The following is an 82,485-nucleotide window of genomic DNA, read 5'->3' on the forward strand; positions in this document are numbered from 1 at the left end:
GGGATCTGCGTTTGACGCTGCGGCCGATTTAGCTTACAAGGGTTACCGAATTGAGCACCGAGGTTTTTTGTTAGCGTCAAGACGCCGTTAAAAACATATGGTTTCCCTCCCGCGGCGTGGATTGCGATTTATTCGGTTGCCAAACTACCAAGAGTGTTGAGATAATTTTTCGTCTGATCTCGCACTATCGCTCATGAGGTTTCAGTTTAGGTCCCGCCGCTGATTTGATTGGCGGGGCGGGTTAACATTAACGAATTGTCTTAGTAATACCGAAAAACATGGCAGAGAAACGCAATATCTTTCTGGTTGGGCCTATGGGTGCCGGCAAAAGCACTATTGGCCGTCAGTTAGCTCAGCAACTCAATATGGAGTTCTTCGACTCCGATCAAGAAATTGAGCGACGTACCGGAGCTGACGTGGGCTGGGTATTCGACGTGGAAGGGGAAGAAGGTTTCCGCGATCGTGAAGAAAAAGTCATTAATGAACTGACGGAAAAACAAGGGATTGTGTTGGCGACCGGCGGCGGTTCGGTGAAGTCGCGCGAAACGCGCAACCGTCTGTCCGCGCGCGGCGTGGTGGTCTATCTGGAAACCACGATCGAGAAGCAGCTGGCTCGTACCCAGCGTGATAAAAAACGCCCGCTGCTGCAGGTTGATTCTCCGCCGCGTGAAGTGCTGGAAGCCTTGGCGAAAGAGCGCAATCCGTTGTATGAAGAGATTGCCGATGTCACCATCCGCACCGACGATCAGAGCGCTAAAGTGGTTGCCAACCAGATCATCAACATGCTGGAAAGCAACTGATTGCCGATTTTCGCGTTCGCCGTCGGCCAATGCGGAAAACTGATTTGTGTTCCCCGCTGTTGCGGGGATCAACCACCGCCGCACCATACAGAGAACTGAGCGCGACATGGAGAGAATTACTGTAACGCTTGGGGAGCGCAGCTACCCGATTACCATCGCCGCCGGATTGTTTAACGATCCGGCTTCTTTTATGCCGTTGAAGGCGGGTGAGCAAGCGATGTTGGTCACCAACCAGACCCTGGCGCCGCTTTATCTGGAGCGTGTCCGGCAGGTGCTGGAGCAGGGGGGCGTCGTGGTGGATCAGGTGATCCTTCCCGATGGTGAACAGTACAAATCTCTGGCGGTGTTGGAGCAGGTGTTTTCGGCGCTGCTTGAAAAACCGCACGGGCGCGATACCACGCTGATCGCCCTCGGCGGGGGCGTGGTCGGCGATCTGACCGGCTTCGCCGCCGCGTGCTACCAACGCGGCGTGCGCTTTATTCAGGTTCCCACCACGCTGTTGTCGCAGGTGGACTCCTCCGTAGGCGGCAAAACCGCCGTCAACCACCCGCTCGGCAAAAATATGATCGGCGCTTTCTATCAACCCGCTTCGGTGGTGGTTGATCTGGATTGCCTGAAAACGTTGCCGACGCGTGAACTCTCTTCCGGCCTGGCTGAAGTCATCAAATACGGGATCATCCTCGATCGCGAGTTCTTCGTCTGGTTGGAAAACAACATCGATGCGCTGATGGCGCTGGATATGCAGGCGTTGGCGTACTGTATCCGCCGCTGCTGCGAGCTGAAGGCCGAGGTCGTGGCCGCCGACGAACGCGAAAGCGGCCTGCGCGCCTTGCTGAATCTGGGCCATACTTACGGCCACGCCATCGAAGCCGAAATGGGCTACGGCGTATGGCTGCACGGCGAAGCGGTGGCTGCGGGCATGGTGATGGCGGCGGAAACCGCGCACCGTCTCGGCCAGTTCTCGGTTGAAGATATCGAACGCATCAAAGCGCTGCTGCTGCGGGCCGGCTTGCCGGTCTGCGGGCCGCAGGAAATGACGCCGGAATCCTATCTGCCGCACATGCTGCGCGACAAGAAAGTGTTGGCGGGTGAATTGCGTCTGGTGCTGCCGACCGCGATAGGTGCGGCGGAAGTGCGCGGCGGCGTAGGGCATGAGCTGGTGTTGGCGTCGATCGCCGCCTGCCTGCCTGAGCAGCAGCGTAATTAAATCGGACTAAGTAACAGTGGCTTAGCCGCCATTTGCATCTATATTAATACAGTGAGCAGAGCACGACGGGTGTCGCTTTGCCATCATCGGGTTAATCTGCCCGTGCCACGGTAGGTCTACGGTGGTGGGCTTTTGCCTCTAGTTGGAGGGTTTCAGATGGACGAGTTTAAACCGGAAGACGATCTCAGACCTGATAGCAGCGATCGTCGTCCTACGCGTTCGCGCAAGCCGGCCGCCGCGCCGCGCTTCGCCGTTTCGCGCCAGCATTTGATGATCGGCATCGGCATTTTGGTGCTGTTGCTGCTGATTATCGGCATCGGTTCCGCCTTGAAGGCGCCGACCAAGCATGAAGCGGCTCAGGATAGCGGCGCGCAAAACGGCGCGGCCCGCGATATCAACCTGTCCGGTTCTTCGTCGCTGACCACCGCCAATAACGGCGTGCCGGGCGGCACCACGGATACCCATGACAACAACGGCGTGAGCGCGACTCAGCCGCAGCAACCGCAGAACGTCAGCGTTCCGCCGATCTCCGGCACGCCGACCGAAGCGCAAACTCAGCCTCAGCAGGGCGGTGCGCAGCAGCGCGTCGATCTGCCTGGCAACATGGCGGATGCGCTGTCGCAGCAGCAAGGGCAGGTGGATGCCGCGACCCAGGGCATGACCGGCGCAGCCTCGACGCTGCCGACCGCACCGGCGACGGTGATGAGCGGCGCCGCGGCGCGCGAAACGACTCGCCCTGTGCAGGGCACCGCGCAGCAACAGCATAAAACGCCGGCGAAAACCGCCGCCAAGCCGAGCGCGACGCAGCATAAATCACCGACCACGGTGTATACGCCGCCTGCCAAGCCGTCTTCTACCGCGAAAGCGGGAGCGGTCGCCAGCAGCGGCAGTTCGCTGCAGTCTGCGCCAGGCAGCCATTATACCTTGCAGCTGAGCAGCGCTTCGCGTTCCGATACGCTGAACGCCTACGCCAAACAGCAGAAGCTGCAGAACTACCTGGTGTACGCCACCAAGCGTGACGGCAAACCGTGGTACGTGCTGGTAAGCGGCAACTATGCGTCTTCCGCAGAAGCGAAGCGCGCCATTGCTTCGTTGCCGGCGGATGTGCAGGCGAAAAAACCGTGGGTCCGACCTGTACACCAAGTGCAGCAAGATCTTAAAAAATAAATCATTTAAATTTGTGCGCTGATGTGCTGTCTGAAACAGAGTACAATCCGCCGCTCTGAATTGTATAAGTAGCTAATTGACGGCATGAAGAAAAACCGCGCTTTTTTAAAATGGGCTGGTGGAAAATACCCGCTGGTAGATGAGATTCGTCGCCATCTGCCGGCGGGAGACTGCTTAATCGAGCCCTTCGTGGGTGCGGGATCCGTCTTTCTGAATACGGATTACGACGCCTACATTCTCGCCGACATCAATAGCGATCTTATCAACCTGTATAACATCGTTAAGCTGCGCACGGATGACTTCGTGCGCGATGCCCGCACGCTTTTCGCCGATGAATTCAATAACTCGGATCAGTTTTACCTGCTGCGAGAAGAGTTCAATACTAGCACCGAGCCTTACCGCCGGGCGCTGCTGTTCCTGTACCTGAACCGCCACTGCTATAACGGCCTGTGCCGCTATAACCTGCGCGGCGAGTTCAACGTGCCGTTTGGCCGGTACAAGAAACCGTACTTCCCGGAAGAAGAGCTCTACTGGTTTGCCGAAAAATCGCGCAATGCCACTTTTGTCTGCGAGCATTACCGCGATACCATGGCGAAGGCCGTGGCCGGCGCCGTGGTGTATTGCGATCCGCCTTATGCGCCGCTGTCGGCGACGGCGAATTTCACCGCCTACCACACCAACAGCTTCAGCATCGCCGATCAGCAGAGCCTGGCGCATCTGGCGCACCAGCTCTCGGTAGAGAGCCAGGTACCGGTATTGATCTCCAATCACGATACCGAGCTGACGCGCGACTGGTACCAGCATGCCGCGCTGTATGTGGTGAAAGCGCGCCGCACGATCAGCCGCAACATTCTCGGCCGCAGCAAAGTGAACGAGCTTTTGGCGCTGTATCGCTAAGCCGGGGGCACCCCGGCGCATAACAACTCGACCCTACGTTTGGAGAAGCGGATGAAAAAGTTTTTGATTGCCCCGTCCATTCTGTCGGCAGATTTTGCCCGGTTAGGTGAAGATACCGCCAACGTGCTGGCCGCAGGCGGCGACGTGGTGCACTTCGACGTGATGGACAACCACTACGTGCCCAATCTGACCATCGGCCCGATGGTGTGCGAAGCGCTGCGCAACTACGGCATTACCGCACCGATTGACGTGCACCTGATGGTCAAGCCGGTGGATCGCATCGTGCCTGATTTCGCCAAGGCCGGCGCGTCTTATATCTCTTTCCACCCCGAAGCTTCCGAGCATGTCGATCGCACCATTCAGCTGATCAAAGAGCACGGCTGTAAAGCCGGCCTGGTGTTCAACCCGGCCACGCCGCTGAGCTACCTCGATTACGTGATGGATAAAATCGACGTGATCCTGCTGATGTCGGTTAACCCGGGCTTCGGTGGCCAGTCGTTCATTCACGGCACTCTGGACAAGCTGCGCCAGGTGCGCAAGCTGATTGACGACAGCGGCCGCGATATCCGCCTGGAAGTCGACGGCGGGGTGAAGGTGGACAACATCGCCGAAATCGCCGCCGCGGGCGCCGATATGTTCGTCGCCGGTTCCGCCATCTTTGGCCAGCCGGACTACCGCAAGGTGATCGACGAGATGCGCAGCGAGCTGGCGAAGGTTACCCATGGCTGATTTCGGCGCGATCCGCGCATTGGCCTTCGATCTGGACGGCACGCTGGTCGACAGCGCGCCGGGTCTGGCAGCCGCCATCGATATGGCGCTGGAAGAGACGGGCCTGCCGCAAGCGGGTGAAGAACGGGTCGGCACCTGGATCGGCAACGGCGCCGACGTGCTGGTGCAACGCGCGCTGCGCTGGGCGGAAGCGGAAGGCACGCCGGAGCAGTGCAGCCGGCTGCGTGAACGCTTCGACCATTTCTACGCGCAGACCGTCGACAGCGGCAGCCGCCTGTTCCCGCAGGTGCAAGAGACGCTGGCCCGGCTGGCCGCGCACGGTTACCCGATGGCATTGGTGACCAACAAGCCGACGCCGTTCGTGGCACCGCTGCTGGCGGCGCTGGGCATTGGCGACTATTTCTCGCTGGTGATCGGCGGCGACGACGTGACGGAAAAGAAACCGCATCCGGCGCCGCTGTACCTGGTGCTCGGCAAGCTTGGGCTGCGGGCGCATGAACTGCTGTTCGTCGGCGACTCCCGCAACGATATTCAAGCCGCGCAGGGTGCCGGTTGCCCGAGCGTCGGCTTTACCTACGGTTATAACTACGGCGAATCGATCGCCCTGAGCCACCCCGATCGGGTGTTGGAGTGCTTCGCCGATTTGTTGCCCGCTCTTGGGCTGTCATCTTTAGAGAATCAGGAAATTTAAACATGAGTAAGCCCATCGTATTTAGCGGCGCGCAGCCGTCCGGCGAACTGACCATCGGCAACTACATGGGTGCGCTGCGGCAGTGGGTGCAGATGCAGGACGACTACGACTGCATCTACTGCATCGTCGATCTGCATGCCATCACCGTGCGCCAGGACGCCGAGAAGCTGCGCAAGGCCACGCTGGATACGCTGGCGCTGTACCTGGCCTGCGGTATCGATCCGGAAAAAAGCACCATCTTCGTGCAGTCGCACGTGCCTGAGCACACGCAGCTGAGCTGGGTGCTGAACTGTTACACCTATTTCGGCGAACTGAGCCGCATGACGCAGTTCAAGGACAAATCCGCGCGCTACGCGGAGAACATCAACGCCGGGCTGTTCAGCTATCCGGTGCTGATGGCGGCCGATATCCTGCTGTATCAAACCAATCAGGTGCCGGTGGGCGAAGACCAGAAACAGCACCTGGAACTGAGCCGCGACGTAGGCCAGCGTTTTAACGCGCTGTACGGCGACGTGTTCAAAGTGCCGGAGCCGTTCATTCCTAAATCCGGCGCGCGCGTCATGTCGCTGCAGGAGCCGACCAAGAAGATGTCCAAGTCGGACGACAACCGCAACAACGTGATCGGCCTGCTGGAAGATCCGAAAGCGGTGACCAAGAAGATCAAACGCGCAATGACCGACTCGGAAGAGCCGCCTGTCGTGCGTTACGACGTGGTCAACAAGGCGGGCGTCTCCAACCTGCTGGATATCCTCGCCGGCGTGACCGGCAAGAGCATCGCGCAGCTGGAAGCCGAGTTCGAAGGCCAGATGTACGGCCACCTGAAAGGCGCGGTGGCGGAAGCCGTCTCCGGCATGCTGGGTGAGCTGCAGGAGCGCTACCACCGCTTCCGCAACGACGAAGCCTATCTGCAGCAGGTGATGCGCGACGGCGCCGCCAAGGCCCGCGCGCGCGCGCAGGAAACCCTGGCGAAGGTCTATCAGGCCGTCGGTTTCGTACCGCCGCAGGCGTAACGCCGGCGCGAATAGAAAAAGCGGCCAAAGGCCGCTTTTTTTACGTCGGTATCACGCCATTTGCGCCAGGCCGGCGGGCGGTTCCTCGCTGGCGAACCAATTGAGCTTGCTGCGCAGGCTGACCACGCTGCCGACGATGATCAGGCTGGGGCTGGCGGCCTGCAGGGACAAGGCGCCCAGTTGGCCGAGCTCGCCTTCGATCACCCGCTGGCGGCAGGACGTGCCGTTTTCCACCAGCGCTACCGGTGTGGCGGCCGGCAAGCCGTGTGCGATCAGCTGGCGCTGGATCTCCGCTGCCTGCGTTAGCCCCATATAGAACACCAGCGTCTGCTGCCCGGCGGCCAGCGTCGCCCAGTCCAATCCGCCGTCGGCCTTGGCGTGGCCGGTCACCAGGCGCACGCTCTGCGCATGGTCGCGATGGGTGAGCGGGATGCCGCTGTAGGCGGAACAGCCGGAGGCGGCGGTAATGCCCGGCACCACCGAGAACGGCACGTTGGCGTCCGCCAGCGTCTCCAGCTCTTCGCCGCCGCGGCCGAAGATAAAGGGATCGCCGCCCTTCAGGCGCACCACGCGTTTGCCTTGCAGCGCCTGCTGCAGCAGGATTTGGTTGATTTGCTCTTGCGGCACGCAGTGGTGGCCGGCGCGTTTGCCGACGAAGATGCGTTCGGCGTCGCGGCGCACCAGCGTCATGATCTCTTCGGAGACCAGCCGGTCATAAACCACCACGTCGGCCTGCTGGATCTGCTGCAGCCCTTTCAGCGTCAGCAAGCCGGCATCGCCCGGCCCGGCGCCCACCAGCACCACTTCACCGCGATCTTCCGGCCGTTCGCTGAACAGCTGCTCGAGCTGGCGTTCGGCCAGCGCGGCGTCGTCGTTGGCCAGCGACTGCGCCAGCCGATCGTGGGCGAATAACCGTTCCCAGAAGCGACGACGCGCGCCGAGGCTGCTGAAGCGTTGTTTTACCCGCTGCCGCAGCGAGCCGCCCAGCTGGGCCAGCTTGCCGAGGTGCTGCGGCAGCATCGCTTCCAGCTTCTCGCGCAGCAGCCGCGCCAGCACCGGCGCTTTGCCGCCGGAGGACACCGCCACCATGATCGGCGAACGGTCGATGATCGACGGCATGATAAAGCTGGCGCGTTTTGGATCGTCCACCACGTTGCAGAACACCCGCTGCTGGTTGGCGCACTGATACACCAGTGCGTTGACTTCCAGCCGGTCGGTAGCGGCGATCACCAGCCATTTTTCCGCCAGCAGGGCCGGGCTGAATTCGCCCTCGGCCAGCGTCAGCAGGCCTTCCTCAGCCCAGTGGTGGAACTGGGGGCTGAATGCCAGGGCGTTGACGGTCAGCGCCGCGCCGGCGTCCAGCAGCAGGCGCGCCTTGCGTTCGGCGATCTCGCCGCCGCCCACCAGCAGGCAGGCTTTATGTTGCAGTTGGCAGAAAATCGGCAGGTAGTCCATCGGCACTCCTCGGGGTAATCAGTGTGGGGGCGAAATGCGCCCCCGAAAACTCAGGCGGTCTGACGTGCGGCGGCTTTCGCCGCCTGCGGGCGTTCGGCGCGCGGCGTAGCGTACCAATACCCCAGGCCCATCAGCACCGAGCCGGACAGGATGTTGCCCAGCGTCACCCACAGCAGGTTGTGGCCAATGCCGGCGAGGGTGTAGGCCTCGCTGTGGTTGCCGAACCAGGAGAGGGCGAACAGCGTCATGTTGGCGACGGAGTGTTCGTAACCCGAGGCGATAAAGGCCAGCAGGCACCACCAGATGGCGATGAATTTGGCGGCGCCTTCGACGCGGATCGCCATCCAAATCGCCAGGCAGACCAGCCAGTTGCACAATACGCCCTTGAAGAACAGCACCTCGGCCGGCGCGGTGGTTTTCGCCAGCGCGGCGCTGTGCACCAGGCTGGTATCCACCGGCAGCAGGCTGCCGCCGCCGTAGTAATACATCAGCGCCACCAGCACCGAGCCGAGCAGGTTGCCGAGCCAGGTTTGCGGCAGCACCGCCCACATCTGGCTCTGGCGGATGGTGCCGGCCTTGACGCCGAGCGTCAGGAACATCGTATGGCCGGTGAACAGCTCGGAACCGGCGATGATCACCAGCGTCAGAGCGATGCCGAAGGTGGCGCCCATCACCAGCGGCCGCACGCTTGGGTCGACCAGGTTGCCGAGGGTGAAGATCAGGATGATGCCGAGGCCGACGTAGGCGCCCGCCATCGCCGAGCTGATCCAAAAGCCGAGCGGGCTCTCCTTCGCCAGGCGGACGATGCGCGCCGCGTTGGCGGCGCATTTGTTGATCGTGTCGGTAAACATGTTGCCTCCCGAAAGGTTATGCCGCGACTTGCACGATGCCGTCGACCACCCGGCTGGCGAAGCTGGCGACGGAACGGCTGTCGTCTTCCAGACAGTGGCCGTCGTACAGGCGGAAATGCTGTTTCTTCAGCGGGCTGGCGACCCACAGTTCGCCCTGATGCTCGGCGATCAGGCCGCGCGACAGCACGCTGGCCTGGGCGAACGGGTCGATATTGCTGATGGCAAACACCTGCTCGTCGGCATAGGGGCGGAACACCGCCACCTGCCGATCGCCGATCAGGGCGCACACGCCGGTGCCGGGCAGAATGTCGGCGACGGGACAAACGGTAATCCACTGGCTCATGCGTGGCTCTCCTCGGTATCGATCAGGGTGACGGGAATGCGCTCGTCAGGGCGCGCCGGGCGGTGCTGGTCGCGTTCGGCCACCACCTGCACGTTCGGATCGCGCAGCGGGCTGTTGACGAAGTGGGCGAAGCGCAGCTGCGTTTCCGGGTGCTCGACGGTCTCTTTCCACTCGCAGATCACCGCATCGCGCAGGCGGGCGATCTCCGCTTCCAGCTGGTCGTTGATGCCGAGCTTGTCGTCGATGATCACCTTGCGCAGGTAATCGATGCCGCCTTCCAGGCTCTCCAGCCACACCGAGGTGCGCTGCAGCTTATCGGCGGTGCGGATATAGAACATCATGAAGCGGTCGAGGTAGCGCACCAGGGTCTCGCGATCGAGGTCGGCGGCCAGCAGATCGGCGTGGCGCGGTTTCATGCCGCCGTTGCCGCAGACATATAGGTTCCAGCCGTTCTCGGTGGCGATGATGCCAACGTCCTTGCCCTGCGCTTCGGCGCATTCACGGGTACAGCCCGAGACGCCGAACTTCATTTTGTGCGGGGTGCGGATACCTTTGTAGCGATGCTCCAGCGTGACGCCGAAGCCGACGCTGTCGCCGACACCGTAGCGGCACCAGGTGCTGCCGACGCAGGTTTTCGCCATGCGCAGCGCCTTGGCATACGCGTGGCCGGTTTCAAAGCCGGCGGCGAGCAGCTTGCGCCAGATGGCCGGCAGATCGTCTTTCTGCGCGCCGAACATGCCGATGCGCTGCGAACCGGTCATTTTGGTGTAGAGGTTATACTCCTTGGCGATCTGGCCGATGGCCAGCAGGCCGTCCGGGGTGATTTCGCCGCCGGCGGAGCGCGGGATCACCGAGTAGGTGCCGTCTTTCTGGATATTGCCGAGGAAGTTGTCGTTGGTATCCTGCAGCGGCGTATGCTGCGGCTTGAGGATGTATTCGTTCCAGCAAGAAGCCAGCAGCGAGCCGACGGTCGGCTTACACACTTCGCAGCCGTAGCCTTTGCCGTATTTGGCCAGCAGCGCCTCGAACGACTTGATGCCTTCGACGCGGATCAGGTGGAACAGCTCCTGGCGCGAGTAGGCGAAGTGTTCGCACAGGTGATGGTTGACCTCGATGCCTTGCTTGCTCAGCTCGGCGTTCAACACCTGGGTGAGCAGCGGGATGCAGCCGCCGCAGCCGGTGCCGGCCTTGGTTTCGGCCTTCAGCGCCGCCACGGTGTGGCAGCCTTTGTTGACCGCCTGGATGATGTCGCCTTTGCTGACGTCGAAGCAGGAGCAGATCTGCGCGCTTTCCGGCAGCGAATCCACGCCGATGGCCGGTTTGCTGCCCGCATGGGCCGGCAGGATCAGGCCGTCCGGGTTTTCCGGCAGCTCGATGCCGTTCAACGCCAGCTGCAGCAGGTTGCCGTAGTCGCTGGTGTCGCCCACCAGCACCGCGCCGAGCAGGGTTTTGTTGTCGGCGCTGACCACGATGCGTTTGTAGACTTCTTTGCTTTCATCCAGATAAACGTAGCTGCGGGCGCCCTCGGTGCGGCCGTGGGCATCGCCGATGCCGCCGACGTCCACGCCCAGCAGCTTCAGCTTGGCGCTCATGTCGGCGCCCTGGAAGCCGTTTTCGCGGCCCAGCAGGTGATCGACGGCCACCTGCGCCATTTTGTAACCCGGCGCCACCAGGCCGAAGGTGCGATCGCGCCAGGCGGCGCACTCACCGATGGCGTAGACGTCCGGATCCGACGTCTGGCAGCTGTCGTTGATGGCGATGCCGCCGCGGCGGCCAATCTCCAGCCCGCACTGGCGCGCCAGCTTGTCCTGGGCGCGGATGCCGGTGGAGAACACGATGAAATCCACTTCCAGCAGGCTGCCGTCGGCGAAATGCATGGTTTTGCGCGCGGTGCCGCCGCCGTTGACGATCTCCTGGGTATTTTTGCCGGTGTGTACCTTGACGCCCATGCGCTCGATCTTGCGGCGCAGCTGGTCACCGCCCATCGGGTCGAGCTGTTCGGCCATCAGCATCGGGGCGAACTCGATCACGTGCGTTTCCACCCCCAGGCTTTTCAGCGCGCCGGCGGCTTCCAGCCCCAACAGCCCGCCGCCGACCACCGCACCGCGTTTGCTGCGGCGCGCGCAGGCTTCGATGGCGTTCAGGTCTTCGATGGTGCGGTAAACGAAGCAGTCTTGGCTATCCGAACCTTTAATCGGCGGGATCCACGGATAGGAACCGGTGGCCATGATCAGCTTGTCGTAATAGACGGTGCGGCCGGTGTTGGAGTGGATGACCTTCTCGTCGCGATTGATGGTGATGGCGCGCTCGCCGACCAGCACCTTCACGCCGTGTTTTTCGTAAAAGCCTTCGCGCACCAGCGACAGCTCTTCGGCGGTGTGGTGCGAGAAGTAGGAAGAGAGGTGCACGCGATCGTAAGCGATGCGTGGCTCTTCGCAAAATACGGTGATTTCGAACTGGTCTTTGTCTGCTTTATCCAACAGATCTTCGATGAACCGGTGGCCGACCATGCCATTGCCGACGACGGCAAGTTTGACTCTGCTCATTATTGCCTCAAAATTCTGGTTTCCTAGGCTTACCTTATCTCTCCCAATGGGCAATTTATTGATGCAAATCAATCACACCCTCATATACCTCTAACGTGGTATATGGATGATTTTTCACGTTTTTTGATAAGTTGCGGATTTTATTCACCTTTAGCTGAAGCGAGTCAGTTTGCATGCAAACTACCCCGCAGGGAGTAAACACAGGGGGTAGGCAGGCAACGGTGACTTTGTCAGCGCGATCCGCTGCCAGTATGATGAAGAAAACCAGCGCAACGGCAGAGGTGAAGGGTGGCGAAACGTCCATTGAAGTTTATCGATAACCTGCGTTTGAGCGGGCATGAAGGATTGTGGCAACTGGCGATTGAGCAGGGGCGCATCGCGCATCTGGTGCCGCAGCCGGAAGGGCAGGAGTGGCGCAGCGACGTGTTGGATGCGCAGGGCGGGCTGGCGCTGCCGGCGTTCGTCGAACCGCATATTCACCTGGATACCACGCAAACCGCCGGTCAGCCGGCCTGGAACCAGTCCGGCACGCTGTTCGAGGGCATTGAGCGCTGGGCCGAACGCAAAGCGTTGCTGACCCATGAAGACGTCAAACAGCGCGCCTGGCAAACGCTCAAGTGGCAGATCGCCAACGGCGTGCAGTATGTGCGCACCCACGTCGACGTTTCCGATCCCACGCTGACCGCGCTGCGCGCCATGCTGGAGGTGAAACAGGAGGTGGCGCCCTGGGTGACGCTGCAGATTGTCGCCTTCCCGCAGGAGGGGATCCTTTCCTACCCCAACGGCGAAGCGCTGCTTGAAGAGGCGCTGCGGCTGGGGGCCGACGTGGTGGGCGCCATTCCGCATTTCGAATTCACCCGCGAGTACGGCGTGGAGTCGCTGCATAAGGCGTTTGCGCTGGCGCAAAAATACGATCGGCTGGTGGACGTGCACTGCGATGAGATCGACGACGAGCAATCGCGCTTCGTCGAGACCGTGGCGGCGCTGGCGCTGAAGCTGGAGATGGGGGAGAAAGTCACCGCCAGCCACACCACGGCGATGCACTCTTACAACGGCGCTTACGCCTCGCGGCTGTTCCGCCTGCTGAAAATGTCCGGCATCAACTTCGTCGCCAATCCGCTGGTGAACATTCACCTGCAGGGCCGTTTCGACAGCTACCCGAAACGGCGCGGCGTAACGCGGGTGAAGGAGATGCTGGAGGCGCAGATCAACGTCTGCTTCGGCCACGACGACGTGTTCGATCCTTGGTATCCGCTCGGCACCGCCAACATGCTGCAGGTGCTGCATATGGGGCTGCACGTGTGCCAGCTGATGGGCTATGGCCAGATCGACGACGGGCTGAAGCTGATCACCAGCCACAGCGCGCGCACCCTTAACCTGAGCGACTACGGCCTGGCGGCCGGCAACAGCGCCAACCTGGTGATCCTGCCGGCGGAAAGCGGCTTTGACGCGGTGCGCCGCCAGACGCCGGTGCGCTACTCGATTCGCCAGGGGGCGGTGATCGCCGAAACGCGGCCGGCGGAAACCACGCTGCATCTGCAGCAGGATGAAACGGTGGATTTTCGGCGTTAGCCAGTTCTTTTGCCCGCGACAATAATGGTGAACATTGTATGTTGTGGGCCGTTCTCTCACGATAATTCCGGCAACGCGGTGTACATTATTGATCGGTCGATTAAGAACTCTCTTTATAATTTGAATATCTAACAATCATTCATTGAAATAATTCTATATGCATTGTTCTTTATCACGAAATGCCACGCTTCGGCTATTTATAGCCTATATCTTCACATTGTTGGATAATAAAGTGTTGATATTGATCTTAATCAATTATTTTTATTGTTTCACTTTAATTTGTGGATATTTATAAGGTTTTAATCTAGTTGTTTGTGATTGATTGTTAACTTTATTGGTGTCTGATATGCAAGGTTTAATGTTATCTTTCCGCCGAATAGCATTGTTTGGTTTTCTGGTTTATAGCGGGGCATGCTATGCGGCGTTGACCGGTGAAGGTAGCGTTACGGATCCGACCAATGAATTTGATGATATAAATATTCAGGATCCCAATTGCGATGAACGTGCCACGGAGAAGTATTCGGCTAACAGAGATAGGTATGCCATGTTCACGATGTGCGAAAAGTATGTCGATGGGAAGATGGTTTTAATTTTATGGGTGAACAAGTATCAGGATTATAGTTCGGGCTTTTGGTATGACTGGGAAGATCCTTATAAACTGAGCATGCTGGTCGGGATAAAACATGATGAAACAGGGAGAGAAAGTCAGCAGCTCTTTCAGTTATATGGATTTGGCAGAGATAAGCGCTTCGTCAAGGTGATACCAACACCAAGGTCTGGGAGATATACGTTTACGCTCAACGCGACCGTACATGCTGATAAAATAGGCAGCGCTAATGATATCTATGTTCGTTTAAGTAAGGAAGTAAACATCGACCCTGATGGTGCTGAAACCTTAATGAAGCTAAATGATGAAATAGAGAAGCATAAAGATGAACCGTTTGCTTATATTTTTGATAAAGACCATCAAATACCCATGCGCTCAAACGTTGATAGATATTATGCCAATAATCAAAATGGCGTGTTGTTGGTGATTCCTGATGTGAGAAAACGAGTGCCGTCATTGCTTCTGGATATGAAAAAAAGGACGTCGTTGCGCTGTGAGATGAATAACAATGCGGTAACGGATGACGGGAGGCGGCAATCATCTGAAATTTATTATCCGGTTGGCGCATGGGGGCGGTTAGCTTTCCCTGACATTGTGCTAAACGTTAATTATTTTGATATCAGGGCGCAAAGAAACGGTACTACCTGGCTGAGTAATGGCTGTGCAACGCCGCTTGGTATGTATTATGACAATATTAGCGGTGGTTCAACACAGCCTGAGCAAGAAACCAGTGATTATTTCCCTGGGCTGCGCCATTTTGTTGATGAGCATAATAAAGCCGCGCCGGTTGACACATTTTTTTGGGAAATGAATCAACCTGGAGTTCCGTTGCATATTGTAATAAATACCGATCGTTTCAGCAGAGAGGCTACGAATTACGCTAATAAGCTAACTAATATGAGAGGCCAATTTGTGGGCTTTTCCGGTACCTCGTTGATTCCACGGCGTGATGATGGTCCGGAAGGGCAGCCGGATAATGGGCCAGCCCAAACGACCCGGATTGCCCTGGGTTACCATAACCAGCAGGATCGTCTTTATATTTTTCACGGCGGTGCTTACCGTGACGGCATTGACCGTGGGGATCTGACCGCGTTGTTCCGGGCATTGGAGGCCAAGGTAGCGATAGAACTGGACGGCGGCGGCTCCGCCGCCTTAGTGATTAAGGACGGCGCGGCGAAATGGGGGGGCGGCGAGTTACCCAAGAGCAGTTGTTCTAACTCTGGCGCCTGGTGTTCGCCGATAAAACAACCTGACGGCAATGCCCGCCCTGTACCTTCCTGGTTGGGAATTGAGCTGAGCCAGCCCTGAGCAGTGAATCGAATCCCGGATGGCGCCGCCCATCCGGGAGCACGCTATCAGTTTAGCGAGAATTCAGGTGCGGCAGAAATCATATACAATCCATAGGCGCGCAGCGCATCACGATAGATACCCAGTTTGCGTTTCCCTTCGAATTTCATTTCTTCTTCGGAGGCGTCAGGGGCTGCGACGGTAGTGATGTCATAATGTTCCCCTTTGGCCAGAGCGAGGGATTGTAAAATGACATGGCATCTGCGCACATGGGTTGCGGAACTGACGATGACAATGTTATTTCGTTTTTCTTGTTTGATGATGTAACGCGAATAAATAAAATTTTCTACGGTATCTGTCGCGTAGTTTTCGGCAATTATCCGGTTTTCATCTATGCCTTGGTGAATCAGCCATTGCTTCATTTCGATGCCTTCGCTTTTATCATGTTTCGGCACGCCGCCTGTTACGACAATTTTAGCCTCAGGCAGCATTTTAGCCATGGCTAAGGTTTTTTCCAGCCGGTCGATCAAGATGCTATCCATGGTACCATCTTCTTTTAATGCATAACCCAAGGTGATAATTAGTGCTGGGTTGTTTTTGTTATAGCCGGCGGGAAGTTTTTCCGCTATTGGCATGGCTAATTGCTCGTTGATATTACCGATTATTGTCGCCACATCTTTTGCTCGTTGCTCACTGATTTTCTTTAGGGCTGACATTTCATTGGTAAATGGTTGCCCCAGATAGTGTTTGTACATCACCAGATAGGTCAGCGCATCAATATCACCACCGGTTTGGGTATTTATTCTGGCATAGACGTCTAGTGCCTTATGAATATCTCCTTGCAGTATGTAGGTATTTCCCAGGCTAAATAGGACATCCAAGCGTTGTGGCGCACTCTGGTGAGCCGAGGATAATGCATTTTCCAGTTTTTCCAGGTTATAAATCTCATAGGCGTTTTTCGCACTTAAGAGGAATTGATGTGTTGTGTTACGCGCATTAATGGCCGACGCCGTTGTGAATGACGTATTTTTACCATAGACGGGGGCGTTGCTTATCAACATTAAGAATAAGACATAAACTATCTTTTTCATTTATGATATTCCTTTATATATATTTGATGGTGATGCTTGAGCGCTGAGTGAGTGAAAATGATAAGTGAACAGCCGCCGGTAGGGCTGCGCTGTTTCTCATTAATCGGAGTTTTCAAATATAAGGAGTGTTGGCATTTTATACAATGCCCATTTAATTATGTTCCGTCACAGCGCGGATTGGAAATGAAACTCGGTTATGCCACCGGCCCAGGGCGCGTTGGCCCAGCTTATGGAAAAGAGGAGAGAATAAAAAATGCCGGCCAGGTAGAAGCGGCCGGCATTTATCTAAGGAGAGGGGCATTATCAGTCAACGACGATGAATTCAGCCCTGTGTGCGGATCAGTGCGTCACGTGGCCGTGGCTGCGGTGCTTGGTCACGAAGCCCAGCAGCAGGCACATCACGAACACCGCCAAATACAGGCCGTTGGCGGTGGTCAGCGCCGCGTGCGCGCCGCCTTTCGCCACGATCGGGCCGGTAACCACGAAGGTCAACATGGTGCCGATGGTGCCGCAGGTCAGGATAAAGTTGACCAGCTTCGGCGAGGAGACCTTGGTCTGCAGCGAGCCGAGGGTGATCAGCGTGGTGTAGATGGCGCTGGAAACGAAGCCCAGGGCCATGATGTAGTAGCCCAGGTGCTCCGGGTTGTCGGTGCTGACGAACAGGTACATCGCGCCGGTAGCCAGTGCGGCCAGCACGGTCACGATGCGCTGCAGATCGAAGAAGCGCAGGATGAAGCTGAACACCCACATGCCGACCATGTAAGAGGTCCAGAAGTCGCTCACCAGCTTACCGGCCTGGCCGATGTCCATGTTGAACGACTTGGTGGCGTACTCAGGCACCCACTGAATGAAGCCCAGCTGGCCGAGAATGTAGCACAGCGCGGCGATCGACAGGAACAGCACGCCGATGCCCCATTTTTCTTTCTCGACCGGCTGGCCGGCGTCGGCGCCTTTCTTGCCCAGCACCGGGAATTCGGAGCACAGGGTCAGCACGAAGATCCCCACGTACAGCAGGCCGATGCAGGCATAAACCCAGTACCAGCCGATATGGCGGGCCAGCAGCATCGCGGCGACGATCGGGAAGATCATCCCGGCCATGCTGAAGAAGGAGTCGGTGAACAACAGGCGCGAACCACGCTGGCGGCCGGCATACATGTGGGTGATCAGGAAGGTGCCGATCGACATGGTGATACCGCTAACCACGCCGAGGATAAACATGCACAGCGAGAACATGGTCAGGCTCTTGCCGAGCATCAGCCCGGCGACCGCCAGCACCATCAGGACAAAGCCGAAGATCAGTTGACGCTTCAGCGGGATGATTTCCATCAGCCAGGCATTGAGGAAGATCGAAATCAAAATACCGGCGTTGAGGAAAGTAAAGGTGTTGCTCATGCTGGAAACCGGCAGGTTAAAGTACTCTGCAATGTTTCCCATCACCATCCCTGTGACGATCACTAAAGCACCGGTCAGCGCGTACGAAAAGAAGCTGATCCAGGTAAGCCGTATGCGGTTACTGTCATTCATTGTATAGGCCTGAATATGTCTGTTAGAGGTTTTAACGCTGGCATAAGGCCGCTGGCTTTTCCTGGCAAACGCAGAAAAAAGTCCCGATCAGGCCACCAGGGGGCGGATCCTAGCACAGACAACGGGATTTTTTGTGATGGCTGTCGATTTTTTGATGTAACCCATGAAGGGCCGGTGTGCATTATTGTGACCTATTTGCGTACCGTCACAACGGAATCACGGTTGACGATCGTCGGCTCAAACCGGTGCGCCGGGGTGGCGGGGTCGATCAACCTGCGCGCCGCGTATTGGGCCATCTCGCTGATGGGAAAATGTACGCTGCTCAACGCCGGGCGCACGAAAGGCGCGCGTTCGCCGCTGTCGTAGCAGATCAAGGAGATATCCTGCGGCACCCGCAGGCGGTGTTCGTTGATCGCCAGCAGCGCGCCGATCGCCATCTCTTCGTTGCAGCAGTAGATGGCGCTGGGCCGCGCGGCTTGCCGCAGCAGCCGATCGGCGCAGCGGTAACCGCTTTCCAGATCGTAGACGCCCTCCAGGCAGGCCACCGGCTCGATATTCGCCGCCTGCATCGCCTCTTCAAACCCCTGCAGCCGCAGGCGGCTCGACGGGCGTTCACGCGGGCCGCTGATACAGGCGATGCGCCGGTGCCCGGCATCGAGCAGCTGCTGCGTCGCCATGCGGCTGGCGAGCGGGTGATCGAAGGTGACGCAGCGGTCTTCCAGCCCCGGTACCAGACGATCGAGCAACACGAAATCACGTTGCTCCGCCGCCAATTGGCGCAGCCGATCGTCGCTGAGAAAACGCACGTGCAGGATCACGCCGTCGCAGCGCAGGCTAAATAGCCGCTGCACCGCCTGCCATTCGTTTTCGGCGCTGTTGCGGCCCTGGGTCACCAGCAGCTGTTTGCCGTGGGATTCGGCCTCGGTCTGCACGAAGTCCATCAGCGCGCCGAAAAAGCCGCCGCGGTACGAGGTGGTGACCAGCCCAAGGGTATTGCTGTGGCTGGAGGCGAGCGCGCGGGCCGCCGGGTTGGGGGTGTAACCGAGCTGGGCAACGGCGCGTTCAACCTTCTCGCGGGTCGGCGCCTTGACGTTGCTGTCGCCGTTCACCACGCGCGATACGGTGGCGCGCGAAACGCCCGCCAGCGCCGCGACATCTTCCAGTGTCACCATCGTCCCACTCCTGAATTACGGCTAAAAAAATGGGTTCGGCGCGCCGAACCCCTGTCTGGCTGCGTATAGCCGCTTACCTGAACTGCGGTAAATACGGCGCGTTTATCGTCAACACTTCTTCCAGCAGCGGCTGCGCCAGGTTGGCGTTGCCCACCAACGGGTTGGCGATCAGCGCCAGCAACCCGCTGCGGCGATCGCCGTGCACCGCCGCCTCGATGGTCAGGCGTTCGTAGGCTTTCACCTGCTGCGTCAGGGCCTGCATCGGCTCTGGCAGCGGGCCGAAGGTCAGCGGGTGCGCGCCCTGAGCATCAACGATACAGTTGATTTCTATCACAGCATCGTCCGGCAGGCCATGGATAGCGCCGCGGTTTGCGGTGTTGACCACTAATTGCGTGCCGAGATTATTATGGATAGCACGAATCAGCTCCAGCGCAACTTCGGAATAGAAAGAACCGCCGCGGAAGCTGAGCTGCTCCGGTTTCGTGTTCAGCTGCGGATCGGCATACAGCTCGAACAGCTCTTTCTCCACCTGCATCACCTGCTCGGCGCGGGTGCCGCGCTCGCCGGCGGCGGCCATCTCTTCCGCCAGCATCTCGCGGGTCTGGTAAAAATAGCGGTGGTAGGGGCAGGGGATGGCGCCGAGCGCGCGCAGGAAGTCCGGCTGCCAGGGCTCTTCCTTGATGTTGTTCATGGTCAGCGCCGCGCCGTCGCACAGCATGTCGATCACCTTGGCGGTGACGTCGCGCCCCTGCTGCGTGACCTGATGCACCCAGACCATGTGGTTCAGGCCGGCGAAGCGCAGCTGCACGTCGGCGTAAGGCGCCTGCAGCATGTTGGCGATCATGTGATGCATGCTGATCGGCACGTTGCACAGGCCGATGATCTTCGCTTTGGTAAAGCGGGACACCGCCTCGGTGACGATGCCGGCCGGGTTGGTGAAGTTGATGATCCAGGCGTCCGGCGCCAGTTTTTCCACCCGGCGAGCGATGTCCAGCATCACCGGGATGGTGCGCAGCGCCTTGGCGAAGCCGCCGACGCCGGTGGTCTCCTGGCCGAGCAGCTGGTATTTCAGGCCCAGCCGTTCGTCGGCGGCGCGCGCCGGCAGTTGCCCGACGCGGAACTGGGTCAGCACGAAGGCGGCGCCGCGAATGGCGTCGTCCAGTGCGAAGTGCACGCTGACCTTCACCTGCTCCAGCCCGTGGCGCGCCAGCATGCGGCGGGTCAGGGCGGCGATGGTTTCCACTTTTTGCCGGCCCGGTTCGACGTCCACCAGCGCCAGCTCGGTGACCGGCAGCTCCTCAATGCGCTGGATCAGCCCATCGACCAGCTCGGGAGTGTAGCTGCTGCCGCCGCCGATCACGGCGATTTTGAGTGCGCTCATGGGCGGCCCTCCGTCTGCGACTGACGGCGATAGAGCTCGATCATGTCGTCGGCCAGATCCTGGATCACCATGGCGTTCATCAGATGATCCTGCGCATGCACGGTGATCAGGTTGATCGCCAGTTTGCCGCAGCCTTCGTCCAGGCCGATCAGCTCGGTCTGGATCAGGTGTGCTTTCTTCACCCACTCTTTGGACTCAGCCATGTGCTTGGCCGCGGCGGCGAAGTCGCCGGCGCGCGCTTGCCGCAGCGCCGTCAACGCATTGCTGCGCGCGCTGCCGGAGAACACCAGCAGTTCCATGATGGTGCTTTCAAACTCGGGGCTGACTTCAGTCATCAGTTCACTCACGTCATTTCTCCAGGGGTTGCGCGGCGCCGCCGCCGTGGGATGCTTCAGTATCCGCTCTTTTTATAATGAGAGCGCTCTCATTTATATAGAGTAACGGCAATGCGTGTGCAAACTGGGAGGCAGATCGCAAAAATCAACCCAGGGCGGCGCGGGGCAAAAAATGCGTGATGCGGTTGGCAAAAAAGCCTTCTGCGCCCATACTTTCCGCAGCAAAATTCAGGGCCGCCTAGGATATGTCCCGTAATTGGGTAAATATAGGTAAATGGCTGGTACTTGCCGATACAGCTCTTTAGAATCAAAGCGCTTTTCCGTTGTTTGTCTCTCAGAGAAAGGACCCGTTAATGTTCAAACGTACTTTAGTGACCTTCGTCGCGCTGTGTTCCCTCACAGCGATGGCGCCAGCCGCACTCGCCGCCGGTGAGACCCACGTCATGCTGACGACCTCGGCGGGGAATATCGAGTTGGCGCTCGACAGCCAGAAGGCACCGGTTTCCACCCAGAACTTCGTCGATTACGTGAACAGCGGGTACTACAACAACACCATTTTCCATCGCGTGATCCCGGGCTTTATGATCCAGGGCGGCGGTTTCACCGCTGACATGCAGCAAAAATCCACCAAGGCGCCGATCAAGAACGAAGCCGACAACGGCTTGCGCAACCTGCGCGGCACCATCTCGATGGCGCGCACCGCCGACAAGGACAGCGCCACCAGCCAGTTCTTCCTGAACGTGGCGGATAACGCCTTCCTGGATCACGGCCAGCGTGACTTCGGCTACGCGGTGTTCGGCAAAGTGGTGAAAGGCATGGACGTGGTGGACAAAATTGCCCAGGTGCCAACCGGCAACGTCGGCCCTTACCAGAATGTGCCGACCAAACCGGTGGTGATTCTGTCGGCCAAGGTGCTGCCGTAAGTTTTTTGGCCGATCCCGTTGGGGTCGGCCGCTCCTTCCTCTCGAAGCCTTGCCTTCATCACTGTTTTCTCCCGCGCCTCATGCTCTAATCTGCAGACAATAATCAGACCGGAAATCCGGCGTTCGCCCTTTGTTGTCTCTGGATGAGTTGCTGCCATGTATGAATTTAACCAGGTGCTGTTGCTGTTGCAGCAGATGTGCGTCTATCTCGTTATCGCCTATCTGCTGAGCAAAACCCCGCTGTTCATCCCGCTGATGCAGGTGACCATCCGCCTGCCGCACAAGCTGCTGTGCTACGTGATCTTCTCGGTGTTCTGCATCATGGGCACCTATTTCGGGCTGCACATTCAGGATTCGATCGCCAACACCCGCGCGATAGGCGCGGTCCTGGGCGGTCTGCTGGGCGGGCCGTCGGTGGGCTTTCTGGTCGGGCTGACCGGCGGCCTGCACCGGTATACGCTCGGCGGCATGACCGACGTGGCCTGCGCGATCTCCACGGTGTCGGAAGGCCTGGTCGGCGGCATCGTACACAGCATCGCCATGCGCCGCGGGCGCATCGAGCTGCTGTTCAATCCGCTGTTTGTCGGCGGCGTGGCGCTGGTGGCGGAAGTGCTGCAGATGGCGATCATCCTGGCGGTGGCGCGCCCCTACGACGAAGCGTTGCAGCTGGTGGAGCACATCGCGCTGCCGATGATGATCGCCAATACCGTCGGTGCGGCGATGTTCATGCAAATCCTGCTGGATCGGCGCGCGATGTTCGAAAAATACACCAGCGCCTTCTCTTCCAAGGCGCTGAAGATCGCCGAGCGCACCGAGGGCATCCTGCGGCAGGGCTTCGATCAGGAGAACAGCATGAAGGTCGCCCGGGTGATCTATCAGGAGCTGGGCATCGGCGCGGTGGCGATCACCGATCGCGACAAGCTGCTGGCGTTTATCGGCATCGGCGACGACCACCACCTGCCGGGCACGCCGATCGCCTCGGTGCATTCGCATCGCGCCATCGACAACAACGAGGTGGTGTACGCCGACGGCAATCAGCTCTCTTACTGCTGCTCGATCAATCCGGCCTGCAAGCTGGGATCGACGCTGGTGATCCCGCTGCGCGGCGAAAATCAGCGGGTGATCGGCACCATCAAGCTGTATGAGCCGAAAAGCCAGCTGTTCAGCACCATCAACCGTACGCTGGGCGAAGGCATCGCCAGCCTACTGTCGGCGCAGATCATGGCCGGACAGTACGAGCGCCACAAGCAGCTGCTGGCGCAGTCGGAGATCAAGCTGCTGCATGCGCAGGTCAATCCGCATTTCCTGTTCAATGCCTTGAATACCCTGGTGGCGGTGATCCGCCGCGATGGCGAACGCGCCTGCGATCTGGTGCAGTCTCTCTCGACCTTCTTTCGTAAAAACCTCAAACGCTCGGATGACGAAGTCAGCCTGGCGGACGAGATTGAACACGTGAACGCCTACCTGCAGATCGAGAAAGCGCGCTTCGCCGATCGGCTGGAGATCGCGGTATCGCTGCCGGAGGCGCTGTTGGCGGTGCGGCTGCCGGCGTTCTCGCTGCAGCCGATCGTCGAGAACGCCATCAAGCATGGCACCTCGCATCTGCTGGGCGTGGGCCGCATCGAAATCGGCGCCTGCTGCGAAGGGGAGCATCTGCTGCTGCAGGTGACGGACAACGCCGGGCTGTTCCAGCCGAAACCGAACTGCAGCGGGCTGGGGATGAACCTGGTGGATAAACGCATTCGCGTGCGCTACGGCGAAGGCTATGGCGTGCAGGTGGATTGCCGACCGGACGCCTACACCCGCATTACGCTCAATGTTCCCATGGAGAGGGCCGCCTGATGTTAAACGCACTGATTGTTGACGATGAACCTTCCGCGCGCGACAACCTGCGCCACCTGCTGGAAGCTGAAGCGGGGATCGCGATTATCGGCGAGTGCGCCAACGCCATCGAAGCCATCAGCCAGATCCACCGGCTGCAGCCGGACGTGGTGTTTCTCGATATCCAGATGCCGCGCATCAGCGGGCTGGAAATGGTCGGCATGCTGGATCCCAACCGCATGCCGCACATCGTGTTTCTGACCGCCTACGACGAATACGCGGTGCAGGCGTTCGAGGAGCACGCCTTCGACTACCTGTTGAAGCCGGCGGAGCCGAAGCGGCTGAGCAAGACGCTGCAACGCCTGCGGCAGCGCAGTGCGCCGCAGGACGTGACGGCGCTGGAAGAGAGCGCCGGTTACCTGAAATACATTCCCTGCACCGGCCACAGCCGCATCTATCTGCTGCGCTTCGACGAAGTGCTGGCGATCCGCTCCAAACTGAGCGGGGTCTTCGTGGTGCGCAGCGACGGCATGGAGTGTTTCACCGAGCTGACGCTGCGCACGCTGGAAAGCCGCACGCCGCTGGTGCGCTGCCATCGGCAGTATCTGGTCAATCTGGAGCAGGTGCGCGAGATCCGCTTCGAAGAGGGAGGCGCGGCGGAGATGATCATGTCGGCCGGCGATCCGGTGCCGGTCAGCCGGCGCTATTTGAAGACGCTGAAGGAGCAACTGGGGCTGCGGGGGTGACTATGCCGGCGGCCACCGACGGCGAGTATGCACGATGACCAATACGATGACGCGTTGAGCCGCCCATTCATAGGCCAGCAAATAGGACGGGGAGATGACCAGCTCGCGCGTACCGGCTATCCGCCCCGTTTTCCCGCTGGCGGGATGATGCACGAGGCGTGCCGCCGCGTCAGCGATTTTTGCATCATTTTCTGCGGCGGCGGCCGGATTTTTAAGTTCCAACCATTCATAAATCGCCAGACGATCGGCGATGGCGGGTTCCGTCCATGTCAGTTTCACAAAAGTCCTTTTGTGTTTTATCGCGTTGATTTGGCTCTGCGTTCGGCGAAATAAGCGGCCACCTCTTCATCGTCGGCGAATTTGCCTTCACGCAACGCCTTGCGGCTTACCTCGACCTTTTCCTTTAACCACTGGTTGTACTCTTCCTGTTGCGCCTGGCGGCTGACAAACTCGCGCATGAAATCACGCAGCAGTTGCGAAGCCGTGCGATCGGCGGCCTTTGCCGCGCTGGCGAAAGCGGTTTTTAACTCTTCATCCACGCGGATTACCACGGTAGATTCAGACATGGTATTTACCTCGTATATACAGCGTAATGCTCACTATAGCACTGGTGCTTTATTGTTCAAGCAAAGGCGCTTTGACGCTAAGCGCAATCTGAATTCATCAGGCCCCGACGGCACCCATTTTGTTTGTCCTTGACGGGGTTACGCGGCGCTTATAGCTTTATTGCATCCACAGGCGCGTTTCGCGCCGCGTCAGCGTCAAAGGAACAGAAAATGAGTGAACCACGGATTATCGCCAAAGCGATGAAAGACGGAAAACCGGAGCAGGATCTGGTGATTTTGCCGGCGTTGGCCAACCGCCACGGGCTGATCACCGGGGCAACCGGCACCGGCAAGACGGTGACGCTGCAGAAAATGGCCGAACAGTTCTCGCGCATCGGCGTGCCGGTGTTCCTGGCGGACGTGAAGGGCGATCTGTCCGGCATCGGCGCCGAGGGCGTGCCTTCCGAGAAACTGCAGGCGCGCCTGGCGGCGATCGGCGTCAGCGACTGGCAGCCGCAGGCCTGCACCATTATCCCGTGGGATATTTACGGTGAAAAGGGGCACCCGATCCGCGCCACGATTTCCGATCTCGGGCCGCTGCTGCTGGGGCGCTTGTTGGATCTGAACGAGGTGCAAAGCGGCGTGCTGCAGCTGGTGTTCAAGATCGCCGATGACAACGCGCTGCTGTTGCTGGACATGAAGGATCTGCGCACCATGCTGCAGTTCGTCGGCGACAACGCCAAACAATTCCAGACCCAGTACGGCAATATCTCTGCCGCGTCGATCGGTGCCATTCAGCGCGGGTTGCTGACGCTGGAAGAGCAGGGCGCCGACCAGTTCTTCGGCGAGCCGATGCTCGACATCAACGATCTGATGAAAACCGACGCCAACGGCCACGGCGTGATCAACCTGCTGGCGGCGGACAAGCTGATCAATCAGCCGAAGCTGTATTCGGTGTTCCTGCTGTGGCTGCTGGCTGAGCTGTTCGAGCACCTGCCGGAAGTGGGCGACCCTGAACAGCCGAAGCTGGTGTTCTTCTTCGATGAGGCGCACCTGCTGTTCAACGACGCGCCGGCGGCGCTGCTGACCAAGATCGAACAGGTGGTGCGCCTGATCCGCTCCAAAGGCGTCGGCATTTACTTTGTCACCCAGAACCCGCTGGACATCCCGGACAGCGTGCTGGGCCAGTTGGGCAACCGCGTGCAGCATGCGCTGCGCGCCTTCACGCCGCGCGATCAGAAGGCGGTGAAGACGGCGGCGCAAACCCTGCGCGCCAATCCAGCCTTCGATGCCGAAACGGCGATCACCGAGCTGGGCGTGGGTGAAGCGCTGGTGTCATTCCTCGACGAGAAGGGCCGGCCGAATGTGGTGGAGCGGGCGATGGTGATCGCGCCGGAATCCAAAATGGGCATGCTCGGCGCGGAAGGGCTGAACAGCGCGATCAACAAGTCGCCGCTGTATGGCCGCTATGAGGATATGATCGACCGCGAATCCGCCTACGAGAAGCTGTCGTCGGGCGGTTTTGCCACCGTCGGCACCCCGCAGCAGGGGCAGCAACCGCAGGCGCAACAGCAACAACAGCAGGCGGGTGGCGGCCTGATGGACGGCTTGAACGAGCTGTTGTTCGGTTCCACCGGCCCGCGCGGCGGCAAGCGCGACGGCATTGTCCAGACCGCCGCCAAGAGCATGGCGCGCGATCTCGGCCGCCAGATCCTGCGCGGCGTGCTGGGCTCGATCACCGGCGGCCGTAAAAAGTAAGCGGAAATTATCGTCGGCAGCGGCGGGTTAAATCAGTACACTGTGGCGGCATTTTTCTCTGCCGGACCTAACATGCTGCTGCTGATCGATAACTACGACTCCTTTACCTATAACCTTTACCAGTACTTCTGCGAATTGGGCGCCGAGGTGCTGGTGAAGCGCAACGATGAGCTGCAGCTGGCCGATATCGAGCGGCTGGCGCCGCAGCATCTGGTGATTTCCCCTGGCCCCTGCACCCCGAACGAAGCGGGTATCTCGCTGGCCGCCATTCGTCATTTCGCCGGCAAGCTGCCGATCCTCGGCGTGTGCCTGGGGCACCAGGCGCTGGGGCAGGCGTTCGGCGCCGAGGTGGTGCGCGCCCGCGCGGTGATGCACGGCAAAACCTCGGCGATTCGTCACCTGGGCGTCGGCGTGTTTCGCGGCCTGAGCGATCCGCTGACCGTGACTCGCTACCACTCGCTGGTGCTGAAAGCCGATACGCTGCCGGACTGTTTTGAAGTGACCGCCTGGAGCGAACGCGACGGCGTGCGCGACGAGATCATGGGCATCCGCCACCGCACTTTGGCGCTGGAAGGCGTGCAGTTCCATCCGGAAAGCGTGCTCAGCGAGCTGGGCCACCAGCTGCTGGATAATTTCCTCCAGCGTTAATCCCGATGCGTTTTTTTCGCCCGCCAGGCGTTTTGCGTTTGCGCTCGATTGGTTTTTTATGCATATTTCGTGATTATGTTTTCAATCTAACATTACGATAGCGCTGAAAAACCTTCAGGGTGGAGCCGAAAATGACTGAAAAATCCGCAGTGAGCCGCAGCACCTTTGACCAGGTGATCCTGCCTGTTTATGCACCTGCCCAGTTTGTGCCGGTGCGCGGCCAAGGCAGCCGGGTCTGGGATCAACAGGGAAAAGAGTACATCGATTTTTCCGGCGGCATCGCGGTGACGGCGCTGGGGCACTGCCATCCGGCGCTGGTCGAGGCGCTCAAACGCCAGGGCGAAACCCTGTGGCATACCAGCAACGTCTTCACCAATGAACCGGCGCTGCGCCTGGCGAGCAAGCTGATCGACGCCACCTTCGCCGATCGGGTGTTCTTCGCCAACTCCGGCGCAGAGGCCAACGAGGCGGCGTTCAAACTGGCGCGTCATTACGCCATCACCCGCCACAGCCCCTACAAAACCAAAATCATCGCCTTCTATAACGCGTTTCACGGCCGCACGCTGTTCACCGTGTCGGTGGGCGGGCAGGCCAAATATTCCGACGGGTTCGGGCCGAAGCCGGCCGACATCGTGCACGTGCCGTTCAACGACTTGGCGGCGGTGAAGGCGGTGATGGACGACCACACCTGCGCGGTGGTGATGGAGCCGATTCAGGGCGAGGGCGGCATTACGCCGGTCGATGCCGGCTTCCTCAAAGGCGTGCGCGAGCTGTGCGACCAACATCAGGCGCTGCTGGTGTTCGACGAAGTGCAAAGCGGCATGGGGCGCAGCGGCAAACTGTTCGCCTATATGCATTATGGCGTGACGCCGGACATTCTCACCACCGCCAAGGCGCTGGGCGGCGGTTTCCCGGTCAGCGCCATGCTGACTACCGAAGAGATCGCGTCGGTGATGCAGGTGGGCACCCACGGCACCACCTATGGCGGCAACCCGCTGGCCTGCGCGGTGGCGGAGGCGGCGCTGGACGTGATCAATACGCCGGAGGTGCTGAGCGGCATCGAGCAGCGTCATGCGCTGTATGTGCAGACTTTGCAGCATATCGGCGATAAATACGGTATTTTCACCGCGATTCGCGGCATGGGGTTGCTGATTGGCGCCGAGCTGACGCCGCATTATCACGGCAGAGCGCGCGACTTCCTCACCGCCGCCGCCGCGCGCGGGTTGATGATCCTCAACGCCGGGCCGAACGTGATCCGCTTCGCGCCGTCGCTGGTGGTGGAGCTGCAGGATATCGAGGCTGGCATGGCGCTGTTCGAGCTGGCGGTGCAGGATGTGATCAACGCCTGAAGCCCGCGCGGCATATAACGGGGCGCGGCATGCCGCGCCCTTATTGATCGTGCAGTTTGCGCTTGAGCCAAATGCCGTGGTGCGGGCGCTGGCGCCAGGCCAGCGAAGAAATGGTGTGCATCACGCTCAGGTGCGACAGAATGCGCCGCAGATGGCGCTCCATCTCGGTAACGGGCATCTCCGGATGCAGATCCGGCGGCTGCATGATGCCGCTGTTGCCGCTGCTCGGGCCGTCGTATTCCAACCGCTGTTGGCAGCTTTGCAGCGCGATTTCACAGGCCTGCAGATACGCTTCCGCCAGTTTTGGCGTCAGCATGTAGTGTTCGCGCGCCAGAATGGTCATGGCGTTCAGGTGCTCGACGATGAACTGGCTATGCGTGACCCACAGCCGCATGTCCGCCAGATAGTCCGACGCGAACCCCGGCTCCTGCATCGCCTGATTGAGCGAGGTGAATAGCGCATTGTGCGCCTGGTTGACCTGCATGCGGGTATAGGCCAACGCGGTGGCGTCCGGTTCCGGCTGTTCCAGCATCAACCGCAGCGCGGTTTGATCGTGCTCCAGCGCCTGATGGGCATTCTTGCGCAGCAGCCCGCTTTGCCACTGCGGCCACAGCCAAATGGTGCCGCCGAACGCCAACACGCAGCCGATCAGCGTATCGATCAGGCGCGGCACCAGAAAATGCGAGCCGTTCAGCGCCAGCAGCTGCAGGGTGTAAACCGCCGTGACCGTAAAGCCAATCACCGACAGCCCGTAGTTCTTGCGCGAAACCAGGTAGGCCAGCAGCGTGATCACCAACATGATGCTCAGCGTTTCTCCTTCTGGCAACTGCAGCTGCAGCAGCCCGGCCGCCAGCAAAAGCCCGGCAATCGTGCCCAGCGCACGGTGCTGAATACGCACCCGGGTGGCGTTATACCCGTTTTGGCTCACCAGCATGATGGTGAGCAGGATCCAGTAAGGCTTCGGCAGATTGAACACCGCACCCAGGCTGCTGCCGACTGCCAGCGTCACGCCCAGCCGCGCGGCGTTGCGCAGGGCGGTGGACTTGAACGACAGATAGCTGGCCAGCGCCGGCCAAAACGGCAGGCGGTGCTGGCCGGGCATCAGGTCGCGGCGGTATAGCGGATGCTGGGTGCGCAGCAGGCGGGCGATGCGGCTGAAGTGGTAATAACAAAACTGGCCGACCGGGTTATCGGGATGCTGCGCCGCCATTTTTTCCAGCGCCGCCAGCTCGTGGGCCATGGAGAAGCGCTTCGAATGTTGATGATAGAGAATATCGTGCGCCACTACGCGCAGCCGGCCGGCGATCACCTGAGCGTTGCGGCGAATGATCGCTTCGGCCTGGCTCTGCTCCACCAGTTTTTGCACCTCCTCCGGCAGATGCAGGCTGACGGTGATGTGCTCCTGCAGATCCATCGCCACCTGAAAGGCGCGCTGCAGGCGCTTTTGCTCGAGGTTGTTGGCGTGCGGCAGGAAATTAAGCTGTTGGTACAACAGGCTGATCAGATCCATCACCTTTTGCTGGCGCACCAGCAGCGGCGGCAGCGCGGTTTGCGGATCGGTGTGCTGGGTCAGCAGCGAGTATTTGGCTTCGAAATAGTCCGCCAGTTCCAGGTAGAGCTGGCTCAGGGTCTCGCGCATCGGCTGCTCTTTCCACAGCTTGAACCACAACCAGGTGAATAAGCCGTACCAGACGGTGCCGATGGCGTACAGCAGCGGCGCCTGCCAGATGGGTACTGTGCCGGCCGTGCTGAGGGCGAAGATGGCGGCCACCAGCGCCGCCGGCAACAGCCGGGCGTGCAGCGGGCTGATTTCACCGGTGACGCCGAGCAGCAGCGCCAGGCCCAGCATCAGCGCCGGCAGCGGCACGTGCCACAGCAGTGCCTGTTGCAGCAGCACGCTGCTGAAGGCGAACAGCGAGCCGCCAACCACCAGCCGTTTAAAGAAGCGCTTATGCGGCGTGTCCAGACCGGCGATATTGCAGCAGGCGGGCACCAGAGAGAACATCAGGCCGAGCTGCAGCTGGCCTATCAGCAGGCCGAACAGCACCGGCAGGCACAACACCAGCGTTTGTCGCAGTGCGTAGTTGATTTCCGGGTGGTAGATCAGGCGGCGCCACATGGCAGAGAGCAGATAAAAAAAACGGCGCAGATTGCGCCGTTTCTTCAGGGATTAACGGGTGCCGTAGACGACAATGGTTTTGCCGTGGGCGGAAATCAGGTTTTGATCTTCCAGCATTTTCAGAATACGGCCAACGGTTTCGCGCGAGCAGCCGACGATCTGGCCGATCTCCTGGCGGGTGATCTTGATCTGCATGCCGTCCGGGTGAGTCATGGCGTCGGGTTGCTTCGCCAGATTCAGCAGGGTTTGCGCGATGCGGCCGGTAACGTCCAGGAAGGCGAGGTTGCCCACTTTTTCGGAGGTGACCTGCAGGCGGCTCGCCATTTGGGCGGACAGACGCATCAGGATGTCCGGGTTCACCTGGATCAGCTGGCGGAATTTCTTGTAGGAAATTTCGGCCACTTCACAGGCGGTTTTCGCGCGAACCCAGGCGCTGCGCTCCTGGCCTTCTTCGAACAATCCGAGCTCGCCGATGAAATCCCCCTGGTTGAGGTAGGACAGGATCATCTCTTTACCTTCTTCATCCTTGATCAGCACCGCGACGGAGCCTTTCACGATGTAGTAAAGCGTTTCGGCCTTTTCACCTTGGTGAATCAGCGTACTCTTCGATGGATATTTGTGGATATGGCAATGAGACAGGAACCATTCGAGAGTAGGGTCTGTTTGCGGTTTGCCGAGAACCATTCGCTGTTATCCTCTGTTGTTATCGCTGCCTTGTGTCACAGGGGTCAGAGTTCCCTGTAAAACCCGCCTGTAGCCGCAGTCATGAGCGAGGGCTACCGGCAAGTTTTGAGGCGTGTCATAAAAATACGCTGTCGCTCTAGCATATTAACTTGCCGTAAGCGCTGCAAGCTACATTCTGTTAACATACCGGTAAAGGAGCCTTTCTCTGGGCGTTTCCCTGAAATTCAGTGTCCCGGAAAGATTTATTGCGGCTCTGTTTGTAGCACAGAGTAAGGCGGGTGTCTCGTGTTGTCTCGCTTCAGCATGATTAGCATCAGGTTACGTTGCCTGTTTCTATGCGAAAGCGTACTCTGATTTTTAAGAAATCAACCGGAGTGACCAGAATGCAGGCAAGAGTTAAATGGGTGGAAGGGTTAACGTTTTTGGGTGAATCGGCCTCCGGCCACCAGGTGCTGATGGACGGCAACGCCGGCGATAAAGCACCCAGCCCGATGGAGATGGTGCTGATGTCGGTGGGCGGCTGCAGCGCGATCGACGTGGTGTCCATCCTGCAAAAAGGGCGCAACGACGTGCGCGACTGCGAGGTGAAGCTGACCTCCGAGCGCCGCGAAGAAGCTCCGCGGTTGTTCACCCATATCAACCTGCATTTCATCGTTACCGGCCAGGACCTGACCGACAAGATCGTCGAGCGTGCGGTGAACCTGTCGGCGGAGAAGTACTGCTCGGTGGCGCTGATGCTCAACAAGGCCGCCACGGTGACCCACAGCTTCGAGATCCGCCAACCGGCGTAATCGAGGCGGAGCGCGGCCCGGCGCCGCGCTCAACGCGTTTATTCGATCTTCTTGCCTTCCAGCAACCGCTGCACCAGCGGCGCCATGATCAGTTCCATCGCCAGCCCCATCTTGCCGCCCGGCACCACTAACGTATTGATGTGCGAGATAAACGAGCCCTGCAGCATCGCCAGCAAATAGGGGAAGTCAATTTGATCCAGCCCGCGGAAGTGGATCACCACGAAGCTTTCGTCCAGTGAGGGAATCGCCTTGGCGGCGAACGGGTTGGAGGTGTCCACCGTCGGCACGCGCTGGAAGTTGATGTGGGTGCGCGAGAACTGCGGCGTGATGTAATTGATGTAGTCTTCCATCGAACGCACCACCGAATCCATTACCGCTTCGCGGGAGTGGCCGCGCTCGCCGGTATCGCGGATCAGTTTCTGGATCCACTCCAGGTTGACGATCGGCACCACGCCGACCAGCAGGTCGACGTGCTTGGCCACGTCATGGTGCTCGGTGACCACGCCGCCGTGCAGCCCCTCGTAAAACAGCACGTCGGTCGGCGCCGGCAGCGGTTCCCACGGGGTGAAGGTGCCCGGCACCTGATTGTAGGGCACCGCTTCGTCGTAGGTGTGCAGATACTTGCGCGAGCGCCCGGTGCCGTTCTTGCCGTAGTCGATGAAGCTCTGCTGCAGCAGGCCGAAGTCGTTGGCCTCGGGGCCGAAATAGCTGATGTGTCTGCCCAGATCGCGCGCCTTGCGGATCGCCGCGTCCATTTCCGGCCGGGTGTAGCGGTGGAAGCTGTCGCCCTCCAGCTCGGCGGCGCGGATGTTGAGTTGTTGGAATATTTTGCGGAACGCCACGCTGGTGGTGGTGGTGCCGGCGCCGCTGGAACCGGTCACCGCGATAACGGGATGTTTGGCAGACATGGTGGTTGTCACTCCGTGTTGAATGCGCCGGCGTCAGGGGATTATTGTGGCTCTTGTTGACGCTCTCTATCTCGGGAAAAAATGGCGCGCGCTGGTTTGCAATGCCCCATTGTTACCTGATTTTTTCCGTCAGTCATAGAACCGATCGCCACTAAATTTCTTCCTGCCCGGCGCGGAACTGGCCGCGCGGCATGATGTTGACGCTCTCGTGCAGTTCCGACCACACCAGCACCACTTCGCCGTTTTTCAGCTGGCGGCGCACGTCCTCCACCTTCTGTTCCAGCGAGCGTTCGTGCTCGCCGTAATCGGTGCCTTCGCGCAGTACAAAAGATTCGATCAGGCTGTTGAGGGTGTCGGTTGCCAGTTCTTGCCAGGGAATGATCACGTCGGGATGTCCAGATAAGGGGAAAGCCAGGCCGGAATGCGATGCTCCAGCCACATGTATGGTTTTTTCAGCGTGCCGCCGACGAAGCCGACGTGGCCGCCGAACTCGGTCAGCTGATATTCGATATTGCGCGGCAGGCCGGCGACGTCGGGGATCACCTCAGGGGTCATGAAGGGATCGTCCTTCGCATGGATGATCAGCAGCGGCGTTTGGACAGCCGGCAACAGCGGCAGGGCGCTGCAGCGGCGATAATAGTCGGTGGCGTCACTGAAGCCGTGAATGCGCGAGGTGATGGCGTCGTCGAATTCGCGGATGCGCCGCAGACCGTTCAGTTGGGACAGCTTGAGCGGCAGGGTGTCCGGGTAGTGCAACAGCTTGCGGGTGGCGTTTTGTTTCAGCTGCCCCAGCAGGTAGCGCTGATAAACGCGGGAAAAGCCTTGCTCCATGCGGTAGGCGCAGGGCTCCAGCATCAGCGGCGCCGAGACCACCACCGCCGCCTGCAGCAGGCTGTCGGCGCCTTGCTGCGCCAGATAGCAGGCCAGCATGTTGCCGCCGAGTGAAACGCCGACCGCCGCGGTCGGCACCTCGCCGTAGCGGTCGCGCAGCCAGCGCAGGAAGAAGCGCGCGTCTTCGGTTTCACCGGAGTGGTAGATGCGCTGCTTGCGATTGGGCACGCCGCTGCAGCCGCGAAAGTGCATCACCACGCCGAGCCAGCCGCGCTCGCGCCAGGCGTTGAGCAGGCCATGCGCGTAAGGGCTGTAGAAGCTGCCTTCCAGGCCGTGGAACAGCACCGCACGCGGTTTGTCGCGCGCCTGCGCCGGATCCTCGCTCCAGGCGAGATCGACGAAATCGCCGTCGGGCAATTCCAGCCGCTGCCAATGCGGTTTCAATAATACGCGGCGGCGCACCAGCCGCGGCAACAGCGTTTGCAGGTGCGGGTTACTGGCCCCGGTCAGAGGGCGAAAGGTGTTAGGCATAGGCTGAGTAAAATGTTGTGGGCGGCTATTGTGAGATCCCTAGCGCACTGTTAGCTTCAATACCAAGAATTAACAATGATACTGCAAAAAAGCGCCTTGGGTGAGGAGCACCCGTGCCATGGAACCGAGTTTATTCCTTTCGATGCTGGGCTTCCTGTGGGTCGCCGCCATCACGCCTGGCCCCAATAATCTGCTGCTGACCACCTCCGGCGCTAACTTCGGCTTTATGCGATCGCTGTGGCTGATGGTCGGCATCATGCTCGGCATGCAAAGCATCTTGCTGCTGGTGGCCTTCGGCGTCGGCAGCCTGATCCTGGTTTATCCGTCGCTGCACCTGATCCTGAAAATCCTCGGCAGCCTGTACCTGCTGTGGCTGGCGTGGAAAGTCGCCACCGCCGCCTATGAAAAACTGGAAACCGACGTGGCGCCGCCGCAGCCGGTGCGGCTGTATCAGGGTTGGCTGCTGCAGTTCCTCAACCCGAAAGCCTGGCTGATGGCGCTGGGGGCGGTGGCCAGCTTCAGCCTGGCGGGCGATAAGTACAACGGTTCCATTGCGGCGATCGCGCTGGGCATTTTGGCGGTCAACATCGTCGCCGGCATTATCTGGCTGGCGTTCGGCACCCTGATCGGCCGCCTGCTGCGCAGCAAAAAGGCCTGGGTTATCTTCAACGTTTCCATGGGGTTGTTGACCGCAGCCTGTGTGTTACTGATCTGGCATTAAGGAGCGAACGATGGCGGAAAATTATTATCACGTGGTTGCCTTTACCGGCGAAGGGCTGCGCGGCAACCCGGCTGGGGTGTGCCTACTGACGCAGCCGCTGCCGGCGGCGCGGCTGCAGGCGATCGCCAACGAGATCGGCCTGCCGGAAACCAGCTTTGTCTGGGATGACGGCGATATGACCGCCATCCGCTGGTTTACCCCGCAGCGCGAGGTCGATCTCTGCGGCCACGGCACCCTAGCGGCGGCGCATGTGATGTTCAGCGTGGTTAACCCGGCGCTGCAGGATATTCGCTTCCGCTCGGCCGGCGGCGAACTGTTCGTCAAGCGCGATGCGCAGGACGGGGAACGGCTGGTGCTCGACTTCCCCGCTCGGCCGCCGCAGAAGGTGGCTGAGTCGGCGGGCCTCGCGGCGCTGCTGGGCGTGCAGCCGCAGGAGGTGTGGCAGGCGAAAGCGCTGATGGTGGTGCTGGAAAACGAGGCGCAGGTGCGCGCGCTGCGGCCGGACATCCCGGCGCTGATCGCGCTGGCCGGGTGTGCGGTGATCGTCACTGCGCCGGGTGACACCGTGGACTTCGTGTCGCGCTATTTCACGCTCGACGGCGGTGAAGATCCGGTCACCGGCTCCGCGCACTGCACGCTGATGCCTTACTGGACGGCGCGTCTCGGCCGCCATCGGCTGCAGGCGCAGCAGGTCTCGGCACGCGGCGGCGAACTGTTCTGCGAACTGCAAGGGGATCGCACGCTGCTCGGCGGCTATGCTCACGTGTTCCTGCACGGGACGATCGCGCTGTAATCCGCGTTTATATTACACAGGGTAATAAAGAAGACTTTTTTATTCTTTTATCGCCCGTCACCGCTCAGATAAAACTGTCAGCAACTGAACAGATTTTTATCAACGGAGCGGAACATGGCGGGCAAACTCTTTTCCTTACGCAACGCGGCGCTGTTGGCGCTGGCGTTCAGCGCAGCCAGCGCCTACGCGGTGGACGTGACCGTGGCGTACCAGACGTCGGCGGAGCCGGCCAAGGTGGCGCAGGCGGAAAACAGCTTCGCCAAACGGTCCGGCGCGACCGTCGACTGGCGTAAGTTCGACAGCGGCTCCAGCGTGCTGCGTGCGCTGGCCTCCGGCGACGTGCAGATCGGCAATATCGGCTCCAGCCCGCTGGCGGTGGCCGCCAGCCAGAAACTCCCCATCGAAGTGTTCCTCATCGCCTCGCAGCTCGGCAGCTCCGAAGCGCTGGTGGTGAAAAATGACATCAAAAGCCCGCAGGATCTGATCGGCAAGCGCATTGCGGTGCCGTTTATCTCCACCACCCATTACAGCCTGCTGGCCTCGCTCAAGCATTGGGGCATCAAGCCTGAGCAGGTGAAGATCCTCAATCTGCAGCCGCCGGCCATCGCCGCCGCCTGGCAGCGCGGCGACATCGACGGCGCTTACGTCTGGGCGCCGGTGGTCAACGAACTGGCCAAACAGGGCAAGGTGTTGACCGACTCCGCGCAGGTGGGCGAATGGGGCTCGCCGACGCTGGATGTGTGGGTGGTGCGCAAAGACTTTGCCGAGAAACATCCCGACGTGGTGACCGCCTTTGCCGCCAGCGCCTTACAGGCGCAAAAGGCCTACCTGGCGGCGCCGGAGCAGTGGCTGAAAGATCCGAGCCACCTCAGCACGCTGGCGCGCCTGAGCGGCGTGCCGGAAGCGCAGGTGCCGGAGCTGGTGAAGGGAAACCGTTATCTGCCGGTGGCGGAGCAGGTTGCCCAGCTCGGCCAGCCGCTGGACAAGGCGATCCGCGATACCGCCGAATTCCTCAAGCAGCAGGGCAAGATCCCGCAGGTCGACAGCGACTACAGCGCTTACGTGACCGACCGTTTTGTGAAACAGGTGCAGGCTGCGCCGCAGTCGTAAGGAAGCAGGATGCTAAACGTCAATCATCTTTCAGCAGAGTATCAGGGGCGGCCCGCGCTGCGTGACGTGTCGTTCCAGATTGCCGCCGGGCAACTGGTGGTGGTGCTCGGCCCGTCGGGCTGCGGCAAGACCACGCTGCTGAATTTGATCGCCGGGTTTATCGAGCCTTCAGCTGGCAGCATCACGCTGGATGGAACGCCCGTTCACGGCCCGAGCGCCGAACGGGGCGTGGTGTTCCAGCATGAGGGCTTACTGCCGTGGCGCAACGTGGTGGACAACGTCGAGTTCGGCCTGCAGCTGGCCGGCGTCGGCAAGGCGCAGCGCCGCCAGGTGGCGGAGCAGATGCTGCAGCGCGTGGGGCTGGCGGGCTATGAACAGCACTTTATCTGGCAGCTTTCCGGCGGCATGCGCCAACGCGTCGGCATCGCCCGCGCCCTGGCCGCCGATCCGCGGCTGTTGTTGCTGGACGAACCGTTCGGCGCCCTGGACGCGTTCACCCGCGAGCAGATGCAGGAGCTGTTGCTGACCATTTGGCGCGATACCGGCAAACAGGTGCTGCTGATCACCCACGATATCGAAGAGGCGGTGTTCCTCGCCAGCGAGCTGTTGCTGCTGTCGCCGGGGCCGGGGCAGGTGGTGGAGCGGCTGTCGCTGAACTTCGGCCAACGCTATGCCGAAGGCGAAGCCTGCCGCGCCATCAAGTCCGATCCTGAATTTATCGCGCAGCGCGAATACGTGCTGGGCAAAGTTTTCCAACAGCGCGAGGCCTTGCTATGAGCCTGCATTCCACTATAAAGGCCGCGGCGCAGCCGCAGGGCAAAGCGGCGCACCGTTTCAGCGTGCCGCGCAACGTTTGGCTGAGCGGCGCCACGCTGTTGACGGTGTTGATCGTCTGGTGGGGCGTGACGGCGCTGCAGCTGATCAGCCCGCTGTTTTTGCCGGCGCCGCAGCAGGTGCTGCACCAGCTGATCACCATCGCCAGCCCGCAAGGCTTTATGGACGCCACGCTGTGGCAACACCTGGCGGCCAGCCTGGGGCGCATTCTGGTAGCGCTGTTGGCGGCGGTGATCGTCGGCATCCCGGTGGGCATCGCCATGGGGCTGAACGACACGGTGCGCGGCATTCTCGATCCGCTGATTGAAATCTATCGCCCGGTGCCGCCGCTGGCCTATCTGCCGCTGATGGTGATTTGGTTCGGCATCGGCGAAACCTCAAAGATCTTACTGATTTATCTGGCGATCTTCGCGCCGGTGACGCTGTCTGCCGTGGCCGGCGTGCGCAGCGTGGCGCAGGTGAGGGTGCGTGCCGCCCGGGCGTTGGGCGCCACGCGTTGGCAGGTGCTGCGTTTCGTGGTGCTGCCGAGCGCGCTGCCGGAGATCCTGACCGGCATTCGCATCGGGCTGGGCGTCGGCTGGTCGACGCTGGTGGCCGCCGAACTGATCGCCGCCACGCGCGGCCTGGGATTTATGGTGCAATCCGCCGGTGAGTTTCTGGCGACCGACGTGGTGTTGGCCGGCATCGGCGTGATTGCGGTGATTGCATTTGGGCTGGAGCTGGGGCTGCGTGCTCTGCAGCGCCGATTGACCCCGTGGCATGGAGTACAGCAATGAACGAACGTCTGAATATCACCCCGCTGGGGCCTTACATCGGGGCGCTGGTGGAAAACGTCGAGTTGGCCCGGCCGCTGGGCGACGGCCAGTTTGAGCAGCTTTATCACGCCTTGCTGAAGCATCAGGTGCTGTTCTTCCGCAATCAGCCGATCACCCCGCTGCAGCAGCGCGATCTGGCCGGCCGCTTCGGCGATCTGCATATCCATCCGGTCTATCCGCACGCCACCGACGTGGAAGAGATCATCGTGCTCGATACCCACGACGACAACCCGCCGGACAACGATAACTGGCACACCGACGTGACCTTTATCGACAACCCGCCGCTGGGGGCGATCCTGGCGGCCAAGACCTTGCCTTCCACCGGCGGCGATACGCTGTGGGCCAGCGGCATCGCGGCCTACGAGGCGCTGTCGGCGCCGTTCAGAACGCTGTTGGCGGGGCTGCGTGCGGAGCATGACTTCACCAAGTCGTTCCCGGAACACAAACATCGCGGCAGTGTAGAGGAGCATCAGCGCTGGCAACAGGCGGTGCAGAAAAACCCGCCGCTGCTGCATCCGGTGGTGCGCACCCACCCGGTCAGCGGCCGGCAGGCGCTGTTCGTCAATGAAGGGTTTACCACGCGGATCGTCGATCTGGCGCCGAAAGAGAGCGACGCTTTGCTGAACTTCCTGTTTGCTCACATCACCAAACCGGAGTTTCAGGTGCGCTGGCGCTGGCAGGAAAATGACGTGGCGATCTGGGATAACCGCGTGACGCAGCACTACGCCAACGCGGATTATCTGCCGCAGCGGCGCATCATGCACCGCGCGACCATTCTGGGGGATAGGCCTTTTTATAAGGCCTGAGGCTTAGGCTTCGAACGCCTGCGTTAACTGTTCCAGCTGTTCCTGCGCATCCAGCCAGGTCATTTCCGTCTCTTCCAGCGCGGATTTGGCCTGGCTTTGCTTTTGCAGGCAGTCGGTCAACTCGGCCTTGCGGCTGATGTCGTACAGCGCGGGATCCGCCAGCTGTTCCTCCACCGCCGCCAGTTCGGCGCCCAGTTTTTCCATCTGCTGTTCCAGCTTGGCGATCTGCTTGCGCAGCGGCTGGGTCTGCGTACGGAACTCCGCCTCGCGGCGTTTTTGATCCTTGCGCGCCTGCGCGCTGTTGCCGCCGCTCTCTTTTTCCGGCGCGTCCTGCTGGCTTTCCTGGCGCTGCAGGTCGACAAGCCACTGCTGGTAGTCGTCGAGATCGCCCTCGAAAGGCTCGACCTGGCCGTCGTGCACCAGGTACAGATCGTCGGTGGTGGAGCGCAGCAGGTGACGGTCGTGCGAGACCACCACCAACGCGCCTTCGAAATCGATCAGCGCTTCGGTCAGCGCCTGACGCATGTCGAGATCCAGGTGGTTGGTCGGTTCATCGAGCAGCAGCAGGTTAGGGCGCTGCCAGACGATCAGCGCCAGCACCAGCCGCGCCTTCTCGCCGCCGGAGAAGCGTTCGGTCACTTCGCTGACCTTGTCGCCCTGGAAACCGAAGCCGCCCAGATAGTCGCGCAGCTGCTGTTCCAGCACCCGTGGTGCGATGCGGCTCAGGTGCTGCAGCGGCGATTCGTCGGCGCGCAGGAATTCCAGCTGGTGCTGGGCGAAGTAACCCAGCTTGATGCCTTTCGCCAGGCCAATCTCGCCGCTCAGCGGCTCCAGGGTGCCGGCCAGCAGTTTGATCAGCGTGGATTTACCGGCGCCGTTGCGGCCGAGCAGGCCAATGCGCGAGCCGGGCACCAGGTTCAGCTTGATTGACTTCAGGATCACTTTATCGCCATACCCGGCGCTGACTTTGTCCATGCGCAGCAGCGGGTTCGGCAGGCTTTCCGGCGGACGGAAGCTGAAGGTGAACGGGTTGTCGACGTGCGCCGGGGCGATCAGCTCCATGCGCTCCAGCATCTTGATGCGGCTCTGCGCCTGCTTGGCCTTGGTGGCCTGCGCGCGGAAACGGTCGATATAGCTTTGCAGGTGCGCCACTTTCTCTTGCTGATGCTGATACAGCGACTGTTGCTGCGCCAGCTTGGTGGCGCGCTGGCGTTCGAACGACGAATAGTTGCCGGTGTACTCATTGATCGTCTGCTGTTCGATATGCAGGATCTTGTCGACGATCGGATCGAGGAAGTCGCGGTCGTGCGAGATCAGCACCAGCGTGCCGGGATAGCTTTTCAGCCAGCGCTCCAGCCAGATCACCGCATCGAGATCCAGGTGGTTGGTCGGTTCGTCGAGCAGCAGCAGATCGGAACGGCACACCAGCGCCTGCGCCAGGTTGAGGCGCATGCGCCAGCCGCCGGAAAAGTCGCGCACCGGGCTTTGCAGCTGTTCGTTGGAGAAGCCGAGGCCGTGCAGCAGGCTGGCGGCGCGGGAACGGATGGTCCAGGCGTCGATGGCGTCCAGCTTGCCGTGCAGGGTAGCGATGGCGTGGCCGTCGTTGCGGTCGTTGGCCGCCTGCAATTCGGCTTCGAGCTGGCGAAACTCGCGGTCGCCGTCGATAACATACTCGATCGCCGGCACGTCCAGCGCCGGCGTCTCCTGGTTGACCCAGGCCAGCGCCCAGTTGCCGGGGAAGGTAAAGCTGCCGCCATCCGCCGCGATCTCGCCCTTCAGCAGCGACAGCAGCGTGGATTTGCCGCAGCCGTTTTTGCCCACCAGGCCGACCTTCTGACCTGGATTAACCGTCGCCGTGGCGTTGTCCAGCAGGACGCGGATGCCGCGTCGGATTTGTAGCGAGGAGAATACAATCATAAAGCGCCGTATGTTCAGAGTATGTTAAATTATCATTAAGGTAACAGAACGCGCACCGCGCGCTGTTTTTGTCTTTGCGATGCATGGTAACGGAAAACCGCTACCCTGACGACGCTTTGGAGGGGAATGATGTCGCAGCCGCCCAAGGTCTTGCTGCTGTATGCCCATCCGGAATCTCATGACTCGGTGGCGAACCGGGTTTTGCTTCGACCGGCGCAGCAGTTGGAACATGTCACCGTGCACGATCTCTACGCGCACTATCCCGATTTTTTTATCGATATCCATCACGAACAACAGCTGCTGCGTGAGCATCAGGTCATCGTGTTTCAGCACCCGCTGTATACTTACAGCTGCCCGGCGCTGCTGAAGGAGTGGCTGGATCGCGTGCTGTCGCGCGGCTTCGCCAGCGGGGTGGGCGGCAATGCGCTGGCGGGTAAATACTGGCGCTCGGTGATCACCACCGGTGAGCCGGAAGGCGCCTACCGCACCGGCGGTTATAACCACTATCCGATGGAAGATATCCTGCGGCCGTTCGAGTTGACCGCCGGGATGTGCCATATGCATTGGCTGACGCCGTTCGTGGTCTATTGGGCGCGGCGGCAGAAGCCGGAGGTGCTGCGCAGCCATGCGGACGCCTACGGCGAGTGGCTGAGCCACCCGCTGCCGCACGGAGGGCGGTGACGATGGAAGGATCGACCTTACTGACCGCCATTTTGCTGTTCCTGTTCGCCGCGGTGGTGACGGTGCCGATCGCCCGTCGCCTGGGGATCGGCGCGGTGCTGGGCTATCTGATCGCCGGCATCGCCATCGGCCCCTGGGGATTGGGCTTCATTCGCGACGTCGACGAGATCCTGCACTTCTCCGAGCTGGGCGTGGTGTTCCTGATGTTCATCATCGGCCTGGAACTGAACCCCAGCAAGCTGTGGGAGCTGCGGCGCTCGATCTTCGGCGCCGGCGCCGGCCAGGTGTTGATCACCGCTGCGGTGCTGGGCGCGTTGCTGTATCTGACGCACTTCGCCTGGCAGGCGGCGGTGATCGGCGGTATCGGCCTGGCGATGTCTTCCACCGCCATGGCGCTGCAGCTGATGCGCGAGAAGGGCATGAACCGCAACGAAGGGGGGCAGCTCGGCTTCTCGGTGCTGCTGTTCCAGGATATGGCGGTGATCCCGGCGTTGGCGCTGATCCCCATTCTGGCCGGCGCCGGCGGAACCAGCGACGACTGGGCGAAGATCGCGCTCAAGGTGGCGGCGTTCGGCGGCATGCTGATCGGCGGCCGCTTCCTGCTGCGGCCGCTGTTCCGCTATATCGCCGCTTCCGGCGTGCGCGAGATCTTCACCGCCGCGGCGCTGTTGCTGGTGCTCGGCTCGGCGCTGTTTATGGAGACGCTTGGCCTGTCGATGGCGCTCGGCACCTTCATCGCCGGGGTGCTGTTGGCGGAGAGCGAATACCGCCACGAACTGGAGATTTCCATCGAGCCGTTTAAAGGGCTGCTGCTGGGGCTGTTCTTTATCTCGGTAGGCATGGTGTTGAATATCGGCGTGCTCTACACCCATCTGGCCGAGGTGTTGATCGGCGTGCTGGCGCTGGTGGCGATCAAATCCGGCGTGCTCTACGGGGTGTCGCGTCTGTTCGGCCTGCGCAGTTCGGTGCGCCTGCAGTTCGCCGGGGTGCTCAGCCAGGGCGGCGAGTTCGCCTTCGTGCTGTTTTCTGCGGCGGGCGCGCAAAAGGTGCTGCAGCCGGATCAACTCTCCTTGCTGCTGGTAGTGGTGACGCTGTCGATGATGACCACGCCGCTGCTGATGCAGGCCATCGACCGCATTTTGGCGCGTCGCTATAACGCCAAGGGCGAAGAAGAGGAAACGCCGTACGTAGAGGACGACGATCCGCAGGTGATCATCGTCGGCTTCGGGCGTTTCGGCCAGGTGATCGGCCGCCTGTTGATGGCCAACAAAATGCGCATTACCGTACTGGAGCGCGATGTCAGCGCCGTCGGCGTGCTGCGGCGTTACGGTTACCAGGTTTATTACGGCGACGCCACCGAGCTGGAGCTGCTGCGCGCGGCGGGCGCCGAGAAGGCCAAGTCGATCGTGATCACCTGCAATGAGCCGGAAGACACCATGGAGATCGTGCGGCTGTGCCAGCAGCACTTCCCGAATCTGAGCATTCTGGCGCGGGCGCGCGGCCGCGTGGAGGCGCATGAGTTGCTGCAGGCGGGCGTGAAGCAGTTCAGCCGCGAGACCTTCTCCAGCGCGCTGGAACTGGGGCGCAAAGCGCTGATGGAGTTGGGCATGCACCCGCATCAGGCCTTCCGCGCCCAGCAGCATTTCCGCCGCCTGGATATGCGCATGCTGCGTGAACTGATGCCGCCGCATCAGGGCGACGTGGCGCAAATTTCCCGCGTGAAAGAGGCGCGGCGCGAGCTGGAAGAGCTGTTCCATCGCGAAATGCAAAAAGAAAGTCGCCAGTTCGACGGCTGGGACGAATACGAATAAGCGGGAGCATAACGATGTCTGCAACACGTAAGAGATTTATCGCCGGGGCGGTGTGCCCGAGCTGCAGCGCCATGGATACGCTGGCGGTATGGCGGGAGGATCAGGTGGAGGTGGTGGAGTGCGTCAAGTGCGGCCACCATCAGCGCCAGACCGAACAACAGGTGGAAAAACACGTTCGCCCGCAAGAGCAGGTGATCGGCATTTTCCAGCCGAAGTAGCGTTTTTTTATCCCGGAGGGTACAGCGAGGCAGATTTCCGTTACAATCTGTCCGGAAAAGGCGCGCATCCCGATAACGGTGCGCGTCCTAGTAGCCAACGGTAGGAGATATCATGAAAGTAGCAAAAGACTTGGTGGTCAGCCTGGCTTACCAAGTACGTACAGAAGACGGTGTTTTGGTTGATGAGTCTCCGGTGAGCGCACCGCTGGACTATCTGCACGGGCATGGTTCTCTGATCGCAGGTCTGGAAAAAGCACTCGAAGGCCACGACGTTGGCGATCGTTTTGACGTTCACGTCGGCGCGAACGACGCGTACGGCAACTACGACGAAAACCTGGTGCAGCGCGTACCGAAAGACGTCTTCATGGGCGTTGATGAACTGCAGGTCGGCATGCGTTTCCTGGCTGACACCGATCAGGGCCCGGTACCGGTTGAAATCACCGAAGTTGACGGCGACCACGTGGTGGTTGACGGCAACCACATGCTGGCCGGCCAAAACCTGAACTTCAACGTGGAAGTTGTCGCGATCCGCGAAGCGACCGCAGAAGAACTGGCGCACGGTCACGTACACGGCGAGCACGACCATCACCACGAACACGGTGACGGCTGCTGCGGCGGTCACGGCCACAGCCACGATCACGATCACGACCATGGCCACGACCGCGGTAAAGGCGGTTGCGGTAACGGCGGCTGCGGCTGCCACTAAGCAGATCGCAGTGACGAGACAAGAGGGCGGCCATCGGCTGCCCTTTTTTATGCGCGGCGCACCGGGCGCCGAACGGCACAACAGGACATGCCATGGCCACCATGAAAGACGTGGCGCGGCGCGCCGGCGTTTCCACGGCCACCGTCAGCCGGGTGATCAATAATACCGCCTACGTTGAACCGGTGACCCGCGAACGCGTCGAGAAAGCGATGCGCGAGTTTAACTACCACCGCAACGCCGCCGCGCTGGCGCTGGCGAAAAGAAGCGGCAATATGCTGGGATTGCTGACCGGCAATCTCGACGATCCGTTTTTTTCACGCCTAGCGCGGGGCGTGGAAGACATCACGCGGCAGGCCGGCGTGCGTTTGATGTTGTGCAGCGGCGGGCATCAGGCCGAGCTGGAAAAAAGCGGTCTCGATTTTCTCATCAATCAGGGATGTGAAGCCATCGTGGCGCACGTCACGCGCATGGGGGAGGAGGCGCTGCTGCGCTACGCCGCCCATACGCCCGCGCTGGTGCTGATCAATCGTTATCTGCCCGCCATCGCCAACCGTTGCATCTGGCTCGACAACGCCAATGCGGCGCAGACGGCGACCGAGCTGCTCATACGCCAGGGGCATCGAAGAATTGCCTGCGTGACGGCGGATCTGCCGATCGACGATCGCGCGCAGCGGCTAGCGGGTTACCGCCAGGCCATGGCCGCCGCCGGCATTGAGGTGCCCGGCAGCTGGATCATCAGCGTGCCCTTCAACGAGCGAGGGGGCGAACTGGCGGCCGAGCGCGTTCTGGCCAGCGACCAACGCTTCACCGCCGCAGTGACGTTCAACGACGTGATGGCCGCCGGCATGATGCGCACCTGCCATCAACGGCAAGTTCAACTGCCCGAGGCGCTGTCGATCGTCGGCTTTGACGACATTGCCCTGGCGAAATATCTCCATCCTTCGTTGACCACCGTGCATTACCCGATCGAGAAAATGGCCCGACGCGCTGCGCGCTTGGCGCTGCAGATCCACAGCGGCAGCGACGTCGCGCCGCAGAACAACCGCTTTTCGGCCGAACTTATCCTGCGAGACTCCGTAACCGACGGTGAGGCGCATGCGCAAAGCAAGCGCGGCAAATGAGAGACGGCTCACACAACGCTACCTCATGAAACCGATTACATGGCCGATTGCCTGCGCTCACATCCTCCGATTATCGAAGCCATTACGCTGTTGCAGTACCCCATCTTCAACAGGAGCCGTATATGGATAATAAGAAAACGCTCAACCTTGGGTTGGCGACGCTGCCGATTGTGGCCATGCTGTTGCTGCTCATCATCGGCTATGGCCAGTTTGGCCTGCGCATTGAACCGCTGCTGCTGGTTTCCGCCGCCATCGCCGCCGCGTTGGCCTGGTGGCAAGGCTACCGCTGGGAAGACATCATCGAGGCCATCGTGGCCAAACTGGCGAAGGCGATGCCGGTTATCCTGATCCTGATCTGCGTGGGCGGCCTGATCGGCACCTGGATGATCAGCGGCACAATCCCTTACATGGTGTACTGGGGGCTGAAGCTGATCAGCCCGCAATACATTCTGATCGCCGCATTCTTCATCACCAGCGTGATCTCGGTGTGCACCGGCACTTCCTGGGGAGCGGCCGGCACCGTGGGCGTGGCGCTGATGGGCGTGGCCGCCGGTCTGGACGTGCCGCTGGCCGCCGCGGCCGGGGCGGTGGTGTCCGGCGCTTACTTCGGCGACAAAATTTCGCCGTTGTCCGATTCGACCAACTTCGCGGCCATCGTCGCGGATACCGATCTCTACAGCCATATCCAGCATCTGATGTACACGACGCTGCCGAGCTTCATCCTGGCCGCCGTGGTGTACCTGATCGCCGGCCACACCGGTGCGGTGGGCAGCGTGGCAACGCCGGAAAAAGTGACCGAAATCGTCGGCGCGCTCGAGGGGCTGTACCACTTCAATCTGCTGCTGATCCTGCCGCCGGTGCTGGTGCTGTGGGGCGCGGTGACCAAACGGCCGGTGATCCCCGTCATGCTGGCCGCCTGCGCGCTGGCGATCGCCATCGGCGTCGCGCTGCAGGGCTTTAGCCTGCAGCAGGGGCTGAATGCGTTGATGGACGGTTTCAATCTGTCGATGTTCGCCGCTCAGGGCCATAACGTCGAAGGGATCGTCGCCGATGTGCCGCGCCTGCTGAACCGCGGCGGCATGTTCTCGATGATGAGTACGATCCTGCTGGTGTTCTGCGCCTTTTCCTTCGCCGGCGCTCTGACGCTGACCGGCGCGCTGACGGTGATCATCAGCCGGCTGCTGAAAGTGGTGCACACCACCGGCCAGCTGATCGCCGCCACCGTTGCCACCACTATCCTGGTGACCGGCGCGACCAGCGACGGCAAGCTGGCGCTGCTGATCCCGGCGGAGCTGTTCAAAGGGGCCTATCGACGCATGGGGCTGGACAACAAAAATCTGTCGCGCACCGTCGAAGATGCGGGCACCGTCATCGAACCGCTGATCCCGTGGACGGCCGCCGGCATTTACATGGCCACCACGCTGGGGGTCAGCACCCTCGATCTGCTGCCGTGGGCGATCCAATGTTATGCCGCGGTGGTGTTCGCCCTGATTTATGGGTTCACCGGCTTCGGTATCGCCAAACTCCAACCTCAGAACGACTTGCAGCGTAAGGAAGCCTGACATGACGAGTCATTTCAACGCCATCATCGATCGCCACAACACCGGCTCCGTGAAGTGGGACTTCATCGACCGCTATCTGCAACTGGACGGCAGCGAACTGTTGCCGATGTGGGTGTCCGATTTCGATTTTCCGTGCCCGCCAGAGGTGCAGCAGGCGCTGCATCAGCGGGTGGACCACGGCGTCTTTGGCTACAGCGAACGCGACGACGCTTACTATGAGGCGGCGATCGACTGGTTTGCCAAGCGGCACGGCTTGCCGCTGCGGCGCGAGTGGTTCACGTCGATTGAAGGGGTGGTGCCGGGGCTGGCGATGCTGATCCAACTGCTCAGCAAGCCGGGGGACGGGGTGGTGGTGCAGGGGCCGTATTATGGCTCGTTCGCCAAGATAGTCACCATGAACGGCAGAGAGGTGATTGAAAACCCGCTGCGGGAAACCCCGCAGGGATACCGGATCGATTTCGACCAGCTGGCCGCCTGTCTGGCGCTGCGTAAACCGCCGCTGTTGTTGCTGTGCAATCCGCACAACCCGACCGGCCGTTGCTGGCGCCGTGATGAACTGGAGCGGCTCATGGCGCTCTGCCACGCCCACGACGTCACGGTGATCTCCGATGAAATTTGGGCCGATCTGCTGCTGCCCGGCGAGACGTTTACGTCGGTGTTGCATCTGGGCGAGGAATATCGCGATCGGGTGATTGCGGCGACGTCCGCCAGCAAAACGTTCGGCCTCTCCTCGCTGCGCATTTCGAATTTCCTGATCCCCAACGCCCGGCTTCGGCAGGCGTTTGTCGATCGGCTGAACGCCCACGGGCTGGATGTATTCAACGCGCTGTCGATGACGGCGGCGACCGCGGCCTATCAACGGGGCGCTGCCTGGCTTGATGAGCTGCTCGACTACCTGGCGGAGAATCGGCGTTGGTTTGAGCAGGCGCTGGCGGCCGCCGCGCCCTGGTTCGCGATGACCCAGGCTGAAGGGACCTATCTCGCCTGGCTGGATTGCCGCTCGCTGGGTTTGAGCGATACAGACTTGCAGCAGGCGCTGGTGGCGGTGGCGAAGCTGGCGCCGTCGATGGGCAGCGGTTTCGGCCCGCAGGGGCGCGGTTTTATCCGCATCAACCTGGGGTGCCCGCGCCGGTATCTCGAGCGTGCCGTCGAAGGGTTGGCACGCCTGAAATAACCGCATGGTGAGCCCTCAATAGTGCGGCGGAGGGGTTTCTTCCGATTGCGAGGCGATCATTGAGGTTTGGGTCGAGCGCAGCTTGTCGGTCAACATGCGCAGATGTTCGCGCATCTTCAGCATTTCCATTTGATGCTGGATGACGGTCTGGTTGAGCTCTTCGATGGTGAGCTCTTGGAAGGCCTGACGGCTCTCCAGTTCTTCAAGCCGCTGTAGCAGGCGTTGAATGTCGGCGTTGTGCATGAGGCTACCTCTGACGCGATAAAATCCTGATTCGGCGCTATGGTAACAGCTGGCGCCGGGTTTGCTCGCGCTATTTCTCCAGACGGCGCGCAACGTTGCGATCGGCAGTGTAAAGTGCTGAAAAGTTGCACGCTCGATCTGCCGTTTTTTGCGAGCCTGGCCGAATATTCCGCAAGAAAAATCTGATTTATCATGGGAGTAGCACGCAGGGGGAAACTTCTTGGCAAAGCGGGAGTCACACTTTGACTCGATTGGTTACCTGTGCGACTGTTTTGTTTTGTTTCAGGCAGCTATAGTAGCCCGGTTATCTTACCTAATGATTGTTTGGGGCATTGCTTCAGACACTGGAGAAATGGATGAAATCTTTGTTTAAAGTCACGCTTCTGGCAACCACCATGGCTTTTGCTCTGAATGCGACCCAGGTCATGGCAGCCGATGCCGCCAAACCGGCAGAAGCCGCTAAACCAGCGGACGCGGCAGTAGCACCGAGCACCGGCAAGTTCAAAAACGACGACGAGCAAGCGGCTTACGCACTGGGCGCCTCTCTCGGCCGTTACATGGACAACTCTCTGAAAGAGCAAGAGAAGCTGGGCATCAAGCTGGACAAAGATCAGCTGATTGCCGGCGTTCAGGACGCGTTCGCCAACAAGAGCAAACTGAACGACGCCGACATCGAGAAGACCCTGCAGGGCTTCGAAGCGCGCGTGAAGGCTTCCGCTCAGGCGAAGATGGAGCAGGACGCCAAGGATAACGAAACCAAAGGCGCCAAGTACCGCGATAGCTTCGCTAAAGAAAAAGGCGTGAAGAAAACCGAATCCGGCCTGCTGTACCAGGTAGAGAAGCCGGGCGCGGGTGAAGCGCCGAAAGACAGCGACACCGTGGTGGTGAACTACAAAGGCACCCTGACCGACGGTACCGAGTTCGATAACTCCTACACCCGCGGCGAGCCGCTGTCGTTCCGTCTGGACGGCGTGATCCCAGGCTGGACCGAAGGCCTGAAGCACATCAAGAAAGGCGGCAAAATCAAGCTGGTGATCCCACCGGCGCTGGCCTACGGCAAAACCGGCGTTCCGGGCATCCCGGCTAACTCCACGCTGGTCTTCGACGTTGAGCTGCTGGACGTGAAAGCGGCGCCGAAAGCCGACGCTAAAGCCGAAAAACCGGCGGACGCGAAAGCCGACGCCAAAGCGAAATAACATCGCCGCTTTGTTTGCCACCGCCGCGGATGCCCTCCGCGGCGGTTTTCATTTCGGCAGCCGCCGCCTCTCTCTCCATTGAACGCTTGACGCCTGCCGGGCATCGGGCTTAACGTCAATACCACGCGCAAACGCAAGGACTTTGCTCCGGCCGCTTTGCTAGACTAATAATTCTGACTTATCAGTCATGCGTCTGCCCCTTAGGGCGTGTACCTAAAATTGTTCCCGGCCGCCTCGCCCGCGGATGTCATCGTGCCGTTTGATGGCGCTCTCAGCCGGCCGCGCTGCGGCGTGCCGACGACGGCAGCGATCCGGTTCGAGCGGTTTTAGCTGCGCCCCCTGGCACAGGCGATCTATGAGGGTGGTATCTTCGATGTCGAATTCGCTTTTATCCAGCGAAGCCAGCGAACTTGATTTGCTGAATGAACGTCCGTTTACTCAAACGGATCATGAAATCCTGAAATCCTATGAAGCGGTGGTCGACGGGCTGGCGATGTTGATCGGCGGCCACTGCGAGATCGTACTGCACGCGCTGGAAGACCTGAACAGCTCAGCGGTACGCATCGCCAACGGTGAACATACCGGGCGTAAAATCGGCTCGCCGATCACCGATCTGGCGCTGCGCATGCTGCACGACATGGCCGGCGACGACAGCAGCGTGTCGAAAGCCTACTTTACCCGCGCCAAGAGCGGCGTGTTGATGAAGTCGGTGACCATCGCCATTCGCAATCGCGAGCAGCGGGTGATCGGCTTGCTGTGCATCAACATGAACCTCGACGTACCGTTTTCGCAGATCATGCAGACCTTTATGCCGCCGGCCACGCAGGACGTGCCGTCGTCGGTGAATTTTGCGTCTTCCGTCGACGATCTGGTGGCGCAGACGCTGGAGTTCACCATCGAAGAGGTGAACGCCGACCGCTCGGTGTCCAATAACGCCAAGAACCGCCAGGTGGTGCTCAACCTCTATGAGAAAGGCATCTTCGACATCAAGGATGCGATCAACCAGGTGGCGGATCGCCTGAACATCTCCAAACACACCGTGTATCTGTACATCCGCCAGTTCAAGAGCGGCGATCTGTTGGGAAGCGACCGTTGATGCTCGATTATTGCCTATTGGTCACCGGCCCGGCTTACGGCACGCAGCAGGCCAGCAGCGCCTATCAGTTCGCTCAGGCTTTGTTGGCGAAAGGGCACCGGCTTTCCAGCGTCTTTTTCTACCGTGAGGGCGTGCTGAACGCCAACCAGCTGACCGCGCCCGCCAGCGACGAGTTCGACCTGGTGCGCGGTTGGACGCAACTGGCGCAGCAACACGGCGTAGCGCTCAACGTCTGCGTAGCCGCCGCGTTGCGCCGTGGGGTCACCGACGAGAAGGAGGCGGCGCAACAGGGGCTGGCAAGCGCCAACCTGCAGCCTGGCTTTACCCTGAGCGGGCTGGGTTCCCTGGCCGAAGCGTCGCTGAGTTGCGACCGTCTGGTGCAGTTCTGAGGATATGATGAAACGAGTCGCTTTTGTTTTCACCCACGGGCCGCACGGCGGCGCCGGCGGCAGGGAAGGGCTGGATGCGCTGCTCGCCACGTCGGCGCTCAGTGAAGATTTGGGGGTGTTTTTTGTCGGCGACGGCGTATTGCAGCTGTTGCCGGGCCAGCAACCGGAAAAGATTTTGGCGCGCAATTACATCGCCACCTTCGGCGTGCTGCCGCTGTATGACGTGGAGCGGTGCTATCTGTGCCAGGCTTCGCTGCAGGAGCGTGGGCTGAGCCAGGTGACCGATTGGGTGCTGGATGCCGAGGTGCTGGCGCCGGACGAACTGCGCCGCGAACTGGCCGGCTACGACGCCGTGATTACGTTTTAGGATCCTCTGATGCTGTATACCCTGAGCCACTCGCCAAACCAATGTGACTTGCCTGCGCTGCTGCGCCTGACGGCGGAGGGTGACGCGCTGCTGCTGCTGCAGGACGGCGTGCTTGCAGGCCTTGCCGGCAGCGCCCATCTTGAATCGCTGCTCGCCGCCCCCATATCCCTTTATGCGCTGCAGGACGACCTGGAAGCCCGGGGATTGGTTGGTCATTTTTCGCACAAAATCACTGTCGTCGGCTATAATCACTTCGTTGAATTAACCGAACAACACCGCAGCCAAATGGCCTGGTAATGAGAGTGATGTTGTATATTTCTTGACACCCATACTGGTCAGCCCTAAAATTCTGCGTCCTCGTACTTTGCCAATAGTGCATACGAGGGGATTTATCACATGTTTACGAAGCTAGTACGAAGCAAAAACCAGGAGCTTTTTTAATGGCAACAATTAACCAGCTGGTTCGCAAACCACGCTCTGTGAAGGCTGCTAAAAGCAACGTTCCAGCGCTGGAAGCCTGCCCGCAGAAACGTGGCGTATGCACCCGCGTATACACCACTACCCCGAAAAAACCAAACTCCGCACTGCGTAAAGTTTGCCGTGTGCGTTTGACCAACGGTTTCGAAGTGACTTCCTACATCGGTGGCGAAGGCCACAACCTGCAGGAACACTCCGTAATCCTGATCCGTGGCGGTCGTGTAAAAGACCTGCCAGGTGTGCGTTACCACACCGTCCGCGGTGCGCTTGACTGCTCCGGTGTTAAAGACCGTAAGCAAGCTCGTTCCAAGTACGGCGTGAAGAAGCCAAAGGCTTAATGGTTCTCCGTTAAGTAAGGCCAAACGTTTTAACTTTAATGTCAAAATAAACTCGTAGAGTTTTGGACAATCCTGAATTAACAACGGAGTATTTCCATGCCACGTCGTCGCGTAATCGGCCAACGTAAAATCCTGCCAGATCCTAAGTTCGGATCTGAGCTGCTGGCCAAATTTGTAAATATCCTGATGGTAGACGGTAAAAAATCTACTGCAGAAGCAATCGTCTATACCGCGCTGGAGACCCTGGCTCAGCGTTCTGGTAAAGATCATCTGGAAGCTTTCGAAGTCGCTCTCGACAACGTTCGCCCGACTGTAGAAGTTAAGTCGCGTCGCGTTGGCGGTTCTACTTATCAGGTACCAGTTGAAGTCCGCCCGGTTCGTCGTAATGCTCTGGCAATGCGTTGGATCGTTGATGCTGCACGTAAACGCGGTGATAAATCCATGGCTCTGCGCCTGGCGAACGAGCTGTCTGACGCAGCAGAGAACAAAGGTTCTGCTGTTAAGAAGCGTGAAGACGTTCACCGTATGGCCGAAGCCAACAAGGCGTTCGCCCACTACCGCTGGTAATCATCCGGCTGTAGTCATGCTAACCAAGCGGGCGCGTCAAATCGGCCCGCTTGGGTTAACTGAACTTGAACGCCCTAGGAATAGAGGAATCAAATGGCTCGTACAACACCCATTGCACGCTACCGCAACATCGGTATCAGTGCTCACATCGACGCCGGTAAAACCACCACTACCGAACGTATTCTGTTCTACACCGGTGTAAACCACAAAATCGGTGAAGTTCATGACGGCGCTGCCACCATGGACTGGATGGAACAGGAGCAGGAGCGTGGTATTACCATCACTTCTGCAGCGACTACTGCTTTCTGGTCTGGTATGGCCAAGCAGTTCGAACCGCATCGCGTAAACATCATCGACACCCCAGGGCACGTTGACTTCACCATCGAAGTAGAACGTTCCATGCGTGTGCTGGATGGCGCGGTAATGGTTTACTGTGCTGTTGGTGGTGTTCAGCCACAGTCTGAAACCGTATGGCGTCAGGCTAACAAATACAAAGTGCCACGTATCGCGTTCGTTAACAAAATGGACCGTATGGGCGCTAACTTCCTGAAAGTTGTAGGCCAGATCAAATCTCGTCTGGGCGCCAACCCTGTTCCTCTGCAGCTGGCTATCGGCGCAGAAGACAAATTCACCGGCGTTATCGACCTGGTGAAAATGAAGGCGATCAACTGGAACGAAGAAGACGCAGGCGTAACCTTCGAATACGAAGACGTCCCGGCTGACATGATGGATCTGGCTGAAGAATGGCGCCAGAACCTGATCGAGTCCGCTGCGGAAGCTTCCGAAGAGCTGATGGAAAAATACCTGGGCGGCGAAGAGCTGACCGAGGAAGAAATCAAAACTGCTCTGCGTCAGCGCGTACTGAACAACGAAATCATCCTGGTTACCTGCGGTTCTGCGTTCAAGAACAAGGGCGTGCAGGCGATGCTGGATGCGGTAATCGAATACCTGCCGGCACCAACTGACGTTCCTGCGATCAACGGTATCCTGGACGACGGTAAAGACACTCCGGCTGAGCGTCACGCAAGTGATGACGAGCCGTTCTCTGCTCTGGCGTTCAAAATCGCTACCGACCCGTTCGTAGGTAACTTGACCTTCTTCCGCGTGTACTCCGGCGTTGTTAACTCCGGCGACACCGTGCTGAACTCCGTTAAGTCTGCGCGCGAGCGTTTCGGCCGTATCGTTCAGATGCACGCTAACAAGCGTGAAGAGATCAAAGAAGTTCGCGCAGGCGACATCGCCGCTGCGATCGGTCTGAAAGACGTGACCACTGGGGACACCCTGTGTGATCCAGACTCTCCAATCATCCTGGAGCGTATGGAATTCCCTGAGCCGGTAATCTCTATCGCCGTTGAACCGAAAACCAAAGCTGACCAGGAAAAAATGGGTCTGGCTCTGGGCCGTCTGGCTAAAGAAGACCCGTCATTCCGCGTATGGACTGACGAAGAGTCTAACCAGACCATCATCGCCGGTATGGGTGAACTGCACCTCGACATCATCGTTGACCGCATGAAGCGTGAATTCAACGTTGAAGCTAACGTGGGCAAACCTCAGGTAGCTTACCGCGAAGCGATTCGCGCGAAGATTACCGATGTTGAAGGTAAGCACGCCAAGCAGTCTGGTGGTCGCGGTCAGTACGGTCACGTTGTGATCGACATGTACCCACTGGAGCCGGGCTCTAACCCGAAAGGTTACGAGTTCATCAACGACATCAAAGGTGGTGTAATTCCTGGCGAATACATCCCTGCCGTTGATAAAGGCATCCAGGAGCAGCTGAAGTCTGGTCCGTTGGCTGGTTACCCGGTAGTAGACATGGGTATTCGTCTGCACTTCGGTTCTTACCACGACGTTGACTCCTCTGAACTGGCGTTTAAACTGGCCGCGTCTATCGCCTTTAAAGAAGGCTTTAAGAAAGCGAAACCAGTTCTGCTTGAGCCTATCATGAAGGTTGAAGTTGAGACTCCAGAAGAGAACACCGGTGACGTTATCGGTGACTTGAGCCGTCGTCGCGGCATGCTGCGCGGTCAGGAATCTGAAGTGACTGGCGTTAAGATCCACGCTGAAGTACCGTTGTCCGAAATGTTCGGCTACGCAACTCAGCTGCGTTCTCTGACTAAAGGTCGCGCATCATACACCATGGAATTCCTGAAGTATGATGATGCACCGAACAACGTCGCTCAGGCCGTAATCGAAGCCCGTGGCAAATAAGCCGCAGGGTTAAAACCAAAGTCCCGTGCTCTCTCCAGAAGGGGAGAGCGCTATAGTAAGGAATATAGCCGTGTCTAAAGAAAAATTTGAACGTACAAAACCGCACGTTAACGTTGGTACTATCGGCCACGTTGACCACGGTAAAACTACCCTGACTGCAGCGATCACCACCGTTCTGGCTAAAACCTACGGCGGTTCTGCACGTGCTTTCGACCAGATCGATAACGCGCCAGAAGAAAAAGCTCGTGGTATCACCATCAACACCTCTCACGTTGAGTATGACACCCCGACTCGTCACTACGCGCACGTTGACTGCCCAGGGCACGCCGACTACGTGAAAAACATGATCACCGGTGCTGCTCAGATGGACGGCGCGATCCTGGTAGTTGCTGCGACTGACGGCCCAATGCCTCAGACCCGTGAGCACATCCTGCTGGGTCGTCAGGTTGGCGTTCCTTTCATCATCGTATTCATGAACAAATGCGACATGGTTGATGATGAAGAGCTGCTGGAACTGGTAGAAATGGAAGTTCGCGAACTGCTGTCCGCTTACGACTTCCCAGGCGACGACCTGCCAGTAATCCGCGGTTCCGCGCTGAAAGCGCTGGAAGGCGAAGCTGAGTGGGAAGCGAAAATCATCGAACTGGCCGAAGCGCTGGACAGCTACATCCCAGAGCCAGAGCGTGCTATCGACAAGCCGTTCCTGCTGCCAATCGAAGACGTATTCTCCATCTCCGGTCGTGGTACCGTTGTTACCGGTCGTGTTGAGCGCGGTATCATCAAAGTTGGCGAAGAAGTTGAAATCGTTGGTATCAAAGACACCGTTAAGTCTACCTGTACTGGCGTTGAAATGTTCCGCAAACTGCTGGACGAAGGCCGTGCTGGTGAGAACGTAGGTGTTCTGCTGCGTGGTATCAAGCGTGAAGAAATCGAACGTGGTCAGGTACTGGCGAAGCCAGGCTCTATCAAGCCACACACCCAGTTCGAATCTGAAGTGTACATCCTGAGCAAAGATGAAGGTGGTCGTCACACTCCATTCTTCAAAGGCTACCGTCCACAGTTCTACTTCCGTACAACTGACGTGACCGGTACCATCGAACTGCCAGAAGGCGTAGAGATGGTAATGCCAGGCGACAACGTGAACATGGTTGTAACCCTGATTCACCCAATCGCGATGGACGACGGTCTGCGTTTCGCAATCCGTGAAGGCGGCCGTACCGTTGGCGCGGGCGTTGTTGCTAAAGTTATCGCTTAATCGCGAATAATTTTTTCGACACAAAAAAGGGCACTTCGGTGCCCTTTTTTTATGCAATTTGTTTAAATCTTAATTGAAATAAAAACCATTCCCATTTAGACTCAGTGCATTGGTTAAGAAGTGAGTCTCTCTATGTATGTATGTCTGTGTAATGCGGTGACTGACAAAGCGATCCGTAATGCGGTGCGTCAGCACAATCCCCATACCATGAAGCAGCTGCGTGAACTTGTGCCGATTGGTACCGATTGTGGAAAGTGCATTCGTCAGGCAAGACAGATTATGGTGGAGGAACGCGGAACTATCATCCCAATGCATGAAGTTGCCTAACAAAGGGTAAGGTTATTTTTGACTCTTGGCTTACAGGTTCTACACTTTTAGAACTGGCCAGGAGGAATTACCTATGAAAGGCGATAAAAAGATCATTGCTCACCTCAACAAGCTGCTCGGTAACGAGCTGGTTGCCATCAATCAATATTTCCTGCACGCCCGCATGTTCAAGAATTGGGGGTTAATGCGCCTCAACGACAAGGAGTACCACGAGTCGATCGACGAAATGAAACATGCCGATCGCTACATCGAGCGTATCCTGTTCCTGGAAGGGATCCCGAACCTGCAAGATCTCGGCAAGCTGAACATCGGCGAAGACATTGAAGAGATGCTGCGTTCCGATTTGGCGCTGGAGCTGGCGGGTGCCAAAAACCTGCGCGAAGGTATCGCCTATGCCGACTCGATCCACGATTACGTCAGCCGCGATTTGATGATCGACATCCTGGCCGATGAAGAAGAGCATATCGACTGGCTGGAAACCGAGCTGGATCTGATCGCTCGCCTCGGTATTCAAAACTATGCCCAGGCCCAGGTTCTAGAGCGCAAAGAGTAAACCTGCCTTCTGTTCGTCATCGTTTCTCCTGCCGGCAACCGTTTTTACGGTGGGGCAGGGGAGCGTCCCTGCCAAGCATAATTCATACCCTGTTTGCCGCCTTCATCTCGCGACTGCATCTGAACGCGCAAAAATGACGATTTCCTGAGCATATTTCCAACTGTGGCTTGCTTCCTCGGCCATTTTGCGTATAATGCGCGGGCTTACCTAATCTTGGTAAGCCTGATTTTAGCGAATCAGTCGATTGGCAGGCCTTTTTTGCCTCTCGAACAATACTCCCGATATGGGGGTTATATGTTGACGATTACACTCCCCCATCAATCGAAATGGGTGTGAGGAGTAATTATTTACGTTTATAAATAATTGGAGCTCTGGTCTCATGCAGAACCAAAGAATCCGTATCCGCCTGAAAGCGTTTGATCATCGTCTGATCGATCAATCAACCGCGGAAATCGTCGAGACTGCAAAGCGCACTGGTGCGCAAGTCCGTGGTCCGATCCCGCTGCCAACTCGCAAAGAGCGCTTTACCGTTCTGATTTCTCCGCACGTCAACAAAGACGCGCGCGATCAGTACGAGATTCGCACTCACAAGCGTCTGGTTGACATCGTTGAGCCAACCGAGAAAACCGTTGATGCTCTGATGCGTCTGGATCTGGCTGCCGGTGTAGACGTGCAGATCAGCCTGGGTTAATCAGGTCATTGAGCGATTGAGAGGTTGAAACAATGATTGGTTTAGTCGGTAAAAAAGTGGGTATGACCCGTATCTTCACTGAAGATGGCGTTTCTATCCCAGTAACCGTAATTGAAATTGAAGCGAACCGCGTGACTCAGGTTAAAAGCCTGGACACCGACGGTTACCGTGCCGTTCAGGTTACCACCGGTAGCAAAAAAGCTAACCGTGTAACCAAGCCGGAAGCGGGCCATTTCGCTAAAGCTGGCGTTGAAGCTGGCCGTGGTCTGTGGGAATTCCGCCTGGAAGAAGGTCAAGAATTCGCTGCAGGTCAGGAAATTAGCGTAGAAATCTTCGCTGACGTTAAAAAAGTCGATGTTACCGGTACTTCTAAAGGTAAAGGTTTTGCTGGCACTGTTAAGCGCTGGAACTTCCGTACCCAAGACGCTACCCACGGTAACTCCTTGTCTCACCGCGTTCCGGGTTCTATCGGTCAGAACCAGACTCCGGGCAAAGTGTTCAAAGGCAAGAAAATGGCTGGCCACCTGGGTGATGAGCGCGTAACCGTTCAGAGCCTGGACGTAGTACGTGTTGACGCTGAGCGCAACCTGCTGCTGGTTAAGGGTGCTGTACCGGGCGCAACCGGTGGCAACCTGATCGTTAAACCAGCTGTGAAGGCGTAAGGGGATAGCAATGGAATTAGTATTGAAAGACGCGCAAAGCGCGCTGACTGTTTCCGAAACTACCTTCGGTCGTGATTTCAACGAAGCGCTGGTACACCAGGTTGTTGTTGCTTATGCAGCAGGTGCCCGTCAAGGTACCCGTGCTCAGAAGACCCGTGCTGAAGTAACTGGTTCCGGCAAAAAGCCATGGCGTCAGAAAGGCACCGGCCGTGCGCGTTCAGGTTCTGTAAAGAGCCCGATCTGGCGTTCAGGCGGCGTGACCTTTGCTGCTAAGCCACAGGACCACAGTCAGAAAGTAAACAAAAAGATGTACCGCGGCGCGCTGAAAAGCATCCTGTCCGAACTGGTACGTCAAGATCGTCTGATCGTTGTCGAGAAGTTCTCTGTAGAAGCGCCTAAAACTAAGCTGCTGGCACAGAAACTGAAAGATATGGCTCTGGAAGACGTGCTGATCGTGACCGGTGAACTGGATGAGAATCTGTTCCTGGCAGCTCGCAACCTGTACAAGGTTGACGTGCGCGATGTAGCAGGTATCGATCCGGTTAGCCTGATCGCCTTCGACAAAGTGGTTATGACTGCTGATGCTGTGAAGCAAGTTGAGGAGATGCTGGCATGATCCGTGAAGAACGTTTGCTGAAAGTGCTGCGTGCACCGCACGTATCTGAAAAAGCATCCGCTGCGATGGAAAAAAGCAACACCATCGTTCTCAAAGTTGCCAAAGACGCGACCAAAGCAGAAATCAAAGCTGCAGTGCAGAAACTGTTTGAAGTCGAAGTCGAAGACGTGAACACCCTGGTAGTTAAAGGGAAAGTGAAGCGTCACGGTCAGCGTGTTGGTCGTCGTAGCGACTGGAAAAAAGCTTACGTCACCCTGAAAGAAGGCCAGAATCTGGACTTCATCGGCGGCGCAGAGTAAGTCGGAGGAGTAAGAACAATGGCAATTGTTAAATGTAAACCTACATCTCCGGGTCGTCGCCACGTTGTTAAAGTGGTTAACCCTGAGCTGCACAAGGGTAAACCTTATGCCCCGCTGCTGGAAAAACTGAGCAAAAGCGGTGGTCGTAACAACAATGGCCGTATCACCACCCGTCATATCGGTGGTGGCCACAAGCAACATTATCGTCTGGTTGACTTCAAGCGCAACAAAGACGGTATCCCTGCTGTGGTTGAGCGTCTGGAGTACGATCCGAACCGTTCCGCGAACATCGCGCTGGTTCTGTACAAAGACGGCGAACGCCGTTACATCCTGGCGCCGAAAGGCCTGAAAGCTGGTGACCAGATTCAATCTGGCGTTGATGCTGCAATCAAAGCGGGTAACACCCTGCCGATGCGCAACATTCCAGTTGGTTCAACGGTTCACAACGTAGAAATGAAACCAGGTAAAGGCGGCCAGATGGCTCGCTCCGCTGGTGCCTACGTTCAGATCGTTGCTCGTGATGGTTCCTACGTAACTCTGCGTCTGCGCTCCGGCGAAATGCGTAAAGTTCCAGCTGATTGCCGCGCCACCCTGGGTGAAGTCGGTAACGCTGAACACATGCTTCGCGTTCTGGGTAAAGCAGGTGCTGCACGTTGGCGTGGTGTTCGTCCTACCGTTCGCGGTACGGCGATGAACCCGGTAGATCACCCGCACGGTGGTGGTGAAGGTCGTAACTTTGGTAAGCACCCGGTAACTCCGTGGGGCGTTCAGACCAAAGGTAAGAAGACCCGTAGCAACAAGCGTACTGATAAGTTCATCGTACGTCGCCGTAGCAAAAAATAATTAGAGGATAAGCCATGCCACGTTCTCTCAAGAAAGGTCCTTTTATTGACCTGCACTTGCTGAAGAAGGTAGAGAAAGCGGTGGAAAGCGGTGACAAGAAGCCTTTGCGCACTTGGTCCCGTCGTTCAACGATCTTTCCTAACATGATCGGTTTGACCATCGCTGTCCATAATGGTCGTCAGCACGTACCAGTGTTCGTTTCCGATGAAATGGTCGGTCACAAACTGGGTGAATTCGCGCCGACTCGTACTTATCGCGGCCATGCGGCTGATAAAAAAGCTAAAAAGCGCTAAGGTAGGAGGAAGAGATGGAAACTATCGCTAAACATCGCCACGCTCGTTCTTCTGCTCAGAAGGTTCGCCTTGTTGCTGACCTGATTCGCGGTAAGAAAGTGTCGCAAGCTCTGGAAACTCTGACCTACACCAACAAGAAAGCTGCTGGTCTGGTTAAGAAAGTGCTGGAGTCTGCCATTGCTAACGCAGAACACAACGATGGCGCTGACATCGATGATCTGAAAGTTACGAAAATCTTCGTAGACGAAGGCCCAAGCATGAAGCGCATTATGCCGCGTGCAAAAGGTCGTGCAGATCGCATCCTGAAGCGCACCAGCCACATTACTGTGGTTGTGTCCGATCGCTGAGACTCTGGAGACTAGCAATGGGTCAGAAAGTACATCCTAATGGTATTCGCCTGGGTATTGTCAAACCTTGGAACTCTACTTGGTATGCGAATACCAAAGAATTCGCTGACAACCTGGACAGCGACTTTAAAGTTCGTCAATTCCTGACTAAGGAACTGTCGAAAGCTTCCGTTTCTCGCATCGTTATCGAGCGTCCTGCGAAGAGCATCCGTGTGACCATTCACACTGCTCGCCCAGGCATCGTTATCGGCAAGAAAGGTGAAGACGTCGAAAAACTGCGCAAGGTCGTAGCGGACATCGCTGGCGTTCCTGCACAGATCAACATCGCCGAAGTCCGTAAACCGGAACTCGACGCTAAATTGGTTGCTGACAGCATCACTTCTCAGCTGGAACGTCGCGTGATGTTCCGTCGTGCTATGAAGCGTGCAGTACAGAACGCAATGCGTCTTGGCGCTAAAGGTATCAAAGTTGAAGTAAGCGGCCGTCTTGGCGGCGCTGAAATCGCACGTACCGAATGGTACCGCGAAGGTCGTGTTCCATTGCACACTCTGCGTGCGGACATCGACTACAACACATCTGAAGCGCACACCACTTATGGTGTAATCGGCGTTAAGGTATGGATCTTCAAAGGTGAGATCCTGGGTGGTATGGCTGCAGTTGAACAACCGGAACCGGCTGCTCAACCTAAAAAGCAGCAGCGTAAAGGCCGCAAGTAAGGAGAGTCGCTGATGTTACAACCAAAGCGTACAAAATTCCGTAAGGTGCACAAGGGCCGCAACCGTGGTCTGGCGCAAGGTACGGATGTTAGCTTCGGCACTTTCGGTCTGAAAGCTGTTGGCCGTGGCCGTCTGACTGCTCGTCAAATCGAAGCAGCTCGTCGTGCAATGACTCGTGCAGTTAAGCGTCAAGGCAAGATCTGGATCCGTGTATTCCCGGACAAACCGATCACCGAGAAGCCGCTGGAAGTGCGTATGGGTAAAGGTAAGGGTAACGTGGAGTATTGGGTTGCCCTGATCCAGCCTGGTAAGGTCCTGTACGAAATGGACGGCGTGCCAGAAGAGGTTGCCCGCGAGGCATTCAAACTGGCAGCAGCGAAACTGCCGATCAAAACCACCTTTGTAACTAAGACGGTGATGTAATGAAAGCACAAGAGCTGCGTGAAAAAAGCGTTGAAGAGCTGAATGCCGAGCTGCTCAACCTGCTGCGTGAGCAATTCAACTTGCGCATGCAGGCGGCCAGTGGCCAGCTGCAACAAACTCACCTGTTGAAACAAGTGCGTCGTGACGTCGCACGCGTTAAGACTTTACTGACTCAAAAGGCGGGTGTGTAAATGACTGAAGTTATCCGTACCCTGCAGGGTCGTGTTGTTAGCGATAAAATGGAGAAATCCATCGTTGTTGCTATCGAACGTACTGTGAAGCACCCGATCTACGGGAAATTCATCAAACGTACGACCAAGCTGCACGTACATGACGAGAACAACGAATGTGGTACCGGCGACGTGGTGGAAATCCGCGAATGCCGCCCACTGTCCAAGACCAAGTCCTGGACGCTGGTTCGCGTTGTAGAGAAAGCGATTCTGTAATAGAGTAGCTGGCTCTCACTTAATAAACGGCTCAGAAAATGAGCCGTTTATTTTTTCTACCCATACCAAGTAAGCGGTGTTATAATGCTGCGCCCTCGGTTATGGGGCTTTTCAACGGCCTAATTTTTACTTGGGTCTTTAAAGTAGTAGTTGACATTAGCGGAGCACTAAAATGATCCAAGAACAGACTATGCTGAACGTCGCCGACAACTCCGGTGCACGTCGCGTAATGTGTATCAAGGTTCTAGGTGGCTCGCACCGTCGCTACGCAGGCGTCGGCGACATCATCAAAATTACCATCAAGGAAGCAATTCCTCGCGGTAAGGTGAAGAAAGGCGATGTTCTGAAGGCGGTAGTGGTGCGCACCAAGAAGGGTGTACGTCGCCCGGACGGTTCTGTCATTCGCTTCGATGGCAATGCATGCGTTATTTTGAACAATAACAGCGAGCAGCCAATCGGTACGCGTATTTTTGGGCCGGTAACTCGTGAACTGCGTAATGAGAAGTTCATGAAAATTATCTCTCTGGCACCAGAAGTACTCTAAGGAGCGAACATGGCAGCGAAGATCCGTCGTGATGACGAAGTTATCGTGATTACCGGGAAAGACAAAGGTAAGCGCGGTAAAGTAAAAAATGTCCTGTCTGCTGGCAAGGTCATTGTTGAAGGCATCAACCTGGTTAAGAAACACCAGAAGCCGGTTCCGGCTCTGAACCAACCAGGCGGCATTGTTGAAAAAGAAGCTGCAATTCAGGTTTCTAACATTGCTATCTTCAACGCGGCTACCGGCAAGGCTGACCGTGTAGGCTTTAGATTCGAAGACGGCAAAAAAGTCCGTTTCTTCAAATCTAACAGCGAAACTATCAAGTAATTTGGAGTAATACGATGGCGAAACTGCATGATTACTACAAAGACGAGGTAGTCAAACAACTGATGTCTCAGTTTGATTACAACTCTGTCATGCAAGTCCCTCGGGTCGAGAAGATCACCCTGAACATGGGTGTTGGTGAAGCGATTGCTGACAAGAAACTGCTGGATAACGCCGCAGCGGACCTGACAGCTATCTCCGGTCAAAAACCGTTGATCACCAAAGCCCGCAAATCTGTTGCAGGCTTCAAAATCCGTCAGGGCTATCCGATCGGCTGTAAAGTAACTCTGCGTGGCGAACGCATGTGGGAGTTCCTTGAGCGCCTGATCTCCATTGCTGTTCCACGTATCCGTGACTTCCGTGGCCTGTCCGCCAAGTCATTCGATGGCCGTGGCAACTACAGCATGGGCGTGCGTGAGCAAATCATCTTCCCAGAAATCGACTACGACAAAGTCGATCGCGTTCGTGGTTTGGATATTACCATTACCACTACTGCGAAATCTGATGATGAAGGCCGCGCGCTGCTGGCTGCTTTTAACTTCCCGTTCCGCAAGTAAGGCAGGGTTACTGATGGCTAAGCAATCAATGAAAGCACGCGAAGTCAAGCGCGTGAAATTAGCTGACAAGTTCTTTGCAAAACGCGCTGAACTGAAAGCTATTATCTCTGATGTGAACGCATCCGATGAAGATCGTTGGAATGCCGTTCTCAAGCTGCAAACTCTGCCGCGTGATTCCAGCCCGTCTCGTCAGCGTAAACGCTGCCGCCAAACTGGCCGTCCACATGGTTATGTGGGCAAATTCGGGTTGAGCCGTATTAAGCTTCGTGAAGCCGCTATGCGCGGTGAAGTACCAGGCTTGAAAAAGGCTAGCTGGTAATTACCAATTGAATCACGGGAGTAAAGACAGATGAGCATGCAAGATCCGATCGCGGATATGCTGACCCGTATCCGTAACGGTCAAGCCGCGAACAAAGTTGCGGTCACCATGCCTTCCTCCAAGCTGAAAGTGGCAATTGCCAACGTGCTGAAGGAAGAAGGTTTTATTGAAGATTTCAAAATCGAAGGCGACGCCAAGCCTGTTCTGGAACTGGTACTGAAGTACTTCCAGGGCAAAGCTGTGGTAGAAAGCATTCAACGTATCAGCCGTCCAGGTCTGCGCATCTACAAGAAAAAAGATGAGCTGCCAAAAGTTATGGCCGGTTTGGGTATCGCTGTTGTTTCTACCTCTAAAGGTGTTATGACCGATCGTGCAGCTCGCCAGGCTGGTCTTGGTGGCGAGATTATCTGCTACGTAGCTTAATTCGGGAGGAAAGAATGTCTCGTGTTGCAAAAGCACCCGTCGTCATTCCTGCCGGCGTAGAGGTAAAACTCAACGGTCAGGTTATTTCGATTAAGGGTAAAAACGGCGAGTTGACTCGTACTATCCACGACGCCGTTGAAGTGAAGCAAGAAGCTAACGCACTGACTTTCGCTCCGCGCGAAGGTTTTGCTAACGCATGGGCTCAAGCGGGTACCACGCGCGCTCTGCTGAACGCAATGGTTGTTGGTGTTACCGAAGGCTTCACCAAAAAGCTTCAACTGGTAGGTGTTGGTTATCGTGCTGCCGTTAAAGGCAACGTGGTGAATTTGGCCCTGGGCTTCTCTCACCCTATCGATCACCAGCTGCCGGCAGGTATCACTGCTGAATGCCCAAGCCAAACTGAAATCGTGCTGAAAGGCGCTGATAAGCAGGTAATTGGCCAGGTAGCAGCAGATCTGCGTGCTTACCGTCGTCCTGAGCCTTACAAAGGCAAAGGTGTTCGTTACGCCGACGAAGTCGTGCGTACCAAAGAGGCTAAGAAGAAGTAAGGTAACACTATGGATAAGAAATCTGCTCGTATCCGTCGTGCGACCCGCGCACGCCGCAAGCTCCAAGAGCTGGGTGCAACCCGCCTGGTGGTACATCGTACCCCGCGTCACATTTACGCACAGGTGATTGCTCCAAACGGTTCTGAAGTACTGGTAGCCGCTTCTACTTTAGAAAAAGCTATCGCGGAGCAACTGAAGTATTCCGGTAACAAAGACGCAGCAGCAGCCGTAGGTAAAGCTCTGGCTGAGCGCGCGTTGGAAAAAGGGATTGCGAAAGTATCCTTTGACCGTTCCGGTTTCCAATATCATGGTCGAGTCCAGGCACTGGCAGATGCTGCCCGTGAAGCTGGCCTTCAGTTCTAAGGAAGAGGTTTAAGATGGCTCACATCGAAAAACAAGCTGGCGAACTGCAGGAAAAGCTGATCGCGGTAAACCGCGTATCTAAAACCGTAAAAGGTGGCCGTATTTTCAGCTTTACCGCACTGACTGTAGTTGGTGATGGTAACGGTCGCGTTGGTTTTGGCTACGGCAAAGCACGCGAAGTTCCAGCAGCGATCCAGAAAGCGATGGAAAAAGCCCGTCGCAACATGATGAACGTCGCGCTGAACAGCGGCACCCTGCAGCACCCTGTTAAGGGCGCTCACACGGGTTCTCGCGTGTTCATGCAGCCTGCTCATGAAGGTACCGGTATCATCGCGGGCGGTGCAATGCGCGCCGTTCTCGAAGTTGCTGGGGTGCACAACGTATTGGCTAAAGCTTATGGTTCCACCAACCCGATCAACGTGGTTCGTGCAACTATCGACGCTCTGGCGAATATGAAGTCTCCTGAAATGGTCGCTGCTAAGCGTGGTAAATCCGTTGCCGACATTCTGGGGTAATTGACCATGGCTAAGACTATTAAAGTTACACAAACTCGCAGCTCAATTGGCCGTCTGCCGAAGCATAAAGCTACTCTGCTCGGTCTGGGTCTGCGTCGTATTGGTCACACCGTAGAGCGCGAGGATACTCCTGCTGTTCGCGGTATGGTCAACCTGGTTTCCTACATGGTTAAAGTTGAGGAGTAACAGATGCGTTTAAATACTCTGTCTCCGGCTGAAGGTGCCAAGCATGCGCCTAAGCGTGTAGGTCGTGGTATTGGTTCTGGCCTGGGTAAAACCGGCGGCCGTGGTCACAAAGGTCAGAAGTCTCGTTCTGGCGGTGGCGTACGTCGTGGTTTCGAAGGTGGTCAGATGCCTCTGTACCGTCGTCTGCCGAAATTCGGCTTCACTTCACGCAAAGCGATGATCACGGCAGAAGTTCGTCTGTCTGAACTGGCTCTGGTTGAAGGCGATGTTATCGACCTGAACGCGCTGAAAGCCGCTAACGTAGTTGGTGTCCAGATCGAATTCGCGAAAGTTGTACTTTCTGGCGAAGTCGCTCGTCCGGTAACCCTGCGTGGTCTGCGTGTCACCAAAGGCGCTCGTGCTGCTATCGAGGCTGCTGGCGGTAAAATTGAGGAATAAGTAGCAGATGGCTAAGCAACCAGGATTAGATTTTCAAAGTGCTAAAGGCGGGCTCGGCGAGCTGAAGCGCAGACTTTTGTTTGTCATCGGCGCGCTGATTGTCTTCCGCATCGGCTCTTTCATTCCGATTCCTGGTATCGATGCCACTGTGCTTGCCAAATTGCTTGAGCAGCAGAGAGGCACTATCATTGAAATGTTTAACATGTTCTCTGGTGGTGCCCTCAGCCGTGCTTCTATCTTTGCTCTGGGGATCATGCCGTATATCTCGGCGTCGATCATTATCCAGCTGCTGACGGTGGTTCATCCAGCGTTGGCGGAAATCAAGAAAGAAGGGGAGGCTGGCCGTCGCAAGATTAGCCAGTACACCCGTTACGGTACGCTGGTATTGGCCATATTCCAGTCGATCGGTATTGCTACCGGTCTGCCGAATATGCCTGGTATGCAGGGCCTGGTGTTAAATCCAGGCTTTGCATTCTACTTTACTGCGGTTGTGAGCCTGGTAACCGGGACAATGTTCCTGATGTGGCTGGGTGAGCAGATTACTGAACGCGGTATCGGCAACGGTATCTCGATCATTATCTTCGCGGGTATTGTAGCGGGGCTCCCGCCGGCAGTGGCCCATACTATCGAGCAAGCGCGGCAAGGCGACCTGCACTTCCTCCTGCTGCTGTTGGTTGCAGTATTGGTGTTTGCAGTAACCTTCTTCGTTGTTTTCATCGAGCGTGGTCAACGTCGTATCGTCGTTAACTATGCGAAGCGTCAACAAGGTCGTCGTGTTTATGCAGCACAGAGCACACATTTACCGTTGAAAGTGAACATGGCGGGTGTTATCCCGGCGATTTTCGCTTCCAGCATTATTCTGTTCCCGGCCACGATTGCATCATGGTTTGGGGGCGGTACCGGTTGGAACTGGCTGACTACGATTTCGCTGTATTTGCAGCCAGGGCAACCGCTTTATGTGTTACTCTATGCGTCTGCAATCATCTTCTTCTGTTTCTTCTACACGGCGTTGGTCTTCAACCCGCGTGAGACAGCAGATAACCTGAAGAAGTCCGGTGCCTTCGTACCAGGAATTCGTCCGGGAGAGCAAACGGCGAAGTATATCGATAAAGTAATGACGCGTTTAACCCTGGTGGGCGCGATGTACATTACTTTCATCTGCCTGATCCCGGAGTTCATGCGTGATGCAATGAAAGTACCATTCTACTTTGGTGGTACCTCGCTACTGATCGTGGTTGTCGTCATCATGGACTTTATGGCTCAAGTGCAAACTCTGATGATGTCAAGTCAGTACGAGTCTGCATTGAAGAAAGCAAATCTGAAAGGCTATAACCGCTAGTCAGATTCGTTTGAGAAGTTACGGAGAGTAAAAATGAAAGTTCGTGCTTCCGTCAAGAAATTATGTCGTAACTGCAAAATCGTTAAGCGTAACGGTGTCGTTCGTGTGATTTGCAGCGCCGAGCCGAAGCATAAACAGCGTCAAGGCTGATTATCTCGCATATTTTTCTTGCAAAGTTGGGTTGAGCTGGCTAGATTAGCCAGCCAATCTTTTGTATGTCGCACTGCAACACTATTTGAGTATCCTGAAAACGGGCTTTTCAGAATGGTGTTGCTGTATAAAATAGTAGGAGTGCATAGTGGCCCGTATAGCAGGCATTAACATTCCTGATCATAAACATACCGTTATCGCCTTAACGTCGATCTTCGGTATCGGTAAAACCCGTTCACAGGCTATCTGTGCATCCACGGGTATTGCTGAAAATGTTAAGATCAGTGAGCTGTCTGAAGAGCAAATCGAAAAGCTTCGTGATGCAGTTGCCAAATACACCGTTGAGGGTGATTTGCGTCGTGAAATTACCCTGAGCATCAAGCGTCTTATGGACCTTGGTTGCTATCGTGGTTTGCGTCATCGTCGTGGTCTGCCGGTACGCGGTCAGCGCACCAAGACCAACGCTCGTACCCGTAAGGGTCCGCGCAAGCCGATCAAGAAATAATCGGGGTTATTGAATAATGGCAAAGGCACCTGTTCGTACACGTAAGCGTGTAAGAAAGCAAGTCTCTGACGGCGTGGCTCATATCCATGCTTCTTTCAACAACACCATCGTTACCATCACTGATCGTCAGGGTAATGCTTTGGGTTGGGCAACAGCCGGTGGTTCCGGTTTCCGTGGTTCTCGTAAGTCCACTCCGTTCGCAGCACAGGTTGCAGCAGAACGTTGTGCTGACGCAGTAAAAGAATACGGTATCAAGAACCTGGAAGTTATGGTTAAAGGACCTGGTCCTGGTCGTGAGTCTACTATCCGCGCTCTGAACGCGGCTGGTTTCCGCATCACTAACATTACTGATGTGACTCCGATCCCTCATAACGGTTGTCGTCCGCCGAAAAAGCGCCGCGTGTAACGCAGCTTTTAGGATTGTTGGAGAAAGAAAATGGCAAGATATTTGGGTCCTAAGCTCAAGCTGAGCCGTCGTGAGGGCACAGACCTGTTCCTTAAGTCTGGCGTTCGCGCGATCGATTCCAAGTGTAAAATTGAACAAGCACCTGGTCAGCACGGTGCGCGTAAACCGCGTCTGTCTGATTACGGTGTTCAGTTGCGTGAGAAGCAGAAAGTTCGCCGTATGTACGGCATTCTGGAGCGTCAATTCCGTAACTATTACAAAGAAGCAACCCGCCTGAAGGGCAACACCGGTGAAAACCTGTTGCAGCTGCTGGAAGGTCGTCTGGACAACGTTGTTTACCGTATGGGCTTCGGCGCTACTCGTGCAGAGTCACGTCAGCTGGTTAGCCACAAAGCAGTTATGGTAAACGGTCGCGTTGTTAACATCGCTTCTTATCAGGTATCTCCGAATGACGTAGTCAGCATCCGCGAGAAAGCTAAAAAGCAGTCTCGTGTTAAAGCTTCTCTGGAGCTGGCTGAGCAGCGTGAAAAGCCGACTTGGCTGGAAGTTGATGCTGCTAAGATGGAAGGCGTGTTCAAGCGTATGCCTGAACGTACCGATCTGTCTGCGGACATTAACGAACACCTGATCGTCGAGCTTTACTCCAAGTAAAGCTTAGTACCAAAGAGAGGACACAATGCAGGGTTCTGTGACAGAGTTTCTAAAACCGCGCCTGGTAGATATCGAGCAAGTCAGTTCGACGCACGCCAAGGTGACCCTTGAGCCTTTAGAGCGTGGCTTTGGCCATACTCTTGGCAACGCACTGCGCCGTATTCTGCTTTCATCTATGCCGGGTTGCGCGGTGACCGAGGTTGAGATTGATGGTGTACTGCATGAGTACAGCACCAAAGAAGGCGTACAGGAAGATATCCTGGAGATCCTGCTCAACCTGAAAGGGCTGGCGGTGAGAGTTCAAGGCAAAGACGAAGTTATTCTTACCCTGAATAAATCTGGCATTGGCCCTGTGACCGCTGCCGACATCACCCATGATGGTGATGTCGAAATCGTCAAGCCTCAGCACGTGATCTGCCACCTGACTGATGAGAACGCGGCTATCAGCATGCGTATCAAAGTTCAGCGCGGTCGCGGTTATGTGCCGGCTTCTGCCCGAATTCATTCGGAAGAAGATGAGCGCCCAATCGGTCGTCTGTTGGTTGACGCCTGCTACAGCCCTGTAGAGCGTATCGCCTACAATGTTGAAGCTGCGCGTGTAGAACAGCGTACTGACTTGGATAAGCTGGTCATCGAGATGGAGACCAATGGCACGATCGATCCTGAAGAGGCGATCCGCCGTGCGGCCACCATTCTGGCTGAACAACTTGAAGCTTTCGTTGACCTGCGTGATGTGCGTCAGCCGGAAGTTAAAGAAGAGAAACCGGAATTCGATCCGATCTTGCTGCGCCCTGTTGACGATCTGGAATTGACTGTCCGCTCTGCTAACTGCCTCAAGGCAGAAGCTATCCACTACATCGGTGATCTGGTACAGCGTACCGAGGTTGAGTTGCTGAAAACGCCAAACCTGGGTAAAAAATCTCTTACCGAGATTAAAGACGTGCTGGCCTCACGTGGTCTGTCTCTGGGCATGCGCCTGGAAAACTGGCCGCCGGCAAGCATTGCTGACGAGTAACCGGATCACAGGTTAAGGTTTTACTGAGAAGGATAAGGTCATGCGCCATCGTAAGAGTGGTCGTCAACTGAACCGTAACAGCAGCCATCGCCAGGCTATGTTCCGTAACATGGCCGGCTCTTTGGTTCGTCATGAGATCATCAAGACGACCCTGCCAAAAGCAAAAGAGCTGCGTCGCGTTGTTGAGCCGCTGATTACTCTTGCCAAGACCGACAGCGTAGCTAATCGTCGTCTGGCATTCGCCCGTACTCGTGATAACGAGATCGTGGCAAAACTGTTTAACGAGCTGGGCCCGCGTTTCGCGAGCCGTGCCGGTGGTTACACTCGCATTCTGAAGTGTGGCTTCCGCGCAGGCGACAACGCGCCGATGGCATACATCGAGCTGGTTGATCGTGCTGAGTCTCAAGCAGAAGTAGCAACTGCAGAGTAATCTGTAGACGCGTAAAAAAACCGGGCTTGCCCGGTTTTTTTACGTCCAAACCCAGCCAAATGTGCGTAATTCCCCCGCTGCGCTTAAGATCCCCGCCCCTATCCGCTATGCTAAGGCTTAATCATTAGGCTAACCGAGGCTGTCTTTCATGGGGCTGCTCGATCAATGGGCGGAACGCCATATCCTTGATGCCCAGGATAAAGGCGAGTTTGACAATCTGCCCGGCCAGGGCCAACCGTTGGCGCTGGAAGATGACAGCGCGGTGCCAGCTGAACTGCGCGCCGGTTACCGTTTGCTGAAAAATGCCGGTTACCTGCCGCCGGAGCTGGAAGACCGCAAAGAGGCGTTGACCGTTGCTCGTTTGCTGCAAGGGATTAACAGTGAGCATCAGGACTATGTCGAACTCAGCAAACGCATGGCGCTGCTGGAGCACCGGTTGCGTCAGGCTGGGATGAGTACGGATTTCTTGCATGGTGAATATCAGCGTGCATTGGACGGCAAATTCACCCGGGAGGAGAAGTAATGTTCAAGATAGGTCAGTTGGCCAAGCTTGCCGAAGTGACGCCGGATACCGTGCGTTACTATGAAAAGCAGGGCATGATGGATCACAATGTCCGCACCGAAGGTGGTTATCGGCTCTACACCGAGCAGGATCTGCAGCGGCTGCGCTTCATTCGCTATGCCAAGCAGCTGGGATTTACTCTGGAAACGATCGCTGAGCTGCTGTCGATCCGCGTCGATCCTGAACATCATACCTGCCAGGAGTCGAAGTCGATCGTCGATGCGCGCCTGAGCGAAGTGGAAAGCAAGTTGGCGGAGTTGACTCGCATGCGCGAATCGCTGAAGCGGCTGAGTGATGCCTGCTGCGGTACTGCCCATACCAGCAATTATTGTTCTATTCTGGAAGCCTTGGAACAGGGCGCCAGCGATGAAAAAGGCAAAAAAGGTTGCTGACGGCACTTTAATTTTTATACCGCCGGCAGTATTATCGCCCCGTTTTATCACCACACCTTTTACAGGAGCATTATCATGACGAAATATCGTCACACTAAAGGTCAGATTCAAGATAACGCCATTGAGGCGCTGCTGCATGATCCGCTATTCCGTCAACGAGTAGAAAAGAATGTGAAAGGCAAAGGCAGCTATCGGCGTAAAGAAAAACACAGCAAAGGCGGTAACTGGGAGGCCAGTGGTAAACTATCAAGCGATAATTTACCACTGGCCTTCTGGTTTTAAGGCATTAAAAAAGCCACCTTCGTCAGGTGGCTTTTTATTGGCATAACCAAACGCTGTTTTACAGTTTTGGCTGCTGTTGCTGGCTCAGCAGGTCACGGATTTCCGTCAGCAGTTTCTCCTCTGCGGTAGGTGCTGGCGGCGCTGCCGGCGCTTCTTCCTGCTTGCGGCGCATTTTGTTCATCAATTTAATTGCCAGGAAGATGGCGAAGGCGACAATCACGAAGTCGAATACGGTTTGAATGAATGAACCGTAGTTCATTACCACCGCCGGTACGGCGCCCTGAGCTTCACGTAATACCAGATGGAATTGTTTAAAGTCGACGCCGCCGATCAGTAACCCCAGTGGTGGCATGATGATATCGGCCACGAAGGACGAAACAATCTTGCCGAATGCGGCACCGATAATCACACCGACGGCCAGATCGACCACGTTGCCACGCATGGCAAATTCGCGAAACTCTTTCAACATACTCATAGAACGCACCCCTTGCAGAATTAATAACTCAAGTTTAACAAAGCAATTTCCCTTTGCCACAAAAGGAGAGAAGTTTTATCTCCTCCCAAGGCAGAGAACAACTACGCGATTATAGACCATCGCCTAATAAATTTGTTCTACAAGAAGAACGGGCTCGGTTGGAACAGGCGTTCAACGTCCGGCACGAATTTCTTGTCGGTAATAAACATGATGACGTGATCGCCCTGTTCGATTTTGCTGTTGCCGTTGGCGATGATCACGTCGTCACCACGTACGATCGCGCCGATGGTGGTGCCCGGTGGCAGCTTGATGTCTTCGACGATGCGGCCGACCACTTTGGACGTGCTTTCATCGCCGTGGGCAATCGCTTCGATCGCTTCCGCCACGCCGCGACGCAGCGACGAGACGCTGACGATATCCGCTTTGCGCACGTGCCCCAACAGGGCGGAGATGGTCGCCTGCTGCGGCGAAATGGCGATATCGATCACGCTGCCCTGCACCAGGTCGACATAGGCGCGGCGCTGGATCAAGACCATCACCTTCTTGGCGCCCATGCGCTTGGCCAGCATGGCGGACATGATGTTGGCCTCATCGTCGTTGGTGATGGCGATGAAGACATCCACTTGTTCGACGTGCTCTTCGGCCAGCAGCTCCTGGTCGGAGGCATCGCCGTAGAACACGATGGTATCGTGCAACTGCTCGGCCAGTTCGGCGGCGCGTTGCTGGTTCCGCTCGATCAGTTTGACGTTGTAGTCTTTTTCCAGCTTGGCGGCCAGGCCGGCGCCGACGTTGCCGCCGCCGACGATCATGATGCGCTTATAGGGTTTTTCCAGCCGCTGCAGTTCGCTCATCACCGCGCGGATGTGCTGTGATGCGGCGACGAAGAAGACTTCATCACCGGCTTCGATAATGGTCGAGCCTTGCGGACGTATTGGTCTGTCCTGGCGGAAAATAGCGGCGACGCGGGTGTCGATATGCGGCATGTGTTCGCGCATCGAAGAGAGCGCATTGCCGACCAGCGGGCCGCCGTAATAGGCTTTAACCGCAGCGATGCTGACCTTGCCTTCGGCGAAGTTGACCACCTGCAGCGCGCCGGGGTATTCAATCAGCTTGTAGATATAGTCGATGACCAACTGCTCCGGTGAAATCAGATGGTCGATCGGCACCGCTTCCGGCAGGAACAGTTTCTCCGACTCGCGGATATATTCCGGCGCGCGGATACGGGCGATACGGTTGGGGGTATTGAACAGAGAATAGGCGATCTGGCAGGCAACCATGTTGGTTTCGTCGGAGTTGGTGACGGCGACCAGCATGTCGGCGTCTTCTGCGCCGGCTTCGCGCAGCACCCGAGGATGAGAGCCGTGCCCCTGAACCACCCGCAGATCGAATTTATCCTGCAGCTGACGCAGCCGGCCGGAATCGGTATCGACGACGGTGATATCGTTGTTTTCACCCACCAGGTTTTCCGCCAGCGTCCCGCCAACCTGACCGGCACCAAGAATAATTATTTTCATCGTGTTCTCTGCTTCACACTGAAAGACTTAGGGCGCGCACGCACGCCCCGAAGCATTACATTTTAATCAGCTTAGCGTAAAAGAAGCCATCGCCGTCCTCGGGATGCGGGATATTCTGCCGCCCCGGTCGCTGCGGATCGCCGGTTTCAACCAGCTTGGCATCGGCGTGGCGCTGCAAGAACGCGGCGATCTGGCTGCTGTTTTCATCCGGCAGGATAGAGCAGGTGGCGTAAACCATCACGCCGCCCGATTTCAGATGGGGCCAAACGGCTTCCAGGATGTCGGCCTGCAGCGCGGCGAGTTCGGCGATGTCACGATCGCGGCGCAGCCATTTGATGTCGGGGTGACGGCGGATCACGCCGGTGGCGGAACAAGGCGCGTCCAGCAGGATCCGGTCGAACTGCTTGTCACCGCACCATTGCTGCGGGGTGCGGCCATCGCCCAGCTTAACCTCTGCGTGCAAACGCAGGCGCTGCAGGTTTTCCTTCACCCGCGCCAGGCGCTGTTCGTCGATATCGACCGCCATGACGTGCGCTTTCGGCGCCGCTTCCAGAATATGCGTTGTTTTGCCGCCAGGCGCGGCGCACAAATCGAGGATCTGTTCACCGTCTTGCGGATCCAATAGATCGACACAGCCCTGGGCTGAGGCATCTTGCACGGTGATCCAGCCGTCGGCGAACCCAGGCAGCTCGGTCACGGCGCAAGGCGCCAGCAAACGCACCGCGTCGGCATAGTCTGAATGAGGCTCCGCGGCGATGCCTGCGTCGGTCAGCAACTGCAGATAAGCTTCGCGGGTGTGATGCAGGCGGTTGACGCGCAGCCACATCGGTGGCTTCTGGTTATTGGCGTCGACGATCTGTTCCCAGTTGGCGGGATAAGCCTGTTGAATGCGTTTCAGCAACCAGCTCGGGTGCAAATAGCGGCTGTCATTGTTGGCGGCGCGCTGCAGCAGCTCTTCCTGCTGGCGCTGGAATTGCCGCAAGACGCCGTTAATCAGGCCTTTCAACTGTGGGCGTTTCAGCGCCACCGCGCCTTCCACGGTTTCGGCCAATACGGCGTGCGGCGGGATACGGGTATACAGCAGCTGATACAGGCCGACCATCAGCAGATAGTGCAGCGTACGCTGTTTGCCGGTCAGCGGCTTGGCCATCAATTGTTGAATGCACCATTCGAGCTGCGGCAGCACGCGCAACGTGCCGAAGCACAGTTCCTGCAGCAACCCGCGGTCCTTATCGCTGATGGTGGTTTGCAGCGCCGGCAGGACAGTGCTGAGCGACTGCCCTTGATCCAGCACCTGGCCGATGGCTTTGGCAGCGATGCTGCGGAGATTGTAATTATTTTTCATAGGCTGAAGCTGATAACGATCGGCATTAAGAAAATAACGGCCCGGCGATGAACGGCCGGGCAGTGGGGTGACTTACAGCCGGTTACCCGGGGTAAACCATTCACGGCGTGAATTTAACAGGTCCTGCGCCGACATCGGTTTCTTGCCGGCGGGCTGCAGTTGGATCAGATTGAGGATGCCGTCGGCGGTCGCCACCTGAATGCCGTGCTTGTCGGCATGGACAACGGTGCCCGGCTCCGCATTGGCGCTTTGCGCCAGTACGCTGGCTTGCCAGACTTTCACCGGTTGATCGTCGATGGTGAAGTAGCTGATCGGCCAAGGGTTGAAGGCGCGGATGCAGCGCTCCAGTTGTTCGGCGGACAGCGTCCAGTCCAAGCGAGCTTCTTCTTTGCTCAGCTTCTCGGCGTAGGTCACCAGCGCTTCGTCCTGCACTTCGCGGGTGGCGCTGCCGTCGGCCATTTGGCGCAGCGTCGTCAGCATGCCCTGCGGGCCGAGCTGCGCCAGCTTGTCGTAGAGACTGGCGCTGGTATCGCTGCTCTCAATCGGGCAGGCAATCTTGTGCATCATGTCGCCGGTATCGAGACCGACGTCCATCTGCATGATGGTCACGCCGGTTTCGCTGTCGCCGGCCCAGAGCGAGCGCTGGATCGGCGCCGCACCGCGCCAGCGAGGCAGCAGCGAGCCATGTACGTTGATACAACCGAGACGCGGCATATCCAGCACCGCCTGCGGCAGGATCAGCCCGTAGGCAACCACCACCATCACGTCGGCGTTAAGATCGGCCACCAGGCGCTGGTTCTCTTCGGGGCGCAGCGATTTGGGCTGAAATACCGGCAGTTGGTGTTGCTCAGCCAGCACTTTTACCGGGCTAGGCGTCAGCTTGTTGCCGCGGCCTGCCGGGCGGTCGGGCTGGGTAAAAACGCCGACAATCTGGTGCTCAGATGACAACAGCGCGTCAAGATGACGCGCTGCGAAGTCTGGTGTTCCGGCGAAAATAATCCGTAAAGAGTCAGACACGTTGATTTCCTGATCGGTTAGGCGCGGGCTTGAAGCTTGGCCATTTTTTCCAGTTTCTGACGAATGCGCTGACGCTTGAGCGGCGACAGGTAATCGACGAACAGTTTACCCATCAGGTGATCCATCTCGTGCTGGATGCAGATCGCCAGCAGATCGTCCGCTTCCAGTTCGAAAGGTTTGCCTTCGCGATCCAGCGCGCGGATCTTCACCTGCGCGGCACGTGGTACCAACGCACGCTGCTCGGGAATGGAAAGACAGCCTTCCTCGATGCCGGTTTCGCCGCTCTTTTCCAGCAGCTCCGGGTTGATCAGCACCAGGCGCTGATCGCGATTCTCGGAGACGTCGATCACGATAATGCGCTGATGGATATCCACCTGAGTCGCAGCCAGGCCAATGCCTTCCTCTGCGTACATGGTTTCAAACATATCATCCACGATGCGCTGGATATCTGCATTGACTTCTTTTACCGGCGCTGCGATTTTGCGCAGACGCTCGTCTGGGAAATGTAATACCTGCAAGACTGACATATATCTTTAGATCTGTATCCGAGTAATGAACGAGGTTTAACCTCTATTCTAGACATTTCCCGGCCTGATTGACAGCATTGCGCACCAATTGCTCAGATTGGTAATACCACCGTTTTTGCTGAGGGAACAGACGATGCGGCCGGAAGAGATCGCTTTACGGATGCGAGGGGTAACGGGGCTGCAGACCGTCGTGGCCAGGCGGATCGTGCGGCAGCTATCGCAAATGGGGCGCGAGCCTCGCAGCGCGTTGCGTGAACTGGGGTTGAACGAGCGGCAGCGGGCGCAGTTCAACCAAGCGGATCCCGCTTATCTGGCGGCCAGCCTGCGTTGGCTGGAACTGCCGGCGCACCGTATGCTGAACTATGGGGCGGCCGGCTATCCGGAACGCCTGGCCCAGATCGACGATGCGCCGCTGTTTTTGCTGATCGAGGGCGATCCTCAAGCGTTGCTGCGTCCGCAGCTCGCCATGGTTGGCAGCCGGCAGTTCAGCCACTACGGCGAGCGTTGGGCCAATCATTTCGCCGCGGAATTGGCGCGTTGCGGTTTCACCATCACCAGCGGTTTGGCGATCGGCATCGACGGCATTTGCCATCGCGCAGCGCTGGCGGCCGGCGGTTGCACGGTAGCGGTATTGGGCAGCGGGTTGGCCAATGTTTATCCACGCCGGCACCGCAGGCTCGCGGAGCAGATTGTCGAGCAGGGCGGCGCGGTGATTTCTGATCATTTGGTCACCGATTTGCCTCTGGCCGACCATTTTCCGCGCCGCAACCGTATTATCAGCGGGCTGAGCCAGGGCGTTCTGGTCATAGAAGCCTCGTTGCGCAGCGGTACCCTGGTGACGGCCCGCTATGCGCTGGAGCAGGGGCGTGAGGTATTCGCCTTGCCGGGGCCGTTAGGGAACCCGATGAGCGAAGGCACGCACTGGCTAATTCAGCAGGGCGCGCATCTGGTTACCGGGCCGAAAGATATCGCAGAATTGCTGGGAAGCGGCCTTCAATGGCTGCCACTGAACGAAAATACAACTATTTGTGCGTCGCAGGCTGAAGTTGAATTGCCATTTGCCGATGTGTTGGCTAACGTAGGAGATGAGGTGACACCTGTTGACGTCGTCGCTGAACGTGCCGGCCAACCTGTGCCAGTGGTGGTAATCAAGTTACTCGAACTGGAGTTAGCAGGGTGGATCGCAGCTGTACCCGGCGGCTATGTCCGAATAAGGAGGGCAAGCCATGTTCGACGTACTCATGTACTTGTTTGAAACTTATATCCACAATGAACCAGAGATGCGCGTCGATCAGGATCAACTGACCGATGATCTCGCCCAGGCGGGGTTTCATCGGGATGATATCTACAACGCGTTGAATTGGCTTGAGAAGCTGGCTGACCTGCAAGAAGGCCAAAATGCGCCTTACTTTATGGATGCCGATCCGCTGGCAATGCGGATCTACACCGAAGAGGAAAGCGCGCGTTTGGACGCCGGCTGCCGTGGTTTTCTCCTGTTCCTGGAACAGATTCAGGTATTGAACCTCGAAACCCGTGAAATGGTTATCGACCGTGTTATGGCTTTGGATAATGCGGAATTCGATCTCGAAGATCTGAAATGGGTCGTGTTGATGGTGCTGTTTAATATTCCCGGATATGAAAGCGCCTATCAGCAAATGGAAGAACTGTTGTTTGAAGTGAACGAAGGTTATCTGCATTGAGCCGATAACGCGCATAGAAGACGTTATGACAAAAAACGCGATTTTTGCCGCCAGGCAAAATGAACCCTGTCCGGAATGCGGGGCCGAGTTGGTGATCCGTAGCGGTCGCCACGGCCCCTTCCTCGGCTGTTCCCAGTACCCTGAATGCCAATATATTCGGCCGCTGAAAGCGCAGGCCGACGGGCATGTCGTCAAGGTGCTGGATGGGCAGCAGTGCCCGAAGTGTCAGGCGACGTTGGTGCTGCGCCAGGGGCGCTATGGCATGTTTATCGGTTGCAGCGATTATCCGCAGTGCGATCACACTGAAGTGATCGATAAGCCTGATGAAACCGCCATTACCTGTCCGCAGTGCGGTCAGGGCAAGCTGTTGCAGCGTAAATCGCGCTACGGCAAGGTTTTTCATTCCTGCGATCGTTATCCGGAATGCCAATTCGCCCTCAATGTTAAACCCGTCGCCGGTGAATGCGCCTATTGCCATTACCCGCTGCTGATGGAAAAACGTACGGCAAAAGGCCCCGTCCTGTGCTGTGCCAGCAAGCTGTGCGGAAAACCCGTGGCGACTACAGAATAATCACATCATGAACTCAGAATTAAGCCCGAACCTTTTATCTATCATCGATGCTTTGCATCAACAGCAGGTGATTGCCTATCCCACCGAAGCGGTATTCGGCCTGGGGTGCGATCCCGACAGCGAACAGGCGGTCAATGCTTTGCTGGCATTGAAACAGCGGCCGTGGGAAAAGGGGCTGATTCTGATCGCCGCCGACTATACGCAGCTTAAGCCCTATATCGACGACAGCGCGCTCAGCGAACAGCAGCGCGTGACGATGTTCGCCAGCTGGCCTGGGCCGGTAACCTGGGTGTTGCCTGCCCGGCCGGAGACGCCGCGTTTGCTGACCGGGCGTTTCAGCTCGCTGGCGGTGCGCGTCAGCGATCATCCGTTGGTGCAGCAACTGTGCCGGCAGTACGGCAAGCCGCTGGTATCGACCAGTGCCAATCTCAGTGGGCTGGAGCCGTGCCGCAGTGCGGATGAAGTCGCGCGGCAATTCGGCGAGGCTTTCCCGGTATTGGCTGGCGAGGTGGGTGGCCGTCTTAATCCTTCCGAAATCAGAGATGCTCTGACCGGCGAACAGATCCGTCAGGGCTAGAGGTAATGGGCATGGAGAAGTTTGCGGTATTTGGCAACCCTATCGGTCACAGCAAGTCGCCGCGAATTCATGCGCTGTTCGCTGCCCAGACTGGCATTGAGCATCCCTATGGAGCGGTGTTGGCGCCGTTGGACGGTTTTGAAACCAGCCTGCAGGCGTTTATCCACGCCGGAGGGCTGGGGGCGAATGTCACGGTGCCTTTCAAAGAGCGTGCTTATGAGGCCGCTTCCGAGCTGAGCGAGCGCGCAGCGATGGCCGGCGCGGTCAATACCCTGAAGGTATTGCCGAATGGCGGTCTGCTGGGGGACAACACCGACGGCATCGGTTTGCTGACCGATCTGCAGCGTCAGCAATTGATTCGGCCGCAGGATCGCATCTTGCTGGTGGGGGCCGGCGGCGCGGCGCGCGGCGTGATCCTGCCGCTGCTGTCTTTCGGCTGCCGGCTCACGATCACCAACCGCACCTTCAGCCGCGCCGAGGAGTTGGCCGACGCTTTCCGGCATCTGGGAGAGATCTCGGCGGCGCCGATGGATCAACTGAATCAGCAAGCGTTCGATCTGGTGATCAACGCGACGGCGTCCGGCATCAGCGGGGAGATCCCGGCGTTGCCCGCGGGCGTAGTCAACGCGCAAACCCGTTGCTATGACATGTTCTATCAGCAGGGCGTCACGCCGTTCCTGGCCTGGGCGCAGCAGCAAGGGGCAACGGAATATGCCGATGGGCTGGGTATGCTGGTGGGGCAGGCGGCGCATGCTTTCCTGCTTTGGCACGGAGTGATGCCAGAGATCGAGCCGGTATTGCGCCAGCTGCGCAGCGAACTGGCGGCATAATTCCCACCCCGTTCTCTATATAGATATAGGGAACGGGGTGGCCGTCAGATGTCTTCCGACAGGTATTCGTCTTTCCAACGCACATAGTTGTTAGAAGAATAAAGCAATCCTTCCAACTCGGCGGCGGTCAACGGCCGAACCTGGCGTGCCGGGCTCCCCATATAGAGATAGCCGCTGGCCAGCCGTTTGCCCGGCGCCACCAAACTGCCGGCGCCAATCATTACGTCGTCTTCTACTACTACACCGTCCAACAGGATCGATCCCATACCGACCAGCACCCGGTTGCCGATGGCGCAGCCGTGCAGCATGGCTTTATGACCCACGGTCACGTCTTCCCCAATCAGCAGGGGATAACCGTCTGGGTTGTGTTCGGAACGGTGAGTCACATGCAGTACGCTGCCGTCCTGAATATTGCTGCGCGCGCCGATCTTTACCGCATTGACGTCACCGCGGATAGCGACCAGCGGCCAGATACTGACGTCATCCGCCAGATCGACGTCGCCGATCACGACGCTGGAAGGATCGATCAAGACACGCTGACCGAGTTTGGGGGTGTATTGAAGATAAGAACGTACTGCATCGGACATAGTGCTGCCTCACGTCGGGATCATATTTACCGGCAATACTAGACCCTGGCGATGGAATTACAACCAACGGCAGCGCCGGATCCTGCTGAAAATGGCCCTGATCGCACAAGATCCACACGGAAGGGCTGAAAAGTGTGCAAACAGAAAGAAAAGATCAAAAAAGGGGTTGTGCAAAAAACTCGGATCCCTATAATGCGCCTCCATCGACACGGCGCAAGTGATTCACTTCACACAGCGGCCGGGAAGAAAGAGAAAAAATCCTGAAAATTAGGGTTGACTCTGAAAGAGGAAAGCGTAATATACGCCACCTCGAGTTAGCAAGCGAAAGCGCCTAACTCACTGCTCTTTAACAATTTATCAGACAATCTGTGTGGGCACTCCACAAGACGATATCCAGCATCTTCGGATGCAAAAAAATATCAAGTCTTGAAGAGTGACTAACTGAAGTAAAATTCA

The 82,485-nt window shown here is 57.9% G+C and carries 100 protein-coding genes; 76 read left to right on the forward strand and 24 right to left on the reverse strand.

The annotated features are described in order from the left end of the window. Positions 1-278: 278 nt before the first annotated feature. The 7 genes from aroK (at position 279) to trpS (ending at position 6,501) form a co-directional block, all read left to right on the forward strand. Positions 279-800: a shikimate kinase AroK gene (gene aroK / locus ACJ8PI_RS21655; protein ID WP_004391482.1), complete on the forward strand. Its 522-nt coding sequence runs from the start codon at positions 279-281 to the stop codon at positions 798-800. A gap of 106 nt (positions 801-906) precedes the next feature. Next, positions 907-2,007, forward strand: coding sequence for a 3-dehydroquinate synthase (aroB, locus tag ACJ8PI_RS21660; RefSeq protein WP_033649322.1), 1,101 nt, complete (start codon positions 907-909; stop codon positions 2,005-2,007). A 156-nt stretch (positions 2,008-2,163) separates the two neighbouring features. Beyond that, positions 2,164-3,174, forward strand: coding sequence for an SPOR domain-containing protein (locus tag ACJ8PI_RS21665; RefSeq protein ID WP_033636298.1), 1,011 nt, complete (start codon positions 2,164-2,166; stop codon positions 3,172-3,174). Positions 3,175-3,258: 84 nt separating this feature from the next. Continuing rightward, positions 3,259-4,071 carry an adenine-specific DNA-methyltransferase gene (dam, locus tag ACJ8PI_RS21670; RefSeq protein ID WP_004930319.1) on the forward strand — a complete coding sequence of 271 codons (813 nt, stop codon included), beginning with the start codon at positions 3,259-3,261 and terminating at the stop codon, positions 4,069-4,071. A gap of 51 nt (positions 4,072-4,122) precedes the next feature. Continuing rightward, positions 4,123-4,800: a ribulose-phosphate 3-epimerase gene (gene rpe / locus ACJ8PI_RS21675; protein WP_004930320.1), complete on the forward strand. Its 678-nt coding sequence runs from the start codon at positions 4,123-4,125 to the stop codon at positions 4,798-4,800. After that, positions 4,793-5,491, forward strand: a complete 699-nt coding sequence (locus ACJ8PI_RS21680; protein ID WP_164134761.1) for a phosphoglycolate phosphatase — start codon at positions 4,793-4,795, stop codon at positions 5,489-5,491. Before rpe ends, ACJ8PI_RS21680 begins: the two co-directional genes overlap by 8 nt. Positions 5,492-5,493: 2 nt before the next feature. Beyond that, positions 5,494-6,501 carry a tryptophan--tRNA ligase gene (gene trpS / locus ACJ8PI_RS21685; RefSeq protein WP_025304534.1) on the forward strand — a complete coding sequence of 336 codons (1,008 nt, stop codon included), beginning with the start codon at positions 5,494-5,496 and terminating at the stop codon, positions 6,499-6,501. Between the two features lie 51 nt (positions 6,502-6,552). On the opposite strand, the gene cysG is transcribed toward trpS, so the two are convergent. The 4 genes from cysG to nirB are packed head-to-tail and all read right to left on the reverse strand — an operon-like array spanning position 6,553 to position 11,696. Next, a complete protein-coding gene (cysG, locus tag ACJ8PI_RS21690) occupies positions 6,553-7,956 on the reverse strand; it encodes a siroheme synthase CysG (protein ID WP_033636295.1) in 1,404 nt (467 codons plus the stop codon). A gap of 50 nt (positions 7,957-8,006) precedes the next feature. Further along, on the reverse strand, positions 8,007-8,807 hold the full coding sequence (gene nirC / locus ACJ8PI_RS21695) for a nitrite transporter NirC (RefSeq protein ID WP_033636294.1): 801 nt from the start codon (positions 8,805-8,807) through the stop codon (positions 8,007-8,009). 16 nt (positions 8,808-8,823) lie between these two features. Further along, the gene (nirD, locus tag ACJ8PI_RS21700) at positions 8,824-9,150 is read right to left on the reverse strand and encodes a nitrite reductase small subunit NirD (RefSeq protein WP_019456155.1); all 327 of its coding nucleotides are present in this window, start codon (positions 9,148-9,150) and stop codon (positions 8,824-8,826) included. After that, positions 9,147-11,696, reverse strand: a complete 2,550-nt coding sequence (gene nirB, locus ACJ8PI_RS21705) for a nitrite reductase large subunit NirB (RefSeq protein WP_033636292.1) — start codon at positions 11,694-11,696, stop codon at positions 9,147-9,149. Before nirB ends, nirD begins: the two co-directional genes overlap by 4 nt. A gap of 303 nt (positions 11,697-11,999) precedes the next feature. On the opposite strand from nirB, the gene ACJ8PI_RS21710 reads away from it, so the two are divergent. Beyond that, positions 12,000-13,268 (forward strand): cytosine deaminase, encoded by a 1,269-nt coding sequence (locus tag ACJ8PI_RS21710; protein ID WP_194243413.1) that lies wholly within the window; start codon positions 12,000-12,002, stop codon positions 13,266-13,268. A gap of 346 nt (positions 13,269-13,614) precedes the next feature. After that, positions 13,615-15,183, forward strand: a complete 1,569-nt coding sequence (locus ACJ8PI_RS21715; protein WP_080352753.1) for a phosphodiester glycosidase family protein — start codon at positions 13,615-13,617, stop codon at positions 15,181-15,183. A 47-nt stretch (positions 15,184-15,230) separates the two neighbouring features. Here ACJ8PI_RS21715 and ACJ8PI_RS21720 read toward each other — a convergent pair whose 3' ends face one another. The 5 genes from ACJ8PI_RS21720 to ACJ8PI_RS21740 form a co-directional block, all read right to left on the reverse strand. After that, complete coding sequence (locus ACJ8PI_RS21720; RefSeq protein ID WP_049213863.1) at positions 15,231-16,253, reverse strand: YdcF family protein; 1,023 nt, start codon at positions 16,251-16,253, stop codon at positions 15,231-15,233. 339 nt (positions 16,254-16,592) lie between these two features. Further along, the gene (gene tsgA, locus ACJ8PI_RS21725) at positions 16,593-17,777 is read right to left on the reverse strand and encodes an MFS transporter TsgA (protein ID WP_033636290.1); all 1,185 of its coding nucleotides are present in this window, start codon (positions 17,775-17,777) and stop codon (positions 16,593-16,595) included. A 191-nt stretch (positions 17,778-17,968) separates the two neighbouring features. Further along, complete coding sequence (locus tag ACJ8PI_RS21730) at positions 17,969-18,949, reverse strand: LacI family DNA-binding transcriptional regulator (protein ID WP_039569200.1); 981 nt, start codon at positions 18,947-18,949, stop codon at positions 17,969-17,971. A gap of 73 nt (positions 18,950-19,022) precedes the next feature. After that, entirely contained in the window at positions 19,023-20,330 is a 1,308-nt protein-coding gene (locus ACJ8PI_RS21735) for a 6-phospho-beta-glucosidase (protein WP_033649315.1), read from the reverse strand. Next, positions 20,327-20,665 carry a PTS lactose/cellobiose transporter subunit IIA gene (locus ACJ8PI_RS21740; protein WP_033638609.1) on the reverse strand — a complete coding sequence of 113 codons (339 nt, stop codon included), beginning with the start codon at positions 20,663-20,665 and terminating at the stop codon, positions 20,327-20,329. The genes ACJ8PI_RS21735 and ACJ8PI_RS21740 overlap by 4 nt, the downstream gene beginning before the upstream one ends. Positions 20,666-21,018: 353 nt before the next feature. Here ACJ8PI_RS21740 and ppiA point away from each other — a divergent pair, with 353 nt between their 5' ends. From ppiA to btsR, 3 genes are all read left to right on the forward strand, one after another. Further along, on the forward strand, positions 21,019-21,588 hold the full coding sequence (gene ppiA / locus ACJ8PI_RS21745; RefSeq protein ID WP_033636286.1) for a peptidylprolyl isomerase A: 570 nt from the start codon (positions 21,019-21,021) through the stop codon (positions 21,586-21,588). A 156-nt stretch (positions 21,589-21,744) separates the two neighbouring features. After that, a complete protein-coding gene (locus ACJ8PI_RS21750; protein WP_033636285.1) occupies positions 21,745-23,430 on the forward strand; it encodes a sensor histidine kinase in 1,686 nt (561 codons plus the stop codon). Continuing rightward, entirely contained in the window at positions 23,430-24,155 is a 726-nt protein-coding gene (gene btsR, locus ACJ8PI_RS21755) for a two-component system response regulator BtsR (RefSeq protein ID WP_033654861.1), read from the forward strand. The genes ACJ8PI_RS21750 and btsR overlap by 1 nt, the downstream gene beginning before the upstream one ends. Here btsR and ACJ8PI_RS21760 read toward each other — a convergent pair whose 3' ends face one another. Both ACJ8PI_RS21760 and ACJ8PI_RS21765 read right to left on the reverse strand, forming a co-directional pair. Then, positions 24,156-24,434: a type II toxin-antitoxin system RelE/ParE family toxin gene (locus ACJ8PI_RS21760; protein WP_060427174.1), complete on the reverse strand. Its 279-nt coding sequence runs from the start codon at positions 24,432-24,434 to the stop codon at positions 24,156-24,158. It lies immediately after the preceding gene. Positions 24,435-24,451: 17 nt separating this feature from the next. Further along, a complete protein-coding gene (locus tag ACJ8PI_RS21765; RefSeq protein WP_033654862.1) occupies positions 24,452-24,721 on the reverse strand; it encodes a hypothetical protein in 270 nt (89 codons plus the stop codon). Between the two features lie 210 nt (positions 24,722-24,931). Here ACJ8PI_RS21765 and ACJ8PI_RS21770 point away from each other — a divergent pair, with 210 nt between their 5' ends. The 3 genes from ACJ8PI_RS21770 to argD all read left to right on the forward strand — a co-directional run bounded on the left by ACJ8PI_RS21770 (position 24,932) and on the right by argD (position 28,455). Then, a complete protein-coding gene (locus tag ACJ8PI_RS21770; protein WP_039569209.1) occupies positions 24,932-26,458 on the forward strand; it encodes a helicase HerA-like domain-containing protein in 1,527 nt (508 codons plus the stop codon). 72 nt (positions 26,459-26,530) lie between these two features. Next, positions 26,531-27,106 carry an aminodeoxychorismate synthase component II gene (locus ACJ8PI_RS21775; RefSeq protein ID WP_164134760.1) on the forward strand — a complete coding sequence of 192 codons (576 nt, stop codon included), beginning with the start codon at positions 26,531-26,533 and terminating at the stop codon, positions 27,104-27,106. 131 nt (positions 27,107-27,237) lie between these two features. Continuing rightward, the gene (gene argD / locus ACJ8PI_RS21780) at positions 27,238-28,455 is read left to right on the forward strand and encodes a bifunctional acetylornithine/succinyldiaminopimelate transaminase (protein ID WP_164134759.1); all 1,218 of its coding nucleotides are present in this window, start codon (positions 27,238-27,240) and stop codon (positions 28,453-28,455) included. 40 nt (positions 28,456-28,495) lie between these two features. On the opposite strand, the gene ACJ8PI_RS21785 is transcribed toward argD, so the two are convergent. Together ACJ8PI_RS21785 and crp are read right to left on the reverse strand one after the other, a co-directional pair. Beyond that, positions 28,496-30,574, reverse strand: coding sequence for a YccS/YhfK family putative transporter (locus ACJ8PI_RS21785; protein ID WP_164134758.1), 2,079 nt, complete (start codon positions 30,572-30,574; stop codon positions 28,496-28,498). A gap of 51 nt (positions 30,575-30,625) precedes the next feature. Then, positions 30,626-31,258: a cAMP-activated global transcriptional regulator CRP gene (gene crp / locus ACJ8PI_RS21790; protein WP_004090925.1), complete on the reverse strand. Its 633-nt coding sequence runs from the start codon at positions 31,256-31,258 to the stop codon at positions 30,626-30,628. 383 nt (positions 31,259-31,641) lie between these two features. Between crp and ACJ8PI_RS21795 the strand changes: the two genes are divergently transcribed. Further along, positions 31,642-32,049: an OsmC family protein gene (locus ACJ8PI_RS21795; RefSeq protein ID WP_004930372.1), complete on the forward strand. Its 408-nt coding sequence runs from the start codon at positions 31,642-31,644 to the stop codon at positions 32,047-32,049. Positions 32,050-32,087: 38 nt separating this feature from the next. Here ACJ8PI_RS21795 and ACJ8PI_RS21800 read toward each other — a convergent pair whose 3' ends face one another. From ACJ8PI_RS21800 to ACJ8PI_RS21810, 3 genes are all read right to left on the reverse strand, one after another. Continuing rightward, positions 32,088-32,957 (reverse strand): phosphoribulokinase, encoded by an 870-nt coding sequence (locus ACJ8PI_RS21800; protein WP_004930374.1) that lies wholly within the window; start codon positions 32,955-32,957, stop codon positions 32,088-32,090. 151 nt (positions 32,958-33,108) lie between these two features. Then, positions 33,109-33,342, reverse strand: coding sequence for a YheU family protein (locus tag ACJ8PI_RS21805; RefSeq protein WP_004930376.1), 234 nt, complete (start codon positions 33,340-33,342; stop codon positions 33,109-33,111). Continuing rightward, the gene (locus ACJ8PI_RS21810) at positions 33,339-34,319 is read right to left on the reverse strand and encodes a hydrolase (RefSeq protein WP_033649307.1); all 981 of its coding nucleotides are present in this window, start codon (positions 34,317-34,319) and stop codon (positions 33,339-33,341) included. Before ACJ8PI_RS21810 ends, ACJ8PI_RS21805 begins: the two co-directional genes overlap by 4 nt. Positions 34,320-34,437: 118 nt before the next feature. Here ACJ8PI_RS21810 and ACJ8PI_RS21815 point away from each other — a divergent pair, with 118 nt between their 5' ends. The 6 genes from ACJ8PI_RS21815 (at position 34,438) to tauD (ending at position 39,398) form a co-directional block, all read left to right on the forward strand. Further along, on the forward strand, positions 34,438-35,040 hold the full coding sequence (locus ACJ8PI_RS21815) for a LysE family translocator (RefSeq protein ID WP_156866452.1): 603 nt from the start codon (positions 34,438-34,440) through the stop codon (positions 35,038-35,040). Positions 35,041-35,050: 10 nt separating this feature from the next. Continuing rightward, positions 35,051-35,833: a PhzF family phenazine biosynthesis protein gene (locus tag ACJ8PI_RS21820; protein ID WP_060446129.1), complete on the forward strand. Its 783-nt coding sequence runs from the start codon at positions 35,051-35,053 to the stop codon at positions 35,831-35,833. Between the two features lie 114 nt (positions 35,834-35,947). Then, on the forward strand, positions 35,948-36,943 hold the full coding sequence (tauA, locus tag ACJ8PI_RS21825; RefSeq protein WP_164134756.1) for a taurine ABC transporter substrate-binding protein: 996 nt from the start codon (positions 35,948-35,950) through the stop codon (positions 36,941-36,943). 9 nt (positions 36,944-36,952) lie between these two features. Further along, entirely contained in the window at positions 36,953-37,720 is a 768-nt protein-coding gene (gene tauB / locus ACJ8PI_RS21830; RefSeq protein ID WP_041036970.1) for a taurine ABC transporter ATP-binding subunit, read from the forward strand. Further along, complete coding sequence (tauC, locus tag ACJ8PI_RS21835; protein WP_041036968.1) at positions 37,717-38,553, forward strand: taurine ABC transporter permease TauC; 837 nt, start codon at positions 37,717-37,719, stop codon at positions 38,551-38,553. The genes tauB and tauC overlap by 4 nt, the downstream gene beginning before the upstream one ends. Continuing rightward, positions 38,550-39,398 carry a taurine dioxygenase gene (gene tauD, locus ACJ8PI_RS21840; RefSeq protein ID WP_033654872.1) on the forward strand — a complete coding sequence of 283 codons (849 nt, stop codon included), beginning with the start codon at positions 38,550-38,552 and terminating at the stop codon, positions 39,396-39,398. Before tauC ends, tauD begins: the two co-directional genes overlap by 4 nt. 3 nt (positions 39,399-39,401) lie before the next feature. Here the strand turns inward: tauD and ACJ8PI_RS21845 are convergent, their stop codons facing one another. Beyond that, entirely contained in the window at positions 39,402-41,315 is a 1,914-nt protein-coding gene (locus ACJ8PI_RS21845; RefSeq protein ID WP_033636266.1) for an ABC transporter ATP-binding protein, read from the reverse strand. 129 nt (positions 41,316-41,444) lie between these two features. Here ACJ8PI_RS21845 and kefG point away from each other — a divergent pair, with 129 nt between their 5' ends. The 7 genes from kefG (at position 41,445) to ACJ8PI_RS21880 (ending at position 48,588) form a co-directional block, all read left to right on the forward strand. After that, positions 41,445-41,996, forward strand: coding sequence for a glutathione-regulated potassium-efflux system ancillary protein KefG (kefG, locus tag ACJ8PI_RS21850; RefSeq protein WP_025159909.1), 552 nt, complete (start codon positions 41,445-41,447; stop codon positions 41,994-41,996). Positions 41,997-41,998: 2 nt separating this feature from the next. Next, positions 41,999-43,807 (forward strand): glutathione-regulated potassium-efflux system protein KefB, encoded by a 1,809-nt coding sequence (kefB, locus tag ACJ8PI_RS21855; RefSeq protein ID WP_033636264.1) that lies wholly within the window; start codon positions 41,999-42,001, stop codon positions 43,805-43,807. Positions 43,808-43,821: 14 nt separating this feature from the next. Then, positions 43,822-44,025 (forward strand): YheV family putative zinc ribbon protein, encoded by a 204-nt coding sequence (locus ACJ8PI_RS21860; protein WP_015379274.1) that lies wholly within the window; start codon positions 43,822-43,824, stop codon positions 44,023-44,025. Between the two features lie 112 nt (positions 44,026-44,137). Then, positions 44,138-44,731 (forward strand): peptidylprolyl isomerase, encoded by a 594-nt coding sequence (slyD, locus tag ACJ8PI_RS21865; RefSeq protein ID WP_164134755.1) that lies wholly within the window; start codon positions 44,138-44,140, stop codon positions 44,729-44,731. A gap of 92 nt (positions 44,732-44,823) precedes the next feature. After that, entirely contained in the window at positions 44,824-45,852 is a 1,029-nt protein-coding gene (locus ACJ8PI_RS21870) for a LacI family DNA-binding transcriptional regulator (RefSeq protein WP_164134754.1), read from the forward strand. Positions 45,853-45,974: 122 nt separating this feature from the next. Beyond that, positions 45,975-47,414, forward strand: a complete 1,440-nt coding sequence (gene nhaC / locus ACJ8PI_RS21875; RefSeq protein WP_164134753.1) for a Na+/H+ antiporter NhaC — start codon at positions 45,975-45,977, stop codon at positions 47,412-47,414. Between the two features lies 1 nt (position 47,415). Next, entirely contained in the window at positions 47,416-48,588 is a 1,173-nt protein-coding gene (locus tag ACJ8PI_RS21880) for a MalY/PatB family protein (protein WP_164134752.1), read from the forward strand. 15 nt (positions 48,589-48,603) lie between these two features. Here the strand turns inward: ACJ8PI_RS21880 and ACJ8PI_RS21885 are convergent, their stop codons facing one another. Then, a complete protein-coding gene (locus ACJ8PI_RS21885) occupies positions 48,604-48,831 on the reverse strand; it encodes a SlyX family protein (RefSeq protein ID WP_004930414.1) in 228 nt (75 codons plus the stop codon). 356 nt (positions 48,832-49,187) lie between these two features. On the opposite strand from ACJ8PI_RS21885, the gene fkpA reads away from it, so the two are divergent. The 42 genes from fkpA to ACJ8PI_RS22095 all read left to right on the forward strand — a co-directional run bounded on the left by fkpA (position 49,188) and on the right by ACJ8PI_RS22095 (position 72,886). Beyond that, entirely contained in the window at positions 49,188-50,027 is an 840-nt protein-coding gene (fkpA, locus tag ACJ8PI_RS21890) for an FKBP-type peptidyl-prolyl cis-trans isomerase (protein WP_060446132.1), read from the forward strand. A 373-nt stretch (positions 50,028-50,400) separates the two neighbouring features. Continuing rightward, positions 50,401-51,123 (forward strand): helix-turn-helix transcriptional regulator, encoded by a 723-nt coding sequence (locus ACJ8PI_RS21895; RefSeq protein WP_004930418.1) that lies wholly within the window; start codon positions 50,401-50,403, stop codon positions 51,121-51,123. After that, positions 51,123-51,512: a sulfurtransferase complex subunit TusD gene (gene tusD / locus ACJ8PI_RS21900; protein ID WP_049206072.1), complete on the forward strand. Its 390-nt coding sequence runs from the start codon at positions 51,123-51,125 to the stop codon at positions 51,510-51,512. The genes ACJ8PI_RS21895 and tusD overlap by 1 nt, the downstream gene beginning before the upstream one ends. Positions 51,513-51,519: 7 nt before the next feature. Beyond that, positions 51,520-51,879, forward strand: coding sequence for a sulfurtransferase complex subunit TusC (gene tusC / locus ACJ8PI_RS21905; RefSeq protein ID WP_164134768.1), 360 nt, complete (start codon positions 51,520-51,522; stop codon positions 51,877-51,879). Between the two features lie 9 nt (positions 51,880-51,888). Continuing rightward, complete coding sequence (gene tusB / locus ACJ8PI_RS21910) at positions 51,889-52,176, forward strand: sulfurtransferase complex subunit TusB (RefSeq protein WP_033636257.1); 288 nt, start codon at positions 51,889-51,891, stop codon at positions 52,174-52,176. Between the two features lie 143 nt (positions 52,177-52,319). Then, entirely contained in the window at positions 52,320-52,694 is a 375-nt protein-coding gene (gene rpsL, locus ACJ8PI_RS21915; RefSeq protein ID WP_004930426.1) for a 30S ribosomal protein S12, read from the forward strand. 96 nt (positions 52,695-52,790) lie between these two features. Continuing rightward, the gene (gene rpsG, locus ACJ8PI_RS21920) at positions 52,791-53,261 is read left to right on the forward strand and encodes a 30S ribosomal protein S7 (protein WP_004956203.1); all 471 of its coding nucleotides are present in this window, start codon (positions 52,791-52,793) and stop codon (positions 53,259-53,261) included. Between the two features lie 93 nt (positions 53,262-53,354). Beyond that, the gene (gene fusA, locus ACJ8PI_RS21925) at positions 53,355-55,469 is read left to right on the forward strand and encodes an elongation factor G (RefSeq protein WP_033636256.1); all 2,115 of its coding nucleotides are present in this window, start codon (positions 53,355-53,357) and stop codon (positions 55,467-55,469) included. A 70-nt stretch (positions 55,470-55,539) separates the two neighbouring features. Continuing rightward, positions 55,540-56,724 carry an elongation factor Tu gene (tuf, locus tag ACJ8PI_RS21930; RefSeq protein ID WP_015376315.1) on the forward strand — a complete coding sequence of 395 codons (1,185 nt, stop codon included), beginning with the start codon at positions 55,540-55,542 and terminating at the stop codon, positions 56,722-56,724. 132 nt (positions 56,725-56,856) lie between these two features. Further along, positions 56,857-57,051, forward strand: a complete 195-nt coding sequence (gene bfd / locus ACJ8PI_RS21935; RefSeq protein WP_015379266.1) for a bacterioferritin-associated ferredoxin — start codon at positions 56,857-56,859, stop codon at positions 57,049-57,051. A gap of 73 nt (positions 57,052-57,124) precedes the next feature. Continuing rightward, on the forward strand, positions 57,125-57,604 hold the full coding sequence (gene bfr, locus ACJ8PI_RS21940) for a bacterioferritin (protein WP_033636255.1): 480 nt from the start codon (positions 57,125-57,127) through the stop codon (positions 57,602-57,604). A 379-nt stretch (positions 57,605-57,983) separates the two neighbouring features. Then, on the forward strand, positions 57,984-58,295 hold the full coding sequence (rpsJ, locus tag ACJ8PI_RS21945) for a 30S ribosomal protein S10 (RefSeq protein ID WP_001181005.1): 312 nt from the start codon (positions 57,984-57,986) through the stop codon (positions 58,293-58,295). A gap of 32 nt (positions 58,296-58,327) precedes the next feature. Then, entirely contained in the window at positions 58,328-58,957 is a 630-nt protein-coding gene (gene rplC, locus ACJ8PI_RS21950; protein WP_015379265.1) for a 50S ribosomal protein L3, read from the forward strand. Between the two features lie 10 nt (positions 58,958-58,967). After that, positions 58,968-59,573 (forward strand): 50S ribosomal protein L4, encoded by a 606-nt coding sequence (gene rplD, locus ACJ8PI_RS21955; protein ID WP_004929779.1) that lies wholly within the window; start codon positions 58,968-58,970, stop codon positions 59,571-59,573. Beyond that, positions 59,570-59,872, forward strand: coding sequence for a 50S ribosomal protein L23 (gene rplW, locus ACJ8PI_RS21960; protein ID WP_004951179.1), 303 nt, complete (start codon positions 59,570-59,572; stop codon positions 59,870-59,872). The genes rplD and rplW overlap by 4 nt, the downstream gene beginning before the upstream one ends. An 18-nt stretch (positions 59,873-59,890) precedes the next feature. Then, positions 59,891-60,715, forward strand: coding sequence for a 50S ribosomal protein L2 (gene rplB, locus ACJ8PI_RS21965; RefSeq protein ID WP_004929775.1), 825 nt, complete (start codon positions 59,891-59,893; stop codon positions 60,713-60,715). 14 nt (positions 60,716-60,729) lie between these two features. Beyond that, positions 60,730-61,008 (forward strand): 30S ribosomal protein S19, encoded by a 279-nt coding sequence (gene rpsS, locus ACJ8PI_RS21970; RefSeq protein ID WP_004929772.1) that lies wholly within the window; start codon positions 60,730-60,732, stop codon positions 61,006-61,008. Positions 61,009-61,022: 14 nt separating this feature from the next. After that, positions 61,023-61,355: a 50S ribosomal protein L22 gene (rplV, locus tag ACJ8PI_RS21975; RefSeq protein ID WP_002223844.1), complete on the forward strand. Its 333-nt coding sequence runs from the start codon at positions 61,023-61,025 to the stop codon at positions 61,353-61,355. A gap of 17 nt (positions 61,356-61,372) precedes the next feature. Beyond that, entirely contained in the window at positions 61,373-62,071 is a 699-nt protein-coding gene (rpsC, locus tag ACJ8PI_RS21980) for a 30S ribosomal protein S3 (RefSeq protein ID WP_004929766.1), read from the forward strand. Positions 62,072-62,083: 12 nt separating this feature from the next. Beyond that, positions 62,084-62,494, forward strand: coding sequence for a 50S ribosomal protein L16 (gene rplP / locus ACJ8PI_RS21985; protein WP_004929764.1), 411 nt, complete (start codon positions 62,084-62,086; stop codon positions 62,492-62,494). Next, positions 62,494-62,685, forward strand: coding sequence for a 50S ribosomal protein L29 (gene rpmC, locus ACJ8PI_RS21990; protein WP_004929762.1), 192 nt, complete (start codon positions 62,494-62,496; stop codon positions 62,683-62,685). The genes rplP and rpmC overlap by 1 nt, the downstream gene beginning before the upstream one ends. Then, positions 62,686-62,940: a 30S ribosomal protein S17 gene (gene rpsQ / locus ACJ8PI_RS21995; RefSeq protein WP_004929760.1), complete on the forward strand. Its 255-nt coding sequence runs from the start codon at positions 62,686-62,688 to the stop codon at positions 62,938-62,940. It abuts the gene before it with no gap. Between the two features lie 172 nt (positions 62,941-63,112). Continuing rightward, a complete protein-coding gene (rplN, locus tag ACJ8PI_RS22000) occupies positions 63,113-63,484 on the forward strand; it encodes a 50S ribosomal protein L14 (RefSeq protein ID WP_000613954.1) in 372 nt (123 codons plus the stop codon). Between the two features lie 9 nt (positions 63,485-63,493). Further along, on the forward strand, positions 63,494-63,808 hold the full coding sequence (rplX, locus tag ACJ8PI_RS22005; protein WP_004929758.1) for a 50S ribosomal protein L24: 315 nt from the start codon (positions 63,494-63,496) through the stop codon (positions 63,806-63,808). A 14-nt stretch (positions 63,809-63,822) separates the two neighbouring features. Next, positions 63,823-64,362: a 50S ribosomal protein L5 gene (rplE, locus tag ACJ8PI_RS22010; RefSeq protein WP_033636253.1), complete on the forward strand. Its 540-nt coding sequence runs from the start codon at positions 63,823-63,825 to the stop codon at positions 64,360-64,362. A 13-nt stretch (positions 64,363-64,375) separates the two neighbouring features. Then, positions 64,376-64,681, forward strand: coding sequence for a 30S ribosomal protein S14 (rpsN, locus tag ACJ8PI_RS22015; protein ID WP_004929754.1), 306 nt, complete (start codon positions 64,376-64,378; stop codon positions 64,679-64,681). 30 nt (positions 64,682-64,711) lie between these two features. Beyond that, a complete protein-coding gene (rpsH, locus tag ACJ8PI_RS22020; RefSeq protein ID WP_004929753.1) occupies positions 64,712-65,104 on the forward strand; it encodes a 30S ribosomal protein S8 in 393 nt (130 codons plus the stop codon). Between the two features lie 14 nt (positions 65,105-65,118). Continuing rightward, on the forward strand, positions 65,119-65,652 hold the full coding sequence (rplF, locus tag ACJ8PI_RS22025; protein WP_004929751.1) for a 50S ribosomal protein L6: 534 nt from the start codon (positions 65,119-65,121) through the stop codon (positions 65,650-65,652). Between the two features lie 9 nt (positions 65,653-65,661). After that, complete coding sequence (rplR, locus tag ACJ8PI_RS22030) at positions 65,662-66,015, forward strand: 50S ribosomal protein L18 (RefSeq protein ID WP_004929748.1); 354 nt, start codon at positions 65,662-65,664, stop codon at positions 66,013-66,015. A gap of 14 nt (positions 66,016-66,029) precedes the next feature. Beyond that, on the forward strand, positions 66,030-66,530 hold the full coding sequence (gene rpsE, locus ACJ8PI_RS22035) for a 30S ribosomal protein S5 (protein WP_004929747.1): 501 nt from the start codon (positions 66,030-66,032) through the stop codon (positions 66,528-66,530). 6 nt (positions 66,531-66,536) lie between these two features. Then, positions 66,537-66,716, forward strand: a complete 180-nt coding sequence (gene rpmD / locus ACJ8PI_RS22040) for a 50S ribosomal protein L30 (RefSeq protein ID WP_048232028.1) — start codon at positions 66,537-66,539, stop codon at positions 66,714-66,716. 3 nt (positions 66,717-66,719) lie between these two features. Then, entirely contained in the window at positions 66,720-67,154 is a 435-nt protein-coding gene (gene rplO, locus ACJ8PI_RS22045) for a 50S ribosomal protein L15 (protein WP_004929742.1), read from the forward strand. 7 nt (positions 67,155-67,161) lie between these two features. Continuing rightward, positions 67,162-68,493 carry a preprotein translocase subunit SecY gene (secY, locus tag ACJ8PI_RS22050; protein ID WP_004929740.1) on the forward strand — a complete coding sequence of 444 codons (1,332 nt, stop codon included), beginning with the start codon at positions 67,162-67,164 and terminating at the stop codon, positions 68,491-68,493. A 33-nt stretch (positions 68,494-68,526) separates the two neighbouring features. Next, a complete protein-coding gene (rpmJ, locus tag ACJ8PI_RS22055) occupies positions 68,527-68,643 on the forward strand; it encodes a 50S ribosomal protein L36 (RefSeq protein ID WP_002227352.1) in 117 nt (38 codons plus the stop codon). A gap of 148 nt (positions 68,644-68,791) precedes the next feature. After that, positions 68,792-69,148: a 30S ribosomal protein S13 gene (gene rpsM, locus ACJ8PI_RS22060; protein ID WP_004929734.1), complete on the forward strand. Its 357-nt coding sequence runs from the start codon at positions 68,792-68,794 to the stop codon at positions 69,146-69,148. A gap of 16 nt (positions 69,149-69,164) precedes the next feature. Continuing rightward, the gene (gene rpsK, locus ACJ8PI_RS22065; RefSeq protein WP_004929731.1) at positions 69,165-69,554 is read left to right on the forward strand and encodes a 30S ribosomal protein S11; all 390 of its coding nucleotides are present in this window, start codon (positions 69,165-69,167) and stop codon (positions 69,552-69,554) included. Between the two features lie 30 nt (positions 69,555-69,584). Further along, on the forward strand, positions 69,585-70,205 hold the full coding sequence (rpsD, locus tag ACJ8PI_RS22070; RefSeq protein ID WP_004929729.1) for a 30S ribosomal protein S4: 621 nt from the start codon (positions 69,585-69,587) through the stop codon (positions 70,203-70,205). A gap of 25 nt (positions 70,206-70,230) precedes the next feature. Beyond that, positions 70,231-71,220, forward strand: coding sequence for a DNA-directed RNA polymerase subunit alpha (locus ACJ8PI_RS22075; protein WP_002919219.1), 990 nt, complete (start codon positions 70,231-70,233; stop codon positions 71,218-71,220). 40 nt (positions 71,221-71,260) lie between these two features. Continuing rightward, entirely contained in the window at positions 71,261-71,650 is a 390-nt protein-coding gene (gene rplQ / locus ACJ8PI_RS22080) for a 50S ribosomal protein L17 (protein WP_004929726.1), read from the forward strand. A gap of 148 nt (positions 71,651-71,798) precedes the next feature. Further along, positions 71,799-72,173, forward strand: a complete 375-nt coding sequence (locus tag ACJ8PI_RS22085) for a DUF1992 domain-containing protein (RefSeq protein ID WP_033636252.1) — start codon at positions 71,799-71,801, stop codon at positions 72,171-72,173. Next, complete coding sequence (gene zntR / locus ACJ8PI_RS22090) at positions 72,173-72,604, forward strand: Zn(2+)-responsive transcriptional regulator (RefSeq protein ID WP_033636251.1); 432 nt, start codon at positions 72,173-72,175, stop codon at positions 72,602-72,604. Before ACJ8PI_RS22085 ends, zntR begins: the two co-directional genes overlap by 1 nt. Positions 72,605-72,679: 75 nt before the next feature. Beyond that, positions 72,680-72,886, forward strand: coding sequence for an alternative ribosome-rescue factor A (locus tag ACJ8PI_RS22095; RefSeq protein WP_041036936.1), 207 nt, complete (start codon positions 72,680-72,682; stop codon positions 72,884-72,886). Between the two features lie 58 nt (positions 72,887-72,944). On the opposite strand, the gene mscL is transcribed toward ACJ8PI_RS22095, so the two are convergent. The 5 genes from mscL to def form a co-directional block, all read right to left on the reverse strand. Beyond that, complete coding sequence (gene mscL, locus ACJ8PI_RS22100; RefSeq protein WP_025304493.1) at positions 72,945-73,361, reverse strand: large-conductance mechanosensitive channel protein MscL; 417 nt, start codon at positions 73,359-73,361, stop codon at positions 72,945-72,947. Between the two features lie 137 nt (positions 73,362-73,498). Continuing rightward, positions 73,499-74,875 carry a Trk system potassium transporter TrkA gene (gene trkA, locus ACJ8PI_RS22105; protein ID WP_033636248.1) on the reverse strand — a complete coding sequence of 459 codons (1,377 nt, stop codon included), beginning with the start codon at positions 74,873-74,875 and terminating at the stop codon, positions 73,499-73,501. Between the two features lie 55 nt (positions 74,876-74,930). Continuing rightward, positions 74,931-76,220: a 16S rRNA (cytosine(967)-C(5))-methyltransferase RsmB gene (gene rsmB / locus ACJ8PI_RS22110; protein WP_164134751.1), complete on the reverse strand. Its 1,290-nt coding sequence runs from the start codon at positions 76,218-76,220 to the stop codon at positions 74,931-74,933. Positions 76,221-76,292: 72 nt separating this feature from the next. Continuing rightward, on the reverse strand, positions 76,293-77,237 hold the full coding sequence (gene fmt / locus ACJ8PI_RS22115; RefSeq protein ID WP_048322003.1) for a methionyl-tRNA formyltransferase: 945 nt from the start codon (positions 77,235-77,237) through the stop codon (positions 76,293-76,295). Positions 77,238-77,254: 17 nt separating this feature from the next. Continuing rightward, entirely contained in the window at positions 77,255-77,764 is a 510-nt protein-coding gene (gene def, locus ACJ8PI_RS22120; protein ID WP_033636244.1) for a peptide deformylase, read from the reverse strand. 133 nt (positions 77,765-77,897) lie between these two features. Here def and dprA point away from each other — a divergent pair, with 133 nt between their 5' ends. From dprA to aroE, 5 genes are read left to right on the forward strand one after another with little or no spacing between them, the layout of a single operon-like run. Further along, the gene (dprA, locus tag ACJ8PI_RS22125; RefSeq protein WP_060429436.1) at positions 77,898-79,019 is read left to right on the forward strand and encodes a DNA-protecting protein DprA; all 1,122 of its coding nucleotides are present in this window, start codon (positions 77,898-77,900) and stop codon (positions 79,017-79,019) included. Then, positions 78,991-79,464, forward strand: a complete 474-nt coding sequence (gene smg / locus ACJ8PI_RS22130; protein WP_033650013.1) for a DUF494 family protein Smg — start codon at positions 78,991-78,993, stop codon at positions 79,462-79,464. Before dprA ends, smg begins: the two co-directional genes overlap by 29 nt. 25 nt (positions 79,465-79,489) lie before the next feature. After that, entirely contained in the window at positions 79,490-80,035 is a 546-nt protein-coding gene (locus ACJ8PI_RS22135) for a DNA topoisomerase family protein (protein ID WP_004929705.1), read from the forward strand. A gap of 7 nt (positions 80,036-80,042) precedes the next feature. After that, complete coding sequence (gene tsaC, locus ACJ8PI_RS22140; protein ID WP_060429438.1) at positions 80,043-80,612, forward strand: L-threonylcarbamoyladenylate synthase type 1 TsaC; 570 nt, start codon at positions 80,043-80,045, stop codon at positions 80,610-80,612. Between the two features lie 11 nt (positions 80,613-80,623). Continuing rightward, on the forward strand, positions 80,624-81,442 hold the full coding sequence (gene aroE / locus ACJ8PI_RS22145) for a shikimate dehydrogenase (RefSeq protein ID WP_033655293.1): 819 nt from the start codon (positions 80,624-80,626) through the stop codon (positions 81,440-81,442). A gap of 44 nt (positions 81,443-81,486) precedes the next feature. Here the strand turns inward: aroE and ACJ8PI_RS22150 are convergent, their stop codons facing one another. Continuing rightward, positions 81,487-82,029: a gamma carbonic anhydrase family protein gene (locus tag ACJ8PI_RS22150; protein ID WP_004929699.1), complete on the reverse strand. Its 543-nt coding sequence runs from the start codon at positions 82,027-82,029 to the stop codon at positions 81,487-81,489. Between the last annotated feature and the right edge of the window lie 456 nt (positions 82,030-82,485).

Origin of the sequence: Serratia sp. CY82433 (assembly GCF_052166535.1) — a bacterium.
In the GTDB taxonomy this organism is placed as follows: Bacteria; Pseudomonadota; Gammaproteobacteria; order Enterobacterales; family Enterobacteriaceae; genus Serratia; species Serratia sarumanii.

Coding starts and splice junctions, on each gene's coding strand:
- rplO (WP_004929742.1), top strand. CDS start 66,720: ATGCGTTTAAATACTCTGTCTCCGGCTGAAGGTGCCAAGCATGCGCCT.
- ACJ8PI_RS22075 (WP_002919219.1), top strand. CDS start 70,231: ATGCAGGGTTCTGTGACAGAGTTTCTAAAACCGCGCCTGGTAGATATC.
- rpsC (WP_004929766.1), top strand. CDS start 61,373: ATGGGTCAGAAAGTACATCCTAATGGTATTCGCCTGGGTATTGTCAAA.
- ppiA (WP_033636286.1), top strand. CDS start 21,019: ATGTTCAAACGTACTTTAGTGACCTTCGTCGCGCTGTGTTCCCTCACA.
- nhaC (WP_164134753.1), top strand. CDS start 45,975: ATGGATAATAAGAAAACGCTCAACCTTGGGTTGGCGACGCTGCCGATT.
- rplF (WP_004929751.1), top strand. CDS start 65,119: ATGTCTCGTGTTGCAAAAGCACCCGTCGTCATTCCTGCCGGCGTAGAG.
- ACJ8PI_RS21895 (WP_004930418.1), top strand. CDS start 50,401: ATGTCGAATTCGCTTTTATCCAGCGAAGCCAGCGAACTTGATTTGCTG.
- rplR (WP_004929748.1), top strand. CDS start 65,662: ATGGATAAGAAATCTGCTCGTATCCGTCGTGCGACCCGCGCACGCCGC.
- ACJ8PI_RS22135 (WP_004929705.1), top strand. CDS start 79,490: ATGACAAAAAACGCGATTTTTGCCGCCAGGCAAAATGAACCCTGTCCG.
- rpsG (WP_004956203.1), top strand. CDS start 52,791: ATGCCACGTCGTCGCGTAATCGGCCAACGTAAAATCCTGCCAGATCCT.
- kefB (WP_033636264.1), top strand. CDS start 41,999: ATGGAAGGATCGACCTTACTGACCGCCATTTTGCTGTTCCTGTTCGCC.
- bfd (WP_015379266.1), top strand. CDS start 56,857: ATGTATGTATGTCTGTGTAATGCGGTGACTGACAAAGCGATCCGTAAT.
- aroK (WP_004391482.1), top strand. CDS start 279: ATGGCAGAGAAACGCAATATCTTTCTGGTTGGGCCTATGGGTGCCGGC.
- fkpA (WP_060446132.1), top strand. CDS start 49,188: ATGAAATCTTTGTTTAAAGTCACGCTTCTGGCAACCACCATGGCTTTT.
- def (WP_033636244.1), bottom strand. CDS start 77,764: ATGTCAGTCTTGCAGGTATTACATTTCCCAGACGAGCGTCTGCGCAAA.
- ACJ8PI_RS21750 (WP_033636285.1), top strand. CDS start 21,745: ATGTATGAATTTAACCAGGTGCTGTTGCTGTTGCAGCAGATGTGCGTC.
- ACJ8PI_RS21720 (WP_049213863.1), bottom strand. CDS start 16,253: ATGAAAAAGATAGTTTATGTCTTATTCTTAATGTTGATAAGCAACGCC.
- tusD (WP_049206072.1), top strand. CDS start 51,123: ATGCTCGATTATTGCCTATTGGTCACCGGCCCGGCTTACGGCACGCAG.
- rpsD (WP_004929729.1), top strand. CDS start 69,585: ATGGCAAGATATTTGGGTCCTAAGCTCAAGCTGAGCCGTCGTGAGGGC.
- kefG (WP_025159909.1), top strand. CDS start 41,445: ATGTCGCAGCCGCCCAAGGTCTTGCTGCTGTATGCCCATCCGGAATCT.
- rpsL (WP_004930426.1), top strand. CDS start 52,320: ATGGCAACAATTAACCAGCTGGTTCGCAAACCACGCTCTGTGAAGGCT.
- aroE (WP_033655293.1), top strand. CDS start 80,624: ATGGAGAAGTTTGCGGTATTTGGCAACCCTATCGGTCACAGCAAGTCG.
- tusB (WP_033636257.1), top strand. CDS start 51,889: ATGCTGTATACCCTGAGCCACTCGCCAAACCAATGTGACTTGCCTGCG.
- tusC (WP_164134768.1), top strand. CDS start 51,520: ATGAAACGAGTCGCTTTTGTTTTCACCCACGGGCCGCACGGCGGCGCC.
- ACJ8PI_RS21680 (WP_164134761.1), top strand. CDS start 4,793: ATGGCTGATTTCGGCGCGATCCGCGCATTGGCCTTCGATCTGGACGGC.
- tauB (WP_041036970.1), top strand. CDS start 36,953: ATGCTAAACGTCAATCATCTTTCAGCAGAGTATCAGGGGCGGCCCGCG.
- rplD (WP_004929779.1), top strand. CDS start 58,968: ATGGAATTAGTATTGAAAGACGCGCAAAGCGCGCTGACTGTTTCCGAA.
- tsgA (WP_033636290.1), bottom strand. CDS start 17,777: ATGAATGACAGTAACCGCATACGGCTTACCTGGATCAGCTTCTTTTCG.
- ACJ8PI_RS21795 (WP_004930372.1), top strand. CDS start 31,642: ATGCAGGCAAGAGTTAAATGGGTGGAAGGGTTAACGTTTTTGGGTGAA.
- rpmD (WP_048232028.1), top strand. CDS start 66,537: ATGGCTAAGACTATTAAAGTTACACAAACTCGCAGCTCAATTGGCCGT.
- ACJ8PI_RS22150 (WP_004929699.1), bottom strand. CDS start 82,029: ATGTCCGATGCAGTACGTTCTTATCTTCAATACACCCCCAAACTCGGT.
- ACJ8PI_RS21860 (WP_015379274.1), top strand. CDS start 43,822: ATGTCTGCAACACGTAAGAGATTTATCGCCGGGGCGGTGTGCCCGAGC.
- dam (WP_004930319.1), top strand. CDS start 3,259: ATGAAGAAAAACCGCGCTTTTTTAAAATGGGCTGGTGGAAAATACCCG.
- rplQ (WP_004929726.1), top strand. CDS start 71,261: ATGCGCCATCGTAAGAGTGGTCGTCAACTGAACCGTAACAGCAGCCAT.
- rplN (WP_000613954.1), top strand. CDS start 63,113: ATGATCCAAGAACAGACTATGCTGAACGTCGCCGACAACTCCGGTGCA.
- rpe (WP_004930320.1), top strand. CDS start 4,123: ATGAAAAAGTTTTTGATTGCCCCGTCCATTCTGTCGGCAGATTTTGCC.
- trpS (WP_025304534.1), top strand. CDS start 5,494: ATGAGTAAGCCCATCGTATTTAGCGGCGCGCAGCCGTCCGGCGAACTG.
- rpmJ (WP_002227352.1), top strand. CDS start 68,527: ATGAAAGTTCGTGCTTCCGTCAAGAAATTATGTCGTAACTGCAAAATC.
- ACJ8PI_RS21740 (WP_033638609.1), bottom strand. CDS start 20,665: ATGACTGAAGTCAGCCCCGAGTTTGAAAGCACCATCATGGAACTGCTG.
- ACJ8PI_RS21880 (WP_164134752.1), top strand. CDS start 47,416: ATGACGAGTCATTTCAACGCCATCATCGATCGCCACAACACCGGCTCC.
- ACJ8PI_RS21770 (WP_039569209.1), top strand. CDS start 24,932: ATGAGTGAACCACGGATTATCGCCAAAGCGATGAAAGACGGAAAACCG.
- ACJ8PI_RS21810 (WP_033649307.1), bottom strand. CDS start 34,319: ATGCCTAACACCTTTCGCCCTCTGACCGGGGCCAGTAACCCGCACCTG.
- nirC (WP_033636294.1), bottom strand. CDS start 8,807: ATGTTTACCGACACGATCAACAAATGCGCCGCCAACGCGGCGCGCATC.
- nirD (WP_019456155.1), bottom strand. CDS start 9,150: ATGAGCCAGTGGATTACCGTTTGTCCCGTCGCCGACATTCTGCCCGGC.
- rsmB (WP_164134751.1), bottom strand. CDS start 76,220: ATGAAAAATAATTACAATCTCCGCAGCATCGCTGCCAAAGCCATCGGC.
- ACJ8PI_RS22085 (WP_033636252.1), top strand. CDS start 71,799: ATGGGGCTGCTCGATCAATGGGCGGAACGCCATATCCTTGATGCCCAG.
- rpsH (WP_004929753.1), top strand. CDS start 64,712: ATGAGCATGCAAGATCCGATCGCGGATATGCTGACCCGTATCCGTAAC.
- rpsJ (WP_001181005.1), top strand. CDS start 57,984: ATGCAGAACCAAAGAATCCGTATCCGCCTGAAAGCGTTTGATCATCGT.
- tauD (WP_033654872.1), top strand. CDS start 38,550: ATGAACGAACGTCTGAATATCACCCCGCTGGGGCCTTACATCGGGGCG.
- secY (WP_004929740.1), top strand. CDS start 67,162: ATGGCTAAGCAACCAGGATTAGATTTTCAAAGTGCTAAAGGCGGGCTC.
- slyD (WP_164134755.1), top strand. CDS start 44,138: ATGAAAGTAGCAAAAGACTTGGTGGTCAGCCTGGCTTACCAAGTACGT.
- rpsS (WP_004929772.1), top strand. CDS start 60,730: ATGCCACGTTCTCTCAAGAAAGGTCCTTTTATTGACCTGCACTTGCTG.
- ACJ8PI_RS21785 (WP_164134758.1), bottom strand. CDS start 30,574: ATGTGGCGCCGCCTGATCTACCACCCGGAAATCAACTACGCACTGCGA.
- dprA (WP_060429436.1), top strand. CDS start 77,898: ATGCGGCCGGAAGAGATCGCTTTACGGATGCGAGGGGTAACGGGGCTG.
- rplW (WP_004951179.1), top strand. CDS start 59,570: ATGATCCGTGAAGAACGTTTGCTGAAAGTGCTGCGTGCACCGCACGTA.
- nirB (WP_033636292.1), bottom strand. CDS start 11,696: ATGAGCAGAGTCAAACTTGCCGTCGTCGGCAATGGCATGGTCGGCCAC.
- rplX (WP_004929758.1), top strand. CDS start 63,494: ATGGCAGCGAAGATCCGTCGTGATGACGAAGTTATCGTGATTACCGGG.
- ACJ8PI_RS21665 (WP_033636298.1), top strand. CDS start 2,164: ATGGACGAGTTTAAACCGGAAGACGATCTCAGACCTGATAGCAGCGAT.
- rplP (WP_004929764.1), top strand. CDS start 62,084: ATGTTACAACCAAAGCGTACAAAATTCCGTAAGGTGCACAAGGGCCGC.
- tauC (WP_041036968.1), top strand. CDS start 37,717: ATGAGCCTGCATTCCACTATAAAGGCCGCGGCGCAGCCGCAGGGCAAA.
- crp (WP_004090925.1), bottom strand. CDS start 31,258: ATGGTTCTCGGCAAACCGCAAACAGACCCTACTCTCGAATGGTTCCTG.
- btsR (WP_033654861.1), top strand. CDS start 23,430: ATGTTAAACGCACTGATTGTTGACGATGAACCTTCCGCGCGCGACAAC.
- rpsQ (WP_004929760.1), top strand. CDS start 62,686: ATGACTGAAGTTATCCGTACCCTGCAGGGTCGTGTTGTTAGCGATAAA.
- rplC (WP_015379265.1), top strand. CDS start 58,328: ATGATTGGTTTAGTCGGTAAAAAAGTGGGTATGACCCGTATCTTCACT.
- trkA (WP_033636248.1), bottom strand. CDS start 74,875: ATGAAAATAATTATTCTTGGTGCCGGTCAGGTTGGCGGGACGCTGGCG.
- ACJ8PI_RS21885 (WP_004930414.1), bottom strand. CDS start 48,831: ATGCACAACGCCGACATTCAACGCCTGCTACAGCGGCTTGAAGAACTG.
- rpmC (WP_004929762.1), top strand. CDS start 62,494: ATGAAAGCACAAGAGCTGCGTGAAAAAAGCGTTGAAGAGCTGAATGCC.
- rpsK (WP_004929731.1), top strand. CDS start 69,165: ATGGCAAAGGCACCTGTTCGTACACGTAAGCGTGTAAGAAAGCAAGTC.
- rplE (WP_033636253.1), top strand. CDS start 63,823: ATGGCGAAACTGCATGATTACTACAAAGACGAGGTAGTCAAACAACTG.
- rpsE (WP_004929747.1), top strand. CDS start 66,030: ATGGCTCACATCGAAAAACAAGCTGGCGAACTGCAGGAAAAGCTGATC.
- ACJ8PI_RS21775 (WP_164134760.1), top strand. CDS start 26,531: ATGCTGCTGCTGATCGATAACTACGACTCCTTTACCTATAACCTTTAC.
- ACJ8PI_RS21845 (WP_033636266.1), bottom strand. CDS start 41,315: ATGATTGTATTCTCCTCGCTACAAATCCGACGCGGCATCCGCGTCCTG.
- ACJ8PI_RS22095 (WP_041036936.1), top strand. CDS start 72,680: ATGACGAAATATCGTCACACTAAAGGTCAGATTCAAGATAACGCCATT.
- cysG (WP_033636295.1), bottom strand. CDS start 7,956: ATGGACTACCTGCCGATTTTCTGCCAACTGCAACATAAAGCCTGCCTG.
- tauA (WP_164134756.1), top strand. CDS start 35,948: ATGGCGGGCAAACTCTTTTCCTTACGCAACGCGGCGCTGTTGGCGCTG.
- smg (WP_033650013.1), top strand. CDS start 78,991: ATGTTCGACGTACTCATGTACTTGTTTGAAACTTATATCCACAATGAA.
- ACJ8PI_RS21815 (WP_156866452.1), top strand. CDS start 34,438: ATGGAACCGAGTTTATTCCTTTCGATGCTGGGCTTCCTGTGGGTCGCC.
- ACJ8PI_RS21870 (WP_164134754.1), top strand. CDS start 44,824: ATGGCCACCATGAAAGACGTGGCGCGGCGCGCCGGCGTTTCCACGGCC.
- zntR (WP_033636251.1), top strand. CDS start 72,173: ATGTTCAAGATAGGTCAGTTGGCCAAGCTTGCCGAAGTGACGCCGGAT.
- fusA (WP_033636256.1), top strand. CDS start 53,355: ATGGCTCGTACAACACCCATTGCACGCTACCGCAACATCGGTATCAGT.
- mscL (WP_025304493.1), bottom strand. CDS start 73,361: ATGAGTATGTTGAAAGAGTTTCGCGAATTTGCCATGCGTGGCAACGTG.
- ACJ8PI_RS21715 (WP_080352753.1), top strand. CDS start 13,615: ATGCAAGGTTTAATGTTATCTTTCCGCCGAATAGCATTGTTTGGTTTT.
- rplV (WP_002223844.1), top strand. CDS start 61,023: ATGGAAACTATCGCTAAACATCGCCACGCTCGTTCTTCTGCTCAGAAG.
- argD (WP_164134759.1), top strand. CDS start 27,238: ATGACTGAAAAATCCGCAGTGAGCCGCAGCACCTTTGACCAGGTGATC.
- rpsN (WP_004929754.1), top strand. CDS start 64,376: ATGGCTAAGCAATCAATGAAAGCACGCGAAGTCAAGCGCGTGAAATTA.
- ACJ8PI_RS21820 (WP_060446129.1), top strand. CDS start 35,051: ATGGCGGAAAATTATTATCACGTGGTTGCCTTTACCGGCGAAGGGCTG.
- bfr (WP_033636255.1), top strand. CDS start 57,125: ATGAAAGGCGATAAAAAGATCATTGCTCACCTCAACAAGCTGCTCGGT.
- rplB (WP_004929775.1), top strand. CDS start 59,891: ATGGCAATTGTTAAATGTAAACCTACATCTCCGGGTCGTCGCCACGTT.
- ACJ8PI_RS21730 (WP_039569200.1), bottom strand. CDS start 18,949: ATGGTGACACTGGAAGATGTCGCGGCGCTGGCGGGCGTTTCGCGCGCC.
- ACJ8PI_RS21765 (WP_033654862.1), bottom strand. CDS start 24,721: ATGTCTGAATCTACCGTGGTAATCCGCGTGGATGAAGAGTTAAAAACC.
- tsaC (WP_060429438.1), top strand. CDS start 80,043: ATGAACTCAGAATTAAGCCCGAACCTTTTATCTATCATCGATGCTTTG.
- ACJ8PI_RS21735 (WP_033649315.1), bottom strand. CDS start 20,330: ATGAGCGCACTCAAAATCGCCGTGATCGGCGGCGGCAGCAGCTACACT.
- aroB (WP_033649322.1), top strand. CDS start 907: ATGGAGAGAATTACTGTAACGCTTGGGGAGCGCAGCTACCCGATTACC.
- ACJ8PI_RS21800 (WP_004930374.1), bottom strand. CDS start 32,957: ATGTCTGCCAAACATCCCGTTATCGCGGTGACCGGTTCCAGCGGCGCC.